At 47.3% G+C, this 115343-nt stretch carries 97 protein-coding genes (2 of these 97 running past the window's edge); 37 read left to right on the top strand and 60 right to left on the bottom strand.

Features of this window, described 5'->3' with window-relative positions; translation table 11 throughout:
• Positions 1 to 196: the 3' portion of a GH92 family glycosyl hydrolase gene (locus AB6805_RS21360; RefSeq protein WP_370911469.1), read on the top strand. The gene continues 2000 nt to the left of window position 1, outside the view; 196 of the gene's 2196 nt are visible here — the last part of the coding sequence; the start codon falls outside the window, past its left edge; its stop codon occupies positions 194 to 196.
• 4 nt (positions 197 to 200) lie between these two features.
• Here AB6805_RS21360 and AB6805_RS21355 read toward each other — a convergent pair whose 3' ends face one another.
• The 3 genes from AB6805_RS21355 to AB6805_RS21345 are packed head-to-tail and all read right to left on the bottom strand — an operon-like array spanning position 201 to position 4096.
• Positions 201 to 1682 carry a hypothetical protein gene (locus AB6805_RS21355; RefSeq protein WP_370911468.1) on the bottom strand — a complete coding sequence of 494 codons (1482 nt, stop codon included), beginning with the start codon at positions 1680 to 1682 and terminating at the stop codon, positions 201 to 203.
• Positions 1683 to 1708: 26 nt separating this feature from the next.
• Entirely contained in the window at positions 1709 to 2851 is a 1143-nt protein-coding gene (locus tag AB6805_RS21350) for a glycoside hydrolase family 130 protein (protein WP_370911467.1), read from the bottom strand.
• Between the two features lie 57 nt (positions 2852 to 2908).
• The gene (locus AB6805_RS21345; RefSeq protein ID WP_370911466.1) at positions 2909 to 4096 is read right to left on the bottom strand and encodes a hypothetical protein; all 1188 of its coding nucleotides are present in this window, start codon (positions 4094 to 4096) and stop codon (positions 2909 to 2911) included.
• 306 nt (positions 4097 to 4402) lie between these two features.
• On the opposite strand from AB6805_RS21345, the gene AB6805_RS21340 reads away from it, so the two are divergent.
• Positions 4403 to 4936 (top strand): hypothetical protein, encoded by a 534-nt coding sequence (locus AB6805_RS21340; protein WP_370911465.1) that lies wholly within the window; start codon positions 4403 to 4405, stop codon positions 4934 to 4936.
• 48 nt (positions 4937 to 4984) lie between these two features.
• Here the strand turns inward: AB6805_RS21340 and AB6805_RS21335 are convergent, their stop codons facing one another.
• From AB6805_RS21335 to AB6805_RS21305, 7 genes are all read right to left on the bottom strand, one after another.
• Positions 4985 to 6400, bottom strand: coding sequence for a GDSL-type esterase/lipase family protein (locus tag AB6805_RS21335; RefSeq protein WP_370911464.1), 1416 nt, complete (start codon positions 6398 to 6400; stop codon positions 4985 to 4987).
• Between the two features lie 68 nt (positions 6401 to 6468).
• Positions 6469 to 6915: a GNAT family N-acetyltransferase gene (locus tag AB6805_RS21330; protein WP_370911463.1), complete on the bottom strand. Its 447-nt coding sequence runs from the start codon at positions 6913 to 6915 to the stop codon at positions 6469 to 6471.
• Positions 6916 to 7008: 93 nt separating this feature from the next.
• Positions 7009 to 8418, bottom strand: coding sequence for a PLP-dependent aminotransferase family protein (locus tag AB6805_RS21325; protein WP_370911462.1), 1410 nt, complete (start codon positions 8416 to 8418; stop codon positions 7009 to 7011).
• Positions 8419 to 8466: 48 nt separating this feature from the next.
• Entirely contained in the window at positions 8467 to 10641 is a 2175-nt protein-coding gene (locus AB6805_RS21320) for an FN3 associated domain-containing protein (RefSeq protein ID WP_370911461.1), read from the bottom strand.
• On the bottom strand, positions 10641 to 11666 hold the full coding sequence (locus tag AB6805_RS21315; RefSeq protein ID WP_370911460.1) for a 6-bladed beta-propeller: 1026 nt from the start codon (positions 11664 to 11666) through the stop codon (positions 10641 to 10643). The genes AB6805_RS21320 and AB6805_RS21315 overlap by 1 nt, the downstream gene beginning before the upstream one ends.
• Before the next feature lie 14 nt (positions 11667 to 11680).
• Entirely contained in the window at positions 11681 to 13135 is a 1455-nt protein-coding gene (locus AB6805_RS21310) for a DUF1501 domain-containing protein (RefSeq protein ID WP_370911459.1), read from the bottom strand.
• Between the two features lie 30 nt (positions 13136 to 13165).
• Positions 13166 to 15484 (bottom strand): PSD1 and planctomycete cytochrome C domain-containing protein, encoded by a 2319-nt coding sequence (locus tag AB6805_RS21305; protein WP_370911458.1) that lies wholly within the window; start codon positions 15482 to 15484, stop codon positions 13166 to 13168.
• 389 nt (positions 15485 to 15873) lie between these two features.
• Between AB6805_RS21305 and AB6805_RS21300 the strand changes: the two genes are divergently transcribed.
• Together AB6805_RS21300 and AB6805_RS21295 are read left to right on the top strand one after the other, a co-directional pair.
• Entirely contained in the window at positions 15874 to 17127 is a 1254-nt protein-coding gene (locus tag AB6805_RS21300; RefSeq protein WP_370911457.1) for an ATP/GTP-binding protein, read from the top strand.
• Positions 17105 to 17803, top strand: a complete 699-nt coding sequence (locus AB6805_RS21295) for an RloB family protein (protein ID WP_370911456.1) — start codon at positions 17105 to 17107, stop codon at positions 17801 to 17803. Before AB6805_RS21300 ends, AB6805_RS21295 begins: the two co-directional genes overlap by 23 nt.
• Here AB6805_RS21295 and AB6805_RS21290 read toward each other — a convergent pair.
• Genes AB6805_RS21290 through AB6805_RS21255 form a run of 8 tightly spaced genes read right to left on the bottom strand, consistent with a single transcriptional unit; the run spans position 17796 to position 24018 of the window.
• The gene (locus AB6805_RS21290) at positions 17796 to 18383 is read right to left on the bottom strand and encodes a 4'-phosphopantetheinyl transferase superfamily protein (RefSeq protein ID WP_370911455.1); all 588 of its coding nucleotides are present in this window, start codon (positions 18381 to 18383) and stop codon (positions 17796 to 17798) included. The genes AB6805_RS21295 and AB6805_RS21290 overlap by 8 nt on opposite strands.
• Positions 18380 to 18634 carry an acyl carrier protein gene (locus AB6805_RS21285; RefSeq protein WP_370911454.1) on the bottom strand — a complete coding sequence of 85 codons (255 nt, stop codon included), beginning with the start codon at positions 18632 to 18634 and terminating at the stop codon, positions 18380 to 18382. Before AB6805_RS21285 ends, AB6805_RS21290 begins: the two co-directional genes overlap by 4 nt.
• 10 nt (positions 18635 to 18644) lie before the next feature.
• The gene (locus tag AB6805_RS21280; RefSeq protein WP_370911453.1) at positions 18645 to 19919 is read right to left on the bottom strand and encodes a beta-ketoacyl synthase; all 1275 of its coding nucleotides are present in this window, start codon (positions 19917 to 19919) and stop codon (positions 18645 to 18647) included.
• Positions 19912 to 20358 carry a 3-hydroxyacyl-ACP dehydratase FabZ family protein gene (locus AB6805_RS21275; protein ID WP_370911452.1) on the bottom strand — a complete coding sequence of 149 codons (447 nt, stop codon included), beginning with the start codon at positions 20356 to 20358 and terminating at the stop codon, positions 19912 to 19914. The genes AB6805_RS21280 and AB6805_RS21275 overlap by 8 nt, the downstream gene beginning before the upstream one ends.
• Before the next feature lie 3 nt (positions 20359 to 20361).
• The gene (locus AB6805_RS21270) at positions 20362 to 21135 is read right to left on the bottom strand and encodes an SDR family oxidoreductase (protein WP_370911451.1); all 774 of its coding nucleotides are present in this window, start codon (positions 21133 to 21135) and stop codon (positions 20362 to 20364) included.
• Positions 21129 to 22181, bottom strand: coding sequence for a type III polyketide synthase (locus AB6805_RS21265; RefSeq protein WP_370911450.1), 1053 nt, complete (start codon positions 22179 to 22181; stop codon positions 21129 to 21131). Before AB6805_RS21265 ends, AB6805_RS21270 begins: the two co-directional genes overlap by 7 nt.
• The gene (locus tag AB6805_RS21260) at positions 22178 to 22888 is read right to left on the bottom strand and encodes a methyltransferase domain-containing protein (protein ID WP_370911449.1); all 711 of its coding nucleotides are present in this window, start codon (positions 22886 to 22888) and stop codon (positions 22178 to 22180) included. The genes AB6805_RS21265 and AB6805_RS21260 overlap by 4 nt, the downstream gene beginning before the upstream one ends.
• Positions 22879 to 24018 carry an NAD(P)/FAD-dependent oxidoreductase gene (locus tag AB6805_RS21255; RefSeq protein ID WP_370911448.1) on the bottom strand — a complete coding sequence of 380 codons (1140 nt, stop codon included), beginning with the start codon at positions 24016 to 24018 and terminating at the stop codon, positions 22879 to 22881. The genes AB6805_RS21260 and AB6805_RS21255 overlap by 10 nt, the downstream gene beginning before the upstream one ends.
• A 197-nt stretch (positions 24019 to 24215) precedes the next feature.
• On the opposite strand from AB6805_RS21255, the gene AB6805_RS21250 reads away from it, so the two are divergent.
• Complete coding sequence (locus tag AB6805_RS21250; protein WP_370911447.1) at positions 24216 to 24533, top strand: hypothetical protein; 318 nt, start codon at positions 24216 to 24218, stop codon at positions 24531 to 24533.
• A gap of 90 nt (positions 24534 to 24623) precedes the next feature.
• On the opposite strand, the gene AB6805_RS21245 is transcribed toward AB6805_RS21250, so the two are convergent.
• Entirely contained in the window at positions 24624 to 25178 is a 555-nt protein-coding gene (locus AB6805_RS21245) for a GNAT family N-acetyltransferase (RefSeq protein WP_370911446.1), read from the bottom strand.
• A gap of 116 nt (positions 25179 to 25294) precedes the next feature.
• Here AB6805_RS21245 and AB6805_RS21240 point away from each other — a divergent pair, with 116 nt between their 5' ends.
• The gene (locus tag AB6805_RS21240; protein ID WP_370911445.1) at positions 25295 to 26560 is read left to right on the top strand and encodes a hypothetical protein; all 1266 of its coding nucleotides are present in this window, start codon (positions 25295 to 25297) and stop codon (positions 26558 to 26560) included.
• Between the two features lie 48 nt (positions 26561 to 26608).
• On the opposite strand, the gene AB6805_RS21235 is transcribed toward AB6805_RS21240, so the two are convergent.
• The 4 genes from AB6805_RS21235 to AB6805_RS21220 form a co-directional block, all read right to left on the bottom strand.
• Entirely contained in the window at positions 26609 to 27232 is a 624-nt protein-coding gene (locus tag AB6805_RS21235; RefSeq protein WP_370911444.1) for a hypothetical protein, read from the bottom strand.
• A gap of 82 nt (positions 27233 to 27314) precedes the next feature.
• Positions 27315 to 28499: a glycoside hydrolase 100 family protein gene (locus AB6805_RS21230; RefSeq protein ID WP_370911443.1), complete on the bottom strand. Its 1185-nt coding sequence runs from the start codon at positions 28497 to 28499 to the stop codon at positions 27315 to 27317.
• Positions 28500 to 28501: 2 nt separating this feature from the next.
• Positions 28502 to 29647: a glycosyltransferase family 4 protein gene (locus AB6805_RS21225; protein ID WP_370911442.1), complete on the bottom strand. Its 1146-nt coding sequence runs from the start codon at positions 29645 to 29647 to the stop codon at positions 28502 to 28504.
• Positions 29644 to 30303 (bottom strand): hypothetical protein, encoded by a 660-nt coding sequence (locus AB6805_RS21220; protein WP_370911441.1) that lies wholly within the window; start codon positions 30301 to 30303, stop codon positions 29644 to 29646. Before AB6805_RS21220 ends, AB6805_RS21225 begins: the two co-directional genes overlap by 4 nt.
• Positions 30304 to 30434: 131 nt before the next feature.
• On the opposite strand from AB6805_RS21220, the gene AB6805_RS21215 reads away from it, so the two are divergent.
• From AB6805_RS21215 to AB6805_RS21205, 3 genes are all read left to right on the top strand, one after another.
• Positions 30435 to 31037, top strand: coding sequence for a DUF1349 domain-containing protein (locus AB6805_RS21215; RefSeq protein WP_370911440.1), 603 nt, complete (start codon positions 30435 to 30437; stop codon positions 31035 to 31037).
• An 88-nt stretch (positions 31038 to 31125) separates the two neighbouring features.
• Positions 31126 to 32661 carry a sulfatase gene (locus AB6805_RS21210; protein WP_370911439.1) on the top strand — a complete coding sequence of 512 codons (1536 nt, stop codon included), beginning with the start codon at positions 31126 to 31128 and terminating at the stop codon, positions 32659 to 32661.
• 227 nt (positions 32662 to 32888) lie between these two features.
• Complete coding sequence (locus AB6805_RS21205; protein WP_370911438.1) at positions 32889 to 34709, top strand: ABC transporter ATP-binding protein; 1821 nt, start codon at positions 32889 to 32891, stop codon at positions 34707 to 34709.
• Between the two features lie 53 nt (positions 34710 to 34762).
• Here the strand turns inward: AB6805_RS21205 and AB6805_RS21200 are convergent, their stop codons facing one another.
• From AB6805_RS21200 to AB6805_RS21190, 3 genes are all read right to left on the bottom strand, one after another.
• Entirely contained in the window at positions 34763 to 35572 is an 810-nt protein-coding gene (locus AB6805_RS21200) for a glycosyltransferase family 2 protein (RefSeq protein WP_370911437.1), read from the bottom strand.
• 388 nt (positions 35573 to 35960) lie between these two features.
• Positions 35961 to 37400: a DNA/RNA non-specific endonuclease gene (locus AB6805_RS21195; RefSeq protein ID WP_370911436.1), complete on the bottom strand. Its 1440-nt coding sequence runs from the start codon at positions 37398 to 37400 to the stop codon at positions 35961 to 35963.
• An 89-nt stretch (positions 37401 to 37489) separates the two neighbouring features.
• Positions 37490 to 38392 carry a hypothetical protein gene (locus tag AB6805_RS21190; RefSeq protein WP_370911435.1) on the bottom strand — a complete coding sequence of 301 codons (903 nt, stop codon included), beginning with the start codon at positions 38390 to 38392 and terminating at the stop codon, positions 37490 to 37492.
• A gap of 132 nt (positions 38393 to 38524) precedes the next feature.
• On the opposite strand from AB6805_RS21190, the gene AB6805_RS21185 reads away from it, so the two are divergent.
• Positions 38525 to 39196 carry an MgtC/SapB family protein gene (locus AB6805_RS21185; RefSeq protein WP_370911434.1) on the top strand — a complete coding sequence of 224 codons (672 nt, stop codon included), beginning with the start codon at positions 38525 to 38527 and terminating at the stop codon, positions 39194 to 39196.
• Positions 39197 to 39257: 61 nt separating this feature from the next.
• Here AB6805_RS21185 and AB6805_RS21180 read toward each other — a convergent pair whose 3' ends face one another.
• On the bottom strand, positions 39258 to 40475 hold the full coding sequence (locus tag AB6805_RS21180) for a family 16 glycosylhydrolase (protein ID WP_370911433.1): 1218 nt from the start codon (positions 40473 to 40475) through the stop codon (positions 39258 to 39260).
• Positions 40476 to 40547: 72 nt separating this feature from the next.
• Positions 40548 to 42278, bottom strand: a complete 1731-nt coding sequence (locus tag AB6805_RS21175) for a cellulase family glycosylhydrolase (protein ID WP_370911432.1) — start codon at positions 42276 to 42278, stop codon at positions 40548 to 40550.
• Positions 42279 to 42462: 184 nt separating this feature from the next.
• On the opposite strand from AB6805_RS21175, the gene AB6805_RS21170 reads away from it, so the two are divergent.
• Both AB6805_RS21170 and AB6805_RS21165 read left to right on the top strand, forming a co-directional pair.
• Positions 42463 to 45321: a triple tyrosine motif-containing protein gene (locus tag AB6805_RS21170; RefSeq protein WP_370911431.1), complete on the top strand. Its 2859-nt coding sequence runs from the start codon at positions 42463 to 42465 to the stop codon at positions 45319 to 45321.
• 113 nt (positions 45322 to 45434) lie between these two features.
• The gene (locus tag AB6805_RS21165) at positions 45435 to 46673 is read left to right on the top strand and encodes a multidrug effflux MFS transporter (RefSeq protein WP_370911430.1); all 1239 of its coding nucleotides are present in this window, start codon (positions 45435 to 45437) and stop codon (positions 46671 to 46673) included.
• Here AB6805_RS21165 and AB6805_RS21160 read toward each other — a convergent pair.
• Positions 46670 to 47395 (bottom strand): SDR family oxidoreductase, encoded by a 726-nt coding sequence (locus tag AB6805_RS21160; RefSeq protein WP_370911429.1) that lies wholly within the window; start codon positions 47393 to 47395, stop codon positions 46670 to 46672. The genes AB6805_RS21165 and AB6805_RS21160 overlap by 4 nt on opposite strands.
• A gap of 71 nt (positions 47396 to 47466) precedes the next feature.
• Entirely contained in the window at positions 47467 to 48048 is a 582-nt protein-coding gene (locus AB6805_RS21155) for a Crp/Fnr family transcriptional regulator (RefSeq protein WP_370911428.1), read from the bottom strand.
• A gap of 73 nt (positions 48049 to 48121) precedes the next feature.
• On the opposite strand from AB6805_RS21155, the gene AB6805_RS21150 reads away from it, so the two are divergent.
• Positions 48122 to 48466, top strand: coding sequence for a TfoX/Sxy family protein (locus AB6805_RS21150; protein WP_370911427.1), 345 nt, complete (start codon positions 48122 to 48124; stop codon positions 48464 to 48466).
• A gap of 107 nt (positions 48467 to 48573) precedes the next feature.
• Complete coding sequence (locus tag AB6805_RS21145) at positions 48574 to 49806, top strand: cation:proton antiporter (RefSeq protein WP_370911426.1); 1233 nt, start codon at positions 48574 to 48576, stop codon at positions 49804 to 49806.
• 219 nt (positions 49807 to 50025) lie between these two features.
• Here the strand turns inward: AB6805_RS21145 and AB6805_RS21140 are convergent, their stop codons facing one another.
• Positions 50026 to 52182 carry a glycoside hydrolase family 3 N-terminal domain-containing protein gene (locus tag AB6805_RS21140; protein WP_370911425.1) on the bottom strand — a complete coding sequence of 719 codons (2157 nt, stop codon included), beginning with the start codon at positions 52180 to 52182 and terminating at the stop codon, positions 50026 to 50028.
• Positions 52183 to 52312: 130 nt separating this feature from the next.
• On the opposite strand from AB6805_RS21140, the gene AB6805_RS21135 reads away from it, so the two are divergent.
• Positions 52313 to 53434, top strand: coding sequence for an aminotransferase class V-fold PLP-dependent enzyme (locus AB6805_RS21135; protein ID WP_370911424.1), 1122 nt, complete (start codon positions 52313 to 52315; stop codon positions 53432 to 53434).
• A 221-nt stretch (positions 53435 to 53655) separates the two neighbouring features.
• On the opposite strand, the gene AB6805_RS21130 is transcribed toward AB6805_RS21135, so the two are convergent.
• A complete protein-coding gene (locus AB6805_RS21130; RefSeq protein ID WP_370911423.1) occupies positions 53656 to 54489 on the bottom strand; it encodes an aldo/keto reductase in 834 nt (277 codons plus the stop codon).
• A 578-nt stretch (positions 54490 to 55067) separates the two neighbouring features.
• Here AB6805_RS21130 and fusA point away from each other — a divergent pair.
• Positions 55068 to 57143: an elongation factor G gene (gene fusA / locus AB6805_RS21125; protein ID WP_370911422.1), complete on the top strand. Its 2076-nt coding sequence runs from the start codon at positions 55068 to 55070 to the stop codon at positions 57141 to 57143.
• Positions 57144 to 57199: 56 nt separating this feature from the next.
• Here fusA and AB6805_RS21120 read toward each other — a convergent pair whose 3' ends face one another.
• Complete coding sequence (locus AB6805_RS21120; RefSeq protein WP_370911421.1) at positions 57200 to 57796, bottom strand: nuclear transport factor 2 family protein; 597 nt, start codon at positions 57794 to 57796, stop codon at positions 57200 to 57202.
• A gap of 67 nt (positions 57797 to 57863) precedes the next feature.
• Positions 57864 to 58901 carry a tRNA dihydrouridine synthase DusB gene (gene dusB / locus AB6805_RS21115; RefSeq protein WP_370911420.1) on the bottom strand — a complete coding sequence of 346 codons (1038 nt, stop codon included), beginning with the start codon at positions 58899 to 58901 and terminating at the stop codon, positions 57864 to 57866.
• 405 nt (positions 58902 to 59306) lie between these two features.
• Between dusB and AB6805_RS21110 the strand changes: the two genes are divergently transcribed.
• From AB6805_RS21110 to egtD, 5 genes are all read left to right on the top strand, one after another.
• Positions 59307 to 60695, top strand: a complete 1389-nt coding sequence (locus AB6805_RS21110) for a mercuric reductase (protein ID WP_370911419.1) — start codon at positions 59307 to 59309, stop codon at positions 60693 to 60695.
• Positions 60696 to 60729: 34 nt separating this feature from the next.
• Positions 60730 to 61668: an ABC transporter ATP-binding protein gene (locus AB6805_RS21105; protein ID WP_370911418.1), complete on the top strand. Its 939-nt coding sequence runs from the start codon at positions 60730 to 60732 to the stop codon at positions 61666 to 61668.
• A 9-nt stretch (positions 61669 to 61677) separates the two neighbouring features.
• The gene (locus AB6805_RS21100; protein WP_370911417.1) at positions 61678 to 63246 is read left to right on the top strand and encodes an ABC transporter permease/substrate-binding protein; all 1569 of its coding nucleotides are present in this window, start codon (positions 61678 to 61680) and stop codon (positions 63244 to 63246) included.
• Positions 63247 to 63258: 12 nt separating this feature from the next.
• Positions 63259 to 64410: an ergothioneine biosynthesis protein EgtB gene (gene egtB / locus AB6805_RS21095; protein WP_370911416.1), complete on the top strand. Its 1152-nt coding sequence runs from the start codon at positions 63259 to 63261 to the stop codon at positions 64408 to 64410.
• An 88-nt stretch (positions 64411 to 64498) separates the two neighbouring features.
• On the top strand, positions 64499 to 65488 hold the full coding sequence (gene egtD, locus AB6805_RS21090; protein ID WP_370911415.1) for an L-histidine N(alpha)-methyltransferase: 990 nt from the start codon (positions 64499 to 64501) through the stop codon (positions 65486 to 65488).
• Here the strand turns inward: egtD and AB6805_RS21085 are convergent.
• A complete protein-coding gene (locus AB6805_RS21085; RefSeq protein WP_370911414.1) occupies positions 65485 to 65955 on the bottom strand; it encodes a DinB family protein in 471 nt (156 codons plus the stop codon). The genes egtD and AB6805_RS21085 overlap by 4 nt on opposite strands.
• A 216-nt stretch (positions 65956 to 66171) precedes the next feature.
• Here AB6805_RS21085 and AB6805_RS21080 point away from each other — a divergent pair, with 216 nt between their 5' ends.
• Entirely contained in the window at positions 66172 to 68874 is a 2703-nt protein-coding gene (locus tag AB6805_RS21080; protein WP_370911413.1) for an outer membrane beta-barrel protein, read from the top strand.
• A gap of 227 nt (positions 68875 to 69101) precedes the next feature.
• Here AB6805_RS21080 and AB6805_RS21075 read toward each other — a convergent pair whose 3' ends face one another.
• Positions 69102 to 69962 carry a flagellar motor protein MotB gene (locus tag AB6805_RS21075; protein WP_370911412.1) on the bottom strand — a complete coding sequence of 287 codons (861 nt, stop codon included), beginning with the start codon at positions 69960 to 69962 and terminating at the stop codon, positions 69102 to 69104.
• Positions 69963 to 70245: 283 nt separating this feature from the next.
• On the opposite strand from AB6805_RS21075, the gene AB6805_RS21070 reads away from it, so the two are divergent.
• A complete protein-coding gene (locus tag AB6805_RS21070) occupies positions 70246 to 71271 on the top strand; it encodes a LacI family DNA-binding transcriptional regulator (protein WP_370911411.1) in 1026 nt (341 codons plus the stop codon).
• Between the two features lie 215 nt (positions 71272 to 71486).
• Here the strand turns inward: AB6805_RS21070 and AB6805_RS21065 are convergent, their stop codons facing one another.
• From AB6805_RS21065 to AB6805_RS21055, 3 genes are all read right to left on the bottom strand, one after another.
• Positions 71487 to 72716, bottom strand: a complete 1230-nt coding sequence (locus AB6805_RS21065; RefSeq protein WP_370911410.1) for an alkaline phosphatase family protein — start codon at positions 72714 to 72716, stop codon at positions 71487 to 71489.
• Positions 72717 to 72828: 112 nt separating this feature from the next.
• Positions 72829 to 74997: a DPP IV N-terminal domain-containing protein gene (locus tag AB6805_RS21060; protein ID WP_370911409.1), complete on the bottom strand. Its 2169-nt coding sequence runs from the start codon at positions 74995 to 74997 to the stop codon at positions 72829 to 72831.
• Positions 74998 to 75033: 36 nt separating this feature from the next.
• Positions 75034 to 75981, bottom strand: a complete 948-nt coding sequence (locus tag AB6805_RS21055) for a hypothetical protein (RefSeq protein ID WP_370911408.1) — start codon at positions 75979 to 75981, stop codon at positions 75034 to 75036.
• A 152-nt stretch (positions 75982 to 76133) separates the two neighbouring features.
• Between AB6805_RS21055 and AB6805_RS21050 the strand changes: the two genes are divergently transcribed.
• The 12 genes from AB6805_RS21050 (at position 76134) to AB6805_RS20995 (ending at position 85406) form a co-directional block, all read left to right on the top strand.
• The gene (locus tag AB6805_RS21050) at positions 76134 to 77399 is read left to right on the top strand and encodes a dihydroorotase family protein (RefSeq protein WP_370911407.1); all 1266 of its coding nucleotides are present in this window, start codon (positions 76134 to 76136) and stop codon (positions 77397 to 77399) included.
• Between the two features lie 11 nt (positions 77400 to 77410).
• Positions 77411 to 77959, top strand: a complete 549-nt coding sequence (locus AB6805_RS21045; protein ID WP_370911406.1) for a DUF4199 domain-containing protein — start codon at positions 77411 to 77413, stop codon at positions 77957 to 77959.
• A 53-nt stretch (positions 77960 to 78012) separates the two neighbouring features.
• A complete protein-coding gene (locus AB6805_RS21040) occupies positions 78013 to 79011 on the top strand; it encodes a glycosyltransferase family 2 protein (RefSeq protein WP_370911405.1) in 999 nt (332 codons plus the stop codon).
• Positions 79012 to 79041: 30 nt separating this feature from the next.
• The gene (locus tag AB6805_RS21035; RefSeq protein ID WP_370911404.1) at positions 79042 to 80178 is read left to right on the top strand and encodes a glycosyltransferase; all 1137 of its coding nucleotides are present in this window, start codon (positions 79042 to 79044) and stop codon (positions 80176 to 80178) included.
• Between the two features lie 76 nt (positions 80179 to 80254).
• Positions 80255 to 81280 carry a dehydrogenase gene (locus AB6805_RS21030; protein ID WP_370911403.1) on the top strand — a complete coding sequence of 342 codons (1026 nt, stop codon included), beginning with the start codon at positions 80255 to 80257 and terminating at the stop codon, positions 81278 to 81280.
• 28 nt (positions 81281 to 81308) lie between these two features.
• Positions 81309 to 81887 (top strand): SIS domain-containing protein, encoded by a 579-nt coding sequence (locus AB6805_RS21025; RefSeq protein WP_370911402.1) that lies wholly within the window; start codon positions 81309 to 81311, stop codon positions 81885 to 81887.
• Positions 81884 to 82579 carry a nucleotidyltransferase family protein gene (locus tag AB6805_RS21020; protein WP_370911401.1) on the top strand — a complete coding sequence of 232 codons (696 nt, stop codon included), beginning with the start codon at positions 81884 to 81886 and terminating at the stop codon, positions 82577 to 82579. Before AB6805_RS21025 ends, AB6805_RS21020 begins: the two co-directional genes overlap by 4 nt.
• A complete protein-coding gene (locus AB6805_RS21015) occupies positions 82576 to 83097 on the top strand; it encodes a D-glycero-alpha-D-manno-heptose-1,7-bisphosphate 7-phosphatase (protein ID WP_370911400.1) in 522 nt (173 codons plus the stop codon). The genes AB6805_RS21020 and AB6805_RS21015 overlap by 4 nt, the downstream gene beginning before the upstream one ends.
• A gap of 26 nt (positions 83098 to 83123) precedes the next feature.
• Positions 83124 to 84098 (top strand): hypothetical protein, encoded by a 975-nt coding sequence (locus tag AB6805_RS21010; RefSeq protein ID WP_370911399.1) that lies wholly within the window; start codon positions 83124 to 83126, stop codon positions 84096 to 84098.
• Between the two features lie 9 nt (positions 84099 to 84107).
• Positions 84108 to 84497, top strand: a complete 390-nt coding sequence (locus tag AB6805_RS21005; protein WP_370911398.1) for a hypothetical protein — start codon at positions 84108 to 84110, stop codon at positions 84495 to 84497.
• Between the two features lie 101 nt (positions 84498 to 84598).
• Positions 84599 to 84970: a VOC family protein gene (locus AB6805_RS21000; RefSeq protein ID WP_370911397.1), complete on the top strand. Its 372-nt coding sequence runs from the start codon at positions 84599 to 84601 to the stop codon at positions 84968 to 84970.
• A 10-nt stretch (positions 84971 to 84980) separates the two neighbouring features.
• The gene (locus tag AB6805_RS20995; protein ID WP_370911396.1) at positions 84981 to 85406 is read left to right on the top strand and encodes a MarR family winged helix-turn-helix transcriptional regulator; all 426 of its coding nucleotides are present in this window, start codon (positions 84981 to 84983) and stop codon (positions 85404 to 85406) included.
• Between the two features lie 71 nt (positions 85407 to 85477).
• Here AB6805_RS20995 and AB6805_RS20990 read toward each other — a convergent pair whose 3' ends face one another.
• From AB6805_RS20990 to AB6805_RS20965, 6 genes are all read right to left on the bottom strand, one after another.
• Positions 85478 to 88015, bottom strand: a complete 2538-nt coding sequence (locus AB6805_RS20990; protein ID WP_370911395.1) for a DNA gyrase/topoisomerase IV subunit A — start codon at positions 88013 to 88015, stop codon at positions 85478 to 85480.
• Positions 88016 to 88032: 17 nt separating this feature from the next.
• Complete coding sequence (locus AB6805_RS20985; RefSeq protein WP_370911394.1) at positions 88033 to 88437, bottom strand: hypothetical protein; 405 nt, start codon at positions 88435 to 88437, stop codon at positions 88033 to 88035.
• Positions 88434 to 89303, bottom strand: coding sequence for a DUF1835 domain-containing protein (locus tag AB6805_RS20980; RefSeq protein ID WP_370911393.1), 870 nt, complete (start codon positions 89301 to 89303; stop codon positions 88434 to 88436). The genes AB6805_RS20985 and AB6805_RS20980 overlap by 4 nt, the downstream gene beginning before the upstream one ends.
• 8 nt (positions 89304 to 89311) lie before the next feature.
• On the bottom strand, positions 89312 to 91219 hold the full coding sequence (locus tag AB6805_RS20975) for a DNA topoisomerase IV subunit B (protein WP_370911392.1): 1908 nt from the start codon (positions 91217 to 91219) through the stop codon (positions 89312 to 89314).
• A gap of 774 nt (positions 91220 to 91993) precedes the next feature.
• Complete coding sequence (locus tag AB6805_RS20970) at positions 91994 to 92662, bottom strand: response regulator transcription factor (RefSeq protein WP_079468073.1); 669 nt, start codon at positions 92660 to 92662, stop codon at positions 91994 to 91996.
• Positions 92663 to 92710: 48 nt separating this feature from the next.
• Positions 92711 to 95812 carry a triple tyrosine motif-containing protein gene (locus AB6805_RS20965; protein WP_370911391.1) on the bottom strand — a complete coding sequence of 1034 codons (3102 nt, stop codon included), beginning with the start codon at positions 95810 to 95812 and terminating at the stop codon, positions 92711 to 92713.
• 146 nt (positions 95813 to 95958) lie between these two features.
• Here AB6805_RS20965 and AB6805_RS20960 point away from each other — a divergent pair, with 146 nt between their 5' ends.
• The gene (locus tag AB6805_RS20960; RefSeq protein WP_370911390.1) at positions 95959 to 97062 is read left to right on the top strand and encodes a WD40/YVTN/BNR-like repeat-containing protein; all 1104 of its coding nucleotides are present in this window, start codon (positions 95959 to 95961) and stop codon (positions 97060 to 97062) included.
• Between the two features lie 254 nt (positions 97063 to 97316).
• Positions 97317 to 99713, top strand: a complete 2397-nt coding sequence (locus tag AB6805_RS20955) for a glycoside hydrolase family 31 protein (protein WP_370911389.1) — start codon at positions 97317 to 97319, stop codon at positions 99711 to 99713.
• Positions 99714 to 100357: 644 nt separating this feature from the next.
• Here the strand turns inward: AB6805_RS20955 and AB6805_RS20950 are convergent.
• The 15 genes from AB6805_RS20950 to AB6805_RS20880 form a co-directional block, all read right to left on the bottom strand.
• Positions 100358 to 100957, bottom strand: coding sequence for a toxin-antitoxin system YwqK family antitoxin (locus AB6805_RS20950; RefSeq protein ID WP_370911388.1), 600 nt, complete (start codon positions 100955 to 100957; stop codon positions 100358 to 100360).
• 342 nt (positions 100958 to 101299) lie between these two features.
• Positions 101300 to 102211 (bottom strand): DUF4382 domain-containing protein, encoded by a 912-nt coding sequence (locus AB6805_RS20945; RefSeq protein ID WP_370911387.1) that lies wholly within the window; start codon positions 102209 to 102211, stop codon positions 101300 to 101302.
• Between the two features lie 614 nt (positions 102212 to 102825).
• Positions 102826 to 104760 carry a 1,4-alpha-glucan branching protein GlgB gene (gene glgB, locus AB6805_RS20940; RefSeq protein WP_370911386.1) on the bottom strand — a complete coding sequence of 645 codons (1935 nt, stop codon included), beginning with the start codon at positions 104758 to 104760 and terminating at the stop codon, positions 102826 to 102828.
• Between the two features lie 147 nt (positions 104761 to 104907).
• Entirely contained in the window at positions 104908 to 106707 is a 1800-nt protein-coding gene (locus AB6805_RS20935) for a DEAD/DEAH box helicase (RefSeq protein ID WP_370911385.1), read from the bottom strand.
• A 124-nt stretch (positions 106708 to 106831) separates the two neighbouring features.
• A complete protein-coding gene (gene rimO / locus AB6805_RS20930; protein ID WP_370911384.1) occupies positions 106832 to 108148 on the bottom strand; it encodes a 30S ribosomal protein S12 methylthiotransferase RimO in 1317 nt (438 codons plus the stop codon).
• Between the two features lie 216 nt (positions 108149 to 108364).
• Positions 108365 to 109246, bottom strand: a complete 882-nt coding sequence (locus AB6805_RS20925) for a cupin-like domain-containing protein (protein WP_370911383.1) — start codon at positions 109244 to 109246, stop codon at positions 108365 to 108367.
• A gap of 207 nt (positions 109247 to 109453) precedes the next feature.
• A complete protein-coding gene (ftsY, locus tag AB6805_RS20920) occupies positions 109454 to 110416 on the bottom strand; it encodes a signal recognition particle-docking protein FtsY (protein WP_370911382.1) in 963 nt (320 codons plus the stop codon).
• Between the two features lie 363 nt (positions 110417 to 110779).
• Positions 110780 to 110953, bottom strand: a complete 174-nt coding sequence (locus AB6805_RS20915) for a DUF4295 family protein (protein ID WP_079468085.1) — start codon at positions 110951 to 110953, stop codon at positions 110780 to 110782.
• Positions 110954 to 111027: 74 nt separating this feature from the next.
• Positions 111028 to 111210, bottom strand: coding sequence for a 50S ribosomal protein L33 (rpmG, locus tag AB6805_RS20910; protein WP_370911381.1), 183 nt, complete (start codon positions 111208 to 111210; stop codon positions 111028 to 111030).
• A 30-nt stretch (positions 111211 to 111240) separates the two neighbouring features.
• On the bottom strand, positions 111241 to 111477 hold the full coding sequence (gene rpmB / locus AB6805_RS20905) for a 50S ribosomal protein L28 (RefSeq protein WP_079468087.1): 237 nt from the start codon (positions 111475 to 111477) through the stop codon (positions 111241 to 111243).
• Positions 111478 to 111669: 192 nt separating this feature from the next.
• Positions 111670 to 112257: a carboxymuconolactone decarboxylase family protein gene (locus AB6805_RS20900; protein WP_370911380.1), complete on the bottom strand. Its 588-nt coding sequence runs from the start codon at positions 112255 to 112257 to the stop codon at positions 111670 to 111672.
• A gap of 111 nt (positions 112258 to 112368) precedes the next feature.
• The gene (locus AB6805_RS20895; RefSeq protein WP_089896021.1) at positions 112369 to 112923 is read right to left on the bottom strand and encodes a peroxiredoxin; all 555 of its coding nucleotides are present in this window, start codon (positions 112921 to 112923) and stop codon (positions 112369 to 112371) included.
• Positions 112924 to 113933: 1010 nt separating this feature from the next.
• Positions 113934 to 114662 carry a bacillithiol biosynthesis deacetylase BshB1 gene (gene bshB1, locus AB6805_RS20890; RefSeq protein ID WP_370911379.1) on the bottom strand — a complete coding sequence of 243 codons (729 nt, stop codon included), beginning with the start codon at positions 114660 to 114662 and terminating at the stop codon, positions 113934 to 113936.
• 35 nt (positions 114663 to 114697) lie between these two features.
• Positions 114698 to 115192: a hypothetical protein gene (locus AB6805_RS20885; protein ID WP_370911378.1), complete on the bottom strand. Its 495-nt coding sequence runs from the start codon at positions 115190 to 115192 to the stop codon at positions 114698 to 114700.
• A 46-nt stretch (positions 115193 to 115238) separates the two neighbouring features.
• Positions 115239 to 115343, bottom strand: the 3' end of a protein-coding gene (locus AB6805_RS20880) for a DUF4294 domain-containing protein (protein ID WP_370911377.1). Its footprint extends 519 nt past the window's final position; 105 of the gene's 624 nt are visible here — the last part of the coding sequence; its start codon lies beyond the right edge, outside the window — the gene reads right to left on this strand; the stop codon is at positions 115239 to 115241.

Here is a 115343-nt window from a genome sequence, read left to right as displayed (position 1 = left end):
TCCTGCTTTTGAGCGTATTGTCATTCATACCGGTGCGCATACCACTACCACCATCCGCACGGATTTTAAAGGTTCGCCCGTGTCTATTGGCACTATAAAAAAGGATGGAAAGCCATACAGTACCAGGCGCCTGTTGCACACCGACCTGATGAAGGGCGGCGTATTTGATATTTACCCAACCCGTGGTGGACAATAAGCGGTTACTCGCAGCGGAAATTACTCCATAGCCCGTCCATCTGCTTCCAGATCACATGGGACACCTGCTGCGGGGAAATTTCAAAGAAGAGGGCGGTACGCTGTTGCGATTCACAATTTCTTACATGTATGGTACAGTGCAGCACAATGGGGCGCTGTACCATATAGTTTAACATCCGGATGGTACCGCCGTAGGTTTCCACATCTCCTTCCAATGTTTTTACATTTTTGATATCGACGACCGTAGGAACCTGTTTTTCCGCGGGTATCCGGCGGCCGGTAATATTGCGGTTTACCAGGCCGTTGTAATAAGCGGTGAGATAGGTATTCAGCGTAGCCGCGTTTACTACGGGCTTATCTTTCAGCCACCAGAGGAAAGCATATGACCAATGTTCCGCACTGGTGCTGTCGCCCCATCCCGGCGCAAAACGGATATCTTCCACACCTTTATAGCGGATCTCCGGGGCAAAGTCCACCGGCACCTGGAAATGTTCCGTACCCCAGCCCTTCGGCTTGTTCAGCTTATAAGGAGGTTTCCAGTTTACCGGGTCAAAAATATCCAGTGTACGTTTGATCCATTGGATACATTCCGTTTCATCTACAATAGAAAATGCCTCTGCATAGCGGGCGCCGTTGATGCGTTTGCCGGGTTGTGGAGAAGCGATGAACTCCGCGTCTCCGTTGCCGGCCAGCAGCAGCCTGCTTATCAGTTCGGTGGCATCGGGAATATAGGTATCATACAAACTGTTGCGGCGTTCCTTCAGCAGCCACGCGATGTCCGTATCATAATATACGCGCACGGGTACACGTTGCAGGTATTGCTCATTGCCTGCGGCCGTGTCTTCCCGGTTGAACGGTGACAGGGCGCGGTAACCTTCCGGGCGTGTCGCTGGTGTGCCGATTTCGCGGGTCATTTTATCAAGAATATAACCTGCGTCGCCCATTTGTCCGTCGGTTGTTTTTTTCCGGATCACCTGTTGGCACCACTGCCACAATCCATTCAGATCCACCGGGCCGCTGACGGTAAAAACGGCTTTGGGGTGTACAGCATAGGCGGCGGGGAACTGCCGGGTTAATTCCGTATAGCGCAGCGCGATATTGCTGGCATACTCGTATCCGGCCAATACAAATTTCGACGTATCGGCTTTGTATTTATTGGCTACATGCTTTATCACCGTGCTGATGCGGTTTACCACGGCGGTATCCGCAAACAGTTGTTCCTGCATGGAAACAAAAACAGTGAGCAGGTCGTTGGCACAGGCCACGTTGTGCAGCTTTGTTTCCGGTACCAGGTTATCCAGCTGGTAGAAGTTAGACAGCACCACCACTACGCCTTTTATCTGATGGGACAGCGGCGGTACGGCGAGATAAAAATTGCCGGTGCTGTCTTTCGTATCAAAAACTACTTTTTCGATATACTGCGCGTTTGCGGATGATGCAGTAAAAAAAGCAGCCATTACAAGCAGGGAAAAAAAGCGGTTAAGCATGATAGCGGAAATTTAATTGTGAACGCTTATGGCAGGGGATCTCCGGGCGCCGGGTGCTTTGGATCAAATACAGCCATCCCTACCCTGCTGTCGGCGCAGCCATAATATAAAAACCATTTCTTCTTAAAATATACCAGCCCTTCTATAAACACGGTACCAGCGGCATACTGCCCGCTTTTCTCAAATGCTTCCATGGGACGCAGGAACGGCACATCCAGGCGGGCAATAGCTTTTTCAGGGTCCTGTTTATCAAAAAGTACCTGCCCGGCGCTGTAGCTGTTAGCGGTAAAGCGCCGGTCGCCTTTTTCACCCGGCTGATTCTTCCCGTTATACAGCAACAGGATGCCTTTATCCGTCATAATAGCCGGCGGACCACACTCCGTCAGCCCGCTGTCGAAATAGCCCTTCCTGGGCCTTATAAGCGCTTTTAATGCCCCGCTGCTATCGGTAACGGGGTGCCAGTCGACCAGGTTATCAGAGGTGGCGGCAAATACGCCTGCTTCTCCCCAATACATCCAGTACTTTCCATTTACTTTTGCAATCACCTGCTTCTTTCCTTTCAGCTCGGTGACGATGGACGCCGATTTATGCGGCTGATCCACGAAACGCCTGCCGGCTTTCCGGAAAATGGGCCCGTGCTTGGTCCAGTTGACCAGGTCTTTACTGGTGGCCACTCCCAGGCGGGGTACCTGCCGGTTCCACTGTGTATAGAAAATCACGTAGGTACCATCAACGGTAACGGCTACACGGGGGTCTTCACAGCCACCCGGCCATTCATAGGTTTGCTGATCATCGTTACGCGGATATAATACCGGTATTTTTTTCCTTTTGAAAGAAGTGCCGTTTTTACTTTCTGCATAGCCGATCCTGGAGGTACGCGTACCTATCTTGATACCGGATTTATCTTCTGCGCGGTAGAGCACTACTATTTTCCCGGCCTTCACCACAGCAGCAGGGTTAAAGGTGTCGTTCGACTCCCAGTCGACCTCCCTTTGCAGGAGCGAATCATAAAAGTGCGCTGTGGAGTCTGTACGGATCACAGGATTCACGCCGGCGGGCCTTACAAAGCCGCCCATTGCCCAATCGGGTAAACGGTTGGTTTGGGCTTTCAGCGGATGCTGGGCGAGGGTTAGGATTGCCGCGAGCAGCAACAGGATGTTGGTATTCACAGTGGGTATGTTTTGTTTGTCGTGGAATATTTTATTTTCTTTTCAGAAGATGTGATCTTAAATGATTCCTCTTTCTTTCCAGTCATGGAGCTGGGTTTCCGGCATGCCGCAGGAAAGCAGCATTTCACCAATATCATCCGGGCACAAAGACCAGTCAACTGAATAGGCAATGAATTGATCAGATGCGGCTATTTTGCGATCAAGTTTACCTGTCGTCAAATACCAGGCTGTCCGATGCATCATTGTTTCAGCAATCGCATAGTCTCCTCCTTTTTCCACCTCCCCGAGAAAGGCTTTCAGCAACCGTTCAGCGGTATGCAACTGCACCTCCTTATAATCGTGATCATTATACAGCATCAATTCGTTAAACAATTCTTCTTCTCCCATTTCAGTAAGCGTACGTGTCCAATCCCTTTCAGAAATCAGCTTTAGCCACGGAACGTAATTGGCTACTTCCCTATAACCTACTTCCAGTAGGACTAATGGCTGTTTTGGCTTGATAGCCTCAATGGCAGTAATAATATCAGCCGCCATCAACTGCGATACCCTGTCCGACAGCTCACTCAGGGAAACTCCTGCTGGTGGCTTTACATAAGCATATTGAGGTTCATTATCTTTCAAAATACTTACAATTTCGTCCAGCGTGCCGTCCTCATTATATTTATATTCTTCCCTGCCGGGCATCTTTCCTATTCCCGGCATATTATACAAACAGTCGGCCCACTTAATACACCCATTTTCATAATGAAATAATTCCACATCAGAAATAATCGAATGCTTATCTTTTAGCAGTCGTTTTAACATCTTTTCCTTCGGCTGCCCAACGAGATCAGGAATGCCGGATCTTCCATTGAGAAGAAGCGATTGGTAAGCAGTTTTTAGTCCATCCCGGAGCTCCAACCGTTGAATACAGGAAGGGACCCTGGTAGGGATATGAAATTCTACATACTCGACGTAGCTTTCACTGTAGTGATAAAACCCCTCCCATTCTCCGTAGGAGGTTACATAACATGGCCTACCTGCAGCGTTCAATCCATATGCAGCCCGCTTGCGTTCTGAAAATTCTGAAGACAAACCCTCTTCGGCAGGAAAATTTCCATTATTATAGTCCGATACCCGGAACAGATGCATTTCACCATAAAACGTTTCCACTACCTGCTCTTTATATTTCGGCAAAGTACCCATTTCATCGTATGCTGTTAACCACCGGTCCAGCAATTGTTGTTCTAATATTTCAGGGGACATACAGGAATTTTAGGTCGATTAAGCGAAGATTAAAAGATACAACACAATTCACAAATCCTCCCTATTTTTTGTCTGTTCCCCCAACAGACGGAACTTATATCCTGTACATGAAAAGAAGCGCGTTCATCGCCAAGTAAAATATTATATTATAACCCGCCACACCCAAAACAAGTTTTAGGAAATTTTTAATGACTTTTATCATGTCTTAACAGAAAATTATCGGCTAATTTTGCTAAATTAATAGTAGCACCAAAACAAACCGATAGACATATGCAATACTGTAGCAGAATTTTTTACCTGGTCTGCTTGTTGATATGTATCAATGTAGCAGCAGACGCGCAAAAGAAGATTACCGGCATTTATCGTAGCATGGATGATTACCTGTCCGGCGGGTTAAGTTATACCAAAGATAACAGCAACAAAACACCGAGGATTCATCTGCATACGCTTGCGCCTAAAAGTTATGTCACCCTGGAGCATAATGGCAGAAATATTCATATCAACAAAAATGAAATATTTGCTTATCAGCTCACCAATGGTGATGTTTACCGGGTAGAAGGTAATCACAGTTACCAGATCCTGAATAAAAACCCGCAATTATTACTGTATAAGAGAAAAATACCTACTTCTCCCAAAGCCGGTCCGGAAGATCAGTACAAAATGTACTTCTCCGCTCCTAACGGTAAAATACAAACGCTGACCGCCTGGAATGTAAAACAGGCCTTCCCTGCGCATGAAACACTGGCCGATCAGATGGATGCCCTGTTTAAACGGGATGCAGAACTGCTGACTTACGACAGGTTCCGTGGCATGTATAAACTGGAATGGCTGGTAAAATAAACGATTGACAGTTAGCTTTCTGCGTAAGGCGGAAAGCTAACTGTTTAACTACTTTGCCGCTTTTAAAATAAAATCTACAATAGGTGTAGGATCCGGGAAGCTGTGAGGATGATGGGCAAATCCCGGTTTATGCATCACCGTTATATCTCCTCCCAACGCTTTTATTTTTTCTTCAAACGGCAGCGTATTTTCTTCAGGCGGTACATCCGTATCCGCATCAGCCAACACATGCAGCATCGGGTACTTTCCTTTTACTATTTCCTTTATTTTATAGAGCGGGCTTCCCTTAAACAGCATAGCAGCGCTATCGGAAGTAAAACCGTAATCCTTTTTGAAAGCTTCCCACTCATTACGTTGGGCAAGCTGTTTTTTAAACTGGCATCCCGGCCAGCTGCACAGGTCTATCACGGGATTATCTACATATACAGCCGCTACTTTATCCGGATTTTCAGCCGCCCAGTTGTACACGTATACCGCTCCCCTGCTCATGCCTTCCATCACTGCTTTACGTGCCAATCCGGCTTTGCGCAACAACGAATAATACCCGTTCCATAATTGTATAGCCTCCTTATTGCCAAACAATTCTGCCACATCACAATACACCACATGATAACCCCGTTCCAGCAGGGCAATATCCGTTTGCGGTTCATGTCCCCAGAAACGGGCGCGCCAGATCCACGGATGACCGGCAGCGGCAAACTTAGGCGCCACCACTTTACAGGCGCGTCCCCTGAAATCAAAGTCCGCACAGCGGTAGCCATAAAATGAGGTGATCTTTTTATCGCCTGGTAGCCGGCTAATGGCGCTAAAGGCCGTATCCCGCACGGGGTGCAGTACTTCAAAAAGTGTTTTCGCTATCATTGTGGTGCCCTCCAGCTCGGGATGAATCCCATCCGGCATGAGTCCCGGTTTACCAATCAGCAGAGCATTCAGGTTTACCAGCTCCAGGTTTTCCTCATAAGCCACCTGTCTTACCTTTGGCAAAATCTGCTTTGTAATCACCGGGTCCCAGATCTGGGTAGTGTCTTTCACAAAAGAAACAATGGGCTGCAGCAACAGGATACGCGGATGTGAAGGCAATGCCCGGAACGCGCGGATCATATCGTGATAGTCTGCTTCATATTCATCAAGGTATACGCGGTTAATCAGCTTACTGTCGTTGCCACCGAGGTCGATCAGCACAATGTTCGGTTCACTTGCCAATGCAGCTTTATACTCAGGGGTATCCCAATAGGGATGATCGCCTTTTTTCAATAAAGTGGTGCTGCTTACGCCGTAGTTGGTCACCTCAAAGTCCGGCCCCAGGAGCTTTCCCAGCTGCGCGGGATAGGATTCGGTTTCAGGATGCTGCAACCGGGCGCCGGCACAGATGCTTGCGCCCAAACAGGCAACCTTTACCCGCTGTGCAAATACCGGGACCTGATACAGCAGGATCAATAGTAAAATAAAACACCTGGACCTCATGCGTGAAATTTATACGTGGAATAATGGGTTGTTAAGATAATATTTACTTTTATTATTCCACGTATCCCTTACTGCATCTCTTTTACAAGATAGCCTGCTGTTTTCACAAAGCCATTTGCCTCCAGGTAGTCCGGCGCCACGGAAAGCTCTGCCCACATGGCATCCCGGCCCTTATATACCGCCAGGCATTTTTCCAGCAACGAGGCTGCTGCTGTTCCGCCGGCATGCGCCTGCAATACCGCGAAAGCCGACAGGTGTACGATCCGCTTCCCTTCCAGGAATGAAGGCCGCACGCCACCATCGGTAAGAAAGGCGAAACCCGCCGGTTCGTCCCCCGCATATACGATGAACCACTGACTTGAAAAACTATTCATACTGTTCACCAGGATTTTTTTGGTGTATTGCCCTTCCATCTTTATTTCGGGATGCTCTGCCAGCCAGGTGCGGGTAAGGTATAACAGCTCATCAATCATCTTGTCTGATGCCACTGCAAACTTTGTAATGATGGTACTCATATCCGGTTGTTTGAAAGAATGAGCCACGAAAGTAGCAGTCTGCCGCTGTGCAGCGGGATACAGGGAGCCGAAATATAACCGGTACAGGAACCCTCAGCTGTGGGCTACCGCGTAGCTTCCCACTTTTCGTATAGCCGTCACCTTTGCCGGTGTATATTTATCGGCAAATACCAGCCGGAGATAATGGTCGTAAGCACCTGTAAAAGAGAAGGCCGATCCCGGTGTAAATCTCACCCCGGTATCTTCACAAAAGCGGTAAAAGGCGGTCATATCCAGCGTTTCCGGCAACTGCACCCACAGGTGATAACCGCCGACCGGACGACTCACTTTCGTCCCCGCGGGGAAACATTCCCTGATCAGTTTCAAACTCTGTTCGCACTGTGCGGCCAGCTGCTTCCGGAAAACGCGCAGGTGTTTTTCATAAGCACTGCCTTCCAGTATTTTATTCATCGTTTCCTGGTACACAGGCGATACGCTGCTGCCCACGGCAAACCGGATCTGTTCTGCCTGCCGGAAAAAGCGTCCTGCCGACAACCACCCCAGCCGGATACCCGGCGCCAGCGATTTTGCAAAAGAGGAACAGGTCATCACCAACCCGCTGCTATCGAAAGAGCGGATGGTGGAAGGACGCTGGCCGTTGAATGGCAGCTCACCGTAAATATCGTTTTCTATCAGCGCAATGTTGTGGGCTTGCGCGACTTTCAGCAGTTGCTGCTTTTGATCATCCGTCAGCAGTGTGCCGGTAGGATTATGAAAGTTCGGCGTAACGACAATGGCTTTAAAAGCATGTATGGCACAGGCTTCCTTCAATACATCCAGATCAAAGCCTGTTTGCGGACGCACAGGAATTTCCACCACTTTCAGCCGCAGTACGCGGATCACTTCCAATACGGAAAAAATACAGGGACTTTCAATAGCAATTACATCGCCCGGCTCACACACCGCTGCCAGCGCAATGTATACTGCCTGTAAAGCGCCGTCTGTAATAAGCAATTCATCAGATTGTAAACGGGTATTGTGATGCGCTGCGCGTTTGGTAATACTTTCACGCAATGCGGCCAAACCATTGGCAGGATAATATTTTAAGAGCGCTGCTCCTTTTTCGCGGATCACCTGCTGCATGGTTTTCAGTAACAACTGCTGCGGCAACAACAAATCGCCGGGAGCCGCCACGTTGAATTCAGATAGTGCACTGCGTTGCCGGTTTTCGGAAGAAATCGCCGCCAGGTTATTCCTGAAAACAGGATCCCTTACTATCATGGTTTCAGTTACTTTACCGGTAGCAGCCGGCCGGGCGCTTACATAGTAGCCGGAGCGGGGAACGCTTTCCACCAGGCCTCTTAACAGGAGATCGTCATAAGCGCTCTGGATGGTACTCAAACTGGTGCTGTAGTGTGCCTTCAATGTTCTTACTGAAGGTAACCGGTGACCAGGTAAATACTGGCCACCGGTGATCTTACTTTCAATGTTCGCTGCTATTTCTTCGTATTTATATTGTTTCATTTGTTTACCGGCTACGATGACCCGGTAAAGGTAGGCGAATTTCAACAGCTAATTCAACAACAGCTCGTCTGCAAATGCCCATCCGCGGTTTCCTTTACCAGGATGCCAGCCCGGTATTTTCAGCAGGGGTTCCATCACCACTTTCACACAGGAAACGTTGGTGACGGGGAAAGCGGCGGCTATTTCCATGGCGGCGGCAGGGTCGTCCTTTTTTCCTGCTGCCGGAATAATCCGTTTCAATAGCTTCAGGTGTTGTGCATCTGCCCCACCCCATATTTCCACTTTGGCAGGAGGAAAAATATACCCGTTAATATTTCGTAAGATACCTACCGATACTGACTGCAAGGGTATGGCCTGCTTGAAAAGCAGCATGGCTGTCATTGGCTCTTTCACATAGCCCAGCCATTTTCCGTTGCCCTGATCCATACCGCCTTTCTGCCCATCGCATAAGGTTTTGGCGCCACTGCCGGCATAGGTTCCATCCGGCTGCGTGAGCAATATCACACTGTCAGGGATATACGTAGATTTATAAAAACTGAACTGCACCGGGTCGCTGGCGTACCAGCCTTTTTTGCAGGCAATGGCACGGATGGTGGTATTACTTTGCAGCAACAGGCTGTCTTTAAACAGGGGCGAGTTGATGCTGTCTGGTACCGATCCATCCGTAGTGTAGCGGATCTCCACCCCTTTTATGGGATGCTTCAGCAGCAATTGTGCGGTACTGCGGAAAACGGAGGCGGTATTCAGTAATAAAGGCTGATTCAGTTTTAATAGTTGTTTACCATCGTCTGTAAATCCTTTGATGATGGCTACCTGTTTAAATGCAGCAGGGAGCTTGTCCAGTTCAGCAGCAGTGAGGCCGGTGTTCCACAGGTACAATTCCTTCAACGCAGGTGCTGTTTTCAGCGCCTGTAGCTGCTGTAAGGTAACGGGGGTGCCGGACAGCGAAAGGCTTTCCAGGTGCGGCAGCTTTGCCAGGGCCGACAGCGTTTGTCCCTTTACGTTAGTAAAGCTCAGGTTCAGCACGCGCAGCTCCGGAAACTGTGCAATGATATTCAGATCGGCATCCTGTACCGGCATCTTCTGCAGGTGCATTTCTATGATCTGCTTTTTCAGCGGCAGCAGTTCTTCGATGGATTTACTGTTGAACTGATCTTTATTATAGCAGTTAACTACAAGTGGCGCTGCGTTTAACGCTACCGGGTAAATAACACGGTAATTGTTATTCAGCTTTTGTACCAGCTTTTCATCTGCTGCGGCAAAGTTGTATACAGGAGCTGTCGATGCGGCTGGCTCTAACATGGCTGCGGCCAGCAACCGCAGGCTATCCTTCGCAGGTAATGCGGCTACTTTTGTTTTAAAATCAGCGCCGCCTTTGATCCAGTAATATAACAGGTCCGCTTCTTCCGGTGTAAGCTGCGGCTTTCCTGCCGGCGGCATATGTTTTTTGGCATCCAGTGGCAGGTGCAGTCTTTCCATCAACAGGCTCATGTCCGGTTTACCGGCAACAAACAGTTTACCGCTCTTTCCACCTTTCAGCAGCTGTTGCGGCAGCTCCATTGCCAGCTCCCCTTTTGCCTTGCCTGCATTATGACAGTTCATACATTTCTCCTGCAACACCGGTTTCACCAGGTGTTCATATACCAGCGCCTGGTCGAAGGGTACCTGTGGCCTTTTACCCGCGGGGTTTACCGGCGCCAGCACAAAGTTTTCGCCATGCGTGATATCAGCTCCCAGGTGACCGGTGATTACCAGCAATGCCGCAGTGATGAGCACACCGCCCTTCTGTAACAGCGGGCGGCGTTTCTCCGATTGTCCAAACCAGTATATGAAGGAGGCCAGCCAGCACATCGTCACGCCGCTCCATTTGTGCCACTGTAAAGTGCCGCTGCCGTTGTATCCTTCTTCACCGGATAAAAACAGGCCCATGATAACGGTAACGACTGCACTGAGTGCGCCGGTGAGCAGTAGCACAGATGCCAGCTGTTGTTTCCACGCTTCGGCAGCCGGCTCACGCAAACGGATAAACGTTAAAATGCCTGCAACAAGAATCAGTACAATTGGAAAATGCAGCAGCAAAGGATGCATGCGCCCCAGCACCTGCAACCAGGGAGGTAACACCACCCTGTTGCCAAAGATCACGAGGAAAAGGATAAAAATATTTCCGGCAAATAACAGGCTGCTGCCTGCGCTTTGCCATCTGGATGGCTGTTTCGCGGTCATTATACCCTCCTGAGTTTATAAGGATACACTTTCCCGGAGGCCCATTGTGCCACATAAAGGTTCCCGTCGTTATCCACACATACGTCATGCGGATGTACAAATATTTTCTCTGCCTGCTGCATGGGCTGCAGCTTTCCGTCGGTATATACCGGTGCGGTGCCTCCGATATTGGAAACTACCTTGTTGTCTTTATCTAATATCGTTACAAAACCACTGCCTTCCTTATCCATATTAGGTGACCGTAATACGGCTGCATACAGGTGATCGCCTTTTATAACCGCGCGGCATACACAGGCGCCGGGCAGAGCAATTACTTCCTGTAATTGTCCGTCGAGGCTGAAGCGTTTAAAGCAATTCCGTGTTCTGTCGGTAACAATAAGCGTAGGCGTGCCTTTGCGGTGATCTACCACGATACCGTGGGCATTATCCAGGTGTTCATCTCCCTGACCCCTTCCGCCAAAATAACCCAGCAGTTTACCGTTGCGGTCATAGCGCATTACATATTGCGCGCCATAGCCGTCGGCAATATAAAAATCGCCATTGTCTGCCACGGTTGTTTCTGTAGGTACAAACTCTTCCTTCTTCTTATACACGCCTGTTTCAGCGGGATAGTCGATAGTCAGCAGAATTTTACCTTCCATCGTTGTTTTGTACACCTGGTGTTTTTCGGTATCCGTAATGAACAGGTACTCGGTACCATTTTCATTGCTGAGTGTTAGTCCGTGTGCGCCGGGGAATTCATGGCCCCAGTTCTCCAGCAGTTTGCCGGATTTATTATAGATAAGAATATTATTTTTTGTTTCGTTCGTCAGCAGGATGATGCGGCCTTTTTTGTCCTGCACCATTTCATGGCAATCTTTCACCGGGTACCGGCTGCTGTCGAGCGTTCCCCATTTAGTGTCCAGTGCATAGCGCATATTATTGTGGCCGTATACCGGTCCTTTTGGTTTGGCAAAAAGATCGCGGGAAATATAAAAGGAGGCGGTTACTAACGCCGACGTCTGTATGAATTTTCTTCTTTCCATTATAACAGTATTTATCAGGCCATCAATCCGGGGATTACCTTGCCGGCCACATCTGTGAGGCGGTAACGGCGTCCCTGGTGTTTAAAAGTTAATTTTTCGTGATCCAGTCCCATCAGGTGTAAGATGGTGGCATGGAAATCATGCACGTGCACCGGATCCTTTATAATATTATATCCGAATTCATCGGTTTCACCGTATACGATGCCGGGCTTTACGCCACCACCGGCCATCCAGATGGAGAAGCAACGGGGATGGTGATCGCGGCCATAATTATCGGCAGTCATTTTACCCTGGCAGTAGTTGGTTCTGCCAAATTCACCGCCCCATATTACCAGCGTTTCATCGAGCAGGCCACGTTGTTTCAGATCAGTGATCAATGCTGCAGAAGCACGGTCTACATCTTTTGCCTGTCCGGCCATTTCATTGGGAAGGTTGCCATGCTGGTCCCAGCCCTGGTGATACAGCTGGATAAACCGCACACCGCTTTCAGAGAGCTTCCTGGACAACAGGCAGTTGGCAGCGAAAGTGCCGGGCACCAGGCAATCCGGTCCATACAGTTTAATGATATCGTCCGATTCTTTGGAGAGGTCGGTGAGCTCTGGCACAGCCGTTTGCATGCGGTAAGCCATTTCATACTGCTGGATCTTCGTATTGATTTCCGGGTCGCCAAATTCTTTATACGACTGGTCATTCAATGCGGCGAGCTGGTCCAGCATCTGGCGGCGGTTAGCCATATCAATGCCTTCAGGATTATTCAGGTATAGCACGGGACTCTCGCCACTGCTGAACTGAACGCCCTGGTGGATACTGTCCAAAAATCCATTGGACCATAACTTGGAATATACGCCTTGCCCGTTTCCTTTACCTCTCGACAGCAGCACGCAAAATGCGGGCAGGTTTTTATTTTCGCTGCCGAGGCCGTAGCTCATCCAGGAGCCGAAGCTGGCGCGGTTGCCCTGTTGTGCCCCCGTCTGGAAAAAGGTAAGGGCCGGATCATGGTTGATCGCTTCCGTAAACATGGAACGGACAATACAGATGTCGTCCACTATTTTGGCGGTATGCGGAAACAGGTCGCTGATCCAGGCTCGCGCTTCGCCATACTGGTGAAAATCGTAGTGTGAACCTACCAGCGGAAAAGACGACTGCCCTGAAGTCATGCCTGTTAAACGCTGCCCCATACGGATGGAAGCCGGTAGTTCCTGTCCCATCATTTCCCGCAGCTTGGGTTTGTAATCGAAGCTCTCCAGTTGTGAGGGCGCGCCATTCTGAAACAGGTAAATGACCCTTTTGGCTTTGGGCGCAAAGTGCGGCATACCGGGAATGAAAGGCGCTTCTTCCCCGCTGTTTTTACCAAAGAGGTCAGGTACCAGCAATGAACCCAGGGCAAGGCTGCCTACGCCAAGGCTCAGGCGCGACAAGAACTTGCGGCGGTTCATATTCAGGTGGTGTTCTATGAATTCGTTTTTCATCGTCCTTTATTATGCGTGACTATACGATCGTTATGTTTTTGAAAGTGTTTCCTCCAGGTTATAGATGGTGGTGATCACCTGCATCATGGCAGCCCATGAGGCATTGTCGAGGTGTTGCGCCATCGGGTATTCTCCATGCTGCAGCAACTTTACTGCGCTGGCCGGCTGTTGTTTGTACAGCTGCTGTTGCTGCTCATAATACTTCTCCAGCAAGGTTAGTTCCTGTGGTTGCGGTGTACGGCAAACAATTAAACGGAAAGCCTGCTGAATATTCCTGGAGCTGTTATTATCTTTTTGCAGCAGCCTGGAAGCCAGCACCCTGGAGGCTTCCAGCACCGTAGGATCATTGAGCATGATAAGCGCCTGCAATGGCGTATTGGTGCTTGCGCGTTTTACTTCGCACTGGTCGCGGTTGCTGGCGTCAAAGATCATCATGGAGGGCGGTGGCACCGTACGTTTGATAAAGGTATACAACCCTCTGCGGTACAGGCTTTCACCATGGTCCTGTTTATAGCTGGCCAGGATTCCCCTGCCGGAAGTAGCCATTTCCCATAAGCCTTTAGGCTGATAAGGTTTTACGCTGGGACCACCAATCACCGGTACCAATAGTCCGCTGCTTTTCAGCACCAGGTCGCGCACTCCTTCTGCGGGCAGGCGGAACCGCGGTCCGCGGGAGAGATAAATATTTTCAGGATCTGCTTTTAGTTTGTCTTTGGAAATGGCGGTCGATTGCCGGTAGGTGGCAGTCATGACCATTTGTTTCATGAGACGTTTAATATTCCAGCCGTGCTGCATAAAGTCCACTGCGAGCCAGTCGAGCAGTTGCGGGTTGGTAGGCAGGTCGCCCTGCATACCGAAATCGCCGGTACTTTTCACGATGCCCCTGCCGAATATTTCCTGCCATTGCTGGTTCACGAACACCCTTGCGGTGAGTGGGTTTCGCTTATCGAACAGCCAGTTGGCCAGTCCGAGGCGATTGGCCGGATATTGTTTCACATCAAACGGCAACACCGCATGTGGCGTTTCAGGCTGCACTTCCAGCGTAGGGTTGTCGTAGTTACCACGGCCAAGGATATACGTTTTCCGGGTGGTATCTTTCTCTCCCATTACAGAAACGATCAACCGGTTGCTGTCCTGCTTATTAATAAATTTCAGCACTCCTTTGAGATCGTCTTTTGTGATCTCCATATAGGGCGTTTTGGCGTAGGTTTCCGGGCCGCCCACGGCGGATTCCAGTCCTACTTCCTTCACATTATTAAAGAAGGCAAAGAGTTCATAATATTCTTTTTGTGAGAACGGATCATATTTGTGATCGTGGCAGTGAGCACATTCGATGGTGATGCCGAGCATGCTTTTACCAAACGTGTTGGTGCGGTCAGAAACATATTCTATGCGGTATTCTTCATCTATTACTCCTCCTTCCTCCGTGATTTTATGGTTGCGGTTAAAGCCGGAGGCCAGCAGTTGTTCCCGGGTAGCGCCTGGGATCATGTCTCCTGCGATCTGCCAGGTAATAAAATCTTTGTAAGACAGGTTTTCATTGAATGCGTGGATCACCCAATCCCGCCAGGGCCACATGCTGCGGTAGTTATCGTCCTGGTAGCCGTGCGAATCAGCATAGCGGGCCACATCCATCCAGTGAACTGCCATCTTTTCGCCATAGGCGCTGTCCTGCAGCAGTTCATCCACCATACGTTCGTATCCGGCGTCGCTGGTATCTTTGGCAAAGCGCTCCATTCTTTCAGGTGATGGCGGCAGGCCGGTAAGATCGAGGCAAAGGCGTTTGAGCAGTCTTTCATGATCCGCAGCGGGATTGGGTTCCAACCCTTTCTCTTCCATGCGGGCCAATACAAAATGGTCTATTTCATTACGGGCCCATTTCTCTTTGTTTACTTTGGGCAGCGGCGGTGTTACCGGCGCCACAAAGGCCCAGTGTGGTTTATACTTTGCGCCTTGCTTAATCCATTTTTCAATCAGCTTTACTTCATAGTTGCTGAGCGACATATTGGAGGATGGCGGCGGCATACGCATAGAAGTATCCGTGGTGCTGATGCGCTGGTACAATACAGAAGCCATGGGATTACCGGGTACGAGCGCATGTGCGCCCGGTGTTTCACGAAGCGCTTTATAGGCACTATCGGCAATATCCAGGCGCAAACCGGCTTCCCGCTTATTGGCATCCGGACCATGGCAGGCATAGCACTTATCCGATAAGATAGGCCGTATATCAAAATTGTAATCTACAATTTCAGGCAATTTTTCCTGCTGTTTACCGGGTGTATCGCCATTGTTACACGCGTATAAAAATGCAAGAGAGCAGATGGTGAGTCTGACACAACGTTGGAACATAATTTTCTGCAATTAATTGTACACTGTACCTATACAACGGGTAGGCCCGTGAATTTTACTATAGCTGTCTGGTTGTTTAATAATGGTAAATATCGGCTATTAAAACATGCCATTTTGATGCTATTTTGCTCCATAATGGTGCTTTCTTAGCATTATGTATATACATACCTACAAATTATTAAGTAAGAAGGATAAATCAGATTTCTTAAGAGCCTGATGATAAAATTAGCCAGGTTCGTTCGCAACATTATTAGCCAGATTTGAGGTAAACAGACAGACACATTAAATGCATTTGTGAAAAAATCACAAATATTGACTATCTTTAAGACATGTTTATAGCGTTTGATTTTGGCAACTTCAGGTCGTTCCGGGACCAGCAAAAGTTCAGTATGGAGGCGTCTCCTCTGCGCAGCAATGATAATGGACTTCTAGAGGGGAATGTTTTTGAGACGGCGTCTCTAAGGTTGCTGAAATCTAAAGCGATATATGGCAGTAACGCCAGCGGTAAAAGCAATCTGGCCAAAGCATTGGAGAATTTCTGCTATATGGTTTCAGGCTCAGTTATCCACGAGGGACTTCCCAAGCGCACATGGGACAATAGATTTAAGTTAATTACAGACTGGGACGACAGCCCTGTCTTCTTCCAATATATCTTTCTTCACAATGAGATCATTTATAGATACGGATTTCAGGTACTTGATTCCAGCATATCCTATGAATGGTTGTATTCGGTAAGTGGAGATAAGGAGATAGAGTATTTTATGCGAAAGGGACTCGATCTACAGATAAATAAAGATGCTTTCCCAGGATCTGATTTGTTTATTCAGCAAATGATAAAAGGTGATAATGAATTATTCCGTGATGATTCTCTGTTTCTTACCGCCGGCGCCCTGACAGGAAACAAGTTACTGACTGTACTCCGGAATGAGATAAGGAGCATTATTATCGTGGATGGAATTTACGACGAGGACGCCATTGGATATACTATGAAGCATTTAGTTCATGGTACCGATATACAAAAACAGGCCATAATACAATTACTGAAAGCTGCGGATACGGGTGTCGATGATTTGGAAATACGGGAATTACCGGACGAGTTATCGGATTGGCAACATGTAAAAGAGAGTGGTACACAGTTTAGTGTTTTTGTATCCCACTCCCGCTATGATGAGCACGGTACTTTTAAAGATAAAATCACGGTGCCTTTTGGGGAATGGGAATCAGAAGGAACAGGCAAGCTACTTGGTATCAGCGGTCTCATTTTAGACGCCTTTAATCAAGGTCGCACAATTGTAATTGATGAATTTGATGCACGTTTTCATCCAAACCTTACGTTAAAGATCGTTCAGTTGTTTCATAACAAAATAACCAATCCCAAAAACGCCCAGATCATTTTTGTAACCCACGACTCCGGACTTTTGCGCCGTGCAGACCTGCGCAGGGATCAGATCTGCCTGATAGACAAAGATTCTTATGGAGTCAGCACCATTACCAACCTGATTGAATATAGAGGTGTCAGAAAAGATGCCTCTTATGAAAAGGAATACTTAAATGGCAGTTATAGCGCAGTGCCTTTTTTAGATGAAATGGATTGGGTTTTTACGCAAAATTCAAATCAGGATGGACTACAACAAACCAAGTAAGGAAAAGGCAAATGAAGCGTATTTACGCAAAATGGGATATAAAGCAGGCAATCCATATCAGGAGGAAAAAAAGGACCCTGTAAAAACTTTCCTGATCATCTGCGAAGGAGAGAATACAGAACCCTATTACTTTCAGGGATTTCCCGTTCCAACTAAAATGGTACTGATAGAAGGAGGGCGAAACTCCAAAACCTCTCTGGTGGAATACGCATTAGAGGCACGGAAATTAGAGAAATACGCGGGCAGAGAAGTTTGGTGCGTGTTTGATTATGATGTCAAGCCTGATGAGGCGGCCACCCAACCCAAAGATTTCAATAACGCTATTCTTCTTGCAGAGCAAAATGGTATGAAAGTCGCCTGGTCCAATGATGCCTTTGAATTGTGGTTTGTGCTTCACTATGACTTATTGGAAGCACCTCTTTCAAGGCATCAGTTATATCCTGTATTGAAAGAAAAGTGGAATTTAGAAAGTTTCAGTAAGGTGGCAAAGTCCCGGGAATTCTGCAAGGATCATTATACAAGGCATAGTTGTAATGGTAATGCCTCGCAGCAACTTGCTATACGCAGGGCTCGTGCGCTTCATCAAAAATATAATGGTGACCAGGATTTTTCCAAACAATGTCCCTGTACAACTGTTTACCTGTTAGTAGAAGAATTGAATAAATATATCAGGTAAATATGTCTATTCTTTTGTTTCTTATTCTCATTATACCACAATGCTCCCCATGATGGCTCACAGAAACCGGCTGCTTTCTCCCATCCCCATGGTGAAGGATATAAGGGATTCCGTCTTCGTCTTTATAAAATACCTCGTCCGTTGATAGTATTTCATGCAGAAGCGCAGTATACCCGGAGTTTAATTGCTGACCGGTAAAAACAACAGCGTCTGACAGCAGTTGTGGCGTTATCGCTGCATGCGTATGAATAAAATCAGTTGTAATATTACTCCGGAAATAGTAAGCCTGTTGCTGATACAAAACAGTGCCGGAATAAGAGGATGGTAGACCAATTTCCGGTATTGACACCCGGCACATAAACCGCAGTGGGGCATACCGTCTTTCGCGGGTATTGCGGTGTACTATTTTATACACGGCTTCCTTGCAGCTCCACAACAACCAGGTGAGCACTGCCGGTGCAGCAGCATTACGGATCATGCTGATTTCCGCCGGCAGAAACAATTTTTCCAGGAAACCTTTCCGGTGAATACGGCTTTCTATGGCGGCTGCCCGGAGATCTATGATGTCGTTGCCGATCATTTTTCTTTGAGCTTGGCTTCCACGATATCGAGGGCCGCCTGCACGTTCAGCATGCGTTCCATTTCTTCGTTCTGGATCACGATATCGTATTTCTCTTCTACATCCAGTACCACATCTACCAGGTTGGCAGAATTAATTTTGAGATCGTTGATAAAATCGGTGGAAGTACTGATGGTGGCCAGTGCTTCCTGATTTTTAGCATAGGGCCTTACTATTTCTCTTAACTGCTCAATGAATGTTTCTTTGTCCATGTTATTTCGTTTAAGGTTGCGGGTATTTTTGCAGAATAATACAAGCGTTTACATCTCCAAAACCAAAACTCGCTTTCGCCACTAAATTTATGTCTTTATACAATAGCTGTTCCGGAATTCTTTCCCGGTCTACCAGCGCCTGAATATCGGGGTGCAGGTCTTCGCAGTTGATATTGGGAAATATAAAACCTTCCTTCAGCTGTAGTGCCGCCGCTACCAGTTCAATGCTCCCGGAAGCGCTCAGGCAATGCCCTACCATCGATTTCAGTGCATTGATGTAAGGAAAGTTTTTCCCGCTGCGCTGAAGGGCACTACACCAGTTGGCTATTTCCTCTGCGTCTTTTCCGGTGGCAGTAAGGTGGCCGTTTATCAGGTCAATATCAGCGCCCTGCACACCGGCCTGTTGAAGCGCCGCGGTAATGCAACGCTGCACCGCAGCGGGATTGGGGGCCGTCATACTGCCGCCGTTCCGTTGACCGCCGGAGTTAATATGACCGCCCAGTACTTCCGCATAAATAGTAGCGCCGCGTTCCAGCGCGCTGTCCAGCGACTCCAGTACCAACGCTCCTGCCCCACTGCCGGGAACAATACCGCTCGCGGTGGCGCTCATGGGCCGGGAACCGGCTTCCGGGCGTTCGTTATATTTAAAGGTGCTTACTTTCATGGCGTCAAAGCCGCCCCAGATATAGGGACCACTGTCGCTGGTACTACCGGCCAGCACGCGTTTGGCATGACCGTACTTAATCCGTTCGCAGGCGAGCAACACACTTTCCGCACCGGTGGTACAGGCAGAAGAGTTGGTGGTTACCTGGTTGCCAAGTCCCAGTTTTCCGCCGAGGAAAGCACTGATGCCACTGGCCATGGCTTGCGTAACTGCGGTGCTGCCTAAACGGCGCACCTGTAAATCATCTACCTTATAAACAGCTTCGCGGAATTTCTCCACACCGGAACTGCCCGCGCCAAAAATAGTACCGCTGTCCCAGTCGGGTGTTTCCCGGGCTATTGGCAAACCCGCATCTGCCCAGGCCTGCATACCGGCTATTACGCCGTAAATAATACCGGAACTACCCAGCTGCCTTAATTCCAGCTCTTCAAAATATTGTTGCCGCAAGCTTTCGGAAACCTCCGGCTTACCTGCAATCTGGCAGGAAAATTTCAGGGCAGCCAGTTGTTCATCATAACGGATACCGGATATACCTTTTTTGATCGCTTCGCGGAAAGCGGCGATGCCAGTGCCGTTGGGCGCTACCACTCCTAAGCCTGTTATGACAACCCTGTTATTCATTTTTATTATTGATGATCATGCCTGCCATCGTTCCGTCGCAGACTAATGCGCCGGCTGCATTATACAACGCTACGCGGCATTTCAATTTGTTAAACCTGAAGTATATTTTCGTTGCCTCCGCCTTCACCGTTTCACCGGGTGGCACAGGCAAATAAAAGTCGATGTGGCTGGAGGTCATAGCTACCGTGGGCAACTGTTTATGTATCTCTTCTCTCAAAAGATAAATACCTAAACAAGCCAGCCCTGTTTGTGCCATTACTTCCGTTAGCAATACACCCGGCGTAACAGGCAACCCTTTAAAGTGGCCCTTATAGCAAGGCATATCTGCGTGAAAAGTATATATACCCGTTACCTTTTCTTCATCGATGTATGCCAGTTCATCCACAAACAGGAAAGGCGGTGCATATGGTAAGTGCTGCAGGATCTCTTCTTTTGTCATACGCTAATGAATATGTGTTCCTCCGTCGACCGGTATAATGGCCCCATTGATCCAGGCGGCTTCGTCCCGGCACATCAGGTATACTACATTCGCCACATCCTCCGGCGTGGTAAGCTGCCCGAAGGGATTTCTCGTCCTGCTGTAATCCAGTAACGCTTCACTGCCCGGAATTTTCCGCAATGATGCGGTGTCAGTCACCCCCGCGCGGATACAGTTGGCCCTGATCCCGTGCGGCGCAAACTCCAATGCTATGCTCCGGGTGATGGATTCCAGCGCGGCCTTCGCCGCAGATACCGCCGCATAGTGCGCCATTGCTTTGTAACTACCATCGCTTGTAAAAGAAAGGATACGTGCATCTGCAGCAAACAGTTGCCTGTTCAATATATCTGCCGACCATTCATACAAGCTCACCGCCATATGCCCGATGGTGGTATTGAAATCATCCGCCTGCAGGTCTGGCAACACTTTGAGGTTGCCCCGTGCGATGCTGTGCAGCAGGCAACGGATACGCCCCGTACCCATAGCTTCCTGCAACTGCTGCAAAATATCTGCACGTTGTCCGGCGTTGAGCACATCGATATTAAACGTCAGCAGCTGCACGCCTAACGACCTGATCTCCTCAAACTGCTGCCGAATATCCGTTAATTCCACACGGGTATTGCGGTGTACAATGCAGATGTTCATGCCATGTGCTGCCAGCTTACGCGCGGATGCCAGTCCAAGCCCGCTGCTGCCCCCCAGTATTAATGCCCAGTAAGATGCAAACTCTGTTACCATTGTAATAATATTCTTTGTGCCGAAAAGCCCGGACCAAAACTCAGCATCAGTCCTTTGTCGCCCGTGGGCAACGACTGCTCCATAAATCTTTCCAATACATATAACACCGTAGCGCTGGACATGTTGCCATACAACCGAAGAATTTCCTTGGTATCGTCCAGTTTCTTTCCCATACTGCGGAACAGCTCTTCTACGAGGGTAATGATCTTTTTCCCGCCGGGATGAAAAATGAGGTGGTCGATATCTTGGATGGTAAGATTATTTTTTGCCAGGAAAGGATGAACGATATCGCCAAAGTGCGCTTCAATTTTTTCGGGTACTTCTATATCCAGCACCATTTTTAAACCGGTATTGGAGAGATGGAATCCCATCAGGTATTCCGCGTCATAGAAATGATACATTTCTTCTGCGATAATTTCCGGACCGGTATCCTGTTCATGGGAAGAGAGGATCGCACAGGCGGCGCCATCGCCGAAGATGGCTGCGCTGACGATATTGGCCATCGAATAATCGTCCAGCTGGAACGTGGCGGTAGGCGATTCCACCGCTATTACAGCGGCTCTTTTACCGGGATTTGCTTCCAGCATTTTCTTTGCATAGATGATCCCTGACACTCCGGCTGCGCAGCCCATTTCAGTAACAGGCAGGCGTATAATATCCTGGCGCAGCTGCAGTTCGTTGATCAGGTATGCATCTAAAGAGGGGATCATGATACCCGTGCAACTCACGGTGATGATATAGTCGAGGTCAGTTCCTTTCAAACCGGCTTTATCCAGTGCACTTTGCAGGCAGGTCCGGCCCAGGGTAATCATTTCCCGCTGGTAGATATTATTTTTATCTTCAAAAGAAGTATTGGTAAATACTTCTTCAGGTCCCATAATAGAATAGCGTTTATCCACGCCGGCGCTCTCAAAGATCTTGATCACCTTGCGGATAAATCTTTCTTCCTGGCCCTGGAGCCATAATGATAGGAAGGGGATAATTTCGGCGGTGGTTCTTGAGTAAGGCGGTAGTGCTTTTGTGACAGTCTGAATTTTAACGCTCATAATTTATTGATTATCCATTGATACCGGAACGCCCATTTCCATTTAAGGGAATACTGATCAATATTAAGTTCTGCCGATAAATGTTGTAATTCTCTTTTTTTAAATCCCCGGAGAATGGATACCAGTCCATCTTCCCTGACCATCCTGTTTAAATTGAACACAAAGCATACCAGTTGAAACAGGCGGTATGCCAATGCGCTCCGGTGCAGATCATTGATCACTACTCCTTTCCGGGCCTGCCGGTAAAAGATTTTCATCAGCTCCCGGATTGCAGCCTCTTTAAAGTGATGCAGCGTAAGCGTACATAAAACAATATCATAGTGTTGCTCCCGGAAGGATGGCTGTGTAATATCCTGGCAATAATACTCAATGTGCGGATAATCTTTTGATAAATTCCGTGCATGCGTTACCGTAGCCTGGTTGGCATCAATGCCGGTTAGTTTTATTTTTCTATGGGAAGAAAAGGTATCCGACAGTTGCCGCAGCATGTCACCATTACCACAGCCTATATCCACGATGGTAACTTTCTGGTTGGCAGGAATATCTTTCAGGAGAGCCGCAACACCTTCAAGGGTGACGCGGTTGCCGCCCAGTAAAGCATTGATTTGTGCGATTTTATCCAGCGTAGCCTTCAGCAGATCGCCTTCCATACTGAAATCGTCCATGATTTCGGTAGCCTGGCTCCGGTGCCGGGTGTTTACACGCATTCCGGTACGGCATTTAACGGTTTCCCATGGGTGCGACGGATGATTCCCGGCAGCAGGCCGGGGAAGAGGATCAGTCCTTTCATCATGGTAGCGGAAAGCTTTTCATTGCGGAACAACCGGGATAGTACACGACCGGTGCGCATACGGCCGCTGAACATTTTGTTCCAGGCTTTCGTATAGTTTTGTTCCATCAATAAACGGTTCCGGGTAGGAGCTGAAAAGTATTCCAGTACCCTGTCGGATGCTATCTGCGCGCTCTGTATGGCCATAGCCATGCCGTTGCCGCAAAGCGGGTGAATAAGACCGGCGGTATCGCCGATCATCAATATATGATTCAGTACCTTTTCTTTATCTGTGAAAGACACCTGGCTGATGGTTAAAGGTTTGTCGAACAATGCGGTGCTGTTTTCAAAAATATCCTTCAGGTGCTGATTACGGTACAGCACCTGCTCCCGGTGCGATTCTATCTGCTTAAAATTCTTAAAACTCTCGTAACTCACCAGGTAACAGATATTCAGGATATCATCCTCCACTTTTGATACGCCGCAATAGCCGCCGTCGAAATTATGGAGTCCTACGGTATCGGCCGGGAAGCTGCCACGGTAATGCGATTTCACGGCCAGCCAGGGCGATTTTTCGTTAAAGAACGGACGGGCAAGCTTACCATCAAGTGCGGCTCTTTTGCCATAAGCGCCCAACACCACCGGCGCGGAAAAAACGCCATAGCTGTTGGTATCAATGAAGAAACGGTCGTTTTCAAACACCACGTTGGTGACGGTATCTTCAATTAACTCCACCCCGTTTTCGGTCATCTTCTGCATCAGGAACTGGTCGAACGTATACCGGCTTACCCCGAAACCTCCCAATGGAAGCGTCGTTTCCAGCGTTTTGCCATAATGATCTGAAATGATTAACCGGTTGATCCGGGAAGGATGTAATACCGAAGGATCTGCCCCGAGTGACTGCAGATATGGTAATACTTCATTGGAAACATATTCCCCGCATACTTTGTGCGAAGGATATTTACTTTTTTCGATTACGGTTACCTGTAATCCTGCTTTCGATAAATGAATAGCACTGGTGAGACCCGACAAGCCCCCACCTATAATTATAACATCTCTTGAACCCATACCCCTATGGTTAAAACAATAACAAGCTCCGACACAAGGAAGGTAGCCTACCCCAATATAATGAATTTATAGCTGATTTCCGTTTCGCTAAGATCAGAATATTCTTTATAAATCACGGCATTATAAAACTTAACATTGCCAATATTATTTAATTGTTAATTTCGAATATAATTGTTTTTGTAAATAAATAATGCTCCATGACTGATTCGAGTAAACCGACCGGCAAGCATCTTAAAAAAGAAGCTGGTGTAAAAGTAGCCGAAGTATTAACCGCATTAAGCGAACTAAAAGAGAAGCTGGGAGAGAAAAAATTTCTCCGGAACGTAAAAAAGGCCACTAAGGCGATGTTAGCAGGACTGACAGATAAGCCAAAAGGACCTGCCAAGCCGAAGAAGAAAGCTGCTGCCGAAAAAGCTGCTGCACCCAAAGCCCAAGCCAACACTCCCAAAGCCGCCGATAAAAAGGTGACGCCTAAGAAAGCTGCTCCCAAGAAAACTGCCGCTAAAAAAGCTTAATCCTACATCTGTAATTCCTGTGAGTGTCTTTATTGTTCCTGTTACAGGAACCGGTATTGTTGCGTCCTGAACCGCGGACAATAAAGATGCTTACAGGTCGGGCGCTTTGTAATCCCTTACATAGCGGTTAACATCATATCCTTTGTCATCCCAGATCATCCCCTTCACCACCAGGGCCTCATGATGGAATCCTGCTTTAGTCAGCACCCTTTCCGAGGCTTCGTTGCCGGGTAATACATCTGCAACAATTTTTTTCAGCCCCAGCGTGGAGAAGCAATACTGCACCACGGCCTCAATGGCTTCGGTCATGTAGCCTTTGCCCCAGTATTCCTGTACCAGCGCAAACACCAGCGGAACCGTATCTTCAGTTTCATAATTATTGAAACCGATGAAACCGATCAACGATGTTTTTTCTTCAAGGGCAATACCCCAGCGGATGCCCTGTTTATCAGAAAAGCGCTTTTTAAAAAGATCAATAACCGGGCGAACACTGGCTACTTCACTCAACGGAATTACATGATAATACCGGGTCACCCGTTTATCCGTGAGCAGGTAAAACAGATCCGGCTGATGCGAATGTTCAATTTCAATCAGGTGAAGGCGGGGCGTAGACAGGACGGGGAAAGTATCCGGCAGTAAACTCATATGCTGGCTGGCTCGTTTTAATGACCCCAATATAAAAACAATTGTACCACACAACCAAAAATGTTATTCCCGGAAAACGAAAAAAAGTATCTTGTTTTCAAAATTTATTCCACGACATGTTAGCATTCACTCAGCGTCCGGCAGCAGCATTGCTGGCTGCAGGCATTAGTTTGTGGGCCACGACCGCCCGCTCGCAACCACCCTCCTTCACCGGAAAAGGCCTTACCCGTCCCGCTCTGGAATATTACCTGGATCATGCGGTTACCATGACTGAATTTCTTTCGGTAGATCCTTACGCCTCCGATGCGCCCTATCCAAACAAGGAGGATGATATCCGCCTGATCAGGAATATTGGCGCAAAGTTTATCGGCAGGGCCATCTACCGCTGGGGCGGGGAATCGGTGCTCAACAATAAAGATTTTCTGCACCAGGCCAAAAAGCTGGTGCAGGAAGTGCAAAAAAATGACCCGGAAGTAATTTTCCAGGCTGCCCTGTTTGAGCAGATCAGTGAACAGGTAAACACCATTCCTGTTCCGGCATGGGCATTCAAAGCGCTGGGACTACCGGCGGAAGACCGGCATTTCCGTTACGACAGCATGCTGAATACAAAAGGGAAACTGGTCAATCACTGGAGTAAAGGCAACAGTGTACCCGATATTACACGCGTGGAAACGCAGCTCTGGTTTATGTTCCTGGCCGGCACGTATATGGAAGTGGGCTGCGAAGCGCTGCACCTCGGGCAAATTGCCCTGATAGGCATGGAAGATCCGCAGCTGACGGAATGGGCCGCCTTCCTGGAAAAATTGCGGGCCTATGCAAAAGATCATACCCGCCATCACTGGGTATTGCTCGATGCACACACGCCATCGGGCGGTATGGTGGTGAATGGTAAAAGCTTACTGGATTTTAACTCGTTTCCGTTGCGTATTAAATCGGTGCCCGCGCATCCGCAGGAAGGTATCCTGGAAATGGGTTTTACGGATGCCCTTTTCGGGAGAAGCAAAGGCGGTATTACACCCAGTGGCTGGAAAGCCGCGTCAATGCCTTACCTGGTGGAGTTGGATAATTTTGGTATCAGCGATCACCCGGGTGTGCCGGATACCACTACCATTTACCCGTGGGGCTTTGATGAAATCAGCTGGTTTTATCAGCAACCGGAACAATACCGGCACAACTGGCTGCAGTATGCACATCAATGGGTAGCAGCGCATGACGCCAATGGTCATTTGCAGATGCCGGTTACCCGTGTAGTTACGTTGGGACGCAGGAAGCCAAGATTGAAATACCGCGCCAATACACGCTCCGCGCAGTGCCCGGACGGGATGAATGATGAAGCAACGATCAAATCTATCTGGCAGGCGGCGGATGCCCGCAAAAAATAAAGGATCATCACCGGTTATCTTTCTTCCGGAAAATAACCGGTGACTGTTTTATTTTTGTTTTACCAGCTTCATCACTTCAAAACCTGACATAACAGCGGCAGATTGTACCTGGTTAAGGTTGATTGTCAGCAACAGCGTATCTCCGCTCCAGGAAATTTTTCCGCCTGCCGCCTGTACTTCTGTAGTGCCGCCTCCATAGGAAGGGGTTTCCATTACACCTGCGCTGAAATAAATGGAATCTGCTCCCACCAGTTTATAAGGGTTGGATGCATTATAGGGATCCATATCCATCTGGAAAGGCATTTGCATATCGCTTACCAGTACGCCATCCATGTAAAGGACATTCCGGATCACTGCATCAATGGAATAGCTCAGGCCTGTAATTTTGAAAGTACTTCCATCAATCACCATTACCCCTTTATTATTAAAGGTGGTATAGTCGTTGTAAAGCGTGGCTTTGGCGCCGGATTCCGATATGGTGGCGATGCTGTTTACACGGACGCCCGCAAAGTTCCAGGTACCTTCAATTTTATTATTGCCTGTTACAGGTGGTGTGGTAGGCGGTGGTATTACCGGGGTAACGTTATCCGGTCCGGCCATTTCAAGGCTTCCGCAGGCAGCGAGTGTAGTGCTCAAAACTGCCACCAGCAGCAGGGATCTGTAAGTATTCATCTTAATAAGTTTGAACAAGGGATAATGGCCGTAAAGTTACCATCAATTGGCGAACGAGTTTCACTAATCTTTCATCAAGTTATCATGAAACCGGTTGCCGCATTCTCATTTCTTCAAAAAACGGGGTACGTCTTTCTTCCACACATTTCGCGGCATACAGGTACAATGCTGCGCTCCAGGTTTGCCACTCCTGCCCTTTTGCGGTACCATCCTGGGCTTTCAGCCATTCGTTGAAACCATAATCCACTGTACCGCTGTTGGAAATAGTTATTATCCGGGTGAGCTCCAGTAATTTTTCTTCTGCCAGCCGGTATTTTTTTGCTGCTACCAATGCCGCTACATAAAAACCACAGATGAAAGGCCAGATGCCGCCGTTATGATATTCCCCGGGAAGATTAAAAGAAGCATACCGTTCGTGCCAGTCGTTGTCGCCCGGTTTCGTATAGGGGAAGAAGTTAGGCGGCAGTTTTACAGCCAGCTGGTTGTTCTTTATCAGTTCCGCGCACTCGTCTTCGATCCACGATACCATTTCCGCTGCCCTGGTGGGGGCTGCAATGCCGGAGAGTATGGCCAGGCTGTTGCCCAGCAGGTCGAACCGTTCGCTGCTCAATACCTTATAAGACCACATGGCGTAATAGGGTTTGTGTTTCACGACCAGTCCTTCGTGTACATGCCGGTGCTGCACCCCACCGGTGATGGTAAATCTGCCCATTGCCTGCCGTACTTTCTCTGCGCGTTCATGATGCCCGAGGATGCGGAGATAACTATACACGAGCGTGTTTACAAACAGGCCGTAACCAAGCACCCATTGTTCATCGCGCCAGTCGCTGGTAGGCTGTTGTGCCACCAGGTAACGATCCGAAGGACTTTGGTATTCCATCCACTGCAATGATCTGTTCACTGCTTCCTCGAGGAACTGCTCATTACCCGACAGCTTGCGATACATGCCTGCTGCCAGCAGGAAGAGCGGTGTGGTGTCGCTCGCGCCCAGGTCCTGTTTGTCGTGTACGAGAGAAGGGATATGTCCGTGTGGTGTTTGATTTTTCGCCAGTGTTTCAAGCACCTTCCGGATGCTGTTGATCAGCACGGGGTTGCCGGTAACGCCTACGCCTAAAAAAGACAACAGCAGATCTCTCGTATATGGCTCAGGGTATCCCCATCCCGCGGTGCGGGGGAGGCCGTGAAACGGTCCGTTTACATTATGCAGCAATACCTTCAGGGCGGCGTCCCTGGCTGCGTTGATGGTTAACCAGGAAGAAGCTTCCATGTTCAGCGGATATTAAGTTTTTCATGCATCAGCTGCACAAACTGCCTTGCTATAGTCCTGTAATCAAAATTTGCAACTACTCTTTTCCTTGCAGCTTTTCCTAACTGTTCCCTGTAGGCGGCATCTGTCATTAACCGTTGCAGATGCTGCCTGATATCGTTGATATCTGCCCGGTAGTCCACTGTACGGGGCGTAGAAAATACGACCTTCTTTTCCGTCTCGAAACCCGACTCTTTACCAACCATCACTTCATTCAGCACAATTTCTTCCGCCACACCGGCCAGCAATGCGGTTTCGCCATCTACCAGCGTATCCAGCATGCCCATTGCGCGGATGCCGATCACCGGCTTTTCGCAGGCGCCCGCTTCTACCTGTGGCATCCCGAAACCTTCCAGCCGCGAAGGCGCCACATAAATATCGCAGGCGTTGATGAGATAAGGCATCTCCTCCCTTGAAACAATGCTGGTAATATATTGCACCTTACCGCCCAGTCCCAGTTCTTCCGCCAGTGCCAGGTCGGCTTTATTTTGTATACTGGTGCGCGGCTGGGGCCATACCTTACAGATATACTTCCAGTTGCCCGGTATTTCACTGCTGAGTTGCGACAGCGCCTGCATGACTTCCCTGGCTCCTTTGGAACAGGCGTCGCCGCCTACCGTGAGCAGCATCAGTTCATCCGGCGCCACGCCCATTGATTCCCGCACTGCTTTCACCCGCGGATGATCTTTAGGGAGCGGCGCGAACCTGTTGGTATTGCAACCAACCGGCAGTACGGCTATTTTATCGCCGTTGATGCCGTCGCGTATATACATTTCCTTTACCCACTGCGAGGTAACCAGGATCAGCGGCAGTTTATTCAGCACCTCCTGGTAGTTGGCGATATATCCATCGGCCACCAGCCATGGAACCGGCTGCACACCAAATTGCTGCGGATGCAGGATCAACTGCGGGCAATATCCCCAGTAACCTACGCCCACCACTACATCCGGCTTAAACGAGTTGTAATACCATTCCTTTTCCAGTGGTGAGTCGTAGTGCACCGCCAGCGCAGTTACACCTATTTCCAACAGGCCATGGTACAATAAATTTCCTTGTGTTGCCAGTCCCCCGGGAGCCGGCGGATAATCAAATAACAAAAGTACTTTCATAATTCAAACGGTAAACTGTTGAGCCACTGATGGGCTTCCATGCTGTTATTAAAACACCAGAATGATTCCGCCTGCGGCGTGGTGGCTGCTTCCCAGCTATCGACCTTAAATCCGTACGTTTGAGTGATCACCTCGTATTTCCTTTGCCAGAGATCTTTATCCAGCACATGATAAATAGTTGCTTCAGGAATAGCTTCCGGGAAATAGGACTTTAATCCATCTTCATAAGCAAACGCCCAGAGCTCATCTGCTGTGATCCTGCCTTGTTGCCACAGCCGGATCACGGCGCTGCTTACTTCTTCATGGCGGAGGTGCCGCGTATATTCCCCGCGCGGATGATGGGTGATGACCAGGTCGTAATGCTGCACCGGCAATAACGCCAGCACCTGGTTTTCCACCACCTCTTCCGGCAATGGCGTTTGTTCCGGACCATCATCCATATCTCCCATAACACCTTGTGCTCCGTACAATTGTAATGCCTTAAAAAATTTAGGGGCTCTGTCTGTATCACTGGCGCGGCACAGGCTGATGATAGTCCAGTTCCACTGCGGATGAAACAGGATGGTACCTCCGGCCCACAGCGTTTCATCATCGGGATGGGCTACAATAACGGCAACAGACTTTCTTTTTGTTACTTGAGGGTTTTCTTCGCGCATATTCATAACATTTAACAGGCGGGTTAAAGAGGGTTCTTAAAGTTAACAAATCCGGAGCAGCTACCCATCACTAAAAATTACCCATTCCGGAGAATATTTATCATCTTACAGAAAATTTTTACGGAAACATCATGAAAAAACTGGTAGCATTATCCGCTTTCATAGCGATGAGTATGGGACTTAAAGCACAAACAATGCAATGGTATAACACTCCGCAGAAATGGTCCCCAGACCACAACAAGATAAACGTGACCGTTGACCCCGGTACCGACTACTGGCAGGTAACCCACTACGGCTTCATCCGCGATAACGGCCCTTTTTATTTCCAGGAACAGGAAGGCGATTTTACCGCCACGGTAAAAATTACCGGGCATTATAAAGAGTTGTTCCACCAGGCCGGCCTGATGATCCGCAAGGACGCCAAAAACTGGATTAAAACCGGTATCGAATATGTAGACGGCGTACAGAACGTAAGCGCCGTGGTAACCCGTGAAGTATCCGACTGGTCGGTGGTTCCGCGCCACGACAGCCCCAAAAGCATGTGGCTGAAGTTACTGCGTAAAGGCGACTATGTACAGATTGAATATTCCTTTGATAATAAGAAATTTGATATGCTGCGACTGGCCTATTTTCCTCCCGGTGGTAAAGTGCAGATAGGCCCTGTGGCCGCAGCGCCGGGGAAGTTGCCGTTTGATGTGGTGTTTGAGGAGTTTAAAGTGGTGGCAGAGAAGTGATTTTTGAGATTTTTTTTGAGATGCGGTCGCCGGAGGGTGGCCGCTAAAACCACGGAACATAACCCGTCAAAAGATAAATACATTGAACATGAAATTCTTCTCCGCAAACTATCTTAAAAAAACCTGGGGGTTATTACTCCTCTTCACTGCGAGCAGTTATGCGCAGCAACAACGCCCTAACATTATTTTCATTTTCTCCGACGACCATGCTTACCAGGCTATCAGCGCCTATGGCAGTAAACTGGTGCAAACGCCTAACATCGACCGGATTGCCAGCCAGGGCGCCATTTTCAAAAATGCCCTCGTCACCAATTCCATTTGCGGCCCCAGCAGGGCTACCCTGCTTACCGGCAAGTATAGCCACATCAACGGCTACACGCTCAATGAGAAAAGGTTTAATGTAGAACAGCAACTATTCCCGGCCCTGCTGCAGCAAAACGGCTACCAGACTGCCTGGATCGGCAAATGGCATTTAGGCAGTTTGCCAAAGGGGTTCGACTACTGGCGTATCCTCAACAGCCAGGGCCAATACTACAACCCTGATATCATCGGTCCAAACGATACCACCCGCATGGAAGGCTATGTAACCAATATTATTACCAACCTTTCTGTTAACTGGCTCAACAAACGCGATACTTCCAAACCCTTCTTCCTGGTGGTAGGCGAAAAAGCGACACACCGCGAATGGCTGCCGGATGTCCAGGACCTCGGTGCATACGACGATAAAACATTTCCCCTCCCGGCCACTTTCAAAGATGATTACAAAAACCGCCTGGCAGCACAAAACCAGGACATGACCATCGATAAAACCATGCGCCTGAAAGAAGACCTGAAAGTGCATGCCAACTACGAAAAAGGTATCTATGGCCGCTTTACGCCGGAACAAAAAAAGGCGTTTATTGATTACTATGAAAATAAGATCAGCAAAGAATTTGATGAACAAAAACTAACAGGTGATGCCCTCGTAGAATGGAAATACCAGCGCTACCTGAAAGATTACCTGGCCACGGCAAAATCGCTCGACAGGAACATCGGCCAACTATTGGACTACCTCGATAAATCAGGGCTTTCAAAAAATACAGTCGTTGTATATGCCTCTGATCAGGGCTTCTATATGGGAGAACACGGCTGGTTTGATAAACGCTTTATTTATGAAGAATCATTACGTACACCTTTTGTGATCAGATACCCCGGCGTAATAAAGCCAGGCACCTCCATCAATCAGCTGATGCTGAACATCGACTGGGCCCCCACTTTCCTGAACATCGCCGGCGTAAAAGTACCCGCTGATATTCAAGGCACCTCCTTTTTACCGCTGCTGAAAGCAAATGCCGGAAATGTTCCCTGGAGAAAAGAAGCCTATTACCACTATTACGAATTTCCGGAGCCCCACCATGTATACCCGCACTTCGGTATCCGTACAGAACAATACACGCTGGTACGCTTCTACGGGGAGTCCAACAGCTGGGAACTGTATGATCTGAAACAGGACCCGCACGAGGTAAACAATCTTTACGGCCGGAAAGGCACGGAGAAACTCACCGCAACCTTAAAAGAGCACCTGAAACAACTGATGGTTCAATATAAAGACACCGGGGCGCTAAAAATCCTCACACAGCCATAACTGCTGCCAGCCGATGGCGATCAAATCTTTTGACAATTAAGCCAAAAGGGCTATTTTTGAGCCCTGATTGCAGTTTTTACTGGTGATCTGCTGGCTTGAATGTGCGACCGAAAAATATTCTTTAAGTTATTGATAAAAAGGAAATTAAAAACTTAAGGAACCGCATCAGCAACGATGCGGTTTTTTTTATGCACCGTCTTAATCATTATTACGATTATTATTAAAACATGAAGACATACTTCCGATTATTATCATTTGCTAAACCTATTAATAAATTTGCGATCCCCTATATTATTTGTGTACTGTTGTCTGTAATATTCAGCACGCTGAACCTTGCATTGCTGGCACCTCTCCTGGAAACGCTGTTCAACAAGGACCTCAATCAGAAAATTGTTCCCATGCCGGACAACTACTTTGATATTTTCAAAGTATTTAAACATTACACCACCACTATTGCCAGTGAATATGGTAAAATCAAAAGCCTGGAATTTGTTTGCGTCTGCATTGCCTGCTCAGTATTAGTAGGCAACCTGTTCCGCTATTTCGCGGACCGTACCATGGAAAGCCTGCGCATACAAACCTTGCTGAACCTGCGTAAGTCAGTATTCAACAATGTAATGAACCTTCACCTGGGTTATTTTAGCAATGAAAGAAAGGGAGATATCATTTCCAAGATTGCGTCCGATGTCCAGGTAGTACAGTATACAGTAACCGGTACCCTGCAGGTGTTATTTAAAGAACCGGCCCAATTGATCTCTTTCCTGGTCATCCTGTTCCTTATCTCGTATAAATTAACGCTGGTATCGATGCTGGTTATTCCCGTGGCCGGCCTCATTATATCCCGGATCGTAAAACGACTGAAAGAACAGGCTACCGCTTCCCATCAAACTTACGGCATGATGATCAGCTACCTCGACGAGGCGCTGAACGGCATCAGGATCGTAAAGGCATTTAATGCCGTTGGATTTATTACCAACCGCTTTGATGAACAAAACCGCAAGTATTCCAAGATATCCCGCTCAATGGCTAAAAGACAGCAACTGGCCTCGCCCGTTTCTGAAACTTTAGGGGTTTTAATGGTGGCCGGTATCGTATTTTATGGCGGTTCGCTTATTATCAATAACCAGGGCGATATGGACGGATCTACCTTTGTGGTATATATTGCCCTCTTCTCCCAGATTATGCGCCCGGCAAAAGCTATTTCCACTGCGTTCAGCAATATCCATTCAGGCGTTGCGGCGGGCGACAGGGTGCTGGAGCTGATCGATCAGCAGTCGGCTATCACCAACGCACCCGATGCTGTTACCTTAAACGGCTTTACCAATGAGATCCGTTTTGATGGTGTTTCTTTCGCCTACGGCGAGAAGAAAGTACTGAATAACATTCACCTCAGCATACCCAAAGGCTCCACGGTGGCGCTGGTAGGCCCTTCCGGCGGCGGAAAATCCACCTTGATGGACCTGATCCCCCGTTTCATGGACCCACAGTCAGGCAGCGTCCTGATAGATGGCAAAAACCTGAAGTCCGTTACAATGGAATCTTTACGAGCTCTCATGGGCGTTGTAAACCAGGAGTCCATCCTCTTCAATGATACCATCTTCAATAATATTGCTTTCGCCAAACCTGACGCCACCATGGAAGAGGTAGAGGCCGCAGCCAGGATTGCCAACGCACACGATTTCATCAGCAAAACGGAAGACGGTTACAACACCAATATCGGGGATAAAGGGTCCAAGCTCTCCGGCGGACAACGGCAGCGTATCTGCATTGCACGCGCCGTACTCTCCAATCCGCCACTGATGCTGCTGGACGAGGCCACTTCCGCCCTGGATACAGAATCTGAGAAAATGGTGCAGGATGCGCTGAATAACCTGATGAAGAACCGCACATCCCTGGTGATTGCCCACCGCCTGAGCACAATTCAGAATGCAGACCTGATCATTGTACTGGATAACGGCCAGGTGGCCGAGCAAGGCACCCACCAGGAACTGCTCAGCAACAACGGTATTTATAAACGGCTCATTGAAATGCAGACGTTTAGTAACTAAATAAAAAAAGGCCACCGATCGGTGGCCTTTTTTTATGATATCTTTTAATATTATTACTCCGTTGATAAATGGTGCCTGTAGCCGTTGGAACAATAGGCAATCCCGTGGTTTAAGGTATCCAGGTAAACCCTGTAGTTGATGTTTTCGTGTACACGGGAATTAAAAGGATGATGCAGGTGATAACATACCGCTTTTAATTTTACCTTTTTCTGGTATAAACCTGAGTTGATGAAACGTGCTGCCAGTTCAATATCTTCATGCCCCCACCCTTTCAATTCATTATTATAACCATTCACTTTCAGAAAATCCTCTCTCCAGAAAGCACAGTTACAACCAATCCAGTTACGGGAACGCTGACTCTTTTTGATCAGCAATGGAGCCAGGATAGGAATGCGAAGCGAATTAATCCGGTTTCTCACGTCTTTGCTGAAAGAAGATACCCGCTCAAACTGACCATTGTTCAGGTATTTCCTGGTAATCTCTTCCTGTAACAACACCCTGCTGCCACGGATAAAATATCCTTTTTCCGCTTCACTGATATGGTCCCTGATGAAAAGCTCATGCATCACAATATCGCCATCAATCTGGATGATATAGTCGGAAGAAGTACCGGTAATCGCCTGGTTAATGATGATAGTTTTACGGAAGCCCTCGTCCGGATGCCAAAAATGCTTCACCGGAATATTAGTTTTTCGTCTGAATGCTTCTACAACATCCCTGGTAGCCTCTCCGGAGCCATCATCAGCTATAATGACTTCGTCGGGGAGAACGGTTTGCACCAGTACACTATCCAGCACAAGCTTTAATGCTTCCGGCCAGTTGTATGTAGTAACAAGTAAGGCCACCGACACTCTTTCACCCATATTAGTTAGATATAAAATTAATGTTTAAAAAGCTCATATTGTTAAGCTTCTCTGGTATAACGCCATTTTACCCCTAATTATTTTACGCCATTTCTTTCGTTGTGTACACAGCATTTGTCTTGTTATATATACATATAATCAAGAAAAGTGTAGGTTTATTTCCATTAATAATCGGCCAGTTATACTTTAAGTTAGCTTCTAATTATAATAACGATCTAAGGCTTCAATAAGTTACATGTTGCTACAGTACTTTCAATAAAATTATGCCAATCTGGTTTTTATAGGAACTTATCATGATTTATTTTTTGGATATTAGTTTACAAACTACAAAAACATAATAATTTTATGCAATTTATAATTTAATTACCAGAACAACATAATATTTTTTTTAACGATACATTCTCTCCTGTCCTGCATCTATTTTCTTTACTAATTCCTGTCTTACCACCTGCGGTACCCTGTCAAGCAACTTATACCTGGTAGCCTTTTCTATCTCTTCAACAGATGTCAGGTAAGCGCTCCACCTCGCATTTACATCGTTTTTATTCGGTGTGTTCACTGCAATAATACGGGTGTTCTTATTAATTCGCTGCAAATCATTGTTTCCTTCCGGTAAAATTACCAGGACCTTCCAGATATGGTCCGGCACGGTAACCTTACGGCCGTCTATTGTTTTGGCCAATCCCTTGCTGCCGGTTCCACCACTGCCATAGCTGCCCATGATCACATATACTTCATTCCCTTTCATCACCAGCTCCCGTGTATATTCTTCCAGGTTCTTCCATAAATGCTGGTTATGGTTGGGCGCCTGAGGGATCATATTGGTCATCAGGAAAGTGGATTCGTTGGCGGCACGGGTGGCGGTCCGGTCGCCCGACGGACAATTATGCCCCCTGTCGAATCCGCTGCCCATATAACTGGTCTGGGATACCTGGTACCAGTTCCCTGGAATATCGGCGTCCGGCCGGAAATCATTGCCCCGCGACATTTTACCCAGATCCTTCCGCGATATATGCCAGGCCACCCAGTTGGGCGTTCCCCGGTCACGGTTATACGACAGCTTGTAATATTCCTTATCCATCAGGTAATTATTCGCCATCACCAACGATCCACTGGCATCGCTGGGATTGCCCAGTAACAGGTTGTCGTCGTCGCTACCTGCCGGTTTCTCCACCGGCTTAACCGGTGTGTCCTTCCCGCCGGCAGTGACCCGGAACCGATCAAAATTGATCCTGCTGCTGCCGGGATCTGTTTTCCGGATATCAAAACGGATTGTGCCCGTACTTTTCGCGGTAAAAGTGGCCGTTTTCAGCACACCGGACGTAACACTAACGGGATCCCCCACACGAAAATAGCTTTGCCCGCGGTTCACGGATGCCCACAACTCCCATGTGCCCATTTTATCGTCCCCGTACCCGGCATATTTTAGTGTAACCGTTACCGTTCCTTTTACAAGGATATCGAATTTCATCCCGGTCCTCCCATTGTCCCGGATACGCAACGCCTGCGTACCTGTTTTATGATCTTCCTCCAGGTTGCCGGTCACGGCATCCTTAAACTTCCAGGTACCACTGGATAATGCTACGTCTCCGCTGTTATAATTTGTTTTGGATCCCGGCTCAAAATCTTCTGCCAGTAAAAATGTACTGGTGCCGGAAGTAGTATTTTTTTTGTGAGATGATTTCTTTGGAGGAGATTTTTCATGGTCGCCGGTAATTTTCCGGGAACAGGTAGTCACCGCAAATGCAGCGATGATCAATATAACGATAACGGCTAAACTGCTGCCCCCCTGGTGCTTCTTCTTTTTTCTTCTCTTCTTCTTTGACATAGAATGGTAACGAACGCCCGCGAAGATAAAGAATAAAAAACAGGGGGACAAAGTTCATCGTTTACACGAGACCGTTAGCCGGTTCCTTTTTAATTCCGGGTAGCTCCGCTGATCATATATTTCCACACGGCTATGAAGTCTGTTCCCAACGTGGATCCGTGTTTATCTTTACGATCCACATCCGTAACAAGGATGCTGTTCCTGGAGTGAACGGGCATTCCCGGCTGCACCATCGTGGTATCGGTTACCGCCTGGTGGCTCACCGCACTTACATCCTGCACCTGGTACTGGTAATTAAACGGGTCTGCAACATGCAGAAACGCATAATACCTGTTCACCGGCGTGCGGCCACGCTCCTGCTGCCAATGTGCCGGCGCATTAAAATATTGCAGGTAATCCTGCGGCCCTGAAAACATCAGCACTCCACGCAAACGGAACTGCTTCCCGAAATATGCTGCATGCCCCGCTCCCTGCGAATGACCTGCAGCAATAACTTTATCCCAGCGCACTTGTCCATTACGTACAAACTCACTCCAGCCACGATCCTGCGCAGCCAGGTACACCACCAGTTTTGTAAAACGGTTCACCAGGCTATTCGCAGAATCTACATCTACCTTATCACTCACTGGCGTACCAAACATAATTTCCTGGCGGAAATGATCAAAACAGGTACTGTCTTCACTTTTGGAACACGCCGTGGTGATCACCGTGTTCATATAATCCGGAGTGATCACATAATAGCCCATGGCTGCAAAAGAACTGTCGAATGTACGGAAATCAGTGGCCGTGCCGCCGGTACCGGGAATCATCACTATCAGCTGATGGCGGTTGTTCCCCGCAGCGGGTTCTACAGCAAGATGCGGCGAATGCACTGTTTTTAATCCCTGCTGGGTGGCGCTGGGTACTATTGTCCGGAATTTTACCTGCGCCCGGCTTGTAACGGAAAAAAGCAGCGCAGTGGCAATGAGTAAACGTAGTTTGATTGGAAGCATGCGAAAAATATAAATGAATTGATGTCAAGATACAAATTTTGATTTTCTTTAAAAGCCTGACTATAATCAGTGTAATCAAGCAAAAAGACAACCTTGGCAGGATGGAAAAAATTTATTGCGTAAATTAGTAGTATGATACCATGGACGGAAATATTGATAAGATTATCGCTGGCAGCGGTTTTTGGCGGTATAATAGGTTTGGAAAGAGAACGGAAGGACTGGGCTGCCGGTCTTAGAACGCACATGATGGTGTCTGTAGGTGCGGCGTTAACCATGATGGTTTCTGCTTACGGATTTTCCGATATCCTGGGGCAACCTAACATTGTACTGGACCCCTCCAGGGTGGCCGCACAGGTGATCAGCGGTATTGGATTTATCGGCGCCGGCACCATTCTTTTTCTGAAAGAAGGCGTGGTTCGCGGGCTCACTACCGCCGCGGGATTATGGACGGTAGCAGCTATCGGGCTCGCCACCGGCGGCGGCATGTATTTCGCCGCATTTATTGCCACCGCTATTGCCATCATCATCCTGTGGCTGCTGCAGCCGGTAGAAAAAAGATTCCTCAGCCGCTTTGAACAAAAAACTATCCGCATCATCACTTTTGAACGAAGCAAATCCATTGAGGTAACAGATAAATTATTTCAAAACACCGCGCTCAATATTACTTCCTGCAACATCGAGCAAACAGATAGTTTCTTCTTTGTCACGGTACGTTTCAGAAGCATGGATAAAGCCATTGTAGGCAAGCTGATCGCAGATATACAGGCAGATACCGGCGTAAAAGAAGTCTCGTGGAACAACTGATCCGCAGCATAGGAAAGCCGGCCGTTAACACGGCCGGCCCCGATCCATCAACCTATATCAATTAATACCGGAACGACTCCCAGCCGGAAATAGTGGTACGGTTGCAGGTCATGGCCTGCGCGCCGTTTTCGCACGACACATATCGCCCATTATTTCCGCGGAGGGCGATGCTGCCGTCTGTATTTACTATCCAGTCAAATTTTTCCCAGTCGCCCACACTGGTACGGTTACACGTAATGGGATTAACGCCGTTTTCTGAAGAAACATACTTGCCCTGGCTTTTCAAAGCCACTTTACCACCGCCGGCATCTTCCACGGTAAACTGTTCCCATCCCTGTGCAGTAGTGCGGTTACAGGTCATGGCCTGCGTGCCGTTTTCACTGCTCACAAAAGCATTATTAAATCCTTTAAGTGTAATGGTACTGCCAATGGGCGCATTGCCACCGCTGTTGGAAATGGAGTATACCCGCACATAATCCACGTACATATTGGCAGGCAGTTTACTTTCATCGATCGTTTGTCCGGGGAAATCGCCTCCCACAGCCATGTTCAGGATAATAAAAAACTGGTTGTGGAATTCTTCTGTGCTGTTGATATTGTTCTGGATATTGGCCGTTGCAAACTGGTTACCATCCAGGTACCAGCGGATAGAACCGGCATCCCACTCCACCGCATACACGTGGTAATCTGTAATAGTGGTGCTGGAAGTGCCGCCATAGGAAACATGACCGTTGGCATCCCAGTGAATAGTGCCATAAACAGTGTTGCTGGTATTTACCTGCTCCATGATATCTATTTCACCGCATTTCGGCCAGCCGACGGAGCCAATGTTATTGCCCAGCATCCAGAAGGCAGGCCACAGCCCCTGACCGGAGGCCAGTTTAATCCGCGCTTCAATACGGCCGTACTGCGTAGTAAAATGCCCGGCAGTGTTCATTCGCGCAGAGGTATAGGGCCAGCCGTTCACGGACTGCTTCTTCGCGGTGATCACCAGGTTGCCGTTGCTCACACTGGCATTGGACGACTGGTAATACTGCTTTTCATTATTAACACCCGGACCGGTTTCAAAAGACCATTTGGAAGTGTTGACACTGGTGCCGTCAAATTCGTCAGACCAGATCAGCGTGTAAGCTGCTGCTGCCGCCTGCACTGCTACTGCAGCAGGCTGGGCATCCAAAGGTTGCAGATTATTGGTTGTTTTCGCCTCTTTTTTGCAGGCGCTCATCATTACCACTAACAGGAAGGAACCTACGCTAATGGAGATCAGTTTTTCTTTCATGGAATTTACAATTAAAGAAAAGGTGAACAAATAAGGCTAATGGATCAAACGTGGAGTTAATTTTATGCGTTCTTACTTTCTTTCAAAGGTCATCCCGGTAAACACACCGCCATCCTGCACAAAGGCTACCCGGATCCGGTGTTCCCCTTTTGTGAGGCGGATATTTTTCACCACCACCTGCTGCCCGGCAGATGGCACGGCAATATCAGCCGCCAGTACGCTGCCATCGTTGCTGATGTTAAACCTGGGGGCAACACTGTCGGTATCTGCTTTTATTTTTACGGTAAGGGTGTAGTTCCCGGCAGCGGTAACCCGGGTGGTGTACTGCAGCCATTCCCCGCTTTCAATATGAAATACCACCAACTCATCCTCCTCCTTTTTTATATCCACACCATCGTTGCGGTAAGCGTGGCCGCGGTTCCCCTGGGTATTAACGCCCGGCGTATAATGGTAGCTCGCGGTATCGAGGTCGTTATACGCTGAAAGGTTTCGTCCCAGGTCATAGTCCACCGCGCGGATCACGGCCTTGTCTTTGATGATATGTTCCCGGAAAGGAATGGCCTTACCGGAAGCCACCTGACGGAACATGGCATCTGTCACATCTTTATGATAAATATTATTTTCGATCCTGGTATTACCTGCAAATTCCATGAGTGCGCGGTAGGCTTCATCCGCCGCAGGTGCGGGCCCTTTGCCGTTCCAGTAATCCAGGAGCGCCTGGTAACCGGGCGCGAGCTTTATTTCCAGGGGATTGTTGATCCCCATCTTTTTCAGCTGCCACCATGCCCAGCCAATATCATTGCTTTCTGCCATACTGATAGTATGGGTGAACCAGTTATTGGAGTTTTCCCCCGATTCCCCCAGCCACAAGGGGAGGTTATATTGCGCCCGTAAATCCAGGAAATTCTGGATAGAAGCAGTATTGGTGAAGTTGCCGTATTTGTGAAAGCTGATCACCATGTTAGGGTCCCACGCACGCAGTATGCCCTTGTAATTATTCCCGAAACCATTTCCTTCTATAATGATGATATGCTGTTGATCTACTTCCCGGATGGCTTTGGTGATAGCTATCATCAGCTGTTTCAGGGGAATGTTCTTGGTTTCTTTGGTGCCCCTTTTATCCCCGGCGTCTTCAAATCCCCAGTTAGGTTCATTGATAATATCATAACCGCCTATCCAGGGTTCGTTGGCGTAACGCGCTGCCAGCTTGCGCCATAAGGCAATAGTTTTATCCCGGTTAGCCTGGCTTTCCCAGAGAGATGGCTTTTCGGGGTGCCTGTCGGAAATAGGCAGATCGTTCCCCTGCCCACCGGGCGCGGCATGCAGATCAAGGATCAGGTACATATGATTGGCCTTACACCAGTTCAGTAAGGAGTCGGTCAGTGCAAACCCTTTTTCCAGCCAGGTATTTTGACCGGCAACCGGCTCCTCATCTACCGGCAGCGTGTACAGGTTGAAGTGCATGGGCAGGCGAACGGAATTGAACCCCCATGCCGCCATCGAGTCAATATCCCTCCTGGTGGTATGGTTGCTAAGCCACGCGTCATAAAATGCCTGTGTTTTTTCAGGTCCTATCAGTTCCCGGATCTTTTCGCGGATCCTGTATTGCTGGCCGATATTACCCAGGCGGAACATATAGCCCTCCTGCAACATCCATCCTCCGAGGCCCATTCCCCGGAGGATCACCTGCTCGTTTTTTTCATTAACAATAATATGACCGCGGGTTTTCAGATATCCCTGCCCGTTACCAGGCAGCACGGAAGCCAGCAATAACATAAGTGCTATAACGTGGAATTTCAGCATGTACAGTGTGTCTTTAAAAAGAAAAATAAGAATATCCAAGATCCCTATTTAAAAGCATAAAATCATTTCCGGCACTACGTCATTTCTACTTCAAAGGACATTAAAACATTGATTGCTAATCTATCTTCATTACATCTTACCTACATCAGCAAAAAAAATTTACATTTAGTAAAACGCTTTTTAGATGAAGCATTTGTTGTTGCTGGCCCTTTTATTCCACGGAAAAATATTATTAGCCCAGAATACAATCGGATTACCCGCTGTGGTGAATTTCAGCAAAGCCCAATACCAGGGAAATGGCCAAACCTGGGACATTGATATTGACCATAACGGCATCCTGTATTTCGCCAATAATGAAGGACTTCTTACCTTCAACGGCAATTACTGGAAGCTTTACCCCGTACCCAACAACACCCGCCTGCGCGCAGTAAAAGTGGCGCCGGACGGGAAAATTTATGTTGGCGCACAGGACGACTTCGGGTATTATCTGCCCAATAAGAATGGTATCCTGGAATATACTTCTCTCAAAAAATATATCCCCGCCGGGCAAACAGAATTTGCAGACATCTGGAATATTGCATTATTCGACAACGGCGTTTACTTCAAAAGCAACAATAAAATATTTGGTTGGCGTAACAGGCAGATAGACGTGTACAATGCCCCCGTAGAATGGAAAATAATGGGCAGCACGGCCCACGGTCTCTATGCGCAGGACCTGCAACAGGGACTGCTGAAATTATTAAACGGTAAATGGCAACCCGTTAGCACCGGCTTCCAGGGCAAATCTCTCCTGGTCACCGCTTTCCTGGAAGAAAAAAATGATACCCTGCTGGTTGCCACCCTCAAAGACGGGCTTTTCCGCATCGCCGGTCAACAGTTACTCCCGCTGCAAACAGCAGCAGATAGTGTTTTCCGGAGCAGCCGCATTTATTGCGCCATTCCGCTGAGTAACGGCCAGCTGGCGGTGGGCACCTTCTCCAAAGGATGCTTTGTCATCAATGCCAATAATGGCAGCGTGATCCAGCAATTCAGCATGGACGAAGGTCTTCAGAATAATAATGTGCTCCGCCTGTTTGCTGATCCCCGCCACAATATCTGGCTGGCGCTGGACAACGGTATCGATCAGCTGCGTTACAATACCGCCATTAAACAGATACTACCCGCCAAACATAACTCGCTTACCACTTACGCGGCAAAGGTGTTTAATCAGCGCCTTTACATCGGCACTTCCGATGGACTATACAGCACCCCACTGGACACCGTTGCAGACCTCAGCTATTCCAAAGGCAACTTTCAGCCGGTGGCCAACACCCGTGGCCAGGTATGGAACCTTTCTGCTATCGGCTCCCACCTGCTGATGGCCCACCAGGAAGGAACATTTGAAATCACCGGCAACAAGGCTGCCGCCGTGCTGAAAGACCTGGGCTGCTGGGCCTACCTGCCGCTTTCCAACAACATACTTACCGGCTGTTATAATGGCCTGGCTATTATCCGCTATAACGGCCCACAGGTGCGTGTCAACCGCCACATCTCCGGTTTATACGAATCCCTCCGCTTCCTGGCGATGGACCCACAGCAACGTATCTGGTCCTCCCACCCCTACCGCGGTGTATACCTGCTCACCCTAAAAAATGACACCGCCCTGAGCTACCGCCTGTTCACGCAAAAAGACGGGCTGCCGTCCACCTACAATAATTACGTTTTCCGTATTCAACAACGGATGGTAGCCGCCACTATGAAAGGCATCTATGAATTTGATGAAGCCCGGCAGCAATTTGTTCCGTCGCAGGGATTGTTTGCCCCGCTGAAAAATGCAGCGGTGCAATACCTTTCGGAAGACAGCAGCGGCAACATCTGGCTGGTGGCGGATAAAAAGCCGGGAGTATTAAATCCCCGGCAGCGAACAATTACCTGGTTCCCCGAACTCACCGGGAAAATCGTTGGCGGCTTTGAGTTCATTTATCCCTTTAATGAGGAGAATATCTTTTTTGGCGGCGACAAAGGCATTTATCATCTCAACTATAAAAAATATTCCCGTCATGATGCCGGGCTGTCGGTATTACTCGGACAAATAAAAGCCACCAGCCGGAAAGACACCCTGCTGTATGGCGGCTACCAAACGGCCGGTGCACAGCCGCCAGTGGTACTCCCCAATGCGTTCAACAGTTTTCATTTTGAATATACGGCTCCTCCGGCGGAGCAAGGCAATCACATTACCTACAGCTATCAGCTGGCCGGCTTCGATAAACAACCCGGCGAATGGACCGCCAAAACAGAAAAAGAATATACCAATCTCCCTTACGGGAAATATACTTTTTGGGTAAAAGCAAAAGATAATCTCGGCAATATCTCCGCTCCGGCCAGTTATTCTTTTACCATTTTACCCGCCTGGTATCAAACCTATATAGCGAAGGCGGTGTATATACTGCTGCTCGCAGGGTTGATCTGGTACCTGTACCGGCGTCAGAAGAAAAAATTTGCTGCGCAGAAAGACAAACATCTGCGGGAACAACAACATCTCATTTTTCAACACCAGCTGGAGCTGGAAAGAAACGAGAAACAGCTGATCCGGCTGCGCAATGAAAAACTGGAATCAGACGTACAACATAAAAATAAAGAGCTGGCCACCGCCACGATGCACCTGGTACAAAAAGGCAAACTGATATCCAATATCCGTGAAGAGCTGATACAAAGCGTAAAGAAAACCAATGATCCCGAAGCGCTTCCTTCTTTCAAAAAAGTGATGCGGTTATTTGAAGAAGCAGAGAATAACGAAGAAGACTGGGCACAGTTCTCCCAACACTTTGATGAAGTGCATAACAACTTCCTGCGCACCCTTAAAAAACAATACCCGGATCTAACCACCACCGATCTTAAACTTTGTGCTTACCTGCGCATTAATCTTACCACCAAAGAAATAGCCCAATCGATGGGTATTTCCGTACGCGGCGTGGAAACCAGCCGGTACCGGCTTCGCAAGAAACTGAACATCCCCGGCGAAACAGGACTGTATGATTTCCTGATCAATATTACACAGGAATAAATATGCGAATGCTTGTCTTCCCACGGTAAAATCAAAAGAAGATAACAGTCACATCACCCGAAGGGGCGTATTTCTTCTTACTTTTGCAGGGAAATTTTTAAAGCCATACTATTTTGACCAACGAACTTTCAAAATCGAAATATTTCTTTCTTATCCTGATTCTCGGTACGCTCACAGCACTAGGCCCTTTCTCGATCGACATGTATCTTCCCGGCTTTCCGGCTATAGGAAAGGATCTGGGAGTAGATCCTACCAGGGTGGCCTTATCGCTTTCCAGCTTTTTTATTGGGATTTCAGCAGGACAATTACTATATGGTCCGTTGCTCGACCGGTTTGGCAGGAAGAAGCCGCTATTCATAGGACTCGTGCTGTATGTGATTTCTTCTATCGGCTGTATGTATGTGTCTTCCCTCAACGGGCTCATTATCCTCCGCTTTATCCAGGCCATAGGCAGTTGCGCCGCGGCAGTAGCTTCTGTGGCGATGGTGCGTGACCTGTTCCCGGTGAAAGACAATGCCAAAGTATTTGCACTGCTGATGCTCGTAGTGGGAACCTCTCCCATGATTGCGCCTACCGTAGGCAGTTATGTAACTAGCGCCTTTAGCTGGCACGCGGTATTCCTGGTGCTGGGCGTTATGGGCGCACTGATCCTGATAGCCACCATCCTCTGGCTGCCTGAAAGTTATAAGCCGGACAAGTCGATGTCACTGAAACCCGGTCCCATTATCAGCAACTTCCTGTCGGTGGTGAGTGAACCACAGTTTTATACCTACACTTTTGCAGGCGCAGTTTCTTTCTCAGGACTGTTCGCCTATGTATCGGCTTCGCCGCAGGTGTTTATGGATATTTATAAGCTCAGTGACAAAGCATATGGTTGGATCTTTGCGGGCCTTTCGGTAGGACTGATCGGTTCCAGCCAGGTGAACAGCCTGCTGTTGAAACGGTTCAGCAGTCAGCAGATAGTGCCGGTGGCGCTGCTTTGTCAAACCATCACAGGGCTTGTTTTCATTGTCTGCGCCTGGAATAACTTCTTATCATTACCCGGTATCATCGTATTGTTGTTCATCTACCTTTGCTGCCTGGGCTTTATCAATCCCAACACGACAGCATTGTCACTCGCCCCGTTCAGTAAAAATGCGGGCAGCGCGTCTTCCCTGATGGGCGCAACACAAATGGGAATAGGTGCGCTTGCCTCTACGGTGGTAAGCCTGTATAACACACACACGGCTACGCCGATGGCGATCACCATGTGCGGTACTTCCCTGCTCGCACTGTTTATATTACTGGTATGCCGCCGGAATATTAAAACGGCTGTGGCAGCGGCGCCTGGCACCGCTACGGTTGCGCATTAAACCAGTACGGCGCCGCCATCTGCCACTACTATCTGTCCCGTGCTGAATCCATTCTGCATCAGGTATAAATAAGTTTGCGCAATATCTTCCGGCTGGCCCACACGGCCTGCCGGAAGCATGCCGGCAGCCTGTTGATACATGACTTCGCGATCGGCCTCCGGCATTCCTGCCCAGAGTGCTGTTTTCACAATACCAGGCGATACCGCGTTTACACGTACAGGCGCCAGTTCTATGGCCAGCATACGGGTGAAGCCCTCCATAGCGCCACAAATGCAGGCGCCGGCCGCCCATCCCTGCTGCGGCCGTAGGTTGGCAATGCCGGTAGTCAACACCACCGATCCGCCCGGCAATATATTTTTACTGCCATACTTTACGGCATTGAATGCACCGAAAAAACGTAACTGAAATGCTTCCTGTAACTCAGCGGCTGTAAGGCTTTCCACCTGTCCGAACGGGAAGCCCCCCCCTGCTGTAAATACCAGATGATCAAAGGCGCCTGATGTGTGAAAGAAGTCACTTACCGCTGCTTCACTCCCCAGATCCAGCGCGAAGCCCTGCGCGGTTTCGGGTAACGTCGCCAATGCTTTATTTACTCTTTCAAGATTACTGGAAACAATGATCACCGTTGCCCCTGCCGCTGCTGCCGCCTGTGCCGTTGCCAAACCAATGCCGGCCGAACCGCCCAATACCAATACTTTTTTTCCTGTCAGATCCGTATTCATAATTATAATTTTTTATGAACACAAAATTCGGCAGCCGGCAGCAGGCATCATTTAACAAATGGTAAAAAGCATTAAAGGCGGCCATTTTTCCTGATCCGGCTGAGCGACTGCTGGGTAATACCCAGGAAAGAGGCAATGGTACTCAATGGTACACGGGCAACGATATCCGGTTCCTTTTGCAGGAAATACCGGTAACGCTCCGAGGCATCCAGTCCGAGGTATTCGTTCCGGGCCAGTACCTTTTCCAGCAAGCCTTGCCGGGTAATCTGATCTATCAGGGATCTGAGGTAAGGGATTTTTTCGTATAGCCTCATGAGGTATTCCTTATGCAATACAATTACAGCCGCATCACATACCGCCTCCAGTACATAAGGCGAGGGCGTTTCTTCGAGGTAACTGCCCAGTATGGTGGCACACTTATTTTCTTTCAGAAAAAATATGGTAATATCCTCTCCATCATCCGTATACTTTACCAGGCGCAATATACCTTCACAAATGAAGAACAGCTCCCGCGGCACTTTGCCCTCCGGCAGCAACACCGTTCCTTCCTTCACCTGTTGCACAACTAACCCTTCGGATAACAGCTGCCAGTCGTCATCAGACACGGGATGCAGCTGCTTCAGGAAGCGGTAAAAAGTATCCAAGCCTGTCATAGTTATAAATTTCTTTACAATATTATGGTAATTAAAGGAAGTCGTACCTTAGTATCTCCCAAAAAACAGCTCAATGGCATTCAATGAAAAACTCGCTGATCGCGTACGCGAAATCCTTTTCGCTTCCACCAACAACATCACGGAAAAGAAAATGTTTGGTGGCCTGTGCTTCATGGTAAACGACAAAATGTGCGTGGGCGTACGACCCGATAAAATGATGGTAAGAATTGATCCTGCTAAATCAGACGAGGTAGTGGAATCCTCTTCCGGCGCCGAAGCAATGATTCATGGGGGCAAAGAAATAAAAGGATTTATTTTTGTAGATGAAGATGAGCTGCACACAAAAAAACAACTACAATACTGGATTAAAATGGCATTAGAATTTAACGTAAATGCTAAGTCTTCCAGGAAAAAGTAGTCCTGTAATGCCGGCGGAGCTTTGACTTGCTACATTTTTTTCTACCTTTAAAACTACTGTAGCAACAATAGGAACCTGATTTTTTAACCGGCATTATTCGATTACTTATGAACACATTTACGCTGATAACGGCTTTAGTTACCATTAGTGCATTAATTTCCTACATCAACAACCGATTCATTAAACTTCCCGGAACCATAGGTGTGATCGTGGTTTCGCTGTTATTGTCTTTACTGATTTCCCTGACAGGTAAAATTTTCCCCGGCGCATTCACTTTTATTAAAGATGTCACCAACGGCATTGATTTCACCGGTACGCTGCTGGACGTAATGTTAGGTTTCCTGCTTTTCGCCAGCGCATTGCATTTCGATTTCAATAAACTAAAAGCGCAGCGGTATCCCGTGCTGATATTGAGTACCGTAGGGGTTATTGGCTCCACTTTTATATTCGGATTCCTGTTGTACTGGGCCACTGAGCTGCTGCACATCGACATCCCGCTGGTATACTGCCTGTTGTTTGGCGCACTCATTTCACCTACCGATCCGGTAGCGGTATTATCGATCTTAAAAAAATCAAAAGTCCCACCTGCCCTTGAAACCATTATTGGGGGCGAGTCTTTACTGAATGATGGTACTGGCATCCTGTTATTTGTGATCCTGAAAGAAGTAGCCGGGCAAACAGATAGTCATGTTTCCCTATCACATGCTGCTACCCTGTTTTCCCAGGAAGTATTCGGCGGCATCCTGCTGGGCGTTGTTTCCGCTATTGTAGCTTACAGGACCATGAAGCGTGTAGACGACTTCAATATCATTGTAATGGTATCCTTATCCATGGTAATGGTAATTTCTGTGGTAGGCGCTATACTGCACGTATCTATTCCACTGGCAGCCGTTTCCGCCGGATTGATATTGGGTAATACTTCCCTGGGAACAAAAAATGCGGAAGAGATACAGCACTATTTTCATAACATCTGGAGTCTCATCGATGAACTGCTGAACACCATCCTCTTCGTGATGATCGGGTTGCAGATTGTGATTATGCCCTTCCTGCAAAACTATTGGTTCACCGGTTTAATGGCCACCATATTTGTACTGATTGCGCGGGCGCTGAGTATTACCATCCCCGCCATTGTATTAAAGCGCTCCCTGAAAACAAATTATAAAAGCATCACCATATTGGTGTGGGCCGGACTGCGTGGGGGCATCTCCGTTGCACTGGCATTGTCGTTGCCGGAGTCGCCCTATAAGGAAATTATCCTCTCCGCCAGCTACTTTGTGGTACTATTCTCCATCATAGTGCAGGGACTCACGCTAAAGAAGGTAGTCGACCGCATGGCGTAGAGCGGATGTTGTCTTGGCTCAGGATTACGCTGATTTTACTGACTACCCGGATTTTTACTTTTGATTTTATAAAGGATTAAGGGAGATAGCAGCGGAGATACTCGCTTTATCTCCCTTAATTATTATTTTAGAAAAATCTAAAAATCTAAAAAAACCTAAAAGTAAAAATCCGGGTAATCAGTAAAATCAGCGTAATCCTGAGCCAAGACAACATCCGCGTTATCTTACGCGGAACTGCTGCGACAACACGAAGTTGTCTGAGCTCTTTCCTATATTGATCGTATACGTGCCTTTGTATAGCTTCCACGTGTGTTGTTGCAGATCCCATTTCTGCAACTCCGCAGCTGGCAGTGCCAGTTCTACGATTTCTTCTCCACCTTTGTTTACATGCACGCGTTTAAATGCTTTCAATTCCTTCACCGGCATGCGTTCCATATCCGGATAGGTGATGTAGGCCTGTACTACTTCGTCGCCATCAAAGGCGCCGGTATTTTTAACGGCTACGGATACACGGATAGTGTCTTTGCTGCGGTATTCTTTTGCAGGCGTTGCGCGCCAGGCATAATCAAATTTCGTATAGCTGAGGCCGTAGCCAAAAGGATAGGTTGTTTTACCTTTGAAGTAACGGTAAGTACGGTTCTTCATGCTGTAGTCCTTATAGTCGGGTAAGTCCTGCAGGGAGTTATAAAATGTAACAGGCAACCGCCCTGCGGGCGAATATTTTCCGAAGATGATATCTGCGAGGGCATTACCACCCTGTTCTCCCGGGTACCACGCCAGGATCACTGCATTTGCATAGGGAGCAATGGCAGATACGTCTACTGCGCTGCCGGCAGTAATTACCGCAATGATGGGCTTCTTATGCGCTTCCCTTAATTTTTTCATGAACAGGATCTGGGAGCGGGGCAGGCTCAGCGTATTTTTATCGCCGCCGGACGAGGACAGGAAAGCGTCACCTTCTTCTCCTTCCAGCAGAGGCGTTAAGCCGATCACCGCTACCGTTACATCACAGTTCTGCGAAGCCCAGATACCACCAAAATGCAGGGTATCTGTAAAGTCGCAGCCCTGGTCGTATTGCATGGCCATACCCGGACCTGCAGCCCTGGCCAGGCCAGCGGCAAAAGTGACCATGTTACCCGATACACCGTGATAGTTGCCCATCAGCGCTTCCAATGATGCGGAATTGGAGCCGGTCACCAGCATGGAAGCATATTTATCCGGACTTAAGGGTAATACGCCATCATTTTTAAGCAATACCATGCTTTCCCTGGCCGCTTCACGGGCCAGTTGGGCGTGATAGCCGTTATTTACGCTGTCAGCGCCATATCCGTTATAAGGACTTTCCGCCGGCGCATCCAGTAATCCCAGCTTTATGCGCGTACGCAGTGTGGCGCTCAGGGCACTGTCTACATTCGCGCTGGTTAACCAGCCCTTATCAATAGCTTTCATCACATCATCCTGTAAAATATTGGCGCAATCGAGATTTACGCCTGCTTTCACAGCGGCTGCCGCCACTTCCTCACGGGTGGGAATGGCTTTATGACGCAGCCAGATATCGTCCAGTGCCCAGCAATCGGTAACAACCTGTCCGCCAAATTTCCATTCATGCCGCAGGATATCCTGCAACAGCGTATTACCGGTGCAGCAAGGCTCGTTGTTTACGCGGTTATAAGCGCACATGATCGATTCTACTTTGCCGTCCACCAGTTTTTTAAACGCATAGAGATAGGTTTCCCGCAGGTCTTTTTCGTCGATGATGGCATTAAAGCTATGCCGGTCGGCTTCCGGTCCGCTATGCACCGCGAAGTGTTTGGCACAGGCCGCCGTTTTCAGCATGCCGGGCACATCTCCCTGTAATCCCTGCACAAAGGCGCCCGCCATGGTAGCAGTGAGATAAGGATCTTCTCCATAGGTTTCCTGACCGCGGCCCCAGCGGGGATCACGGAAGATATTGATGTTAGGCGTCCAGAAATTAAGCCCCATATACTGCACATGCCGGTGTTGCTGCACCGCCAGGTTATATTTAGCACGGGCTTCAGTAGAAATGGTACTGGCTACTTCCTTTGCCAGTGGCGCATTAAAAGTAGCCGACAACCCTATCGCCTGCGGAAATACGGTAGCTTCTCCCCCCCTGGCAATACCGTGCAACGCTTCATTCCACCAATTATACGCAGGGATTTGCAACCGGTCTATTGCCGGGCTGTTATATCCCAGCAACAATATCTTTTCAGACAGGGTAAGGGTATGCAGCAGGTCGTTCACCCGGTCATTCAACGGCGCATCCGCCCGTTTGAACAATGCCGGCTGCTGCGCAGCGGCGTTTGATGTAAATAAAAGTATGAAAGAACCAAAAATGAAAAACTGTTTTCTCCACATGCTAAACCTGATTTTTTTCTATAAGATGATCCACCTCTGCGCAAGTTATCATATAAAAAACATAATCGCATACAGGCACGTCGCCAATGGTTTATTTTGTTTATTATCGTGAAGAAATTAATAAAATAGTATGACTAAATGGGAAAAGATCAGGGCCGATTACCCGGTATGCGATAACTGTACTTATTTTTTTACCAACGGCGGAGGCCCGGTAAGCACTCCCTTTGTACAAAAGGCAACGGCGCTTTTCACGGAACTCAGTGAAAAAGGCCGCGGGGTAATGCCCGGCTGGGATCACCAGGCCGACGAAGCCAAAGCGCTCATCGGTGAAATGATCCGCGCAAAGGCCAGTGAAATTGCTTTCATCACCAGTACCTCGCAGGCCATGATCCTCCTGTACGGGATGTTTCCGAAACACTATGAAATCATCACCATGCGGGATGAATTTCCCAGCAGCTTTGTAGGCTGGATGCACAACGGTCATACCGTTCATTTAGTAGACAGCGATGACCGTAACCAGATCTCCATAGCAGATATTGCGGCTAAAATCACACCGGCCACCCGTATCCTCATCACCAGTCACGTGATGTTCAGAACCGGCTTCCGTCAACACCTGAAAGCCATCGGCGAATTATGCAAACAGCATCAGCTGATCCACATCGTGGATGCCACGCAATCCTTCGGTGTAAACGATATTGATGTACAGGAATGTAATATCGATATCCTTATCTTTCACGCCTACAAATGGGTAACTGCCGGCTATGGCAGCGGGGCTATGTATGTATCACAGAAAGTACTCGATCAATACCCGCCGCAGGTGATGAGCTGGTATAATGTGGAGTATGAAACAGCAGATTTCCAGTCCGTAAAGGACTACACGAACTTCACCCCTAAAAAAACCGCCACCGCATTTGAACCCGGCACGCCGCCGTTTGTAAATATATTACTATTGGGAGAAGCGCTAAAATACCTTCATCGTATAGGCATACCCGATATAGAGGCGTATGTCGCAGAGTTAATTACCTACCTGGCGCAACAGGCCGCGGCACACGGTATCCGCCTCCTTTCCGACTATCCGCTGGAACACCTTTCTGCCATACAACTGCTGGAAATTACGCCGGCGCAAAATGAAAAAGTTGAAAAGAATAATATCCAGGCGAGATATAAAAATAGCATGCTGACGGTAGCCCTTAACTTCTACAACAACAAAGCCGATATCGACAAATTATTTGCCGCGCTCGCGGGTGCTTAGAGCGGATTTTGTCTTGGCTCAGGATTACGCTGATTATACTGATTAGCTGGATTTTTACTTTTGGATTTTTTTTAGATTTTTAGATTTTCTTAAAATAATAATTAAGGGAGATAAGAGCGAATATATCCGCTGCTATCTCCCTTAATCCTTTAAAAATCCAAAAGTAAAAATCCAGCTAATCAGTATAATCAGCGTAATCCTGAGCCAAGACAATTTCCGCGTTAGAAATTGAAATTATCCGGGTCCGGTCCTATCCTTTCGCCACGGTCCAGTGCATCAATCTTCAGCACATCTTCTTTACTGATCTCGAAATTGAACAGCTGCGCGTTGGAAATAACCCTGTCCTGGCGGATGCTTTTAGGAATGGTTACCACGTCCTTTTGCAGGTCCCATCTTAATACTAATTGTGCTACCGACACTTTATATTTCTCCGCGAGTTCTTTCAGCAATGGCACGTCGAATGCTTTACCCTGCATTAATGGGCTCCAGGCCTCAAACTGTATCTTGTTTTTCTGACAGAAATCCAACAGGGACGGCTGTACCAGGTAAGGATGAAATTCCAGCTGGTCTACCATAGGTATTACCTTTGCGGTTTGAAAAAGATCTTCCAGCTGGTGTTGCAGGAAATTACTCACGCCAATGGCTTTTACACGGCCATCTGCATATAGCTTTTCCAGTGCACGCCAGGTTTCCTTATACTTACCTTTCACCGGCCAGTGTATCAGATACAGATCAAGATAGTCTGTTTTCAGTTTTCCCAGGGAAGTATCAAATGCTTTCAGGGTACTGTCGTAGCCCTGATCCGCATTCCATACTTTTGTGGTCAGGAAGATATCCTTTCTGTCGGTGGCATTTTTTTCAATGGCAATACCCACTCCTTCTTCATTACCATAAATAGCAGCGGTATCTATATGCCGGTAGCCGGCATCCAGTGCATAAGTCACCGAATCGATCACTTCCTGTCCTTCCTTTGTTTTAAAAACACCCAATCCGAAATAAGGCATCTGTACGCCATTCGATAATTGTACCGTACCGTTAATGTCTGTAATATTCATATAATGAAGATTTTATTTTACTGGTTAAATGCCGGGGAAGCCGGAGAGGCAAAATTACGACGAAACAACATCGTACCACCAGTATATATGAGAGATATTTTTGTACAATTAAGAGAAAAAGGACCCGCCGGCGCCCTTCCGTTCAGATTAGTTTTTTCAATAAAAACCACCTATCTTTGCGGTGCAATTTTAAAAGTATATGAACAACTATCTCACATATCAGGCATGCAGTTACGCAACTACCGTTATCAGAGCGGTAATTGCAAGTACCCGCATTGTCTTAATTCAAGACGGGGAGGCAAATCCATCCCGGATATGAGAGGTTAATATATAACTCCTGAAATCTATTTCAAGGGCCTCTTCATCCGAAGAGGCCTTTTTATTTGCTTCCCCCAATATCCTCAACAGTTTCTTTAGCAAACAATAATTCAACATGAACACCAACAGGAAATTTATTATTAAAGCATCAATGTCATTTACGCGGCTGGTCCGGTAATGCAGACTTCCTGTTGCATAAAGCAAAGGCCGCTCATTACCAGATGAACGGCCTTTTTTAATTCCTTTTTAAATAAGAATATATGAAACGCTTAGCGGATTTTAGAAATATAGGTATCATGGCACATGTCGATGCAGGTAAAACAACGCTTACTGAACGCATGCTTTACTTCACCGGCTTCACACATAAACTTGGCAACGTAGACGAAGGCAACACTGTGATGGATAGTGATCCACAGGAAGAAAAGAGAGGTATTACCATTTCTTCCGCAGCGATCACCACCTATTGGCAATACCAGGATCATACCTGGCAGATCAATATTATTGATACGCCCGGCCACGTCGACTTCACCGCTGAAGTGGAACGGTCCTTACGGGTGCTGGATGGCGCCGTAGCCGTGTTCTGCGCCCGCTCCGGTGTGCAGCCGCAATCGGAAACAGTATGGCATCAGGCGAATCATTATAATATTCCCCGCATTGCGTTCATCAATAAAATGGACAGGCAGGGCGCCGATTTCCGGCGCGTAGTAAGTGACATACGCCAACGGCTAAACGCCAATGCACTGCCCGTACAGCTACCCATTGGTGCGGAAGATGACTTCTCCGGGGTAATAGACCTTATCATCATGAAAGCGCTCCTATGGAACACTGCAGACGGTAAAACATATGAAACGCTGGATATCCCGTCGGCCCTGCTGAACGAAGCGCTGGAAGCACGTAATTATTTACTGGAAGAATTGTCCCTGCTGGATGAATCTTTACTGAATAAATATACCACCGCTCCCAACAGTATCCTTCCGGAAGATATTTACGCCGCTTTGCGCGGCGCTACCATCCGCCTGGAAGCGGTACCCGTACTGGCCGGCGCCGCTTATAAAAACAAAGGTATACAACCCCTGCTCGATGCAGTGGCTACCTACCTCCCTGCTCCGTCAGACATTGGCGATGTAAAAGCCGCCGATCCGGAAACGGAAGCAACGGTGATGATCCCGGTTAGTGAAAATGCGCCACTCGCTGCCCTTGCGTTTAAGATCATAACAGACGATTACGTAGGGAAGTTAACGTTAGTACGGGTATATGCAGGCGTATTACGCAGTGGCGATACACTCTGGAACAGCCGCACCGGCCGTAAGGTCAGGATCAGCCGCCTCATGCGTATCATGTCCGATAAATATGAAACAGTGGAGGAAATAGGCGCCGGCGATATCGGTGCGGTAGTAGGACTGAAAGATGTAAAAACAGGCGACTCCCTTTCGCATCCGGATCACCCGGTACTGCTGGAAAAAATCAGCTTCCCGGAACCCATGATCGGCTATGCGATTGAGGCGAAATCTGCGAAAGACAACGACAAACTCGGCGATGCCTTAAACAGGTTGCTGGAAGAGGATCCTACGCTCATCGTAACAGTGGATAACGCTACCGGCCAAACGATTTTGAAAGGCATGGGCGAACTGCACCTGGAAGTAGTGCTGGAAAAGCTGGCAACACAATATCATCTCGACATCAACAAAGGACAACCGCAGATTGCGTATAAAGAAATATTTACGCAGGCCGTTACCCATCGTGAAGTGTATAAGAAACAAAATGGTGGCTCCGGCAACTTTGCGGACATCCAGTTTGAACTATCACCCGGCGATGAACAGGCAACCGGACTGGAATTTATCAACGAAATCAAAGGTGGTGCTATTCCGAAAGAATTCATTCCTGCGATCAGTAAAGGGTTCGAGTCGGCCATGAACAACGGCGCCCTGGCGGGTTACCCGGTGAAGTCCATGCGCGTGCGATTGCTCGATGGTTCCATCCATAACAACGACTCCCACGCCCTGGATTTTGAACATGCGGCCATCACCGGTTTCAAAAGCGTAGCTGCCAAAGCAGCTCCCCGCTTACTGGAACCATGGATGAAAGTAGAAGTAACCATGCCGGAAGAATTTACCGGCACCCTCACCGGCGATCTGAACAGACGCCGCGGTGTGATCAAACAAATGGAGATGAATGGAGTCGTGCAAACCATCACCGCTATGGTGCCGTTGTCCGAATTATTCGGTTATATAACGGTACTGCGTACACTCTCTTCGGGAAGGGCTGCTGCATCGCTGACATTCGACAGCTACCAGACCGTTCCCTGTAATATTACCAACCATCTGCTGGTGAAATAAAATGAAAATGGTGAAGGACAATCCTTCACCATTTTTTTATACGATAAAACCACTTCCTATTGCAACACCTCACGGTCGCTGTGAACATCCTGGTAAAATTTCTTTACCAGCCGGCTATCCGGCAGGGAGTTCAATACGGCGATAAACCATTTACCATCTTTCTTCACCACCTTGCCCTTGTAATAACCAACCGACATCAGCTGAATTTGCCCGGTGGTAAGGTCTGTCCAGAGGTTACTGGCATACATCGTTACCCGCACGGTATCATTTGTGCCGGGGTAAAACTGCATATTGGAAATAAGGTGCCTCGACTGGTAATGCGTGTTCCGGATACTCAGCACCAGGGAATCTATTTTAGCGGTCCAGTTTTGTTTTCCTTTTAGCTTTACCCCATCAATTTCCCCGCGGATGTTGTCATCCATAAACTCCACACATTTATCCAGGTGACCGTTGTCGAAATGCTCACAGAAGCCATAAATCACTTTTTCAATCTGTTGCTGTTCGCGGTATCCCAGGTCGCGGATATGGCCGACGTCCGGGGTAACGGCAGCAGTGCTGTCGGCGGTAATTTTTTCTTCGGGAGATGTGTGACAGGAAAAGAGGCCTATGGTGCTAAGAACAAGCGCAGTGGCAAACGGGAAAAATCTGGACATCTGATAAATTTTATGATATAACAAAACAAACGCATAATTAGTTTTATTATATCATAAAATTTTCGGTCTATAACGGACACTTCTGGTGATAATCAATTAATTCAATCGGCGTGTTGGCCAGTTCAATGCCTTTATAATAGGCTTCAATCTCATCTAATACGGCTTCCACTTCTTCCACGGTTTTCATGGTCACCAGCCGGGTGCGGAATTGTTTGATATCAGGTAACCCTTTCAGGTAATTGGCGTAGCAGCCGCGCATTTCGTTGATTCCCTGCACGGGGCCTTTCCACTCCACCGACAGGCGGAGGTGTTTCTTACTTACGGCGATACGCTCTTCCAGGGTGGGTCCGGCCATAATCTCGCCGGTATTCACATAATGTTTGATCTCCCGGAACAACCATGGATAGCCAATCACCGCACGGCCAATCATAATACCATCCACGCCGTAACGGTTTTTATATTCCAGCGCTTTCTGCGGGCTGTTAATATCTCCATTACCAAAAATGGGAATATGTATACGGGGGTTATTTTTTACTTTACCGATGAGGGTCCAGTCGGCTTCGCCCTTGTACATCTGGCAACGGGTACGGCCGTGGATAGCCAGGGCTTTGATGCCTACGTCCTGCAGCCGCTCTGCCACCTCTTCAATATTCTTTGAGTCATCGTCCCATCCCAGCCGGGTTTTCACGGTAACCGGCAGCTTAGTGGCCTTTACGCACGCTTCAGTGAGCCGTACCATCAGGTCCAGGTCTTTCAGTACACCGGCGCCGGCGCCTCTTCCGGCTACCTTCTTCACGGGACACCCAAAATTGATATCCAGCAGATCCGGGTTGGTAACATCCACGATCCTGGCGGCCATCGCCAGGCTATCCTCATCCCCGCCAAAGATCTGTATCCCCACCGGGCGCTCATATTCAAAAATATCGAGCTTCTTCCTGCACTTCATGGCATCACGGATCAACCCTTCACTGGAAATAAATTCCGTGTACATCAGGTCGGCGCCCGCATCCTTGCACACCGCCCGGAACGGAGGATCACTCACATCCTCCATAGGCGCCAGCAGCAAAGGGAAATCAGGAAGCGTTATGTTATCAATCTTTACCAAAATCTTTATCTTTTTGCAGAAGCCGCAAAGATAAAGAATTATTACGCGGATTTTGTCTTTCTCGCTGATTACGCTGATTATACTGATTACTTTGATTTGATCACTTTGGATTTTTAAAGGATTTTGGGAGATATAAGCGACATATTCCGCTTCTATCTCCCGAAATCCTTAAAAATCCCCCAAATAAAATCCAGGTAATCAGTATAATCAGCGTAATCAGCGAGAAAGACAAACTCCGCTTTTCCGCTTCTATCTCCCAAAATCCTTAAAAATCCAAAGTGATCAAATCAAAGTAATCAGTATAATCAGCGTAATCAGTGAGAAAGACAACATCCGCTTTTATTCGCTAAATTTACTTACTTTTCGTTGGTATAATCTTTGGCCCCGCATCCTAAATCTTTCCGTATGCAGAAATTTGACGCCATAGTAATCGGATCAGGTCAGGGGGGAAATCCGCTGGCAAAAAAAATGGAAGAAAAAGGCTGGAAAACCGCGCTCATTGAACAACGCTATCTCGGTGGCACTTGCATCAACGATGGCTGCACGCCTACCAAAGCAATGATCGCCTGCGCAAAAGTAGCACATACCGTTTTTCATAGTAAAGACTGGGGCATTCACAGCCACGGATTCATGGTGGACCTGCCGTTTATTGTAGCCCGGAAAAACAATATCGTAACGGAATTCCGCGGAGGAACAGCCAAGGGATTACAATCAGATAATGTAAACATCTTCATGGGAACTGCCGCCTTCACCGGGCATAAAACAATTACGGTGACCGGCCACAAAGGAGAAGAAGATATACTAACTGCCGATCACATTTTCATCAATACCGGCACCAAGCCGTTTATTCCGCCCATACCAGGCCTGGCAGAAGTACCCTATCTTACCTCCACGACCCTGCTCGATGAAGTAACGGTTCCGAAAGAACTGATCATTCTCGGCGGCAGCTATATCGCCCTGGAAATGGGACAACTCTATCAGCGTTTAGGCAGTCACGTTACTATAATAGAATCCGCTTCTCAACTGGTATCAAAAGAAGATGCCGACGTGGCGGCAGTCATAAAAAAAATGCTGGAATCAGAAAATATGCAGATCCATACCGGCACACAGGTAACGCACGTATCCCGCAACGGGAAAAAGATCAGCGTGGATATTACTACCGGTAATGATAAAGACACTATAACGGGCACGCATATACTGATTGCAACCGGCCGCACGCCACAAACCGCGGCGCTGCAACTGCAACAAACAAATGTGCTCACAGATGAAAAAGGTTTTATACAGGTAAACGACCGCCTGGAAACTTCCGAACCGGGCATCTATGCCCTCGGCGATGTAAAGGGAGGCCCTGCATTTACACATATCTCCTACAACGATCATCTCATTATTTATAAGAACATTTTTGAAAATGCAAACATCAGTATAAAAGACCGGCAGATACCTTACTGTATGTTCACCGACCCGCAACTCGGACGTATCGGCATCACTGAAAATGAAGCGCGGAAAGAAGGTATCCCGTTTAAAACTGCATGCCTGAGTATGGACAAAGTTGCCAGGGCCATAGAAACAGGACAAACAAGAGGTTTTATGAAAGCACTGGTAAATGAACACACCAATAAAATCCTGGGAGCCGCTGTAATAGGCACCGAAGGCGGCGAAATCATGTCTATCCTGCAAATGGCCATGCTGGGTGGTGTCACTGCCACGCAGATACGTGAAATGGTGTTTGCCCATCCGCTCTATGCAGAATCACTAAACAATCTCTTTATGACCCTGGAGAAGCCTGCTCCATAATGAGCAATTTTTTCCACAATCTGATATATACCGAATGATCAAACTGTCGAATGTTTCCAAATATTTTGGTCCTGGAAAAAAAGCAGTCGATGATATTTCCTTTGAAGTAAAGGAAGGAGAAACACTGGTACTGCTGGGCACCAGCGGCTGCGGCAAAACCACTACCCTCCGCATGATCAACCGCTTACTGGAAGCCGACAGCGGCCAGATATTTATTAACGGGAAAGAAATACAGGAGCTGTCTCCTGAAATACTCCGGCGCAATATCGGCTACGTATTACAGAACACCGGGTTGTTTCCACATTATACCGTGAGCGACAATATCGGCCTCGTACCCTCCCTGCTGAAGTGGGATAAAAAACGTATTCACGATCGTACCACCACGCTGATGGATAAACTCCGTTTACCTGCCGCCACCTACGCGGAAGTATATCCGCAGCAGCTCAGCGGCGGACAACAACAACGTGTTGGCCTGGCCCGCGCACTGGCCGCAGATCCGCCGGTACTCCTCATGGATGAACCCTTTGGCGCACTGGATCCGCTTACACGCATCAGCGTCCGGAAAGAATTTAAATCGCTCGATGAGATCAGTCACAGAACCATCATCCTGGTAACACATGATGTGGAAGAAGCCTTTGAACTGGGCCACCGGATCTGTCTTATGAACGAAGGACGTATCCAGCAACTCGGCACACCTGCGGAACTGATCTTCCACCCGGCCAACGATTTTGTAAGGTCATTCCTCGATCCGCAACGACTGCAGCTGGAGCTGAAGTCCCTGCAGATAAAAGACCTGTGGCAATGGTTGCCGTCTTCCGCAGTAGCCGCAAACGGACCATTAACCGCCTCCAGCACCTGCTGGGACGCCCTGGAAGCCATTACGCAACAGCCGGTAGCCGTAACATATGAACAGGAACAAAAAATAATTGACGGGAATGGACTCATGGCGGCAATAGCTGCCTACAAAAATTAACGCAACGGCATGGAAGCAACCGAAACCTTATTTGAATTTGTACAACAACAATCCGGTAAACTGCTGGAGCAAACCCTCACGCACACCGGGCTTACCTTTATATCCGTGCTGCTGGCCGTAGCCATAGGCGTACCTGCCGGTATTTTCATCACCCGTAAAAAAAGACTGGCAGCACCTGTGCTCGGCTTCGCCGGCGTAATGCAAACCATTCCAAGCATCGCCCTGCTGGGGTTCATGATCCCGCTGTTGGGCATTGGCCCCAAACCCGCTATAGTGGCGCTATTTCTTTATGCACTGCTGCCCATTATCCGTAATACCTATACCGGTATCAGCGGCGTAGATCCCAATGTAACAGAAGCGGCTACCGGTATGGGAATGAGCCGTAGGCAAATGCTGATGAAAGTACAACTGCCACTGGCCATGCCCGTTATACTGGCCGGCATCCGCACTGCAACAGTGATCAATGTAGGCGTAGCTACACTGGCTGCATACATCGCCGCAGGCGGACTCGGGGAATTTATCTTCGGCGGCATCGCACTCAACAACACCAATATGATGCTGGCGGGAGCCATACCCGCAGCTTTGCTGGCATTGCTGTTCGACTGGCTCCTGTCGCTGCTCCAGCACATCAATATCCGGAAAGCCCGTAAAACATTATACGCACTGCCTTTTATCTTCCTGCTTCTCTCATCCTTCTATCTTTTGCCCGATACTTACAGCGGTAAAATGCTGGCCGGATTCACCCCCGAATTTATGGGCAGAAAAGACGGTAACCTCGGGCTAAAATCCGTATACGGCCTGCATATCCGCACCCTCGTCATCAGCGACATGATCATGTATAAAGCCGCTTACGAAAAAAAACTGGACGTTATAAGCGGAAGCAGTACAGACGGCAGGGTAAAGGCTTTTGACCTGGTTGTACTGGAAGATGATAAACATATTTTTCCACCCTATTATGCGGCCCCCATTATACGGGAAGAAACCCTGCAACAATACCCGGAACTGGAACCGGCACTCAACCTCCTGGTTGGTACAATTAATGATAGTATCATGACGGAATTGAACTACCGGGTGGATTATCTTAAACAAAATCCGGAAAAGGTGGCAAAGGATTTTCTCGTTGCCAGGCAACTCTGGAAACCAGCCGGCAACGGCACTAAAGGCACTATCCGCATCGGCTCGAAAATTTTCGGCGACGGCTATATCCTCGCCGCCATGTACAAGATGCTGATCGAAGGTCATACCGGTCTTGCTGCAGTCACCAAAACAGGACTCGGCGGTACAAAGATTGTGTTCGACGCATTGGTAAACGACCAGATAGATATGTACCCCGAATACACCGGCACCGGTTTACTCGTATTGCTCCAGGCGCCACAACAGGTAACAGACAGCATTATCGGCGACAGCCAGAAAGTATACGACTATGTAAGCGCAGCATTTGAAAAACAATATCATATCAAATGGCTGCAACCCATCGGATTTAATAATACCTACGCATTAATGATGCGGAGAGCTGCGGCAAAAGAACGGCATATCCGCAGCATTTCTGATTTTACAAAATATGTGAATCAACAGTAAGCACCTGTAATTATGTTACTGAAAGAACAATATGAAACAGTACGGCGGAGAAGCGAAAAAATTTGCGCCCCGTTAAAAACGGAAGACTATGTAGTGCAACCTATTGTGGATGTAAGTCCGCCTAAATGGCACCTTGGACACACCACCTGGTTTTTTGAAACATTTATCCTGCTTCCTAACGCCAAAGGTTACACGGTTTTTGATCCTCAATATAATTATGTTTTCAACAGCTACTATGAATCCGTTGGCGCCCGGGTGATCCGCACCAATCGCGGTAACCTGAGCCGCCCGGCAGTGGAAGATATTATGCGCTACCGGAAATATGTGGATGAAGCCATGACAGATTTTTTGAAAGAAGAACTGTCCCCGGAGCTGCAGGAGCTGTTTATTCTCGGCCTGAACCATGAGGAGCAGCACCAGGAATTACTGTACACGGATATTAAATATATCCTCGGGCATAATCCCCTGTTCCCTGCCTACGATATTCATCATAAAGATATACCCATAGTGAACAATCCCGGCGATACCTGGTTAAATATACGTGCCGGCGTATATGATATCGGCTTTGCGGGGGACGGATTCTGTTTTGATAATGAACTGGGCAGGCATACCGTATATTTGCAGGATTATAAAATCAGTACCGCACTGGTTACCAACACGGAATACCTGGACTTTATCCAGGCCGGTGGTTACCAGGATTTCCGCTACTGGCACGCGGAAGGATGGGACTGGGTAAAAAATAACCAGGTAACCACCCCGATGTATTGGTACAACATCGACGGGAAATGGATGCATTATACCTGGCAGGGGCTTCAGCCAATCATGCCGGATGCACCTGTTACGCATATCAGCTACTACGAAGCGGCTGCATATGCCGCCTGGAAAGGACAACGGCTGCCAACAGAGTTTGAATGGGAGGTGGCCGCACCGCAACTGGCATGGGGCCAACGGTGGGAATGGTGCGAAAGCGCTTATCTCCCCTACCCCGGCTTTGCAAAGGCGCCCGGCGCCATCGGAGAATATAATGGAAAATTCATGATCAATCAGATGGTACTGCGTGGTGGCTCTGAAGTAACTTCGCCCAACCATAGCCGTATCACTTACCGTAACTTTTTCCACCCTTCACTGAGATGGCAATTTACCGGGATAAGATTGGCAGGATGATTGAGACAACGTTGTGAAATGATCCGGATCTCCGGAAAATAGCTTCGCCGCTTTCCGGGATCCAAGTTCAGAACATCAAAAAATAATTATGACTGTAATTCCTAATGTACTTGCGCCCTGCAAGCGCAAACCGGCCACCGATATATTTTATCACGACGTGGTGCAGGGCCTCACTGCACCCCAGAAATACCTGGACCCGAAATATTTTTATGATACGGCAGGAGATGCCCTCTTTCAGCAGATCATGCAATGTCATGAATATTACCTGACCGGATGCGAAATGGAAATCCTCCGCGAACAATCTGCGCAAATAGTACAGGCGTTGCAGTTATACGCCGGCGATTTTGATGTGGTGGAACTGGGTGCAGGCGACGCTACCAAATCCGTTCACTTGCTGCAACAGCTGATCAATAACGGCGTCGATTATACGTATTTCCCCATCGACATTTCCGCCAACGTGATCACGCAACTGGAAAAGAACCTGCCTGCGCAGGTACCCGGCCTGCAATTGCATGGCTTAAACGGGGAATATTTCCATATGCTGCAGCAGGCCAATAAGGTGACCGCCAAAAAGAAAGTATTGCTTTTCATGGGCGCCAACATCGGCAATTTCAGCGTGAGCGCCGCCCGTAGCTTCTGCCAGCAGTTGCGCCAGTATATGCAGCCCGGCGATCTGCTGCTGACCGGCTTCGATCTCAAAAAACATCCGCAGGTAATCCTGAATGCATATAACGACTCCGCCGGCATCACACGCGCATTTAACTTCAACCTCTTACACCGTATCAACAGGGAACTGTACGCAGATTTTGACACCTCAAAATTTGAACACTTCCCTACCTACGATCCGGTTACCGGCGCCTGCAAAAGTTATCTCATCAGCCTTGAAAACCAACAGGTGCACATCGGGGAGGATACAACCGTAACCTTCGCAGAAAATGAATCCATTTATATGGAGATCTCACAGAAATACAGCCTGGAAGAAACAGACCAGCTGGCAGCCTATGCAGGCTTCAAGCCGGTGGCCCGGTTCTTCGACCACAAACACTGGTTCACCGATTGTTTATGGAAATGTATTTAATGCCAGGCATTCAGCATTCTTCTGACCGCTACAATCTCACCGGTGTGATAACTGGTGTGGTCCAGCAACAATACGGCTTCCCGGAATAAGTGCTGCCCGGTGCCGTATGGGAAAGGCGCAAACAGATCATCGCTCTGTTCCAGCAGATCAATAAAAGCATGCAGGTCCTTATCCACCTGCTCCACACTGTGCTTCCATACAGCGTCGTCCTTCGGAGCAGTTTCCTCCGGCCAGTAGGCCTTTGGCCACTCAATTTCTTTATAGTCCGGGTTCCTTGAAAAATCGAGGATATCGTATTGCGTAATCCTGATATGCTCCACCAATTGCCAGATGCTGTAAGGCATACCGGCGGGTACCACACCCCTCAGATCAGCTGGCAGCTTTTTTACCGAATCGCTGAAAGTGACGTGTGCATTGGGTTTAAGCAACATGTCCTTCAGCGATTTAACTAACGTAGCAGTATTCATAAATAGTAATTTTATTTGTCGGGGTTCAAAGATCAAAAAAGAAAGACATCTCATCAAAAAATACTCCAATAATCATGGCCCCGGCATTTGTGAATCAATTGTTAATCTCGTTATCTTATTAATAATTCTTTAACCATTCTGACAACATTTGGTATTGATTAACGGGATGAGGATGCTTCCATACTATCATTGTATTGAAATAACCAAAATCCTCGCATGGCAAAATACTACGCATTATCGTTAACCGTACTGCTGATAGGAATGCATTTCACGCTTTCCGCACAAAGAGAAATAAAAGGCCATGCGTATGACAAAGATACCCGCAAACCGCTGATTGGAGCAAATGTACTACTCTTCACCGCAGAAAGATCCATTCTTAAAGCACAGGGCATCACGAATGAATCCGGCGACTTTATCCTCAAAAAAATACCACAGGGAAATTATGTGATCACGATCAGTTTCATGGGATACGATGCCGCTACCTCACTCATCATGATATCAGAAAAGTCAGCCAAGGTATTCCAGGTAGATCTTCGCTTTTCCGGTCTTCAGCGTAACCCGATCAAGTTAAACAGCGTTAACGTAAAAGTAAATAAATCGGCATTCACCATACGGAAAGATACTGTTGAATTTTCTGCAGGCGATTTCCAGACAACCGAAAATGCCTCTGTAAGAAGCCTGCTCAATAAACTCCCCGGCATCACCATCGATGCAGATGGGAACCTGTCTTTCCAGGGCACGGCTATCAAAACCATCCTGGTAAATGGCAGACCGCTCTTCCAGGATGGCAATAGTGCTACAGGCGACACCAAAAAAATAACGCAGAACCTGCTGGCAGATATTGTCGATAAAATACAGGTCATCGACAGAAAAAGAGTAGACGGTATGGTGGAAGGAGGTAAAAATGAAAAGGTCATCAACATCACCGTTAAAAAAGAATATAAGAAAGGATTCAATGGCGCCGCCGGCGCAGGCTATGGAACTGACAAACGGTATAACGCCGCCGCCAACGTTAATATGTTCAGGGATACCAGGCAAGCGGTGGTGATGGGATATATCAATAATGTCAATTCCTCCCGCGGCCCCGCTTCCACCGATGAAAACCTGAGCAGGGGAGAAAGTATGATGGGGGGCCTCTCCAGGAAAAATAATGTCAGCGCCAATCTCGGTACCGATATCTCCAAAAAAATAAAACTCAACGCCAACTTCCTCCATCAAAGCCAAAACGTCGATAACAGCCAGCAGCAACAGCGCGACAACGTACTTCCGGACAGTAACTTCCGCTACAACAACAACAATACCTCGGGAAGCACTGCCAACATGAATATCCTCTTTACCAACCTGAGCATCCAGGTCGATGAAAAAAATCTTGTCTCCATAGATATGTCGGCCAACACACAACATAACACTTTCCGCTCCTTCAATCAATACGTTTCAACAGGCGGGAAAACCAACGACACCATCAACTTTGGCAACACCAATAACCTGGAAACAAGAAGGAATAACAATATCAACCTGACCACCCAATATAACCACCAGTTCAGTCCCAAAGCCGGCAGTGTAAGCATATCCTTCAATATTGATCAGAACAATACAAAAGATGAACAGCAGAATACCACCCTGAATACCTTCTCCGCTGCAAACCTGGCAGATACCATCAACCAGCAGGTAAATGCAAAAATAAATGTCCGTAAACTGATGGCCAGGTTTAACTACCAATATCCGCTGCTCACTTCCATGTACCTGAACGTATCCTATAAAATAACCAACAACCTTACAAAAAATAACCAGGACGCTTTCGATTTCGACAATGAAAAGAAAGGATATGATCTTGTTAACCAGGACCTGACCTACCGATTTAAAAACAATATCAATGAGCAGTCGGTCGGTGCAGGACTCTTTCTTAATAAAACAAAAATACAGGGCCAGTTAAATATTGCCTATAACTTCACAGATTCAAAAAGCAATAACTTCACCGCCGGCAATGAGTTCCTGCAAAGGATTCATTACCTGTCTCCCAACCTGTCCCTTTTCTATAAAATAGATAACTACAAAAGCCTGGACCTGAGAGTAAACAGGGAAACCCGCATTCCTCCGCCCAACGTATACCTGCCGGTAGTATCTACCCGGAACCCGCTGTATGTGCAACTCGGCAACCCGGATCTGAAACCGTCTATTTATAACTCTGCCGCCATCGGCTACCGTTCCTTCAGCGTGAAAGGCCTTACGTTCAGTACCAACCTGGGCGCTGATCTGCCCAATAATGCCATGACACAATCCATCTACTCCGACTCCGCCGGCCGGCAAATCAATAAACCAGTAAATGTGGATGGAAACTTTAGTTTTAACCAGGACTTTTCAATAGGTAAAAGGTTTAATAAACCAGCCTTAACACTTAACTATTCATTGTCCTATTATTTCAGCCGGAATAATTCGTTTATCAACCAGGTCAAAAGCCGCACTACTGATCTGAGTATCACACAAATGCTGAACGGCTCCTGGATGTACAAAAAAACGCTGGAGCTGGAAGGGTTTGTAAGCATGCTGTATATCAGCAGCGTTTACTCCATCCAGAACAACAAACATTCCGACTACCTCATGTACAATGTATCACTCACCGCCAACGTTTTTCTCCCTGCCAACCTCAGCATCGGCAGCGCAGCCCTGTATTTCAATAATACCAGTCAGCATCAGCAATTTGTAGTCCTCAACAGCTGGATCGCCAAAGCCTTTGGAAAAGACAAAAGCTTCCAGGCAAAACTCTACGCCTACGATCTCACAAAACAAAATCAATCGCTGCTCACCATGCAATCCCCCACCTACATAGAACAGCAGCGGAACACCGTTCTCACCCAATACTTCATGCTAAGCCTCTCCTGGTTCTTCGGCAAAAAACCAGCGGCGAAGCCGGCGGTGTAGGCATCGCCTTCGGCGATGCGGAAATTGTCTTGGAGCAGGATTACGCTGATTTTACTGATTAGTTGGATTTTAACTTTTGGATTTTTTTAGATTTTAGATTAATATAATAATTAAGGGAGATAAAAGCGAATATCCGCTTCTATCTCCCTTAATCCTTTATAAAATCCAAAAGTTAAAATCCAGCTAATCAGTAAAATCAGCGTAATCCTGAGAAAGACAACCTTCGCTTAATTCGCTGGTTTTTCCAGTAATTTGAAGAACTGATCCAGCTGTGGCAGTATTACGATCCTCGTTCTGCGGTTGGCTGCTTTGCCTTCAGCAGTGTCGTTGGAAGCAATAGGCAGGTATTCGCTTCTACCCGCAGCGGTCATGCGCGCTGGCGGAATGTTATACTGGTTCTGCAGAACACGTACTACGGAAGTAGCTCTCTTCACACTCAGGTCCCAGTTGTCCAGCAATACATTCGGACGGTAAGGCACGTTATCAGTATGACCTTCTACCATGAATTCAATATCCGGCTGGGCAATCAGCACTTTGGCCACTTTACCCAGTACTTCCTTCGCTCTTTCATTGATTTCGTAACTACCGCTTTTAAACAGCAGCTTATCGGAGATATCTATATATACTACCCCTTTGTCCACTTTAATATTGATGTCCTTATCATCCATATTGCCAATGGCGCCTTTCAGGTTCATTACCAGCTGCATGTTCAGCGAGTCTTTACGGGCAATAGCCGATTGGAGATCTTTGATATAAGCATCCTTGGCGCCAATATTATCCAGGGATTTCTTGATGCTTTCTGCCTGGGCGCCGGAAATTACGGACAACTCCTTCAGGTGATCCAGCATCTGGGTATTGTTGGTTTTCAGTTGCTGTTGTTGCTCCGTTAAATTTGTCACTTTTTCTTTGTACGATGCTGCGGCACGGGCGGCATCTTCTTCGCAGGTTCTCAGCTTACCGTAGGTAGCGCGGTAAAGACTATCAAGTTGCGCATTCCTGGCCTGTGATTCTCTTAATTTACGAGGGGCAGAACAGGATGCAAAAATGGTTACTAAAGCTACCGGCAAGGCTAGTTGTGCTATTTTCATAAAATTACACTTTTTAATAATCTAAAGAATAAGTATATATAAATAGTGGGGTATACAATGGAAAGCAACCCCTGTATAGCAAATAGCAGGCCGAAGCCCCCTTCAGCCCGTTAGAACCCGGTTAGAATCCAGCGTGGTATTAGATGTTGACACACATAAAAAAAATAAAGCCGTCATCCTAAAGAAGCTTTATTCATAAAAAAAAGCTAATGTTTTCCAATATCTAAGTAACTTGTCCGGCAGAGTACACGCTGTATCTATTTTCTATTAATTGCTGAAATGTATGAGAAAGGTGGTTTCTTCGGGTCAACCAACAATAAAGGAAATTGCAAAAAGGCTGAACATCTCTGTATCCACGGTATCAAGAGCGTTACATGATCATCACAGTATAGGTTTAAGAACTAAAACCAGGGTAAAAGAACTGGCGGCCGAACTGAATTATGAACGCAACCAGACAGCTATCTATTTCCAGCAGGGTAAAACATTTACAATCGGTATCCTTTTACCCGAGCTGTCGGAGGCATTCTTTGCCAGCGCTATCAGCGGTATCGAAGACACGGCATACAGCAATAACTACACGGTACTGCTGGGACAATCGCACGATGATGAAGCCCGTGAAAAACAGATCATCCAGAGCATGAAACAGCACCGGGTGGACGGCTGCATTGTTTCTATCGGAAAAAATACCAGCAATTACGAACACTTTGAAATGCTGCAACAGGCAAGGATACCGGTGGTTTTCTTCGACCGCATTCCCAACCTTCCTGATATACACGCGGTTTCCTGCAACCTGGAATCCGGCACCGTACAGGCAGTGGATTTCCTGCTGAAACAGGGCCACCGCGTAATTGGTATGATCAACGGCCCGGAAACGATGGTGGCCAGCAAGGAACGCGCTACCGGCTACATCAGGGCACTGCAGAAACACCGCCTTAAATACGATCCCAAAATGATCGTCAACGCCGACCTCACCGCCGCAGGCACAGAACAAGCCATGCAATACCTACTGTCGCTCAAAAGAAAAGTAACGGCCGTTGTTACTTTCAACGACTATGTAGCCATGGATGCCGTACAATATGCCCTGAAACAAAAATTGGAAATAAATAAGGATATAACTTTTGTATCTTACGCCAATACACCGGTAAGCGGGTATACAGCCTTTCCCCCTGCTGCATCTGTGGAGCAGTTCCCTTATGAACAGGGCCAGGCGGCTACTAATATGTTATTATCACTCCTGAACGGGGAACATGCCTTGAATGATTTTCAACGCACTGTCATGGAGTCGCAACTGGTGATACATCACCGCTGAGGCATTATCTTATCGATAACCTTGCCACAGTAGTTGACCGTGGCAGGTTATTCGACTTCATTGTTCGCTGTCTATAATTGCTGCTTTTCCAGCTTAGTTCACTTTCTGATTAATTGCTACAACGATTCTACATGATTTTTTTGGCATTCCATGTACGCAAACGCTTGCGTTATCCGCGCAAGCGTTTGCGTAAAGCCTGTTTTCGCTTGTTTTAGCTATTGTTGCACCACCCACCTGTTCACCGTGTTTAACGGCCCTTCCAGTACAATCTTGTAAAATGAGGATGGAAGCGATTTTACGCTGATGCTGGCGCCCTCTTTTGATACAGGTACCTCTCCCAGCAACTTATATTCATCGTGCCCGCCGGTTTTATAATGATTAGTTGTCGTAACCCAAATTTTTACGGTTCCCTTTTTATCATAAGCTTTCCATCCCAGTTGCAGCTGATCCTTCACTAAGCTGGCAGTAGGCTGCGCCATTGAAATAGCGCCTGTCAGCGGCACTCCATCCAGTTCACGCGCATTCTCCTTAGGAATAGAGATATTCATAAACCGCGCAATGGAAGGCAGAATATCTACAATGCCCGGTTGCGCCGTTTTAAAGTAAGAATTCAAACCTTTTGCATTGGTAACAATCCAGGTGGTCCGCTCTCGATCCGATTGCCCGCCGTGGCCATGCCCGCCATGGGCATCACGACCGTGATCCGTGGTAATATAGATCTGCCAGTCTTCGTTAAAATTCGCACGCCTGTATTCCATCGCATCCCAAATCTTACCCACCATGTCATCTGTCATCCGCACGGCAGTATCCAGCCGCTCACCGGTACCATAACGGTGCCCCATGTCATCGCTGTATTCCAGGTATACCCAGGTCATATCAGGTGCATCGCTTCTTACAAAATCTGCCGCCTTATTCACCACCGTTTCATCAATAAGATGAATATACCAGCTGTCTTTATCATGCGGAAACCGCACGGTATCAAGCTCCAGTCCATCCACCGCGTGGTCAATATGCAGGTTGCCTGTTTGCGCTAATCCATCTCCCACCAGTTTGGTACGGTTGTCCAGCCAGGTGGAAAAAATAGCCGTCTTCTTTTCAGGATAAGCCGATTTTAAAAACCGGAAAATGCTGGGATAAGCATAATTCTGCGCGGCAATATCATTGTCCCATACATTATGTTTATTCACCCAGGTGCTGGTAAGCAAACTGTTGTAACCCACCGCTGAAATAGTAGGCGTCTGGGAATAACCATTCTTCTCCCCTCCCACATAGGCACGGCAATACCCGCCTTCCTTTGCTATACGCTTCAGGTTTGGAGTGGGCTGCGACTCAATCACATCTGCCGGAATACCATCCGCAATAATAAATAACACTTTGTGTTTCTTCTGCTGTGCCGCTAACGTGGTAACTGTTAAGAGGCTCATAGCGAGGAATAAATACTTCATCGTTGACTGTTTAAGATTAGCTGATCGCAAGTAGCATAAAATAATAAAGCGAAGATAACAGCGAATATTAATTTTTCGCTATGATCTTCGCTTTAAAGAGAAATCTGAAAAACTATTTCAGATGGGCATCAAAATAGTCGGTGATCTTTTGCATCAGGTGAACCCTGTCTTTTCCCAATACATTATGTAAATGCCCCGGATATACGAAATAATCTACCTGTACTTCATTATCTACACAGGCTTTCAGGAAATCCAGCGAATGCTGCCAAACCACCACATCATCGTTGGTGCCGTGGATCAGCATTAGCTTACCCTGCAGGTTTTTTATTTTAGTAAGCAGGTTGGAATTGGCATAACCCTCCGGGTTTTCCTGCGGCGTATCCATATAGCGCTCTGTATACATAATTTCATACATGCTCCAGTCGATCACCGGCCCACCGGCTACTCCTGCCTGGAACACCCCCGGATGACGCAACATCAGCGATGTAGTCATAAAACCACCAAAGCTCCAGCCATGTACACCCATCTTCTGCTGATTAATATACGGCAGCGACTTCAGGTAAGCCACGCCCTGTAACTGATCATTCATTTCCACCGTACCAAGCTGCCGGAAAGTGGCCTGTTCAAAAGCCTTTCCACGGTTATCACTGCCGCGGCCGTCCATCGTAAAAATTACATAGCCATGTTGCGCCATGTATTCATACCAAAGGTTACCGCTGTAGGGATAAGTGTTACGGATCAACTGCACATTAGGCCCATTATAGAGGTATACAATTACCGGGTAGGTTTTGGTAGAATCAAAGTTCACCGGCAGGATCAGTTTACCGTATAAAGGCGTGCCGTCATCCGCTTTCAGCGTCACCTGCCTGATTTGCGGACGCTGAAAGTCTTTCAGCGGATCGGTGGCAGTGATAATATTTTGTTCAAATTTACCGGCGGTGGCAGTTACCCCCGCTACATAAGGAGTGGTACCGGAACTGTAAGCATCCAGCACGTAGCTGCCATCGGTGCTGGCCTGTGCATCGTGCCAGCCGGCAGTTTTATCCAGTGGGGAAAGCGTTGCTGTCTTTTGCTTGTAATTAATCTTATACAAATGTTTCTCCATCGGGCTTTCTTTGGAAGCCGTGAAGATGATTTCATTTTTCTTCGGAATAAAGCCCGTTAGTTCATTCACCACCCAATCACCGGCGGTAAGCTCCCGCAGCTGTTCTCCTTTGGTATTATAGAGATATAAATGGTTATAGCCACTTTTTTCGCTCCACCAGATAAACTGATCGGTTGTGCCGGGAACAAAAGTTAACGGATGGGTAGGATGTACGTATTTAGCATCTGTTTCTTCAAACAGTGTTTTTACCAGTTCCCCGGTAGCCGCACTGTATTGGTTCAGCCATAAATGATTCTGTTCGCGGTTCAGCAGTGCTACATAAACAGATTGCTGGTCAGGCGCCCAGGTAACACACGTGAGATAATGATCTGCAGGCCCGCCGGTTTTCAGGAAAATAGTTTTTTGGGTAGATGGCTGATAAATGCCCAGCGTTACTTCATGTGATTTACTGCCTGCCATCGGGTATTTGATATTGCTATTATGCGCGGGCGTTACCGACCAGTCAATAACCGGGTAATCATTTACCATGCGCTGATCCATGCGGTAAAATGCCAGCTGATCGCCTTTGGGAGAAAAGAAAATACCTTTGTCGATGCCAAATTCCTCACGGTGAACGCTTTTTCCATTCACAATATTGATATCGGCGTCGTTGGTAACTGCCTGTACATGGCCATCGGCGGTACGGATAAACAGGTTATTGTTTTCGGTCCAGGCAACCTGGCCGCTTTGATTGTTCACCGTTACATTCTCTGCTTCTTTGGATAATTCGCACCATTGGCTGAATTGCATGATGCCATTTTGCAGTTGACCTTTATACAGCGTGTTGCCGATAGAAAACCAGGCACTGGTAGCAGACATCCAGTGCAGCGGCGGTACACCGCGTAAAGGTTTGGAAGAAAATAACTGTTCATTGAGCCGTGAAAGTGTCAGCAGGGTATCTGTTTTACCGGCGGGTAGTACTACCTTGATCCAGGCGTAACTATCTTTTTCGGATAGCACCCTGGTGTAGGCGTTTTCACCGGGCACCCATTCAAACTGTTTTAAGCGCTCCGGCGCCAGTTGCTGCCGAAGCCCGTTGGTGGCTTCCGCCATGGTATACTGACGTTGCTGACCATAGGTATATTGCAGCCCACCCGTCATCCATCCTGTCAAAAGCAATAGGAAAGCTTTCTTCATCCTTCTTTTTAGGGAGCTAAATTAAGGTTTTACCCGTTACGCGCTCACAAGATGTTTTTTTACCCATTCCCTTTCTTCGGGCAACAGGTAGTCGGCCCGTTTCTCTGTAATCCAGGAAAATGTTTTCTTCACATCTGTCTTTGCAGTTCTGAAGCGGAACAGGAATTCCATGCCCAGCATCAGGTCTGTAAAGCCGTTCTTCACCGTTTCTATCGTCATCCGGGCGCTGCTGCGTCTTTTTGATAACAATTCGGTAATGCGGGCAGTCACCGCCTGGATCGCATTCTCATCGGCGTACTTATAAATGGCTTCCATCGCTTCAAATTTGAGTTGTCCACGCATAAGGCAGCGTGTATAGAACATGGCTTCCTTCTCTTTTTCAATGTCAGCGATAGCGGCGAAAGCCAGGCTTTTCACGTCCTGGCGGTGATATTCCAGGAGTCTGCGCAGTGCGGGCACACTTTTCTGCGTACCTACTTTATGCAGCAGCAGCGTGATATAGTAGATATCGTATTCGTTTACGGTGCGCTTCAGCAGGTTCAGGGCCCAATCTTCCACCGAAGGGTGGCGGGTGCCTCTGAGCGCCAGCAGCGCAGAACGGCGGATATTATTATTGAGTGAAAGCGTGTTATTAAATAAGGGTTCCAGGTTAATATAGCCCGGTATGGCGAGTCCGCGTTCCAGGTCCTGTTGCATCGCTGTAATCATATCGGCATCCTGCTCCATTCTGAGCCGGTCCAAAAGAAAACGGATCACTTCGGGGTCGTTGGTATTCCTGGAAAGCTGGGTGATAATAAAACAGGCGGCGCGGCGCTTATCTTTGTCGGGCTCCTGCTCAATGTATTGATAAAGTAGGGGTATATAAGCGTGATTAGCGAGTTGTTCTGCTTCGCGGAGGGCCTGCCAGCTGGTCGTCTGGCCATTATGCAATTGTTCTGAGCGGTCGCATATCCGTGCTACGAGGTTAGAAAGATAGTCAATCATCAGTAGTTATTTTGATCTGCTACCCCTGCATTTTCAATTATCATACCAACCTGAACAGCCGTCCGAAAAGTAGGGGCCGCTCCCCTTCAACAATTAACAGTTTTATGTTACATTTGCCCCTGTATTTTCGGACCGGTTATAGAACGTAAAGCATGCACATACTACTCAAGAACGTAAAGATCATAGCGCCTTCCTCACCCTTACACGGGCAGCAAAAAGACATTTCTATTCAGAACGGCATCATTCAACAGGTTGGCAACAACCTCGAAGATGCCCGGGCAACGGTCATTTCAGGTAATAACCTGCATGTTTCCGCCGGCTGGATGGATGTTTTCGCACATTTCTGCGACCCCGGACAGGAGCACAAAGAGGACCTGCAAAGCGGTATTAAAGCTGCCGCCACCGGCGGGTACACAACAGTTATGGTGGTACCCAACACCCAGCCCGCTCTGCATACCAAACCGCAAATCGAATACGTACTGAGCAGAACCCGTCATTCGGCCGCCACGGTGTTGCCAATTGGCGCTGCTACGAAAAACCTCGAAGGTACCGGCCTCGCGGAAATGTACGAAATGCAGCAGGCAGGCGCCGTAGCCTTCTCCGATGGCCTCAAGCCATTACAGTCGCCCGGCCTCATGCTCAAAGCCCTGCAATACATCAAAGCATTCGACGGCACCCTTATACAGCTGCCGGATGACCAGAGCATTTCTTCGCATGGACTCATGCACGAAGGCATTTACTCCACCCAGCTGGGAATGCCCGGGAAACCCGCACTGGCAGAAGAACTCATCATTCAGCGCGACCTGGAGCTGGCGAAATATGCCGACTCCCGCATCCACTTTACCGGTATCAGCACCCGTAAATCAGTGGAGCTGATCGCCGCCGCCAAAGCGGCAGGAATCAAAGTTACCTGCTCGGTAACACCTTACCACCTGTCTTTAACCGATGCTCAGCTCATCAACTACGATACCCACCTGAAGGTAAATCCGCCGCTGCGCAGCGCAGACGACGTGAAAGCCCTGCAGGAAGCCGTTTTACATGGCACCATAGATTGCTTCGCTACTCATCACACGCCGCAGGACTGGGATGCCAAACAGGTAGAGTTTGAATATGCCAAAAACGGCATGATCGGCCTGGAAAGCGCCTTCGGCGTAATAAGGCAATACCTCCCTCAGCTGCCGCTGGAACAGCTGATTAACATGCTCACCATCCAACCGCGGAAAATATTCGGTTTGCCACAGCCGGCCCTGCAGGAAGGCGCCGCCGCCAACCTCACGATCTTTGATCCGGAAGCCAGCTGGCAGTTTACCAAAGCCCATATCGCTTCCCGGTCCAAAAATTCAGCGTATATTGGCGAACAACTGAAGGGGAAAGTACATGCCACAGTGAATGGACCCGTATTTCATATAAATAATTAGAGCCTGTGCGTATGCAACAAAATTCGAATCCCGGTATAAAATGGGGTCTGTTAGTGGGATTGGCCATGATTGTCTGGAATGTTTTAATCTGGGTAGCCGGCCCTGATTATCTTTTTTCCCTTAAATTAAAATTCATCCAGTTTGTAGTATGGGCCGTACTTGGCATATTTGCGGGATTGGAAAGAAAAAAACAACTTGGCGGATATATTGGTTTCAAAGATGCGATTAAACCCATCTTTACCACCTTTGTTATCAGCTCGCTGATGATAGCCGTTTATAATTATGTCGTATTTACCTATATGTACGATAACAACCTGATGGAGCTGTCCAAAAAACACCTGATGGAAGATACTGCATGGTTATTGCGTAAATTCAGGGCGCCACAGGAAGAAATCGATAAGCAGTTGAAAGATCTGAAAGATGCAGATTACCGTGTAACTATTTCTTCTGCATTTATCGATTACCTGAGAAACCTGATAAAATTTTTCGTGGTATCTGCGATACTTGCAGTGATAATCCGTAAGAAACAGCCTTTTGAAGGTCAACGAAATCAGGCGTAAGAATCCGTAACTAAGCGCCTTTATTGGTGAAGTAATAATACTATTCTATTAAGATGAACATATCCGTAATCGTTCCTTTAAAAAACGAAGAAGAATCCTTGCCGGAACTCGCGGCATGGATTGAAAGAGTGATGGACACACACCATTTCACCTACGAGGTATGGATGGTAGACGATGGCAGCACAGACGACTCCTGGGCCGTTATACAACAACTGGCTGCGCAGAACCCCCTCATAAAAGGGATCAAGTTCCAGCGCAACTACGGCAAGTCCGCAGCCCTCAATGAAGGCTTCAGCGCGGCACAGGGCGATGTGGTGATTACCATGGATGCCGATCTCCAGGATAGTCCCGATGAAATACCAGAACTCTACTGCATGATCGTGGAAGAAGGCTTTGACCTCGTGAGCGGCTGGAAAAAGAAACGTTACGATAATGCTTTTACCAAAAACCTTCCTTCAAAATTATACAACTACACCACTACCCGCATGAGCGGCGTGAAACTGCACGACATGAACTGCGGTCTGAAAGCCTATCGCAAAAAAGTAGTGAAGTCCATAGAAGTATACGGGGAAATGCACCGCTATATTCCCGTTATCGCCAAATGGAACGGCTTCCGCAAAATAGGTGAAAAAGTAGTGGAACACCGCGCCCGCAAATATGGAGTTACCAAATTCGGACTGGAACGCTTTATCAACGGCTTCCTGGATCTGGCCACTATCATGTTTATCGGCAAATTCGGCAAACGCCCCATGCACCTCTTCGGCGCACTGGGCTCCCTCTCCTTCTTCGTGGGATTTGTGATAGCCGCCTACCTCGCACTGGCAAAAATATTCTTTGATAAAGTAAACATGACAGACAGGCCCCTGTTCTATTTCGGGCTGCTTTGTATGATCATCGGTTCCCAGCTATTCCTCACCGGTTTTATCGGGGAACTGGTAACACGCAACGCCACGGAACGTAATTCATACCTCGTGGAAGAGCGGATGGACCATACCAGTAATGTTACGGATGAAGAGTTGCAGTTAGCACACCAACACAACCGCAGACGCTGATCCGCTCATTCATTATCGTTATCTGAATCTATGGCTGACAAAAAGAAAATACTTATTTTAGGTACAGCCTACCCCTTCCGGGGTGGGCTGGCTGCTTATAACGAACGGCTCGCAGAAGAACTCCAGCAAACGGATGAGGTGGAAATATGGACCTTTACCATACAATACCCCAAATTCTTTTTCCCCGGAAAAAGCCAGTTCTCTACCGACCCCGCTCCGGCGCATCTCCGCATCAAAAGATTGATCAACTCCGTTAATCCGCTGAACTGGTTAATAACAGGCCGCAAGATCCGGAAAATGAACCCGGACATCATCATCACCAAATACTGGCTACCCATCATGGGCCCGGCATTAGGCTCCCTCCTGCGGTTAGGCAAAAGAAAACATACCAAAGTTATTGCCGTACTGGATAACGTAGTGCCGCACGAAAAAAGACCCGGTGACGTAGCCTTTACAAAATATTTCCTGAAACCGGTAGATGCCTTTGTCGCCATGAGCCAATCGGTACTCAACGACCTGCGGGTATTTGAGCCCGTGAAAAAAGCCTCGCTCATTCCGCATCCCATCTACGATAACTACGGCGCCCTGATATCGAAAGAAGAAGCCCGCGCCAATCTGAAACTGAACCCGGGCAAAAAATATATTCTCTTCTTTGGCTTTATCCGTCAATATAAGGGACTCGATCTCCTGCTACAGGCAATGGCGGATGAAAGACTGAAAAAACTGGATGTTCACGCCATCGTAGCGGGCGAATATTATGAAGACGCAGCCCCTTACCTGGAACTGCTGAATAAATTGCAACTGGGCGACCGCGTGCTAATGCACACCGATTTCATTCCCAACGAAGCCGTTAAAAACTATTTCTGCGCCGCCGACCTGGTGGTACAACCCTATAAAAGCGCTACCCAGAGTGGCATTTCACAGATCGCCTATCACTTTGAAAAACCAATGGTGGTAACCAATGTAGGCGGACTCGTGGAAATGGTGCCGGATGGCGTGGTAGGATTCCAGGCCGAACCGGAACCAGCCTCTATTGCAGCCGCCATCGAAAAATATTTCGTGGAAAACCGCGAAGCTGATATGGTGGAAGCCCTCCGCAAAGAGAAACTGCAATATTCGTGGGCACGGCTGGCAAAAGAAATTCATACGCTGGTAGCAGATCGCTGATGAATATGCCGGTTGTAGACACAGCGGCATCATAATTGTTGACTACATGGCCAGCAAACTAAACCTGACAACTAGCATGATTTACAGAAGTAAAGCACCTTTACGTATAGGCCTTGCCGGTGGTGGCACAGATGTAAGTCCGTATTCGGACTTATACGGTGGCGCCATTCTCAACGCTACCATCTCCTTATATGCACGCGCATCCATAGAACCCCTCCAGAACGGACAAGTGGTTTTTGATTGCGCCGACAGAAGGGAAACTGCAACCTATGATGCCGTATACCCTTTACCGTTAGACGGAAAACTGGATATCCTTAAAGGCGTCATTAACCGCGTACAAAAAGATTATGGCTCCTTACCATCTGCCGGTTTTAAACTCACCACTTTTGTAGATGCACCTGCCGGCTCCGGCCTCGGTACCTCCTCCACTCTCGTGGTGGCCGTACTGGGCGCATTCGCGGAATGGATGAAATTACCGCTGGGGGAATATGACATGGCGCACCTCGCTTATTCTATTGAACGCGAAGACCTAAACCAGGCCGGCGGTAAACAAGACCAATACGCGGCTACCTTTGGCGGCGTAAACTTCATGGAGTTTTACCAGGGCGACAAAGTAATTGTAAACCCGCTGCGTATTAAAGAAGTAAATCTTCACGAACTGGAAAATAACCTGGTATTGTTCTATACATCTACCAGCCGCTTATCTTCCACTATCATCTCCGAACAACAAAAAAATGTAACCGATAAAAAAGATGCTTCCATTGAAGCCATGCACCAACTGAAAGAACAGGCGGTGATGATGAAGGAAGCATTACTGCGGGGAACCATCGATAAAATCGGTGAAATCCTGAACTACGGTTTTGAAAATAAAAAGAAGATGGCCCATGGCATCACCAATCCCCAGCTCGATGAAATTTACGAGGCTGCCCGCAAAGCCGGCGCCAGCGGTGGTAAAATTTCCGGCGCCGGTGGCGGCGGATTCATGATCTTCTATTGTCCGAAAAATACCCGCTTCGCCGTAGTAGACGCACTAAGCGGTTTTGGCGGAGATGTAAAACGCTATACCTTTACCAATCACGGTATTCAAACGTGGAGCATTTAAGGGCACAACAAATCAAAAATATCTGCTGATGAAACAATTCATTGCCAATAAGATCCGGGAAAGCATCGCTGTAAAAGAAGCCATCTGCCAGGATGAACCGTTGCTAAATACCATCAAACTGGTAGCAGAAGCCATTACCCACAGCCTGCAAACCGATCATAAAATCCTTTTTTGCGGAAACGGCGGCAGCGCCGCAGATGCGCAACACCTCGCCGCAGAATTCTCCGGCCGGTTTTATAAAGATCGCATGCCCCTGTACGCGGAGGCACTGCATTGCAATACTTCTTACATCACCGCGGTAGGCAACGACTACGGCTACGACCAGGTATATGCCCGCATCCTGAAAGGCATAGGCCGCCCCGGAGATATACTGGTAGGCATTTCTACCTCCGGTAACTCCGCTAATATCCTTGAAGCTATAAAAGTGGCAAGGGAACAGGGTATGATCGTGGTGAGCATGACCGGGGCCACCGGCGGCAAAATGAAAGAAGGCAGCGACTACCTCATCAACATCCCCTCCGGCGATACGCCCCGCATCCAGGAAGCACATATCACCGTGGGACATATTATTTGTGAAATAGTGGAAAACAACCTGTTTGGCGCATGACGGGAGAATGTATCGTACTCGCGGGGGGACTCGGCACCCGCCTAAGAAGCGTAGTGGCCGATAAGCCTAAATGCATGGCCCCACTCGGTGAACACCCTTTTTTATATTACCTGCTGCAATACCTGCATAAACAGGGCATTAACCACGCGGTACTGTCGCTCGGCTACCTGTCTGAACAGGTCATAAACTGGTGCAACAGCATAACACTCCCCCTACGTGTATCCTTTACCGTAGAAACGGAGCCGCTGGGAACCGGCGGCGGCATTATCAATGCCCTGTCTGCCGTGAAAGGCAACGAGATCTTCATCGTTAACGGCGATACCTATTTTGATGTGGACCTCGCAGCATTTAATAATTTTCACCAGGCCCATCAAAGCCCGCTGTCACTGGCGCTGAAACCGATGAAACAGTTCGACCGCTATGGCAGTATCCAGCTGGATGAACAGCAGCAGATCACCAGGTTTCATGAAAAAAAATATTGTGAAGAAGGACTGATCAACGGCGGCATCTACCGCACCTCTGCCGGTTTCCTGCAAAGCCTGGCCCTGCCGGAGAAGTTTTCTTTTGAGAAAGAAGTGCTGGAGCCCGGCGCACAGGCAGGAAAATTATATGGTTTCATCAGCGACACCTATTTCATTGATATCGGTATTCCGGAAGATTACGAAGCAGCAAAAAAAGTATTGGTATCATGACCCTATTCCTCGACAGAGACGGTGTAATCAACGATGAAATCCGCGACGGATACGTACTCCGGCCGGATATGTTTCACTTCAGTGAAGGCGTACTGGCTGCAATGCCCATCCTCGCCAGCCGTTTCAAACGCATCATTGTAATCACCAACCAACGCTGTATCGGCCGCGGACTGCTCACTACAGCAGGCTTACAGGAAATTCATACGCAAATGCAGCAACAGATTGAGCTGCACGGCGGCAAAATCGATGGTATCTATTTTTGCCCGGATGTAGACAGCAGCAGTCCATGCCGTAAACCCGCCACCGGCATGGGTATGCAGGCAAAACAGGACTTCCCGGATATTGATTTCAGCACCTCCGTCATGGTAGGCAACACCCTCAGTGATATGCAGTTCGGGAAAAGCCTGGGCATGCAAACCATCTTTATCCCGTCTACCCGTCCGGAAACACCCTTTCCTCATCCGCTGATCGATCAGCGATATCAAAACCTGCTGCAGTTTGCGCAGGCTGTACAATAATTCTAAGCCGTAACCGTATAATAGATATGGCAAAAAAAACACTACTGTCACTGCTCCTCGTCTTTACCTCCCTGCTCGCCCTGGCGCAGCGACCGGATGCCGCAGGGCTGAAACAGTTAATGCATAACCAGGATACCCTGCAGGTGCTCAGTCAGGATATCTTCAACGGAAAAGGCGACGAAGGCCGGCAACGGGCTACGGAAGCGTTCATTCCGTTGCTGGTAAGAACACTGAAAACAAAATACTCCTTCCGTTTTCCGTTCGATTCCCTGAAAACCATCTCCATTCAATATCCGCAGGATAGCGCCTTCCGTATCTTCACCTGGGCACTGGAACGCGAAAATGGCTTCTACCGCCATTTCGGGGCCATCCAGATGAATACCCCCGACGGACAGCTGAAGCTCTTCCCCCTGTTTGATGCCTCCGACTATATGACCAACACCGATACCATCAGCGATAATAAATCCTGGTATGGCTGCCTCTATTACAATATTGTGCACCGCCATTATTTCAACAAAGAATATTATACCCTCTTTGGCTGGGATGCCAACAATCCCCGCAGCCAGAAGAAAATAGTGGAAATGCTCACCTTCCGGAATGGTACACCGGTATTAGGCGGCCCATTTTTTAGTTTTGCGGAAGATAGCACGCCCAAACCTACACGCAACCGCTTTATCATTGAATATAAAAAAGAAAGCACCGCCACGCTCAACTATAACAAGGAACTGGACATGATCGTATTCGACCACCTCATATCCGAAACCAATGAGCCCATGAAGAAATTCACTTACGTAACCGATATGGACTACGAAGGCTTCAAATGGCAGGCCGGCAAATGGATGCACGTTAACAAGATCTTTCATGACGCCATCCCGCTTGGAAAAGGCGCTCCTACCCCGCAACCACTGGATCAGAAAAAGAAAAGTATGACCCAGCCTAAGTCGGCAGAAGATTTCCAGCAGGAATCACCCAGGAAACCCGCATCAAAGAAGAAACAATAAAACATTCACATGGCAGCAACGGACAACGAATCAACATACATCAGGGCTATCAGGCTATTCAATACCAATGAAACAGATTGTTCCTTTGAAACCGGTAAGATCCCAACCCGGAACAAAATCGACGCGAACTATTTCTTTTGCCAAACAGGAACCGGTGAGCTGGAGCATATTCCCCATCCTGCCCCGCGGCGGCAATTTGTGATAACGCTGAAAGGCAGGCTCCAATTTACCGTCACCAATGGCGATACCTTTATCCTCGAACCCGGCATTATCCTCATCGCTGAAGATGTGAACGGTCCCGGCCATACCTGGGAGGTAACCGACGGCAACGAATGGGAACGGATCTACATTCCTATAGACAGCAACAGCGATACTAGCTTCCTTGCCGATCCCAGCTAATACCGGTCTAAAAAAAATTGCGCTTTTTTTCTTTAAAAGAACAATCATTCTCTTATATTTGCATTTAAAAGAGCGAACATTCATTTATCATCTACACTGCAATGCAACTTAATCACTTAAACCTCAGCGTAAAAGATGTACCGGCAACCCGGGCATTATTTGAAACCTACTTTGATTTTATCTGCGCCGACCCAAAACTAAACGATACCCTGTCTGTTTTAAATGGCCCCGACGGATTTATCCTGGTATTGATGAACCAACGCATGAATGAGAAAGGAAATCATACCTACCCGGATACTTTTCACATAGGATTTTACCTGGAAGATAAAGCCGCAGTAACTGCTACCTGGGAGCGACTGCAAAGCGGAGGTATCGTACTGGACCAGGTTCCGCAGATCATGCGTAAGAACTTTGGCTTTTACTTTACTTTCGACACCTTCATGATCGAAGTAACCACCCCCATCAAAGATTAAAAACAACTTTATGCAATCCGAAATAGACCAAAAGCTGCCCATCGGCTGGTACCTGAAAGAAGCCGATTGTCTCATCACTAATTTCACCAACGCCGCCTTTGAATCCTTTGGCATCACCAGGTTTCACTGGCAGGTATTGAAAAATATAAATACGCACGGAAAGATCTCCAAAGACCTGTATTACCACCAGGTAAGCCGCTTCCTCACCGTTGCAGAGCTGGACGAAATACTGGATACATTGCTCTCGCGCAACTGGATCCAACATGCTGATGATCTTTATTCCTTTACAGATACCGGCAAACAGGAGTACGCTGCCATCGACGCGCTCCAAATGAAAAACCGCGAAAAAGTAATGGAAGGCATCACGCCGGAAGAACATCTTACGGCGATCAACTTCCTGGAAAAGATGATCAAAAACCTGGGCGGCAAAATATAATCATCTTACAAAAACAAAAAAGCGGATAGCATTTTATTGCTACCCGCTTTTATATTTTCTGCAACAGGTGGTTAGAATAATTCTCCCTGCCCGCCTGCCGGTCCTTCTTCATTCGGATCAGGATCTTCATCCTCAGACAACAACTCTGCACTGATCAGGTCATCCCCTGCAATCCTTGTTCCCACTGCTTTCCAGCCGGTAACCTCCACAAATTCGGACAGATCAATTTCCTCTTCTTCCGGACTGCGTTTCTTGCCTGTTTTCAGCAACACAATTGGCTGGGTATGCGTTGTTACCATTTCCAGGTAATTATTCGCCCCCTCCTTAATGAAATTGAATTTATTATTCAGCGTCTGCGTTTCAATCCGGAAACGTTTCACATTAAACTGCTTCTTATCCGCATCAAAGTAAATAGCGGTTACCGTTTTTTCGGGGTTGAACTTCTCAATGTACACTACATCATTCGACTCGTAACGGTTGGTGAGATCGTAGTTCGTGAGCTCATAGGTACCGTTTTTAAAGGCGACAAAGATCTTGTCTTCCCCTTCAAAAGCACCAATGTACACGCCACGCTCTTCCGTATTCAAACGACCGGTTTCTGTGTCATACCAGATCTTTTGTCCGGCCAGTGTAGACACTCCTTTCTCCTTGAACTTCACGCCGCGGATCGGGTATTTGGTTACCACGTTCCCCATGGAGTTACGCCCTTTAATCGCAATAGTTTCAAAGAATAAGTCGAACTCCTTGTTACGCGCGCTGCAGTTCGGGCTCAGCTTAATCGTCACCACTTCTGCTTCCCCGTTGGGATTCGAAGAGAAATAATGCACTTTGGAATTCTTCTCCCCTTTATGCGCCAGGTCGTATTCCTTATCGCGGGTAACACCCGTTACATTGAAACGTTTGGCATAGCTTACACCCGTCTTACCTTCTACATAGATCATGTTGTAAGTAGTGCGCTCGTCATTCTTACGGAAAATGTCCACATGAATGATATCCTTTCCCACAAAGGTTTTATCCGCTACTTTGGTCACCAGCATTTTACCATCCCGGCGGAATACGATGATGCTGTCCAGGTCAGAACAATCTGCCACAAACTCATCTTTCTTCAGGGAAGTACCAATGAAACCATCCGCCCGGTTCACATATATTTTAGTGTTGGCAATAGCCACCTGCGCTACCTGGATGTTGTCGAACGTTTTGATCACCGTTTTACGTTCCCGGCCTTTACCATACTTCTTCAGCAGGTTGTCGTAGTAAGCAACGGTATAATCGGTGAGGTTCGCCAGGTTGTTCTTCACCTCTTTGATTTCCGCTTCAATACCCTTGATCTGTTCATTCAGTTCATTGATATCCAAACGGTAAATACGGCGTACGGGCTTTTCCGTTAGTTTCACAATATCCTCGCGGGTGATTTCGCGTTTCAGTTGCTTCTTATACGGCGTAAATCCTTTATCAATAGCATTCAGCACAGTTTCCCAGTCCTTATGCTTTTGTTCCAGCTCCTTGTAAATTCCTTTTTCAAAGAAGAGTTTTTCCAGGGAGGTATAGTGCCATTTCTCCTGCAGTTCCGCCAGTTTGATTTCCAGCTCCTGCTTCAGCAGGTCTTTGGTATAATCCGCGGAAGATTTCAGCAGATCGGAAGCAGTGAGGAACTGTGGCTTATCATTTACGATCACGCAGGCATTCGGCGAAATAGAAATTTCACAATCGGTGAATGCGTACAACGCATCGATCGTGATATCCGGTGAAATACCCGGCGCCAGCTGCACTTCAATTTCCACTTCTGCAGCCGTGTTATCTACTACTTTTTTGATCTTGATTTTACCGTTATCGTTCGCCTTTACAATAGACTCCATCAGCTGCGTGGTAGTAATACCATAAGGTACATCCTTGATCAGCAGCGTCTTTTTGTCTTTCTCCTCAATATGTGCGCGTACTCTTACTTTACCACCGCGTTTGCCATCATTGTAACTGGCAATATCCACCATGCCACCGGTAATGAAATCGGGGAACAGTTCAAACTTTTTACCACGGAGGTATTTGATCGAAGCGTCTATAAGCTCAATGAAATTGTGTGGTAATATTTTGGTAGATAAACCAACCGCGATACCTTCCGCTCCCTGTGCCAACAACAGCGGGAACTTCATCGGTAATGCCAGTGGCTCATTTTTACGGCCGTCGTAGCTGAGCTGCCAGGAAGTAGTTTTAGGATTAAATGCTACGTCCAGCGCAAACTTCGACAGGCGCGCCTCAATATACCTGGCTGCTGCCGCATCATCACCGGTTCTTACATCGCCCCAGTTACCCTGGGTATCAATCAGCAGGTCTTTCTGTCCGAGGTTAACAATGGCATCACTGATAGAAGCATCCCCGTGCGGGTGATACTGCATCGTTTGCCCGATCACGTTGGCCACTTTATTATAACGGCCATCGTCCATTTCTCTCATGGCGTGCAGGATACGACGCTGTACGGGCTTCAGCCCATCTTCCATGCTGGGCACCGCCCGCTCCAGGATTACATAAGAGGCGTAATCCAGGAACCAGCTCTCATACATGCCTCCAACGTGGATGACATTGTGCAGAGATTCGTCTGATGTTTTATTTTCCATGTCCATGTATAATACACTTACGGTTTTACGTTAATCATTTTTTCAAAATCCTCCCGCCAGATACGTACACTGTCTTTTTGTACATCCTCCAGGGAGTTCAGTTCTATAAAGCAACAATCTGTAATGGCCACCAGCTGATGCCATACATTCACAGGTACTTCTACCCTTGCCGGCGCCATTACCTCCGTAGTTACTATTTCATGGCCTCCCAGCGCACACCAGTGAATGGCTGCCTTGCCGGTGAACAGGTACAGTACCTCGGGATTCTTATGGTCGCTTTTACCTTCGTGATAATGCTGCCCGCTGCTGCTGCCCGCATTCCGGTAGCAAACCAGGAAATCACCCGTACGGTTGCAGTTCCAGAAATAACCGCTGCCGCGGTCATCAGCTCCCATCAATTCCAGTGGCGTTACGGTTATCATACAGTAGTTGTTGGATTTTCAGTAGTTTCTCCCGGCTGTTTCACTTCAAAATCACGGATTGTTTTCAGATCGCCCCTGCTTTCCAGTTTGCCTTCGCGGATCAGCTCTTTCAGCCGCCAGCCCAGGAACTGGTCCATCACAGGGTACTTCAGTTTACCGGTTACCTGCTGCACCACCCGCCATGCTTTCACAAACTCTTTTCCACTCTGCGACAGTAACTCCTTGTCGTAAAACAAGGTAGGCTCTCCTTTGATCTTCTTTCCGCCTTCCAGTAAACGGATACCCGCATTCTCATTCATCAGGCGATGCCACTCATCGCCATCCAGCTCGTATTCTGCCAGTGAAATAGGACGCGCCAGCTTCTTTGCCTTCAGGAATTCCTTTGGCAGTATCTGGTGCAGATGGGTAGGATAAAACACCGCTCCCTTTTCATTAAGGAAAGGCAGGTTGTTGAGGTAAATAATATGGATGCGTCCTGCAAAATCATACAGCTGGCTTACCAGCCAGTAGTACCCGCATACATCGCGGGCGTTTTGCCCGGCCCATATCCATACTTCCTGTTCGGGGTCTTCCTTTAATTGCGCTTTCAGGGATTTAAAAAGATCGGCATCATCGGGATCGCCGGTCACTTCTTCCGCCGCCGGTTCTTCGCCGGCTGCCGGAGCTACCGGTTCAATACCCGCCAGCTGCTGCCAGAACTGGCGACGGCCGGCACGGCCCTCTTTGGTGTCCAGGATAAATAATGGTCCAACGGACAAGTCATCTTCAAAACAGCGGATCTCTCCGCTCATTTTCTCATCCATCGCAATCGCCTCTCCCAACACCGGAACCGAAGACTGACCAAAAACAATGTGTATTAAGCCCATATGCCTTTCTATACTGTTTCTTCTACTAAATCCTTTTCATACCGCAGGTTGTTGATGATAAACTCCTGGCGGGTCTGGGTATTTTTACCCATATAGTATTCCAGTAACTTCTGGACATGAATATCTTTCGATAAAATGATCGGCTCAATACGGATATCTTCCCCGATAAAACGGCCAAATTCATCCGGAGAAATTTCTCCCAATCCTTTAAAGCGGGTGATCTCCGGCTTGTTGCCCAGTTTCTTTACTGCCTTCTGTTTCTCCTCTTCATTATAACAGTAAATAGTTTGCTGCTTGTTGCGCACCCGGAACAACGGCGTTTCCAGGATATATACGTGACCATTCTTTACCAGGTCAGGAAAAAATTGCAGGAAGAAAGTTAACAGCAGTAAACGGATATGCATTCCGTCCACATCGGCATCGGTAGCCACCACAATGTTATTATAGCGCAATCCTTCCAGCCCGTCTTCAATATTCAACGCATGCTGCAACAGGTTGAACTCCTCGTTCTCATATACTACCTTTTTGGTAAGACCAAAACTGTTCAGCGGTTTACCACGCAAACTAAATACCGCCTGCGTTTCCACGTTGCGCGATTTGGTGATGGAACCACTGGCAGAATCTCCCTCTGTAATAAAGATGGTGGAATCCAGCCGGCGGGCTTCCTGTTCTGCCTTATCTTTCCCGGTAAGCTCATCATTCAGGTGCAAACGGCAATCGCGCAACTTCTTGTTGTGAAGGTTCGCTTTCTTTGCTCTTTCATTCGCCAATTTCTTGATACCGGCCAGCTCCTTACGCTCACGTTCACTTTGCTCAATACGTTTCTTCAACGCATCTGCAATTGCCGGGTTACGGTGCAGGTAATCATCCAGGTGCTTGGCAAGGAACTCCAGTACAAACGCCTTTACAGACGGCCCGTTTTCAAAAACAACCTGTGACCCCAGCTTGGTTTTCGTTTGCGATTCAAATACCGGCTCCTGTACGCGGATGGATACCGCCGCACAAATAGAAGCCCTGATATCAGTAGCCTCATAATCTTTCTTATAGAAGTCGCGTACCGTTTTTACAAACGCCTCCCGGAAAGCCGCCAGGTGCGTACCACCCTGGGTGGTATGCTGACCATTCACGAAAGAATAATACTCTTCCCCGTATTGGCTTTCATGGGTAATCGCTACTTCAATATCTTCTCCCTTCAGGTGAATGATCGGGTACCGCAGATCTTCTTCATTCGTTTTACGCTGCAGCAAATCCAGCAAACCATTCTTTGAAATGTATTTCTTGCCGTTGAAGCTGATGGTAAGACCCGCATTCAAAAAGCAATAGTTCCAGATCTGGTTCTCCAGGAATTCCGGTATAAAACGGTAGTTTTTAAATACAGTATCGTCCGGTGTAAACGTAACCAGGGTACCATTGGGTTCCGTTGTCGCCGTTTCTTTATGCTCTTTAGTTAAAACCCCTCTCTCAAACTCAGCGGTTTTCATCCGGCCGTCACGGATCGACTGCACTTTGAAATAGCTGGACAAAGCATTCACTGCCTTTGTACCCACCCCGTTCAAACCTACCGATTTCTGAAAAGCTTTACTGTCGTACTTCGCGCCGGTATTAATCTTACTCACTACATCCACCACCTTTCCCAAAGGAATACCCCGGCCAAAATCGCGGATGGTGACATGATGCTCCGTTACCTTGATATCGACCTGTTTACCAAAACCCATGGTATGCTCGTCAATACAGTTATCCGTTACCTCTTTAAGCAGGATGTAAATACCATCATCCATACTCGACCCATCTCCCAGTTTACCGATATACATACCAGGCCGGAGGCGGATATGCTCCCGCCAGTCCAGCGACCGTATGGAGTCTTCCGTATAGGAAGCAAATAGATCTTTGTTATCCGTTTTGTCCGTGTTTGCCATAATATATTATAATTTCCTAAATACTATTGTTTCGTAGGTCGCACCCTATTTTGCAAGGATACTAAATCTTTTAGCAAAATCTGATTGCTGGCAAAAATAAAGGATTCAGGGAATCATCCCAAGTATAAGTTATACACTATGCTTACATTATTTATTACCAATGTATTAAGACTGTTAAATTTTATATTTCCGGGAGATAATGAACAGTTTTGGGGGTTTTCGGGAAGTATCACATGAAAATGGTATAAAAAAAACTAATGTGAATGGATCCTTATATCAGATATTTCTTTATATTTACATAAGTCAACAATTTTGAGATATCCTAACCTATGTCCCTATGAAAATACTATTTCTAATCCTGCTTACTGCAGTTTTTCTGGTAGCGCTTGTAGCTACTTACTTCATTAAAAAAGAAGAGGATAACAGCATCGGAAATAAATTCCTTCGCCTTATCCGGAAATTTGATTCATGGCAAATGATGCGATGATCAATTTTACCTGCTTTACCAACAAATGGCTTTCATACAATATTCACAACTGGTCACATCAGCCTGGCAATAGCCATCAGGGAGTATTATGTCTTAACTATATTACCTATTAACCGTAAATCCCTATCCCATGAAAACCGGTCTGTTATTTAAACTCGCCTGTCTGTTGATTGCTGCTGTAGTATTATCTGTGCACCTGGTGTTCAAACCTAAAGCCGGACACCGGTGAAAAACATTCAGGGATTTTATTGCTTCCACAGGAAACAATAAAATCCCTGAATTACTGATTATCTGTTATAATATTTATTTACGGCATCCGTACGGCTGCGCACGTGCAACTTCTCATAAATATTATGTACATGCCGTCTTACCGTTTCAATACTGATAAATAAGTTGCTGGCAATTTCCTTGTACAAATAGCCTTTCGACAACTGATCCAGGATTTCTTTTTCACGCGTAGTCAATGCTTCAAGTGCCGGATTAGGCTTAGCCTGCTTCTGGAAAAATGCTACCACTCTCCTCGCTATCTGCGAACTCATCGGGGAACCACCATCATACAAATCGCGAATGGCTTCCAGTAATTCACCCGGAGATGTTTTCTTAAGAATATAACCACTCGCACCTGCCTCCAGCGCCATAAAGATTTTATCATCATCTTCATACACCGTCAGCATCATAAACTGCATATCAGGATGCTCGCGCTTTAACTGCGCAATACATTCAATACCATTCATGCCACCCGGCAGGTTAAAATCCATCAACACCACATTAGGCATCAGCTGAGGGATTTGCTCCACGGCAGTTTCCGCATTATTGAATGTCCCTACACAGGCATAACCGTCAGAACCATTAATCAGCAATTCCATAGCCGTGCGGATATCATGATTATCTTCTACTATCGCAATAGTGATAGTGTCCATGTTATCCTGGGACTTCTTTTTTGAGTATACCGTCATGTTTAAAAGGAATTATAACACTTAAATGTTATTAAAAACAAATGTATGTTAATTTAGTGGGATATCGAGAAAAACTATTGTTCCATTATTCGAACTGATATCCGCATTTCCGCCAACCGATATCATCCTTTTCTGGATATTTTTTAACCCGTTTCCAAACAATCTCACCTTCTCCTGGTCAAACCCTTTTCCATTGTCCTTAATCATGATCGTCATGTTTTTATGCATCTTCACTTCCACAATTACCTCTGTTGCCTTCGCATGTTTCACCACATTATGCAACGACTCTTTCACTGCCAGGTAAATATTCCTCCGCGTGCCACCACTCAGCTTAATATTTGGAATGGTTTCCGGAATATAAAACTGGTGCGTAATATGCGCATGCTCCAAAAACTCGGCCGCAAAACTTCTCATATAAGCAATCAGATTGGCCAGCGAATCATTGGAGGAACTCATCGCCCAGATGATCTCACTCATCTTGTCCACCATCTCTCCCGCCGTTTCGGAAATCCGCTCTACTTCCCGCGTCTGCGAAGGGTCCTGGATTTTCCGCTTCGCTACCTCGCTCAGCAAGCGGATAGTAGATAACCCTGAACCAAGATCATCATGCATATCACTGGAAATACGCGCCCGCTCCTGGTCTACCGCCTGCTCTTTCTCCAGCTTCAGTTTCTCATGCCGTATCTTATAATCAAGATATAGCGTAGAGAAATAATAAGCAATTCCCAGCAGTAATAGCAACAGTAAAAACCGGAACCACAGCGACTGCCAGAAAGGAATTTTGATTACAATTTCCAGCGTGGTAGGAACCGTGCTCCAGATATCATCATTATTGGAGGCCCTCAACTTAAAAACATAACTGCCGGGATGCAGGTTGGTGTAACGCGCCATCCTGAAAGTACCGGCCTGCACCCAATCCTCATCTGCTCCTTCCAGCTTATACTGTACTTTGTTCTTTAATGGATTGGTATACTCCAGCGGCACAAATTCTATAGCAATAGTATTCTGATTATACGGTAATTCTATTTTCTTCAGCAATGAAATGGCCGTGTCAGATTCATAAGGCTTGTCCAGCACTTCCATCCGGCGGATGATCACTTTGGCATTGGATAAATTGTCCCGGAAATTCTTCGGGTAAAATCCATTCACCCCACGGATGCCGCCAAAAAATAATTGGCCGTCGATGGACTTATAAAACGCACCGGTGTTGAACTCATTCGACTGCAACCCATCTTCATAATTATAAGTAGTGATTTCACCTGTCAGCGGGTTAATCTGTGATAACCCTTTATTATGGCTCACCCAGATCCTGTCTTTATCATCCAGCAACACACCATACATGTAATCATTGATCAGCTTGGGATTATCATAACTGTTGTAATGCTGCTTAATACGCCCTGTATCATCCAGGATGAATAATCCTTTGTTAGTTGCCACCAGCAACTCTTTATGCGCATTTTTATTGATGGATTTCACAGTAGTGCCAGGAGCAAGGAACACGTTTTTCCAGCGGGAATCAGCCACCCGCTTTATATACAACGCCGATTTCGTACCCACGTACTGGTTACCCAGGTAATCTTCATAAAAAGCGGTTAATACTTCATCCGAAAAATTATGCACTACCGCTACTTCGTATCCTTTCTCGGTATTATCAAACATCAGCAGATAGCCGCCATAATTGAAATACAATTGTCCGTTGGTACGCTTAAACAGGAAAGGAAATGGCGCCAGCTGCGTCGGTAAACCCAATGCAGTTACTTTTCCGGTAAGATCCAGGAAAGACTTGGTTTCTACATTGAACAGGCCGATGTGCATACCAGCAAAGTGCAGCCAGAGCTGCTCTGCATTCTCCCGGCAAATAGCGCCCAGGTCGTTGCCGGGAAATTTTCCGGGATATAATTCATTGGAAATGCGCTCCAGGAATTTTCCACCATCTTCATAAATATTCAACCCATCCCTCATCAGCCCCACGTACAATTTACCATCATCGTGCTTATACACGGCCTGCACCATGTTATGCGTGATATAAGGCGAACGGTAAAGGTTAAATACTTTTTTATGCGGGGAATACTTCTTCAATCCATCGCCATCGGTGCCTACCCACATGTTATCGGCAACATCCCGGTAAAGCCACGACACATCGTTGAACGACCGTGTTTCAAAAGTATTAAAGCTCACAATATGCCGCACAATTTCATTACGCGCAATACTGTATATCAGTACACCATCGCTTCCGCCTATCCATACATTGCCGTACTGATCCAGCTCAGATACCGCGGGAATGAACGGTTCTCCTTTTTCATTCTTCACATCAAAAACCAGGTCGCTGAATTTGTTACGCTGCTTGTTAAAGAGCGTAATATGACCTGCGCTGATGATGATCATAGAGTCTTTATTCAGATTGCGCAGCAACGGTTTATCGCCCACACCGGGCAGGCAATAGGTGGAGATGCGGAGATTTTTGATGTTCAGGGAGAAAAGCTCTCCCTGGTCGCCGTTCATCCAGATGGTATTCCCGTCTTTCATCACTACAGAAGGCAATATCCCTCTTTGTACAAACTGCGGCGGATACAAAATGATGCGGCGCGTGGCGTAAGTAGTATTATCCAGCACATAGATACCTTTCATCGGACGCCATACCCACAGGGTATTGGTGGCCGTATCTTCTCCCAGGATCACAAACTTTACATTATTATCACGCTCTGCGGCATTTACGATAGTAGTGTCTTCCAGCAGCTTACTGAAGTTGTTCTTATATTTATCATACACGCTGATCCCGTTGTTATGGGCCAGCAATAACTGGGAACGGCTGTCTTTATAAAAAGAAAATCCTTTATACCCTTTCAGATCAAAACGGTTAATCACCGCGCGGTTGCCGGTAGATCCGCGGGCTACCAGCTCTCCCCTCCCTTCGCCTGCCTTGTAAAGGGAACTGGGTTTATACCGGTATTCATTAAAGGTATACCCGTCAAAACGGTTGATGCCGTCGCGGGTGGCAATCCACATAAATCCCTGGTCATCCCGGGTGATATCGAATACCGTGCTCTGAGAAAGGCCTTCATTAACGCTATAGCTGTCAAAAATGTATGGTTTGTCCTGCGCATGCAGCATCCCGGAGAAGAGTCCCCATATACAGCATAGGATGAACATTTTTAAGCGATGCGGTTGATGCACTGGAATATTGTTAATGTGTAAGCAGGTTAGGTAATCTGCAAATATATAAATCTGTGTCACACTTTGTAGCAATTTTGTAATTTTCTTCCCGTTAACAGATTGGGAATAAACGAAATACTCTTATGAATACACTCAACACAGCAGCCGGCCTGCCAGGCTTAAATACAGGACAGTGGCCATTTATCACCCGTAAACAAAGGGTGCTCCGCCGCCTGTTGCTGCTGGGATGTTATACTTTAATATTTGCTTTTGCCCCGGCTACCGCCCAGGACACGGCAGCCGGTTACCATATAAACATACTAACGGCTACTCCGGTTCAAAGTATCCGCGGACTGAGCGTGGTAACAGATGAAGTGGTTTGGGCCTCCGGCACCGGCGGCAAGGTTGGTAACAGCACCGATGGTGGTAAACATTGGAAATGGACCACGGTTACCGGCTGCGATAGCTGCGACTGGCGTTCACTGTATGCCTTTGATGCCCGTAAAGCCATTGTATTGAATGCCGGTGCACCGGCGTTGATTTTTTTAACGGAAGATAGCGGCAATTCCTGGAAGCAGGTATTCTACGATAACAGGCCGGGCATTTTCTTTGATGCCATGCAGTTTTTTAATGAACAGGAAGGCATCGCTATCGGCGATCCGATCGACGGAAAATTTACTGTCATACGGACACATAACGGCGGCCGCAGCTGGAAAGCTGATCCCACGCCAGCTTTGCCGGCCGCTGCAGAAGGGGAAGCCATCTTTGCTGCCAGTGGCACCAGCATGGTGCTGTTGCCGGGAAAGAACGTTTACTTTGCCACCGGCGGCCAGGTAGCCCGGCTTTTTAAAAGCGCGGATAACGGAAAAGCCTACACGATTCCGCTGATACAGGGCAGCAGTACCACCGGCGTGTTTTCCATCGCCTTCCGCGATGCGGCCAATGGGATTGCTGTGGGTGGCGACTATAAGCAGGACACCGCACGGAAAGGGAACTGCATGCTCACCACCAACGGCGGGCAAAGCTGGGAAGCGCCCACAGTATCTCCCGGCGGATACCGTTCCTGCGTAGCCTGGATCAGTCCCCGGCTGCTCATCGCTACCGGTACTTCCGGCACGGATATTTCAGAAGATGGCGGTCAGCACTGGAAAAAAATCGGGAAAGGCTTTAATGTGGCAGCCAAAGCAAGAAAAGGAACAACCGTGTATGTGGCCGGAAAAGATATCGGGGTACTGGCAAACCATTGATCAGGGCCACCGCCAATAAAAAGGTGCTCCTGGAAAGGTGCACCCACTAAAATAGGTTAAAGCAAAAAGTAAATTTATTGATATGAAGTTAATAAGTAATTTATTTACTTGTTAGGATTTTTTGCGAAGCTGTCAATTTAGAGGGTAAACGCCCAAAAAGAAGCATCTAACGCAAAAGGACTATCACTACTCTGATTTTTTTATGTAATTTAAGACCTCGGTAACGCATTACCGCGCATCCAGAAAAAGAGATTATGCAAGTTGAAACCTCGTCAAGTAAATACGGCGCCAAACACTATCCCGATGGTATCAGGGATTGGAAAAAAGAAGGAAACTATTTTTGTTTTTATACTACAGAAACAATTCTCGAAGTAAGGGTAATTGCCGACAAGATCCTCCGCTTCAGATATGCTGCGGAAGGCTCTTTTCAACGGGACTTCTCCTACGCCACCAGCGATACGCTGGAAGAATCACCGATCGCTTTTGGTATAAAAGAATGGGAAGAAACTTTTGAGATCTATACAGATGAATTAAAGGTATTTATTGCACGGGATAACCTCCGTATCACCATTTCAGATAAGGAAGGGAGAGTGATCAACCAGGATGAAATGGGTTATCACTGGCAACACTACCTGCTCAAAGGAGGTAAAATCCAGTATTGCAGCAAGTTAGTGCAGGAAGGGGAATGCTTCTACGGACTGGGCGACAAGCCTACTGAACTGAATCTCCGGGGCAAACGCCTGGAAAACTACGGAACAGATGCCTATGGCTATCAGAAAGATACCGACCCGCTGTACCGGAACATTCCTTTCTATTATGGCCTGCACCATGGCATCGGCTACGGCATTTTCTTCGATAATACCTTCCGCACCATCTTTGATTTTGGTAAAGAAAGGGAAGATGCCTGCAGTTTCTGGGCCCGCGGCGGCGAAATGAATTACTATTTTATTTACGGTCCCGACCTGCTGGAAGTGGCCGAATCTTATACAAAAATCACCGGTACCCCCGAACTGCCGCCACTATGGGCGTTAGGATACCACCAGTGCCGCTGGAGCTACTACCCCGATACCCGCGTAAAAGAAATCGCGAAGGAATTCCGGAAACGGAAGATCCCCTGCGATGTTATTTACCTCGATATCGATTATATGGACGGTTTCCGCTGCTTTACCTGGAATAAGGAATGGTTCCCGGATCCCGCAGGGTTGATCAAAGAACTGGCCGCCGAAGGTTTTAAAGTAGTAGTGATCATCGATCCCGGCATTAAGGTAGATGCTGACTACGCCGTATACCAGGAAGGTATTAAAAACAACTACTTCTGCAAACGCGCCGACGGCGCCCTGATGGAAGGAGATGTTTGGCCGGGCAAATGTGTGTTCCCGGACTACACCAACCCAGAAGTACGGGAGTGGTGGAGCAGCCTGTTCAAAAGCCTGGCCGAAACCGGCGTCCGCGGCGTATGGAACGATATGAACGAACCCGCCGTATTTGAAATGGGCTCCTTCCCGGAAGATGTCCGCCACGACTACGACGGCGAAGAGGTGAGTCACCGCAAGGCGCATAACGTATATGGCCACCTGATGAGCAAAGCCACCGCAGCCGGTATGAAAAAATACCTGATGCCCAACCGATCCTTCCTCATTACCCGCTCCTGTTACGCAGGCGCACAACGCTGGTCTTCCGTATGGACCGGCGATAACGTATCCAGCTGGGAACACCTGTGGCTGGCCAGCGTGCAATGCCAGCGTTTAGCCGTTTCCGGTATTTCATTTACCGGCAGCGATATCGGCGGCTTCATCGGTGAACCCGATGGCGAACTGTACACCCGCTGGATTCAGCTGGCTGTTTTCCACCCGCTCATGCGAACCCACTCCGCCAGCAATGAAACAGGCTTTAACCAGGAACCCTGGAGCTTCGGACCGGAATACGAAAAAGTGGTGACTAAGTTTATTACATTAAGATATAAACTGCTCCCCTACCTGTACACTACCTTCTGGCAATACGCCACCCACGGTACGCCCATGCTGCGCCCACTGGCTTTTGTGGCGCAAACAGATCTCGCCACACACAACTGTTCGCACGAGTTTATGTTCGGCGACTCCCTGCTGATCAGCCATGTAAGCGAAAAAGGTATGCAGGAAAAAGCAGTATACCTCCCCGCCGGAAACTGGTATTATTTCTGGAACGATCAGAAATATGCTGGCGCAAAAGAAATTAAGGTAAAAACGCCCCTCGACGAAATACCCCTGTTTGTAAAAGCAGGCGCTGTATTACCGGAATTCCCGGAAATGCAGTACACCCAGCAAACACCGGTTACGGAAATGTTGCTGCACGTTTATTTCGGAGATACAGAAGTAAAAAGCGTGTTGTACGAAGATGCCGGCGATCACTATGGCTATAAAAACGGACAATATAACGTGATCCGCTTCAAGCAACGTTCTACCGCACAACAATTCTATCTTAAAAAACAATTTTATATCAATTACGAAACAACCTATAAAAACCACCGGATCATTGTGCATGGCCTTCCCTTCAAACCCACTACACTGCTGGTAGATGGACAAGCCACCGCCATACGCCCGGAAAACATACTGGCAGATAATACCGTGTCATTTGTTGTACCAAGAAGCTTTGAAGAAATATCAATGAAGTAGTAAGATATCTAAAGTGGTAAGAAAAAAAGAAAGGCACTTCAGATAGAGATCTCGCGCCGGTTTCATAACCTATGCCAACTTTAGAACTATAAAAGTAGATGCTAAATATCATTGTACAAAATGTTCAGCGGCGATAAACGCACAATGAACAAAATGAATAAGTTGTTAACGTTGAATTAAGGGTTCCGGAATCAGAAATGAAAGTAATAGCTTATAGATCTAATCTGAATAAGGATTACAGCTTAAAAAATCAATTTAGCAATGCTTACAAAAATCGTAAAGGCTCAAAGATGATAAATCACCTTTGAGCCTTTCTTACGTTGATGATCATTGTTTATGCTTAATAAAAAATAGACAAAAAGAAAATAGAAGTCAATGCACAAAACACTAAAAAGATAAAAACAGCTCTGAAAAGGATTTCCATCCTGTCAGTAGTATATTCTATTCCGTGTAATTCCTGAGGATTCTCCGCGTGGTTGATAGTAAGGCTTTTCATACAAACAAATTAAAAGGATTCTCAATAAAAAAATTATTGGTGACTTACGGGTTCTATAAGATCACATCCTATTGATGAAATTACATAAAAAAAAGCTAAAACGGACAAATCTTTTTGTTCATTTTAGCTTCCATGCTGTTCATTTTTGTCAGCCCTTCTTTTTGTGCTTGCCGGTATTTTCATGCGGCAACTGCAACGGAGCTTTCTTTACTGCAGGCGCGGCTACCTCGGTACTGTCGCCCAACTCATCAGCACTAACGGTTTCGCCCCGCTTGTAATACTCTTTCACCATCTTCCCGGTTTCTTCATCATATAGCTTCCATACCCCGTTACGAACGGAATTACCCAACCTTACAATCTCTGTCGGTGTTTCGGCATTCGTCACCGGGTCTATGATCATGATCGTATCCCGCTGTCCTTCAATTTCAGTAGCCAGGAAAGCCCCTTCCTCACTAAGCTTCCCGTTAGGAAAATAATACTTGCAGTAACCATCCAGCACATTATTCTTGTAAGTTTCCTCCGCCAGTAAATTACCAATGGCAGAAGTCTTTTTCCAAACGCCTTCCTTCCGGCCATTTTTGTAAACGCCTTCCCAGGTATACCCCGGCTCTCCCCTCACTTCTCCCACTTCCTCCACCCAACGCCCCTGCTTACGGTTTTGCGCATCAAGCTGGTTCACCTTCGCCTGGGCAATCGCCATACTGCAAACACTCAATAATAACAGGTATAAAAACAACAGTTTCTTCATAGATATTACTTTGTCACAAGTTAAATATTTTACGCGCGCGAATTTTGTCTTTCTCGCTGATTATGCTGATTATACTGATTACTTTGATTTTACTTTTTGGATTTTATAAAGGATTTGCGGAAGATGTAAGCGGATGTTGTCTTTCTTGCTGATTACGCTGATTATACTGATTTTAAGGATTTTATTTTTTTAGATTTTATAAATGATTCTAATAAAAATTCGGAGAGACACAAGCGGTTATCTTCGCTTACATCTCCCCGAATCTTTTAAAATCAAAAAGTGATCAAATCAGCGTAATCAGTGTAATCAGTTTAATCCTGAGTAAGACAACCTACGCTGCTGCTATTTATGCAGCTCGATATTCCCGATCCGCGTGTCTTTCCCGCGCGCTACCTTTACGCCGGTAACGGTGGTGTCCTTGTAACCGTTGGAGGCATTTACAAAAACGTTCCAGTCGTCGCCCACTTTCAAACCACGTACCTTATACTCACCGTTTCTCCATGGCAGTGCATATAAAGTATCGCTGCTGCTGTTGTAAATAGAAATCACCGGGTAGGCATCCCACGGGGTTACCTTACCGGAAATACTGCCCATTTTAAGAATGGTGAATACATTGATGTAGGGTTTGAGGATGAATTTTCCGTTCCATGTTCTGATAATAGAGCGTTGTACATCAAAGTCCAGCCACAACTGCAGGTTATCCGCGCTCAGCTCATCCCACTCGTTGTGACGCACTCTCACAATGATCTTCGATTGACCGGAGATCGATTTCACCGGGTAAGTAACACCGTCCTTTACCAGCGAGTTCTGGTCACCAATAGTAATACGGATACGTTCCATTGTTCCTTTCGCCACCACGCCGCCGGCCAGCAGGGTATCAGCTCCGTTTCTTAAAGTTAGCAGGTCATAAACACCAGGGTTAATATCCAATGAATCCCACAACTGGCAGGTATCCCGCCCACTGTTCCGGTCGTGGTCACGGTCCTCATCCCACCAGCAACGGTCCCGGTCGGACCAGTTGTCGTCATCCGTTTTACCGCAGGTATCCACCAGTACTTCTACGCTGCGGATATCCAGTAATACTTTGTCGAAGTAACCCGGATCATCTGATAAATAAAGACTTACCTTTTGTTTATTGTCCGGAATAGGCGTGGTGGAAGCGGAGTTATCCTTTTTACAGGCTCCCGCTAATGTAACAGCAGCCAACACTGCCATCACCAAACCATGCCCCGGTTTGCGGAGAAAGTTTTTCATAAAAAGAACGGTTTTATGTAACTAAATAAAAATATGGACGAATTGATCTGGTTGAAACACTGATACCACATAAAACGTACCACCATCACCGCTTATTGCAACAGGGATCAGATTGCTAATAGACGATGGAAATAAGAGAAGGTTTAATTTGGGGCGGATTTTGTCTTACTCAGGATTACGCTGATTATACTGATTTAGTGGGATTTGATCACGTTGGATTTTTAAGGATTTGCGGAGATGTAAGCGGATGTTGTCTTACTCAGGATTAAACGGATTATACTGATTAAGGGGATTTGATCACGTTGGATTTTTAAGGATTTGGGGAGATGTAAGCGTAGGTTGTCTTACTCAGGATTAAAGGGATTATATTGATTTAGCGGATTTGATCACGTTGGATTAAAAAGATTTTGGGAAGATAAAGCAGGTATATCCGCTTACATCTCCCCAAATCCTTTATAAATCCAAAAAATAAAATCAAAGTAATCAATATAATCAGCGTAATCAGTGAGAAAGACAAAATCCGCTCACATCTCCCCAAATCCTTAAAAATCCAACGTGATCAAATCCCCTTAATCAGTATAATCAGCGTAATCCTGAGTAAGACAACCTCCGCGCTATCGCAGCTTCAATATAGTCGCACCCAAGGGAGGCAACCGCAAAGAAATCGTATAGTCCCTGCCGTTATACGTCTGCTTAACGGTGCGGATAACACCAGTGTTCACCACACCACTGCCGTAATACTTCGGGGCATCGCTGTTCATTACTTCTTCCCACTCTCCCGCTACTGGAAGGCCTACAAGGTAGTTTTCCCGGACTACCGGCGTCATGTTCAATACCACCAGCAAAATATCGCCGGCTGCTTTTCCTTTCCGCACATAGGCCAGCACACAGTTATCATAATCGTTTACCGTGATCCATTCAAATCCTGCGGCATCAAACTGCTGCTCATATAAAGCGGTGGAAGCGGCGTAAAATTCGTTGATATCTTTTACAAAAGCCTTTAAACCCTGATGAGTAGGATGTTTCATCAGGTGCCAGTCGAGTTCTCCGCGGTAGTTCCACTCGGATGTTTGCCCGAATTCATCACCCATAAACAGCAACTTGGTGCCGGGATGGGTATACATATAACTATATAGCAACCGGAGATTGGCAAATTGCTGCCAGTCGTCACCAGGCATTTTATACAGCATGGGCGACTTCCCGTGTACCACTTCATCATGACTCAGCGGCAGCATAAAGTTCTCTCCGAACGCATACACCAGGCTGAAGGTCAGATCGTTCTGGTACCACTTCCGGTGGATAGGATCCTTTTTAAAATAATCGATCGTATCATTCATCCACCCCATCATCCATTTCATACCAAAGCCCAGCCCACCCATAAAAGTAGGTCTGGATACGCCATAGTGGGAGGTAGAATCTTCCGCAATGGTTTGCACATCGGGGAACAGGGCATATATCGTTTCGTTCAGTTTCTTCAGAAAACTGATGGCTTCCAGGTTCTCATGACCACCCACTTCATTCGGTTCCCATGCGCCTCTCTCCCTGGAATAATCCAGGTGAATCATCGATGCTACTGCATCTACACGGATGGCATCTACATGGAACCGGTCGAACCAGAAAACGGCATTACTCAGTAAAAACGATCGCACCTCGTTCCGTGCATAGTTGAATATATAACTGTTCCAGTCCGGGTGATAACCCTTACGCATATCCGCATATTCATACACGTGCGATCCGTCGAAGCGGAACAGTCCATGCGCATCATATGGGAAATGTGAGGGCACCCAGTCGAGTATCACACCAATACCAGCCAGGTGGAAGGCTTCCACCATCTCCATAAAATCCTGTGGCGTGCCATACCTGGAAGTAGGTGCAAAGTACCCGGTGATCTGGTAACCCCAGGAACCATCAAAAGGATGCTCCATAATGGGCATTAATTCCACATGGGTAAACCCCATTTCCTTTACATAGGGCACCAGCATATCGGCTATTTCCTGGTAGGAATATACGCGCTCCGGATCAGAAGGATCGGGGCGGCGCCAGGAACCGAGGTGTACCTCGTATACGGCAAAAGGACTGTCGAGTGCATTGTTTTTCCGGCGATGATCCATCCACTTCTTATCATCCCATTCATAATCAAGCGGGTATACCACCGACGCCGTTTTAGGACGTACCTCCCAGTGATTGGCGTATGGATCTCCCTTGATCAGCTCTTCCCCGCTGTTGGAACGGATAAAGTATTTATAAAGGGAGCCAGGCTTTACACCGGGTGCAAAACCTTCCCAGATGCCGGAGCTGTCCCACCGGGGGTAAAGCGTATGGGTGTAATGATCCCATCCGTTAAAATCCCCCATTACCGCTACAAATGCCGCGTCCGGTGCCCAAACGGCAAAGTACGTTCCATGGGCGCCTTCCACCTCCATCGCATGGGCGCCAAACTTTTCGTATAGCCGGTAATGTGAGCCTGCCTGGAAAAGCGTTATATCACTGGAAGAAAAAAGAGTAAATGGTTCTACGTACTGTAAAGCGCGATTTGTATCTCCGGTCATAATAACGTGTGAATTGGGTGTCTTGATTAACAAGATAGTTTAAATTTGGGAAAATGACCTATACAATGAAACAGATATTTACATAAAAAGAAAAAGGTGCCCGATGGACACCTTTTCTCTTTTTATATTGCTATTCCGTTTTGCGGATTAGTATTTTTTCTTGTACGGAGGTTTGCCACCGCTGCCGAAAGACTCACGTCTGTCGCCACCGCTGCGGCTACCGCCCGTGCGGCTTCCACCTTCTGCACTCCAGCTTCTTTTACGCGGACCATCTTCACGACGCGGACCACGATCGCCTGCGCCAGCACCGGTGCGGGGACGTCTGTCGCCATCCTGGGACATTTCTATCCTCACGCTGCGGCCGTTATATTCCACTTTCTTGAAAGCTTCGGTTACTTTAGGCAGTTCTTCGTTCTCTACTTCAAAGAAGGAGTAAACACCCTTCAGATCGATACGGCCGATTTTATTGCCACGCAGACCGGTATTGTCGCACAGGTAACGGAGCATATCGCCGCGGTTGAAATCATCTACTGAACCCAGGTTGATGAATAAACGGGTGAATTTGCCATCGCTTCTGCGCGGACCTCTGTCATCTCCCAGTGTACCGGCACGTCTGTCGTCTTTTGCATTCAGATCAGGCGCATCCTGGTAATATTCAAGGAACTGGTTGAATTCGAGGGAAGCAAAACGTTTGATCAGGTCTTCCTTGCTCATGGAGGCAAACTCTTCGTTGATGCGTTCCATGTATGGTTCAATCTGCTCTTCGTTTACTACTACGTTATGTACTTTATGCACCAGGCCAAACAGCTGTTTTTCACATACTGCGAAACCATCCGGTACTTCAGACTTTACAAATTTCTTCTGGATCACACGTTCAATCTGGCGGATCTTTCCGGTATCACGGCTGCTGATGATAGCAATAGAGATACCTGATTTACCAGCACGGCCGGTACGGCCACTTCTGTGTGTGTAGTTTTCCACGTCATCCGGTAAATCGTAGTTGATTACGTGTGTTACGTTATCCACGTCGATACCACGGGCAGCCACATCTGTAGCTACTAATACCTGCAGTGCTCTTTCGCGGAAGCGTTTCATCACCTTATCACGCTGCTGCTGGGTTAAGTCGCCATGCAGGGCATCTGCATTGTAACCGTCCTTGATCAGCGATTCTGCAATTTCCTGGGATTCAATTTTGGTACGGGTAAAAACGATACCAAAAATTTCAGGGTTGAAATCCACGATACGTTTGAGGGCCGCATATTTTTCACGCGGGCGCACTACGTAGTATTCGTGTTCTATATTAACGTTACCGCTGTTTTTGTTACCTACAGTCAGTTCAAACGGATCCTCCATGTATTTCTTGGCGATACGGCGAACTTCCGTTGGCATAGTAGCCGAAAACAACCAGGTAGTTTTACCTTCAGGGGTGTTAGACAGGATGCTGTTGATGTCTTCCTGGAATCCCATGTTCAGCATTTCATCTGCTTCATCCAGGATCGCATAACGCACATTGTCGAAATTAACCGCACCACGGTCAATGATATCCAGTAAACGGCCGGGAGTAGCCACTACAATGTGTACTCCTCTTTTCAGTTCACGCAGCTGCTGAACAATGCTGGAACCACCATATACCGCTACGATGCTCACATCGCCAAGGTATTTGCTGAAGTTTTTCAGATCATTGGTGATCTGTAAACAGAGTTCACGCGTAGGGCATAAGATCAGTCCCTGTGGTTTATTTATTTTCAGATCCAGTTGCTGCAGCAATGGCAGGCCAAATGCAGCAGTTTTACCGGTGCCCGTCTGGGCAAGACCTACGAAATCGCGGTCACCTCCTAACAATACTGGTATTGCCTGTTCCTGGATGGGAGTTGGGGAAACGAAGCCCAGGTCCGTAATTCCCTTTAAGATAGGCTCTTGTAAGCCCAGTGATTCAAATGTAGTCATATTTGCATTAATCAAGCTCCGTCGGGAGCTGTGTATATAGCCTCCAGCAGTGCGCTGTCAGCTGTTAAAAATAATTATTTCAGCTTCCAGCGGTTAGCTATCGGCTGTTGGTCACCTGCAGTGATTAGCTGTTGGTTACCAGTTCTCCTTCGAGGTCGTAATCAAACGCCTTGGTGATACGTACTTCTACAAAGTCGCCCGGTTTCAGGCGTTTGGTAGTGTCAATGATCACTTCGTTGTCTACTTCCACCGAATCAAACTCGGTACGGGCAAGGTATCTGCCTGCCTCTTTTTTATCTACTATTACTTTAAAGATCTTCCCTACTTTTTCCTGGTTTTTTTCCAGGGAGATTTCCTGCTGTACTTCCATTATTTCCTGCGCCCTGCTCTCCTTTTCTTCTGCCGGAATATTATCTTCCAGTTCATAGGCGCTGGTCCCTTCTTCATGACTGTAGGTAAACACCCCTACACGGTCAAAACGCATTCTCTCCAGGAAACCTTTCAGTTCTTCCACGTCCGCTTCCGTTTCACCGGGGAAACCGGCAATCAGGGTAGTACGTAAACAGATACCCGGTACTTTGGCCCTGATGTCTTGCACCAGCTGCTCAATTTCCTCCCTGGTAATCTGACGCTTCATGGCCTTCAACATGGCATTAGAAGCATGTTGCAGCGGCATGTCAATATACTTGCAGATATTCGGGAACTCGTTCATCACATCCAGGATCTCCATCGGGAATTTGGTGGGATAAGCATAATGGAGACGAATCCATTGCAGTCCTTCCACTCCGGCCAACGCACGCATCAGGTCTCCCAAACGGCGTTGCTTATACAGGTCCAAACCATAATAGGTAAGCTCCTGCGCAATGAGCATGATTTCCTTTACACCGGATTTCACCAGTTTCTGTGCTTCGGTTACCAACTCCTCAATAGGTTTGGAAACATGGCCACCCCGCATCAGCGGAATAGCACAAAAAGAACAGGTACGGTTACAACCTTCTGCTATTTTCAGGTAAGCATAATGAGACGGGGTACTCAGTAATCTTTCTCCAATCAGTTCTGCTTTATAATCTGCATCAAATTTTTTCAGCAGCAATGGCAATTCCATGGTTCCGAACCAGGCATCCACCCCGCCGATCTCTGATTCCAGGTCACCCCTGTAGCGTTCACTCAAACAACCCGTTACGTATACTTTATCCAGTTTACCACGTTGTTTCAGCTCTACCTGCTCCAGGATGGTGTTAATCGATTCTTCTTTGGCCTTGTCAATAAATCCGCAGGTGTTCACCACCACAATGTTATGATCGCGTTTTGCACTTTCATGCACCACATCGATTTCATTAGCCACGAGCTGACCGCTCAGTACTTCTGAATCCACCATGTTCTTGGAACAACCAAGCGTAATAATATTAACCTTGTCTTTCTTTAAAGTTTTTGTCTTCAAGCGCGAATGTTTTAAACAAGCGGTCAATCATTTGTTGAGCCGCTACCGCCACGAAGACACACAGACACTGATTGAATGTAACAGCAGACTTACTGTATGTGACTTGAGTCTTAGTGGGGGTTAAGGAAGGTGCAAAGGTAGTAAAAAGAATTGATAATTGGAAATTAATGCTAAGTAACTGTTGATTAGCTACTTAGCATACCATCGGAACCCAGGTCAGCTCAGCGTCTCCATGGCCTTGTCGGCACGCTCGCGGGCCTTCTGCCGCTTATAATGGTACCACCACTTGGGGGCCATCTTGATCATCAGGTTATTCATTCCCCGCAGGCCCACCAGGTGATAAAGCCCGTTTAGCTTATTGACGAAAGAAGGATCCAGCGCCCGTAGACTCATGGCGAAACCGCCATCCAGGTACTCCATATGATGCCAGTAGCCCGCCGGCATAAACATCGTGTCCCCGTGGTTCAGGATAGTCGTATATCCCCGCGCATGTTTCAGCGCCGGAAACTGGTCCTGGTCCAGCTGTTCATGCCAGTTGACGAAGTTCGCCGCGCTCTCTACGGTAAAAGGCATCCGGTAAATAAGCGGCGACTGATTATTCTCCAGCAACAATACCCGCTTACGGCCAATAAACTGGGTATGGAAAATGTGTGAAAGGTCGATGTCGTAATGCATATGCGCCACCGAACCGGCGCCGCCCACAAATAACATCGGGTATTTCTTCAGAAACCCGGAGGCAAATTCATCCGGGAAAGTAAAATCTTCCACCAGCTGGGGAGCATGCTGAAAAATGTTAAACAGGAAAATCCGGAGCGCTACCGGTCCCTGTTGTATCATATCGAGGTAGGCCCCGAAAGTAATGTAATCATCTGCTCCGTTGACAAGCGTATTTTCGTTGGCGCGCTCATTATTATATACCCCAACCGTCTTGTCTCCGACTATCGATTTGAAATAATCCCATGTCCACTTGTTGTAGGCCGGCCAGTGCTGGCTAAGCGCCGCCGCCGGTATAATTACAGGTTTACGTGGCTGGTAATAGTTCTTCTTGAATTCCGCTGGTGTAATATCTTCAACTCGATCTATGTGCTGTACTATCATACTTACGAATTGTTAAAAAGGGTACAAAAAGGGAACAAGTATTCAAATTTAATAAATGCAGTGCTATTTATAATTACAAACGAAGCGCTTTAATGTTAATCAAATAACGAGCCGGGCTCCTGTTGGGAGCCCGATTGTTTCACCTAAAGTAAAATATTAAATAAGATTTGTGTCAGTTGTTAATTAACACTCACAATAAACAGAAAATCAGTCATTTACACTAAACAGTGAATCTACGAAAGACTCTTTATTAAACACCTGTAAATCTTCCATTTTCTCACCGATACCGATGTATTTTACCGGTATTTTGAACTGGTTGGCAATGGCCAGTACCACACCACCCTTCGCAGTACCATCCAGTTTGGTAATAGCCAGGGCTGTTACCTCTGTGGTAGCTGTAAACTGTTTAGCCTGCTCCAGTGCATTCTGCCCGGTAGAACCATCCAATACCAGCAACACTTCATGCGGCGCGTCTGGGATCACTTTTTTCATCACCCGTTTAATTTTGCCCAGTTCGTCCATCAGGTGGAGTTTGTTGTGCAAACGGCCGGCGGTATCTATAATAATTACATCCACATCTTTGGCGGCGCCGCTCTGTACTGTATCAAAAGCCACCGCACCCGGGTCAGATCCCATTTGCTGCTTTACAATAGGCACTCCAACTCTCTCACTCCAGATAGTCAGCTGATCCACTGCCGCTGCACGGAAAGTATCCGCTGCGCCCAGCATCACCGACTTACCCGCCTTCTTGAAATTATAGGCCAGCTTACCAATGGTGGTGGTTTTGCCCACTCCATTTACGCCTACTACCATGATCACATAAGGCTTCTTACCGGCCGGTATATCGAAATCGCGGAAACCACTATCAGGGGCATCTACCAGCAATGCTGCAATCTCTTCCTGCAACATTCTGTTCAACTCACTGGTTCCCAGATATTTATCTTTAGCCACCCGCTGCTCGATCCGGTCAATGATCTTTACAGTCGTGTCTACGCCAACGTCCGCAGAAATAAGGGCGTCTTCCAGGTTATCCAATACTTCGGTGTCTACACTGGACTTCCCTGCAATGGCGCGTCCTATTTTACTCAGGAAGCTCTCTTTGGTTTTTTGTAAACCCTGATCCAGATTTTCCTTCTTCTCCCTGGAAAATAGTTTATTGAAAAAGCTCATAGTTTAGATTAATTGGGTCCGGTACATCCCGGTTTTTTGGGTGCTAAAATACGCGAAAATTCGCGGATTTTGTCTTTCTCGCTGATTACGCGGATTTTGTCTTTCTCAGGATTACACTGATTATACTGATTTAGGGGATTTGATCACTTTGGATTTTAAAAGATTTTGGAAGATATAAGCGGGTATATCCGTATACCCGCTTATATCTTCCAAAATCTCTTTAAATCCAAAAAAATCCAAAAGTAAAAATCAAGGTAATCTGTATAATCAGCGTAATCCTGAGAAAGACAAACTCCGCACCCGCATAACGCAAAAAGCTGTCCCTTAACAGGACAGCCTTTCAGTATTATTAGTAAAGCCGAATTACTTTTGGGTCATGTACTCCTGGATCTTATCCTTGTGCACGATTGCTTCCTTAAAAGTATAAGCACCGGTTTTAGGAGAGCGGATGGCTCTGATAACCTTAGTCCATACCTTTGATTCAGCTGCTGCTTTAGTATCTTTTACTTTCGCGTTCTTTGAAGCTACTTTTGCCATGGTATTCTATTGTTTTTATGGTCCAATGGCTAATTGGCAGTATGCTAATACAGCCATTCACCATCAACAATTACTTATTTAATTTCTTTGTGTACAGTCACTTTCCTTAAAATAGGATTGTACTTTTTCAACTCCAGACGCTCAGGAGTATTTTTCTTATTCTTGTTAGAGATGTAACGGGAAGTTCCGGGTTTGCCAGAAGCTTTGTGCTCTGTGCACTCCAGAATTACCTGTACTCTATTACCTTTTTTTGCCATTGTGTATTACAAATTAAGTGAGTCTTAGAATTAGATTGCCTGACCAGCTGCACGCAATTCCTTCACAACTGCATACAAACCTCTCTTGTTGATGGTTCTTAAACCGTCAGCAGAAACTTTCAATGATATCCATTTGTCCTCTTCTGCCAGGAAAAAACGTTTCTTTTGAAGGTTAGGAAGAAACCTTCTGTTCGTCTTAATGTTGGAGAAGGAAACATGGTGACCTGTAATCGGCTTCTTTCCTGTCACCTGACATACTCTTGCCATGATCTAAAAATTTAGGAATGCAAAAGTCCAATTTATTTATGGATTTTGCAAATATTATTAAATGAATTTATTCACATATGCTTAAAAGACACGCGTGAAAAGCGGCTTCTTAAAATGTGAACACAATGCAAAATATTGATAACCACTCGGTTATCAGGCAAATTTACATCTGTCTTTTGCCGGAAATATTTTTTACAACAGCACGATCAGGCTACGTAAAACTGCCCCTAATCTTACCGATTCCAGCACTCTTTGCTGATCGGTTCCATGTTTCAACAACGCTTCTTCGTGCGAAGTTACACACATTTCACAACCATTCAATGCAGACACCACCAGGCTCAGCAACTCAAAAAACTCTTTCCCCAAAACCGGGTTCGCCATAATGCTCATCCGGATACCCGCAGGAGTAGTCGTGTAAAATTCCTTGTTCACAAAATGCCTGAAACGGTAAAATACGTTATTGGCACTCATGAGGGAAGTACAACTGATCACCTCTGCAATCTCCTTATCGGTTGCGCCTTCCTGCACCGCCAGCTTCTCAAACGACGCCTGCAGATCCGTATGCTTCTCATTCACCGCCACGGCCAGCCCGATCATATACGCCTCTTTCTTCGACAAAGTAGCCGCCGCCAGGGAATTGGATACATTGATCTTCAGATCCTTCAGGTAACGCGCATCCACATTTACAAGCGACTGCAGCTTTCCTGAAACCGAATCCGCCGTTAAACCCACTGCTTCCAACAATTGAACAGCCGTATCCTGATTTGTAGTTGCAAACATAATATCTAATTTTTTTATTTAATAATTTTATCGCCGGAAGAAGTTGTCCCGCCACGCTTATCCCGGCAGGACAACCCTCTTTCTTAATAAAACCGTAAATGACTTGATTAATTAAGCTGTCAGTGTAGCTTCACCCTTAGTCCAGTTGCAAGGGCACAGCTCATCTGTTTGCAGCGCATCCAGTACACGCAGCACTTCTTTCACGCTACGGCCTACGGACAGGTCGTACAAAGAAACCCAGCGTACAATACCCTGAGGATCTACAATGTAGGTAGCACGGTAAGCCACTTTTTCATTGGCTTCCAGGATACCCAGCTCAGTAGCAAGGGATTTGGAAGTATCCGCCAGCATAGGGAATTGCAGGCCACGCAGATCTTCATGATCTCTTCTCCATGCAGCATGCACAAACTCACTGTCAGTAGATGCTCCGATTAACACCGCATCACGATCAGCAAAATCCTGCGCATGTTTGTTAAATTCAGCTATTTCAGTAGGACATACAAAAGTAAAGTCTTTAGGCCACCAGAACATCACCATCCATTTGCCGGAGTTCTTCAGTTCTTCAGAAGACAATTCATAAAATTCTTTACCTTTTTCAATTGATACTACAGCCGTTTTTTTGAATTCGGGAAACTCTGACCCTACGGATAAGATAACATTTTTCATAATTACTAATTCTCTTTTTGATTTACAGACTAATGATTTTATTCTTTGACGGCGCAAAGATCACATTACATTCATTATTAATCAAATAGATTTTAAAAATGTGGTATTGAGTTTCTCTATATATATGACTTTTTACTGCGGCAGGGCGGGTAACAACCAACATGGCAACTATAAGGAAAAAAAATGTTCCGGACTTAACATTTTTATGCTATTTCTGTAACATTTTGGCACGTTATTTAGTTATATAAGTGGACTTTTTTTAATCAATTTAGCATGGAAATGAAGAAAAAATACTTTTTACTGGTGGTTATCACGATTGGACTTGCTTTGATCCCGTTTATTAAAAACAGCATCATCAAACACGATGAATTCGACGCTACCCGAGATCTGTTCATTTAGTGTTTAGCGGGTCCCATTGACCGTTCCTGAAAACGCCCCAAAGCGGGGTCGGACCTTTATACGCCGGTAAATACTGATGCGACCGGCCTGCACTTCTGCCCCCTTAACTTTTCACAACCTTACTCAGCGGCTGAACTGCCGTCAATCATACTGTCACTTTATCATTAAAAAGAGATGGGCAAACCATAGCGGATATCCCCGCCGTTGTCTGCCCATCTCTTCCAAATGCATAAACAGCCCTATCAAATTACTCGCTAACCCAAACCAGGCAAAGGTTTCCAGATCAAGTCCACATCACCTCCAGGTCACCTCCACCTTTACTGCATGTCAAAGGCTACTCCTAAGCATGTCCCAGCCGGATGCAAGCCATTCTCTGGTGTAGTCCTCCGCGGATGTTGTCTTGGCTCAGGATTACGCTGATTTTACTGATTACCTGGATTTTTATTCTTTGGATTTTATAAAGGATTAAGGGAGATAGAAGCGGATATTCGCTCTTATCTCCCTCATTTATTATTAGATATTATTAAATCTTAAAATCCAAAAAAATCTAAAAGTAAAAATCCAGGTAATCAGTAAAATCAGCGTAATCCTGAGCCAAGACAAAATCCGCGTCACGTCGTTTCGCTAATCATATCCGCAAAATTCCGGATGCCGATCATCTTGGCAGACGTATACCCCTCGGCATACTCCACTCCCACCATCTTACCCAGCATTTTTGCGCGGTAAATAACGCTGTCGAAAAAGCCCGAACCCGAAATGTAGGTTTGCGGTTCATGATCTTTCGGCGCCAGGAACTGTGAACTGAAGCTTTTAATCGCATCCAGCTTCTGCTCCATTACGGCGCTGATATCTATTACAAAATCAGGCTCATGATAACGGTCCTGCAGGAAATGAAACACCTGCTTCGGACGCCATGCTTCCTGCGCCTGCCCGTCTGCCATGGTTTCTATCTTTCTTAACCCTGCCAGGAAACAACTGTCGGCAATCAGTTTGCCGGCCCTTCCGTGGTCAGGATGACGGTCGTCCATTGCATTGGCCAGCACGATGTCCGGGCGGTACTTACGGACCGCCGTAATGATCGCCATCTGCTCCATGGTATCGTTCCTGAAAAAGCCGTCGGCAAGCCCCAGGTTCTCCCTTATTTCCAGTCCCATGATCTTTGCAGCCGCCTGCGCTTCCTGTTCCCGCAGTTCCGGGGTACCACGGGTGCCCAGTTCCCCACGGGTGAGATCCACCACGCCGACCTTCATTCCCTGACGCGCATGCACCATCAGTGTGCCGGCACACCCCAGCTCCACATCGTCGGGGTGCACGGCTATAGCCAGTATATCTAGTTTCATATGCTGTAAATTGAGGTGCAAAGATGGGAAAATATTTAGTTATCTGAACTGGTGATAACGACCCCGGCTTTCTGGTCCATCACCTGGTACTTATCCTGTACCTCCTTTTCAGAAATAACCCGTACAGAACGGAAGGTTTTCGGGTCTAAGGTCATCAAACCGGTTTCATTGGTAGGCGTAACCGGTTTGCCGTTTATGATGAAGTAAAAGCTGCTGTCGTTGCCATATTTCCGCAACAAACTATCATATGCGGGGGATTCACTGCTCAATAAAGCATTCACCCTTTTACGGGCAAAGGGTTTGGTTTCTATGTATATCACGCCGTTCTCCGCCTGGCTCCCAAACTTCAGCACAGCTTTGGCGCCTTTGGCAACGGTGATCACGCCAATACGGTCGGGCGTTACCTGCCCCATAGCAGCCGGCGTCACTATCACGCTGTCCAGCACATACACGGGATCGTCACTGGCTACCTGTGCCATCGCTCCAACAGAAATAAATAATAAGCTGATAACTAAGATCCTTGCTTTCATAATAAGCCCTTTTTTATGACAGGCGAATATTACGAAGATAGCCCAATTAATTGTAGGCACGGAATTGCTGGTACATTTCCAGCTCCTGCACAATCACCTCGATGTCGCGGTCTTCCTGCTTGTCGTAATCGCTTTTCAGGTTGCCTCCAAA

This window comes from Chitinophaga sp. RCC_12 (assembly GCF_041360695.1).
Lineage (GTDB): Bacteria > Bacteroidota > Bacteroidia > Chitinophagales > Chitinophagaceae > Chitinophaga.
The sequence above is the reverse complement of the archived record's forward strand: the minus strand, read 5'-3'. Positions and strand labels throughout refer to the sequence as shown.

What these genes read in the sequence shown, in the direction of transcription:
- AB6805_RS21355 (WP_370911468.1), bottom strand. Translation starts at nt 1,682, where the DNA reads ATGCTTAACCGCTTTTTTTCCCTGCTTGTAATGGCTGCTTTTTTTACT.
- AB6805_RS21345 (WP_370911466.1), bottom strand. Translation starts at nt 4,096, where the DNA reads ATGTCCCCTGAAATATTAGAACAACAATTGCTGGACCGGTGGTTAACA.
- AB6805_RS21335 (WP_370911464.1), bottom strand. Translation starts at nt 6,400, where the DNA reads ATGAGGTCCAGGTGTTTTATTTTACTATTGATCCTGCTGTATCAGGTC.
- AB6805_RS21330 (WP_370911463.1), bottom strand. Translation starts at nt 6,915, where the DNA reads ATGAGTACCATCATTACAAAGTTTGCAGTGGCATCAGACAAGATGATT.
- AB6805_RS21325 (WP_370911462.1), bottom strand. Translation starts at nt 8,418, where the DNA reads ATGAAACAATATAAATACGAAGAAATAGCAGCGAACATTGAAAGTAAG.
- AB6805_RS21320 (WP_370911461.1), bottom strand. Translation starts at nt 10,641, where the DNA reads ATGACCGCGAAACAGCCATCCAGATGGCAAAGCGCAGGCAGCAGCCTG.
- AB6805_RS21315 (WP_370911460.1), bottom strand. Translation starts at nt 11,666, where the DNA reads ATGGAAAGAAGAAAATTCATACAGACGTCGGCGTTAGTAACCGCCTCC.
- AB6805_RS21310 (WP_370911459.1), bottom strand. Translation starts at nt 13,135, where the DNA reads ATGAAAAACGAATTCATAGAACACCACCTGAATATGAACCGCCGCAAG.
- AB6805_RS21305 (WP_370911458.1), bottom strand. Translation starts at nt 15,484, where the DNA reads ATGTTCCAACGTTGTGTCAGACTCACCATCTGCTCTCTTGCATTTTTA.
- AB6805_RS21300 (WP_370911457.1), top strand. Translation starts at nt 15,874, where the DNA reads ATGGAGGCGTCTCCTCTGCGCAGCAATGATAATGGACTTCTAGAGGGG.
- AB6805_RS21295 (WP_370911456.1), top strand. Translation starts at nt 17,105, where the DNA reads ATGGACTACAACAAACCAAGTAAGGAAAAGGCAAATGAAGCGTATTTA.
- AB6805_RS21290 (WP_370911455.1), bottom strand. Translation starts at nt 18,383, where the DNA reads ATGATCGGCAACGACATCATAGATCTCCGGGCAGCCGCCATAGAAAGC.
- AB6805_RS21285 (WP_370911454.1), bottom strand. Translation starts at nt 18,634, where the DNA reads ATGGACAAAGAAACATTCATTGAGCAGTTAAGAGAAATAGTAAGGCCC.
- AB6805_RS21280 (WP_370911453.1), bottom strand. Translation starts at nt 19,919, where the DNA reads ATGAATAACAGGGTTGTCATAACAGGCTTAGGAGTGGTAGCGCCCAAC.
- AB6805_RS21275 (WP_370911452.1), bottom strand. Translation starts at nt 20,358, where the DNA reads ATGACAAAAGAAGAGATCCTGCAGCACTTACCATATGCACCGCCTTTC.
- AB6805_RS21270 (WP_370911451.1), bottom strand. Translation starts at nt 21,135, where the DNA reads ATGGTAACAGAGTTTGCATCTTACTGGGCATTAATACTGGGGGGCAGC.
- AB6805_RS21265 (WP_370911450.1), bottom strand. Translation starts at nt 22,181, where the DNA reads ATGAGCGTTAAAATTCAGACTGTCACAAAAGCACTACCGCCTTACTCA.
- AB6805_RS21260 (WP_370911449.1), bottom strand. Translation starts at nt 22,888, where the DNA reads ATGCGTGTAAACACCCGGCACCGGAGCCAGGCTACCGAAATCATGGAC.
- AB6805_RS21255 (WP_370911448.1), bottom strand. Translation starts at nt 24,018, where the DNA reads ATGGGTTCAAGAGATGTTATAATTATAGGTGGGGGCTTGTCGGGTCTC.
- AB6805_RS21250 (WP_370911447.1), top strand. Translation starts at nt 24,216, where the DNA reads ATGACTGATTCGAGTAAACCGACCGGCAAGCATCTTAAAAAAGAAGCT.
- AB6805_RS21245 (WP_370911446.1), bottom strand. Translation starts at nt 25,178, where the DNA reads ATGAGTTTACTGCCGGATACTTTCCCCGTCCTGTCTACGCCCCGCCTT.
- AB6805_RS21240 (WP_370911445.1), top strand. Translation starts at nt 25,295, where the DNA reads ATGTTAGCATTCACTCAGCGTCCGGCAGCAGCATTGCTGGCTGCAGGC.
- AB6805_RS21235 (WP_370911444.1), bottom strand. Translation starts at nt 27,232, where the DNA reads ATGAATACTTACAGATCCCTGCTGCTGGTGGCAGTTTTGAGCACTACA.
- AB6805_RS21230 (WP_370911443.1), bottom strand. Translation starts at nt 28,499, where the DNA reads ATGGAAGCTTCTTCCTGGTTAACCATCAACGCAGCCAGGGACGCCGCC.
- AB6805_RS21225 (WP_370911442.1), bottom strand. Translation starts at nt 29,647, where the DNA reads ATGAAAGTACTTTTGTTATTTGATTATCCGCCGGCTCCCGGGGGACTG.
- AB6805_RS21220 (WP_370911441.1), bottom strand. Translation starts at nt 30,303, where the DNA reads ATGCGCGAAGAAAACCCTCAAGTAACAAAAAGAAAGTCTGTTGCCGTT.
- AB6805_RS21215 (WP_370911440.1), top strand. Translation starts at nt 30,435, where the DNA reads ATGAAAAAACTGGTAGCATTATCCGCTTTCATAGCGATGAGTATGGGA.
- AB6805_RS21210 (WP_370911439.1), top strand. Translation starts at nt 31,126, where the DNA reads ATGAAATTCTTCTCCGCAAACTATCTTAAAAAAACCTGGGGGTTATTA.
- AB6805_RS21205 (WP_370911438.1), top strand. Translation starts at nt 32,889, where the DNA reads ATGAAGACATACTTCCGATTATTATCATTTGCTAAACCTATTAATAAA.
- AB6805_RS21200 (WP_370911437.1), bottom strand. Translation starts at nt 35,572, where the DNA reads ATGGGTGAAAGAGTGTCGGTGGCCTTACTTGTTACTACATACAACTGG.
- AB6805_RS21195 (WP_370911436.1), bottom strand. Translation starts at nt 37,400, where the DNA reads ATGTCAAAGAAGAAGAGAAGAAAAAAGAAGAAGCACCAGGGGGGCAGC.
- AB6805_RS21190 (WP_370911435.1), bottom strand. Translation starts at nt 38,392, where the DNA reads ATGCTTCCAATCAAACTACGTTTACTCATTGCCACTGCGCTGCTTTTT.
- AB6805_RS21185 (WP_370911434.1), top strand. Translation starts at nt 38,525, where the DNA reads ATGATACCATGGACGGAAATATTGATAAGATTATCGCTGGCAGCGGTT.
- AB6805_RS21180 (WP_370911433.1), bottom strand. Translation starts at nt 40,475, where the DNA reads ATGAAAGAAAAACTGATCTCCATTAGCGTAGGTTCCTTCCTGTTAGTG.
- AB6805_RS21175 (WP_370911432.1), bottom strand. Translation starts at nt 42,278, where the DNA reads ATGCTGAAATTCCACGTTATAGCACTTATGTTATTGCTGGCTTCCGTG.
- AB6805_RS21170 (WP_370911431.1), top strand. Translation starts at nt 42,463, where the DNA reads ATGAAGCATTTGTTGTTGCTGGCCCTTTTATTCCACGGAAAAATATTA.
- AB6805_RS21160 (WP_370911429.1), bottom strand. Translation starts at nt 47,395, where the DNA reads ATGAATACGGATCTGACAGGAAAAAAAGTATTGGTATTGGGCGGTTCG.
- AB6805_RS21155 (WP_370911428.1), bottom strand. Translation starts at nt 48,048, where the DNA reads ATGACAGGCTTGGATACTTTTTACCGCTTCCTGAAGCAGCTGCATCCC.
- AB6805_RS21150 (WP_370911427.1), top strand. Translation starts at nt 48,122, where the DNA reads ATGGCATTCAATGAAAAACTCGCTGATCGCGTACGCGAAATCCTTTTC.
- AB6805_RS21145 (WP_370911426.1), top strand. Translation starts at nt 48,574, where the DNA reads ATGAACACATTTACGCTGATAACGGCTTTAGTTACCATTAGTGCATTA.
- AB6805_RS21140 (WP_370911425.1), bottom strand. Translation starts at nt 52,182, where the DNA reads ATGTGGAGAAAACAGTTTTTCATTTTTGGTTCTTTCATACTTTTATTT.
- AB6805_RS21135 (WP_370911424.1), top strand. Translation starts at nt 52,313, where the DNA reads ATGACTAAATGGGAAAAGATCAGGGCCGATTACCCGGTATGCGATAAC.
- AB6805_RS21130 (WP_370911423.1), bottom strand. Translation starts at nt 54,489, where the DNA reads ATGAATATTACAGACATTAACGGTACGGTACAATTATCGAATGGCGTA.
- fusA (WP_370911422.1), top strand. Translation starts at nt 55,068, where the DNA reads ATGAAACGCTTAGCGGATTTTAGAAATATAGGTATCATGGCACATGTC.
- AB6805_RS21120 (WP_370911421.1), bottom strand. Translation starts at nt 57,796, where the DNA reads ATGTCCAGATTTTTCCCGTTTGCCACTGCGCTTGTTCTTAGCACCATA.
- AB6805_RS21110 (WP_370911419.1), top strand. Translation starts at nt 59,307, where the DNA reads ATGCAGAAATTTGACGCCATAGTAATCGGATCAGGTCAGGGGGGAAAT.
- AB6805_RS21105 (WP_370911418.1), top strand. Translation starts at nt 60,730, where the DNA reads ATGATCAAACTGTCGAATGTTTCCAAATATTTTGGTCCTGGAAAAAAA.
- AB6805_RS21100 (WP_370911417.1), top strand. Translation starts at nt 61,678, where the DNA reads ATGGAAGCAACCGAAACCTTATTTGAATTTGTACAACAACAATCCGGT.
- egtB (WP_370911416.1), top strand. Translation starts at nt 63,259, where the DNA reads ATGTTACTGAAAGAACAATATGAAACAGTACGGCGGAGAAGCGAAAAA.
- egtD (WP_370911415.1), top strand. Translation starts at nt 64,499, where the DNA reads ATGACTGTAATTCCTAATGTACTTGCGCCCTGCAAGCGCAAACCGGCC.
- AB6805_RS21085 (WP_370911414.1), bottom strand. Translation starts at nt 65,955, where the DNA reads ATGAATACTGCTACGTTAGTTAAATCGCTGAAGGACATGTTGCTTAAA.
- AB6805_RS21080 (WP_370911413.1), top strand. Translation starts at nt 66,172, where the DNA reads ATGGCAAAATACTACGCATTATCGTTAACCGTACTGCTGATAGGAATG.
- AB6805_RS21075 (WP_370911412.1), bottom strand. Translation starts at nt 69,962, where the DNA reads ATGAAAATAGCACAACTAGCCTTGCCGGTAGCTTTAGTAACCATTTTT.
- AB6805_RS21070 (WP_370911411.1), top strand. Translation starts at nt 70,246, where the DNA reads ATGAGAAAGGTGGTTTCTTCGGGTCAACCAACAATAAAGGAAATTGCA.
- AB6805_RS21065 (WP_370911410.1), bottom strand. Translation starts at nt 72,716, where the DNA reads ATGAAGTATTTATTCCTCGCTATGAGCCTCTTAACAGTTACCACGTTA.
- AB6805_RS21060 (WP_370911409.1), bottom strand. Translation starts at nt 74,997, where the DNA reads ATGAAGAAAGCTTTCCTATTGCTTTTGACAGGATGGATGACGGGTGGG.
- AB6805_RS21055 (WP_370911408.1), bottom strand. Translation starts at nt 75,981, where the DNA reads ATGATTGACTATCTTTCTAACCTCGTAGCACGGATATGCGACCGCTCA.
- AB6805_RS21050 (WP_370911407.1), top strand. Translation starts at nt 76,134, where the DNA reads ATGCACATACTACTCAAGAACGTAAAGATCATAGCGCCTTCCTCACCC.
- AB6805_RS21045 (WP_370911406.1), top strand. Translation starts at nt 77,411, where the DNA reads ATGCAACAAAATTCGAATCCCGGTATAAAATGGGGTCTGTTAGTGGGA.
- AB6805_RS21040 (WP_370911405.1), top strand. Translation starts at nt 78,013, where the DNA reads ATGAACATATCCGTAATCGTTCCTTTAAAAAACGAAGAAGAATCCTTG.
- AB6805_RS21035 (WP_370911404.1), top strand. Translation starts at nt 79,042, where the DNA reads ATGGCTGACAAAAAGAAAATACTTATTTTAGGTACAGCCTACCCCTTC.
- AB6805_RS21030 (WP_370911403.1), top strand. Translation starts at nt 80,255, where the DNA reads ATGATTTACAGAAGTAAAGCACCTTTACGTATAGGCCTTGCCGGTGGT.
- AB6805_RS21025 (WP_370911402.1), top strand. Translation starts at nt 81,309, where the DNA reads ATGAAACAATTCATTGCCAATAAGATCCGGGAAAGCATCGCTGTAAAA.
- AB6805_RS21020 (WP_370911401.1), top strand. Translation starts at nt 81,884, where the DNA reads ATGACGGGAGAATGTATCGTACTCGCGGGGGGACTCGGCACCCGCCTA.
- AB6805_RS21015 (WP_370911400.1), top strand. Translation starts at nt 82,576, where the DNA reads ATGACCCTATTCCTCGACAGAGACGGTGTAATCAACGATGAAATCCGC.
- AB6805_RS21010 (WP_370911399.1), top strand. Translation starts at nt 83,124, where the DNA reads ATGGCAAAAAAAACACTACTGTCACTGCTCCTCGTCTTTACCTCCCTG.
- AB6805_RS21005 (WP_370911398.1), top strand. Translation starts at nt 84,108, where the DNA reads ATGGCAGCAACGGACAACGAATCAACATACATCAGGGCTATCAGGCTA.
- AB6805_RS21000 (WP_370911397.1), top strand. Translation starts at nt 84,599, where the DNA reads ATGCAACTTAATCACTTAAACCTCAGCGTAAAAGATGTACCGGCAACC.
- AB6805_RS20995 (WP_370911396.1), top strand. Translation starts at nt 84,981, where the DNA reads ATGCAATCCGAAATAGACCAAAAGCTGCCCATCGGCTGGTACCTGAAA.
- AB6805_RS20990 (WP_370911395.1), bottom strand. Translation starts at nt 88,015, where the DNA reads ATGGAAAATAAAACATCAGACGAATCTCTGCACAATGTCATCCACGTT.
- AB6805_RS20985 (WP_370911394.1), bottom strand. Translation starts at nt 88,437, where the DNA reads ATGATAACCGTAACGCCACTGGAATTGATGGGAGCTGATGACCGCGGC.
- AB6805_RS20980 (WP_370911393.1), bottom strand. Translation starts at nt 89,303, where the DNA reads ATGGGCTTAATACACATTGTTTTTGGTCAGTCTTCGGTTCCGGTGTTG.
- AB6805_RS20975 (WP_370911392.1), bottom strand. Translation starts at nt 91,219, where the DNA reads ATGGCAAACACGGACAAAACGGATAACAAAGATCTATTTGCTTCCTAT.
- AB6805_RS20970 (WP_079468073.1), bottom strand. Translation starts at nt 92,662, where the DNA reads ATGACGGTATACTCAAAAAAGAAGTCCCAGGATAACATGGACACTATC.
- AB6805_RS20965 (WP_370911391.1), bottom strand. Translation starts at nt 95,812, where the DNA reads ATGTTCATCCTATGCTGTATATGGGGACTCTTCTCCGGGATGCTGCAT.
- AB6805_RS20960 (WP_370911390.1), top strand. Translation starts at nt 95,959, where the DNA reads ATGAATACACTCAACACAGCAGCCGGCCTGCCAGGCTTAAATACAGGA.
- AB6805_RS20955 (WP_370911389.1), top strand. Translation starts at nt 97,317, where the DNA reads ATGCAAGTTGAAACCTCGTCAAGTAAATACGGCGCCAAACACTATCCC.
- AB6805_RS20950 (WP_370911388.1), bottom strand. Translation starts at nt 100,957, where the DNA reads ATGAAGAAACTGTTGTTTTTATACCTGTTATTATTGAGTGTTTGCAGT.
- AB6805_RS20945 (WP_370911387.1), bottom strand. Translation starts at nt 102,211, where the DNA reads ATGAAAAACTTTCTCCGCAAACCGGGGCATGGTTTGGTGATGGCAGTG.
- glgB (WP_370911386.1), bottom strand. Translation starts at nt 104,760, where the DNA reads ATGACCGGAGATACAAATCGCGCTTTACAGTACGTAGAACCATTTACT.
- AB6805_RS20935 (WP_370911385.1), bottom strand. Translation starts at nt 106,707, where the DNA reads ATGACTACATTTGAATCACTGGGCTTACAAGAGCCTATCTTAAAGGGA.
- AB6805_RS20925 (WP_370911383.1), bottom strand. Translation starts at nt 109,246, where the DNA reads ATGATAGTACAGCACATAGATCGAGTTGAAGATATTACACCAGCGGAA.
- ftsY (WP_370911382.1), bottom strand. Translation starts at nt 110,416, where the DNA reads ATGAGCTTTTTCAATAAACTATTTTCCAGGGAGAAGAAGGAAAATCTG.
- AB6805_RS20915 (WP_079468085.1), bottom strand. Translation starts at nt 110,953, where the DNA reads ATGGCAAAAGTAGCTTCAAAGAACGCGAAAGTAAAAGATACTAAAGCA.
- rpmG (WP_370911381.1), bottom strand. Translation starts at nt 111,210, where the DNA reads ATGGCAAAAAAAGGTAATAGAGTACAGGTAATTCTGGAGTGCACAGAG.
- rpmB (WP_079468087.1), bottom strand. Translation starts at nt 111,477, where the DNA reads ATGGCAAGAGTATGTCAGGTGACAGGAAAGAAGCCGATTACAGGTCAC.
- AB6805_RS20900 (WP_370911380.1), bottom strand. Translation starts at nt 112,257, where the DNA reads ATGTTTGCAACTACAAATCAGGATACGGCTGTTCAATTGTTGGAAGCA.
- AB6805_RS20895 (WP_089896021.1), bottom strand. Translation starts at nt 112,923, where the DNA reads ATGAAAAATGTTATCTTATCCGTAGGGTCAGAGTTTCCCGAATTCAAA.
- bshB1 (WP_370911379.1), bottom strand. Translation starts at nt 114,662, where the DNA reads ATGAAACTAGATATACTGGCTATAGCCGTGCACCCCGACGATGTGGAG.
- AB6805_RS20885 (WP_370911378.1), bottom strand. Translation starts at nt 115,192, where the DNA reads ATGAAAGCAAGGATCTTAGTTATCAGCTTATTATTTATTTCTGTTGGA.